The following is a 110439-nucleotide window of genomic DNA, read 5'->3' as shown; positions in this document are numbered from 1 at the left end:
CGATATGACCGTTGTGACTCCATTTTTATCTCGTCCATTGCTCTCGCTGCCATTGCTATTTGGGCATAATTAAATGGTGATTGAACCTAACAGTTTTTCGAATTCTGGTTGGGAAATTGCTCGCATCATATCTCCAAACGGCCTAAGTCTTGATGTAACGGAGAGAGATTTTGTTTAAACGCAGAGGTTGATTTGCTGCTAAAACAAAAACTATGAATGGATTCAAAAAGCCGTTAACAACGTATGCCAAGTCTAAAAGTTTATAAATTATACTCGATGATTAAATTGTGATCAATAAAGATTGTGAAGAATCAGGAGGACGATACGTCATGGCCTTCACTCAGAAAGTTGGCAAGGTTTCGTGGCCTAATAAAGAGGGTATGGTAATGCCTTTGCAGGCATAACCAGTCAATGGATAGCCACTTTATGGCTGGGTTTGTTCGCTATTACTTTCTTGTAACCGTCTACTGCAAATGGTTATCAACAATTATTGCTACGTCACCTCTTTACAATCCTTGTTAGGGTCAATTAGATTCAAGTGAGTGGGCTATTTGGTATTTGAACCCAAATCAATCGCGCACATTTAAAAAAATTTAAAGTGAATTGCTATTATGAAAATTGTTATTAAGGTGGGTACACAAAGCATCTTGTCGCATGATGGAACACCCTTTGAACCAATCATGCAGCATTTGGTGGAGCAAATCGTAGCTTTACAGAAAGCCGGGCATCATATTGTTCTGGTTAGTTCTGGTGCAGTTGCTTCAGGACGTAAGGTAGCGCAACAGCTGCTGGGACGGCAATATGGAAGTTCGATCGCCGAAAAACAAGTATTGGCATCTCTGGGGCAACCTGAACTCGTTCATATTTATGCTGCGATGTTTCGAGCGCATAAAATCCTTGCTGCGCAAATTTTACTGACCAAACAGGATTTTCGAACCCGGCAACACTATTTAAATATAGCCAGATTACTGCGGGAAATAGTAGAGCAAAAGAATATTATTCCTATTATTAACGAAAATGACAGCGTTTCTATTGAAGAACTGATGTTTACCGATAACGACGAGTTAGCAGGTCTTATTGCGGCGCAAATGAATGCGGATAAATTAATTATCTTAAGTAATGTGGAAGGAGTGTATACAGGACACCCGGATTTTGCTGATTCGGAATTTATTCCTGTTATTGGACCTGAAAAAGGCTGGCCTGCAGTATCTGCGGTAAAAAGTACGCATGGACGCGGCGGCATGATTAGCAAGCTTGGCACTGCCCGCAAAATGTCCGCTCTGGGTATTACTACCCATATAGCAAGCATCAATCAACCTTCCGTGATTATGCGCATTATTGCAGAAGAACAAATTGGCACTGTTATTTTGCCTGCCAAGAGAAAATCAAATATAAAAAGATGGATTGCGTTTAACAGTGAAAAAAGAGCAGGGTCAATTTCGATTAATCCACGCTTATATCAACTTTTAAAAGAAAATAAACGTGTTCTAAGTATATTGCCAGTTGGGATAGAGAAATACGACGGCGATTTCAAGCGTGGTGATCTGATAGAGATTCGGACCCTGGAAGGGGAGAAAATTGGAATTGGTTTGGCTAAATATGATGCTAATAAGTTAGCTGACTATTTAGGGCAAAAAGATAAGCCTATCTTTATTCATTATGATCATTTGCATATTTTTCAGGAGATTTAAGTGAAAGAGAAAGTAATGAAGGCACTCAAAGCGGTAAAAGAAGCCAGCCAAAGCTTAATTTCATTAAGTGAAGCCCAGCGCAACGAAGTACTCCTGGATCTTGCCAAGACCCTAGGCGAAGAAACGCAACAAATTATTGCTGAAAACAAGAAAGATTTGGCCGCGATGGATCAGAATGATCCCAAATACGATAGGCTTCTTTTGTCGGAAGAGAGAATTCATGCGATCGCTTCTGATATTGCATTAGTTGCTTCTTTGAAACACCCACAAGCCCGCATACTTGATGAAAAACAGTTGCCTAATGGTTTGCGAATACAAAAAATTTCCGTCCCCCTGGGAGTCGTGGCTGTGATTTATGAATCCAGACCAAATGTGACCATTGATGTTTTTGCTTTGTGTTTTAAAACAGGCAATGCTTCTGTACTTAAAGGCGGTAAAGAAGCTTACTATAGTAATCAATGTTTAGTATCCCTTATCAATAAGACCTTAAGTCGCCACAATATTAATCCTGATGTGGTCTATTTATTGCCGCCAGAGCGCGAGGCAATGAATGTTCTTTTGACAGCAAATGAGTGGGTCGATGTTTGCATTCCAAGAGGAGGCCAGGCTTTAATTAATTACGTGCGTGAGCACGCCAGAATCCCTGTGATAGAAACGGGTGCTGGTATTGTTCATACCTATTTTGATGCCAGTGGTGATAAGGAAAAAGGTCGCCTGATTATTAACAATGCCAAAACCAGGCGAGTAAGCGTTTGCAATGCCCTGGATACCTTGATCATCCATGAAAAACGCCTGGATGATTTATCCTATTTAGTTGAATTGCTTGCTGAAAAGAATGTTGAACTCTTTGCCGATGAGTTAAGTTATAGAAGGCTCGAACAGTCTTACCCTAAAACATTGCTCCATCAAGCCGGCCCTGATGATTTTGGCCATGAGTATTTATCTTATAAGATGTCGATAAAAACAGTTTCTTCAAAAGAAGACGCTGTTAAACATATTCATGATTATACCTCGGGTCATAGCGAAGCGATTATTACAGAAGATAAATCTGCCGCTAACTATTTTGTAAATCAGGTCGATGCGGCTGCTGTCTATGTTAATGCGTCTACTGCGTTTACAGATGGCGGGCAATTTGGGATGGGGGCTGAAATTGGCATTAGCACGCAAAAATTGCATGCTCGGGGGCCCATGGCATTAGACGCACTATCCAGTTATAAATGGGTTATTTTTGGTGACGGCCATATAAGGGCATAGCCATAGAGCAGGACGATTAGGATAATCCTCAATTATTTATTTTTATAATTAGGTTCTATAATTAATTTAAATATTCCACTAGTGAAAAGATTATGCTTCTACGTAAATCAATTTTGGTTGGTATGAGTATTTTTCCTTTCTTTCCTGGTGCTGCTCTGGCCGAACCTAATTCGGTTGCTTTGGAGATCACCATTCAGGCTTTACGGCAATGTTATGAGGTAGAACATAAAACAGAGTCTGAAGTCGCTATCTGTATGAATGAACGGATAAGACAAAATCCAAACCTCATCTATTTTCAGGCCCATCTGTCCGGCGATATTCCCGGTGATTTAGAATTGATATTGTATAATCACGCTGGTTACACAACAAAATGCGCGCTCTATGCTGGAAGAACAATTGAGCTAAGGCAGTGCGTGAATTATCAAGCCCCCCCTCTTACCAATAGCCAGGAATTATCCATTACGCCCCCGAATGAATAAAAGAAAGGGATTGTGGACAAAATAAAATAATGGAACTTTATGTGTATTTATTTTGAGTACTCCATGAGCGCTTGTAATAGTGCGATTGTATGTTGCCCCTCGCACCCCACACCATAAATATCCGTATTGCCTGTGAGCAAGAATTTTGTTGGTCAAAGATCGCCATTGTATGTACAATAATAAATTTTGTGATCATTTTAAGATCACAAAGATTTATTTTTAATGCAAGATATAGGGAACTTGAATGGCTACGAGTCGGGCAGCAATGTTGGCAATGATTCAGGAAAGAGATCGGCGGTTTCTTTTACATCCGAGTGTAACTCTTGAGAAATTTACGTCCAGTCTTTTGCACTCGTCAGTCCCTTCTCCCGAGATTTTACAAGTTCATTTAGAAAAATTGGCAGCCCTAGAGGAATCCCAACGCCTTGCCTTGTTGAATGAAAAACATCGTGGAAGGACGCTTTTACATGCGTCTGCACTCTATCCGGCATCCTTAAAAATGGTTTTAGCAGCCTATCCCAGGGAGAGGCGCAAAGAGGCAGTGCAAGAAAAAGATCAGGAGCTGAAAACCGTCTTGCATGCAGCTGTTGTAAATCCTGAGTCCCTGGACATCATTTTAGACTTATATTCGCCGGAGGAATTACAAGAAGTTGTCCAGGCAAAAACAGCCTATGACGACACAACGTTGCATCTAGCCGTTCCCTATGTTGAATCCTTCCAAAAGATTTTGGCCATTTACCCTCCTGAGAAACAGTTAATGGCTCTGCAGCAGACCAATAAAGGTCGTTCCAGTGTTTTGCAATCGATCCTGTCTTATCCCAAGACGTTAAAATCCATGTTGGACTCCCATGCTCATGCTATTTGGAGTTTAAATCCTAAGAATGAAACCAACGGCGACACGGAACCAACGATGTGGCACATCGCTGTTAAAAATACTGACGTGTTGGAATTGCTTTTACAAGCATTACCGGAAGCTGGGCGGGTGCAGGCAGTCCAAGCAAAGCTGGTAGGACACAACCTTTTGAATTGGGCGCAAGATAATCCCGATACTCTGCGAGTTATCCTCCGATATTTACCTGAGCGGGCTCGACTCCCCTTACTTCTGGAGCGAGGCCCAAGTGGTAGCAATATTCTGGACAGACTGGAAGCGAGCTCAAATTTTTTGAGTCTTGCAGCGATATTGGAGTCGTTTCCTGAAGCGGCAGGCTGGATGGGAGAAGTAGGCCGTGGTAAAACACGATGGTTACCGCCCTTTAATACGGCGAATAATCCTGCCAAGCTGATGCAGCAAATGTTAGTCCTTTATGATCATATAAAACAATTAAAACATTGTGGTATGCAGCTATCCGAGGCTAAGGGTGTTGGCAAACAGACGACTGAGTTGGCAGACAGTTTAATGTTTTCACTGAATCAATTTATCACCGCAAAGAAAGGGCATGATGCCCCAGCAATTGCGGCCGCGCAAAAGCAATTTTGCATGAAGCTTTGTCAAGGCTATAAAGACATGAGGACACGCTCCGAATTGGTAGGCGCGATTATTCTCAATATTGGCATGGCTGCCACAGTGATAGGCCTGCCCTTTGTGCTGGGTAAATTATTTATTACTGGTAGTGGTTTTTTTATGCAAACAGAGAGACAGTGCAAGGTATCTGCAATCAGGGATTCCTTCCTCACTTTGGAGAAGAATAGCGATTTTAGTGCAGCCTTGCCCACACCGGGTGGCGGTGGCCAGTAGTTATCTTCGATTAATCCTCAATGTGATAGTCATTCTTTCAGGATAAATCTTAAAATGGTCTTTCCTTGATGTTCAACCTGTTCACGCCAGACTGAAAGGGCTCTGGCTCTCAATTTAAAGGTCAACCTGTCTTCATTAACCTGTTCTCATTATCGACCTTAAGTATGACAGTTTTGCCTTTTAGCGTCATTTTGCGCATAATAGCGCGTCTAAATTATTCAGTGGGTGAAAAAATGGGGTTAATGGATATCAAAAGCGGTCGTGACGTACCCAATGAAATTAATGTAATTATCGAAATTCCTATGCATGGGGAACCAGTAAAATATGAGGTTAATAAGGAAACAGGCGCTTTGTTTGTTGATCGATTTATGACAACAGCGATGTTTTATCCTACCAATTATGGCTATGTTCCAAAGACCTTGTCTGAAGATGGGGATCCGGTTGATGTCTTGGTGGTAACCCCTGTGCCCTTAATCAGTGGTGCCGTGATTCCTTGCCGTGTGGTTGGCATGCTTAAAATGACCGATGAAGCAGGTGTAGATACCAAAGTATTGGCTGTCCCTACCAGTAAATTGAGTAAAATGTATGAGCACGTGAAAACGTATAAAGATTTACCTCATCCCTTGTTGTTATCGATTGAGCACTTTTTCCAGCATTATAAAGATTTGGAAGAAGGCAAATGGGTAAAGGTAGATGGCTGGCAGGGACCAGAAGCTGCTCGTGATGAGATTATTGCAAGCGTTGCTCGTTTTGAACAAGATCAGTAAAAGATGTTTTCGCAAAGGCAGAAGAGCTCTTCTGCCTTGCTGGTTGTATGGGCTTTTTGGCTAATTTTTATGTTCCGTTGTACTGCTTGTCTTATCTTCTTGTAATATCTGCTCCAATTCGCCGGAAGCTTGGCGAGAAAAACTGATTAATTCGTGTTCTTTTTCAAAGAAAGCAAATGATTTCTGGAGAGAGCTTTCATCGTGCTGAGCGAAGGCCTGCGCCTTTCTGCGCATGCTGTCAGCACTGTAGCCCAAAAATTTCATAATTTCCTGGGCCATCGTTAATGAAGAATCAAAAATTTCGCGTTTAAAATAATCGACGCCGGCTTTATGCAACTCATAAGCATGACGGCGGTTGCGGGCTCTGGAATAGATAGCCATATGGGGGAACTCTTCCTTGCATAATTTAACTATTTCAAGGCTGGTATCAGGGTCATCGACCGCTACAATCAAAAGTTTGGCTTGCTCTGCGCCAGCATTTTTCAATAAATCAAGGCGCGACGCATCACCAAAATAACCTTTAAAACCGAATTTTCGCAGTAATTCTATTTGTTCGGGATCTTTTTCCAATACCGTAAGTTCGATGCCCTGGGCTGTGAGAAAGCGGCCGATGATTTGTCCGAAACGACCATAACCAGCAAGAATAATGGGTTGCTGCTTATCGATAGCATCAAATTGCCGTTGAGGAATTGCACTCATAAAGGAAGGGACAATGAAACGTTGATAAAAGAGCATCAAAAAGGGGGTTGTTGCCATTGAAAGGGCAACGGCAAGTGTGTAGAAGTTGGCTTCTGCCAATGAAATTACATTGACTGAGCTGGCAAATTTGAATAATACAAACGCAAACTCACTTCCCTGGGAAAGCGCCAGGGCAAAGCCGACAGTTTGTAACCTGGTTAAACCAAAGCTTTGCCCGAGAATGAGAAGGATGAGGGCTTTGATAGCGATAAAACAGACTACCGTACCCAACAGTTGCAGTGGTTGTGTTGATAGCAAGCTAAAATTCATTCCCATACCAACTGAAATGAAAAATAAGCCAAGCAGTAAGCCTTTGAATGGTTCAATATCGGTCTCTAAAGTACGTTTATATTCAGAGTTGGCCAGGACTACGCCAGCTACAAACGCACCCAGGCCAGGCGAAACACCAATAGCCTGCATTAATAGAGTAATACCCACAACCAGAGCTAATGAAGTAGCTGTGAACACTTCACGTAAATTAGTCTGGGCAATGATGAAGAAGAAATGACGCGATAGATAATGCCCTGCGACAATAACCGCTGTGATAACAGCAGCAATTACTCCCGCATGAGTCCATCCTGAAAGTGAGTTCAGGATACTTGTGGGATGAATGGCTGTATTCGACTGAGCTGACAGCGTCAATAAGGGTATAATAATGAGGATTGGGATTACTGCGATATCCTGAAACAATAATACGGCAAAGCAGGTTTCTCCTGTCGCTGTGCGCATTAAGTTTCTTTCCTGCAGCATTTGCAAAACTAACGCGGTGGACGATAAGGCAAGCGCCATACTAATTGCCAGGGAAACATGCCAGTCGAAACCGAGAAGGATGCCGCAAATAGTAAGGGCCATTGTGGTGAGCGTAACCTGTAACCCTCCCAGGCCGACAATCGCTTTTCTTAAACGCCATAAAGTTTCTGGCTCCAATTCCAGACCGATAAGGAAGAGCATCATGATCACACCAAATTCAGCAAAATGCATAATTTGTTGTGCATTACCAATAAATTTGAAGCCAAAAGGGCCAATGAGGACACCAACAATGAGATAGCCGAGCACGGAGCCTAATTTAAAACGGCTGGCGATAGGCACAATAACACAGGCTGCTGCAAGGAATGTAAAAACATTAAAAAGAAAATCATTATTCATTCGTGTCTTGTTTTTGTTGGGGGAACTCTCAGAGTATACCTGAACTCGACAAGACAACTAATGGTTTGTTTTTCTCTACCTTGCAATTGCCCGGGGAGATTAAATGAATGCGTGTGCCAGGCCGCTCTCGTCTTTGGGGGTTTCCAAATTTTCTCTGTGGGCGGTGGTCTTTGGTATCTCCTTGAGAGAGGAGAAAAACGCCACTCTATCTTTTCGCGGAGGATTATCTAGAGTAACCTCTGACATTGCTTTTTCTAAAGCAGGCAGGGAATCTGACCTTTCTCCCTGCAATATTGCAGTTGACTGCGAGGCGACTACTTGTTGTGCTGGAGCCCGCGAAGAGACTATTGGTTGTGTTCGATTAGTAGTTGTTCGCGCGCTTCTAGTGAGGTCCCTTGTTGCCCCTGGTAATCTTGAATAATATCGGCTACCAGGGAAAGCCTCATCATTAAATCAAGCAGCTCTTTTCTATCCTTGCTTTTCAGTGAAAAAAGCAGATTGCTGAATTCATGAACTGCATGGTCAAATTTTTGTTTTTGGGGTTCTGAGGCTAAGGTTATGCTTTTCAGCATCGCCCCAGTGATTGCACTTCCTACAACAGTACTGACGGTTTGATCCGGATTTGGGGTAAAAAATTGAAGCGGATGACTTGCTGTCACAGTTTTTTCTGGTTTAGGGCTTTCTCTTTTAAAATAAGTCTGCATCCAATTAACGAGTAAATGAGGCTGCTCTGAAAGAATAGCAAAAGAGGGCCTTTCATGTAGAGGCAAGGTGGGAGGAACTACAAAATAATCTTTTGTCGCTTGAAAAGTATCAATCATATCTCCTGGATAGGTCACAAAATTATAACCCAGGGCTGCCCCTAGCCACATTACGGCTGGACTTTCTTCAGTTAAATAATCTATGGAGCGCTGGTACCAAAGGTCAAAACCGCCTTCTTGCTCATGGCGCTTGGCAAACTCATGCGCGGTATGTTCAACGCTCTTTTTTAAGTGTTCCGTTGTTTCATAGAGTTGCATAATATCAACTTTATTTTTTTGGAAATCAGGCGAGTTAATCCAATCCTGCCATCCTACTATTTGAAAATTCAGGCCGGCACGGCGAGCAAGGTTGTTGATAAGGGTAATTTTTTCTTTAGTGCTTTTATCACCATGGTCCTTGTTAAAATTTTCGGCTGATATGCCAAGAGGAGCCAGGAAATGTTGTAAATTACTTTCAAAATATTCAGCACCTAGCGTAAGCGCTTTCTGTTTAAGTTCATTGATTTTGTCTTGGGAAAGTGGTGCTTCCTCGGAACTTCGAGGTTTTAAATTATGCCAATAAACCTCATCTGCGATGAGAAGCGTGGTGGAGCGATGGTGTTGCAATGAATACTTGAGTGCTGCCTCCAGATACTCCCCTGCGCAATATTCGTTGCCTACTATACTAAGAAGCATCAAATTAGTTGTGCTGCTGAGATCAGAAAAATTCTTTTTGGATTTTCCTTTACCAACAAAATTGGCTTTTAAAATGGGGCCTTTACCTTTAACTCTAGGCATCTCTCTTCTCATTCACAGCAAAATGGACCTTAATAATACAGATCGAGTATTAAGCTATCCTTAAGACAGTCCGAAATGTCGCATTATATCCATTGTTGTATTTTATGCACAATATGGGCATTAGCTGATGTTTTGCAGGTTATTTTAGCTCGTCAACTATTGATTAATGGCTTGAAACCCTGCTTCATCAATTGCTGTACGTGCATAGTGGGCTATTAGCTGGTGTGTTGCAGTCGTTGGATGAACATGATCCCAGAATAGATAGCCTGCGCAGGAAGGTGATATTGCTGCAGTCAAACCATTTTCCAAATGGCTTTGATAACTAACTGTCAAGGCTTCATTAAGGGCTGGGTTGTTAAGAATGGCTTCTTTGGTTTGTTCCCTATGAGCGATGTTTTGCTGTTGATCAGGGGCTTTCTAGCTTCTAAGGAAAGCAATCACGCAATCCAGCGAAAATGGAAGTAGTTCCCATAAAGCCAGTGCCTGATTGCAATCCGTGTTGATTAAGGCGAGGTTGCTTCGGAAACCCCCTTCACAGGGGGAGTCGAGGATTGTAAATGCATCACCCCGCGTACTATCGTACCTAAAATCTGGATAGTTGGCAGATTTTTACTTTGTAACGGGTCGGCGCTCAAGATAGTCATGTCAGCCAGTTTGCCTGGTTCGAGACTCCCTTTGTCTTGTTCTAAACCATAGAGTAAGGCTGCATCGATTGTAAGTGCTTTGAGTGCATCATTGAGCTCCACCTGCTCATTGGCGGCAAATTTGTCGATACACGCCTTTGTTGGGGGGGAGTCCCAGTTTTGTATTTCACGGGTGTTCATGAACTGCATCATTTGTAAGGGGTTAGGGGCTGTGGTTGGTGAGTGTGCATGAGCACTGATTGTTCCAAAGGTTCTTTTGGCGCTGGCTAACGGCGTATCTTTAAAGAATCCGTTGGGGTTAGGTATTCTTTGGCATAAAGCCTCACCCCAATAATACAAATGGGGTACAAACCAATTGACAGTCACTCCTAATTGACGCATACGCTCTAACTGATCCTGGCGAACAAATTGGGCATTCACAATGATTGGATGAAACAGCGTATCAGGATAAAAACGTTGTACTTTCGCGGTAAGATTTAAGGACAAATCAATTGCCGCATCACCATCGCACTCCAGTGCCACCGGTGTTTTTGCACGGCCTGCAGCCATCATGATTGCTTCCAGTTCTCTGGGCGAGTAATTCAGAGGCCCCTTCCATTCCAAATTAACGTTTAAATAAGATTGGTTGAGGAAGGCCCTGTATTCATTGGCTGCCCCATCAACCTGGATTGTGACGGGCCCTGAGTAGAGACGCGGCTTGTCCTGATAGACCAGATCCATTCGTTGTTTTTCAGGAACACTCGCGGGATTGACAATAATATCTACCGGAAAATCATCCTGTTGGGCTAATTGCCCATAACTACTGAGCCACTCAGGTTGGGCTCGTGCTTCAGTGACTGTAGTATAACCTCGTTGTGAATAACGCTTGGCTGCAGTCTGAATCCCTGCTGTTACTTGCTCTTCTTTAATTAGAATTGCCAATAAATTGTATAAGGGTTCATTGCGAATGACGCCGTCCTGATTAATTTTATCGGCCAGGGAGGGTATTTTTTTTATTGCAGCCTGATTAAGCAATGCCTGATGACCTGAAGAAAAGAAGACTATGATGGGTTTCGTGGTACTAATTTTATCCAACATCGCCTGGACAAGAGGCTCCCCTTGCATGCGCATTTGATCGTAGCCATTAATAATGAGCCATTCGTCATTCGTGTTCAGTTTATTTTTTATTGCGGCTAAAAATGCGGAGGTTGTTTTGATTGGTTGCCAATCAGGTTGCTCGAGGGCATTCGTAGTTGATAAATCAATAGCGTGGTCGGTTAACCAGCCATAGAGCAGGAATTGCGAGTGAGTATCGATAAAGCCCGGTGTGACGACTGCACCTTGCAAATCAACCACCTGGGTATTTTTACCACGGCAGTTAGCCAACAATGTTTGTTGTTCTCCAACGGCTACGATACGGTGATTAGTGACTGCAACAGCAGTCGCGTGCGGTTGATTGGGATTTAAGGTGATAAAATTGGCGTTTATAAAGAGAGTGCTTGCATTTTGACAAAGAGTATCCTTGGCAACTTCAGCGAATACAAAACAGGAATAGGTTAACCAGGCAAGCCCCGCGACAACGATTTTACGCATATGTTGCATCATTCACATCCTAGTGTAAGGCATTATCATAATCCTAGCGTAAGTTATTAAGAACTGGCAAAGATTTTCACGTTTTCACAGTAATTGATTGATAAAAAGTTGAGTTATTCTTTGAATTTGGCCCTGTAAAGCGCAGTTTCATTTGTTAAAAAATTGCTGAGATATCCTGGTAGGACCAAATAGGATTATTATTCTTAAATTCCTCTTGTACACTAATTTACAAAATGGTCAGAGTGGCGTAAAGTGAATGCGGTTTTTGTTTATTTTTTACACGATTATTAAGGTTATCTTAAGCTTGCCTCGGTACAATAATCTTTTTGTAAGCGTTGGAACAATAGAAAAGGAATGCAATGAGTAGTAAACACACGTTGTCCATTTTTAGTCTCACAATGATTACGGTCGGTTCTGTAGACAGTATTCGCAATTTGCCAGCTACAGCCCTTTTTGGTAGTCAGTTGATTTCCTTCTTTATTTTAGGTGCATTGTTTTTTTTAATTCCCACGGCATTGGTATCGGCAGAGCTTGCCTCTGGATGGGCAAAACAAGGCGGGATTTATATCTGGGTAAAAGAAGCTTTTGGTAAAAAAACAGGGTTTTTAGCAATTTGGTTGCAATGGATTGAAAACGTAATTTGGTATCCGACCATTCTATCTTTTGTGGCTGGAACTATTGGTTATTTAATTAACCCTTCTATGGCATCTAATCCTTATTTCCTCTGGATAGTCATTGTCAGTGCTTTCTGGGGGGCGACTTTAGTCAATCTGCGTGGTATGCGTTCCTCTGCCTTGTTTAGCAATATTTGTGCGCTCTCCGGTTTATTATTGCCTATGGCTTTAATTATTGGCTTAGGCGCTGCCTGGATTGTTGGTGGTAACCCTTTGCAGGTGCAATTTGATTCGGCAAGTATCAGTCCGCATTGGCAGGACAGGTCCATGTGGGTTTCGCTAACAGCAATTATGATGTCTTTTTGCGGTATTGAAATTGCTACTGTGCATGCTAATGATGTTGATAATCCGCAACGTGCTTTTCCGCGCGCATTAACTTATTCAGTATTTATCATTTTGAGTACATTGATTTTAGGTTCACTGGCGATTGCAGTTGTTTTACCACAGCAAGACATTAATCTGGTAGCTGGTATTATGCAGGCCTTTGATGCTTTTTTCTCTAAGTATCATTTGGTTTGGTTTATGCCTTTCATTGCATTGATGTTGGTTATGGGTGGGCTTGGTGGTGTGAGCAACTGGATCATAGCACCGACTAAGGGTTTGCTGGTTGCAGCTGAAGATGGCAATTTGCCTGAGGTGTTTCGACGTACAAACGCACATGGTGCGCCTGTTGTCATGTTAATCAGTCAAGCCGTAATAGTCACCATTTTATCTGCATTGTTCTTATTTATGCCAAGTGTCAACGGTTCTTATTGGTTATTAACCGCTTTGGCTGCGCAACTTTATATGTTGATGTATTTGCTAATGTTTGTTGCTGCTATTAAATTGCGTATAAGTGCGCCGAATCACCCGCGTGCCTTCCGCATTCCAGGTGGTATGGCGGGTATGCTCCTGGTGGCCGGGATTGGTATTATAGGTGGGCTAACAACCTTGGTAGTGAGTTTCATGCCGCCAGAAGGCATTAATGTTGGGGGTGTTAGCCGTTATGAGCTGACCTTGGTTACAGGCTTGTGTTTGATGTGTTTGCCTCCTTTTGTCAGTTCCTGGTTTCAGTCACGTGCTATTCGTGTTCAACAATTGGGAACAGATTTAGTCTTGTAACAGGCTGGTATGACTATTGAACAACTCTTGCTTGCTTTGGAAGCGCGACTACCAGAATTGGAATGGAAAATTAGTTCATTGGTGAGCGCGCATTTTCCCACCAAGTCGTTACCCAGAGGTTTATTTCATTCCCATGGGGATGCAAGTGCCTCTGCTTTCATTAATGAAATTAAAGCCGATATTCAAAATTTGGCGGCACAGAAAAATCAGTCTTGTGCTTATTATCTTGCCCAACGAATTAATCAAAAAATTAATGTTTTGGTGACCTTATGCAATCTGCAGGATAAAAAGCCAAAAGCAAGAGCAAACATCAGTTTTGGCGTCAATTTAATCAGTACTCGACAGCAATGGTTGCAATCTCTGCAAAGTGATATTGAGCTTTTATCAGCACAACAACAGGCAATGGTTAAATCTCAGCAACTCATGCGGCAATCTCATGCTGATCCGAACGCTTTATTAAACTTGCAAGCAGAATTGGGTGAGGTAGAAAAACGTTTAACTCTCGCAAAAGAAACCTTTGCACGTGCTACAAATTGATGTTGATCTAAACACAAGAATGCTGCCAGGTGAAGGTTATCAAAAAGAGGTAACCTTTTGTACATGACCTAAGCAAATCAGTAGAATCACTCGCTACTGTAATCCAGATCCTCACTCAGCAATTTGGCGAAGGCTTCAGCACTCATTGGTTGGCCGTAAAAAAATCCCTGCCCCTCATCACATTGACACTGCTGTAAAAACTGCAGTTGTTCTTCGGTCTCTATGCCTTCTGCAAGGACTTTGAGTTTTAGGCTATGTCCCATAGCAATAATTGCTTCAACGATGGATGCATCATTTTGCTCGCTAATACAATCGCTAACAAAAGATTGATCAATTTTCAATTTGTTCACTGGAAATTGCTTTAGATAGTTTAAACTGGAATAGCCCGTGCCGAAATCATCAATAGTCAGATTGATACCAATTTCCTTGAGTCGTTTTAAGGTATAGAGATTTTGAACTGTTTCATTCATGATGGTACTTTCAGTGAGTTCAATTTCTATATACTGTGGAGATAGTTGGGCACTCGCTAATGATTGTTCGACTATATCAGCAAAGTTTTCACGCATGATTTGAACGCCAGAAACATTGATTGCCATCCGCACGGGCCTCAATCCTTGGGATTGCCAATCCTTATTTTGCAAGCAAGCATTCTGCAAGATCCATTCACCCAAAGGGATAATGATTCGTGACTCTTCTGCAATTGGTATAAAGTGCTGAGGAAAGATGATCCCTCTCTTTGGATGTCGCCATCGAACCAGTGCCTCAACACCACTAATCTGTCCGGTTTTTAAATCAATCGTTGGTTGGTAGAGCAAATAAAACTCATTACGTAATAAGGCATTACGCAACTCAATCTGCATTTCCAAACTCTTTTTGCTATGGTTTTTAATGGATTCGTGATAAAGCTTGACGGTATTGCGTCCCTGATTTTTGGCCATATACATTGCCATATCAGCATTCTTAAGGAGTGTAGCAGCATCATTCCCGTCATGGGGATAAATGCTGATACCAATACTGGCAGTCACAACGATTTCATGGCTTGCCAGTTCGATAGATTGTGCCACCCTGGTGAGAATACGCTGTGATACAAGACGTATCTCTTTATGAGTATTGGCTACCAATAAGATCACAAACTCATCACCACCAAAACGAGCAACGGTATCACTTTCGCGAGTACAGAGAAGAAGGCGTTGTGCAATTTCTTGTAGCAGCATATCGCCTGCATTATGGCCAAGGTTGTCGTTAATGAGCTTAAAGTTATCAATGTCGAGAAACATGATGATCAGTCTGGTTTGGTCGCGCCTTGCATGGGCAATTCCCTGATTGATGCGATCATAAAGTAAGGTACGATTAGGTAGGCCTGTCAACAAATCATGATTTGCCTGGTAAGCAAGTTGCTGCTCCATTTGTTTGCGCATGGTGATATCACGGAAGCTCCACACGCGACCTACAATCTTATCATGCATCTTGTGTGGTTTGGCATGCCACTCAAACACGTTATTGTTAATAGAAATTATTTCGTCAAAGCGCTCCTGTTTTGGGTTTGCCTGTAATTCATCAATGTTTGTCAGGAATATTTGTGGATGCTTCAGTTTTTTGAAAATCTCATTAATGAAAAATTGCCAATCAGGTTCTTGAGTGAATTTTGCGGGCATTTGCCACATATCTATAAATTTTTGATTGTAATATTCAATATTTCCATGGCGATCAACTACTAATAAGCCTTCTGCTGTCGATTCCAGCGTTGATTGTGTCAGTGCCAGGCTTTTTTCCAGTTCACTTGTGCGGTGGGCTACCCTTTTTTCTAATAATTGATTAAGTAAATCAAGGTTTACATTTTTGTAGGCCAGGGAGAGCGATGTGAGTAGAAATTTGTTCGAATAATAACAACTGGCAAAAATAATAGGCATATAAATAAGGCCGCTAAAACCTAAAATAATATAGATCCCCCCCTGGAGAAAGAGCCAAATGTTAAAAGGGATGAACGTAGGCAAAAGAAACAGGCTATAGATGCTCGTAACAGGGGAAAAAAAAGAAATTGAACCGGCGGTCATACCAAAAATGAGGATCACTACAAAGGTTTGATGGACAAGGCTTTCAGCAGGCATTAATAAAGAGCCGGCAATTCCCCAGCCACAACCTGAGAGAAAGGTAAAAACAGCAAAAAGGATTAACCAGGTATCTTGCGACAACCGAGTTTCTTTCAAGTGATAATAAATAGCGGTAATCAGCCATAACGTTGAGAGCAAAAGCATGTAAAAGAGCCAGCTAATCAAGGAGGATCTGGGAACTACTTTCCACAAGGCAATAGTAAGGAAAACGGCAGCAAAACTTTGGGCTGCTATGCCAAATGGATTTTGCTGATAGAGAAGACGAATCTGATCACTGTGAATGCGATGGGCTAATGGCTCCGGCTGATCCTTTTCCTGATCATTCAGATCCTGTTTTTTTGAGTCCTTTAGTTCCATCAATCAACCAGCCTCCAATCGTCAAATTTTATCTGTTTGACCGATGTTTCTGCTTCTTGATACCAATCGTATATAGCTAATTATAGTATTAATCAATTGATAAATAGGGATTCAGGGGGGGATTTGCAATGTATAAAGCCTTTTGCAGTAGATAGCGTTTAAGGGGATGGTTTAGCTGGAGGCAGGAAATCTAATAGTAATAAGTTTTTAACAGCGTCACATAGAATGGTTTCTTGCTGTTCCCTGCAAAGGGGGAACAGCAAGAAAAACGGGCGGGTTATTTTCAGAACGTAATTATTGGTACGGGGTGCCCATGCTGATCCTCGACGTCATCTTCAAGCAGCCCGACTGCTGGTTCACCTCCAACGACTACCAGCGTGTTTTCCTCTGGTAGAGAAGAAGATTCCTCATTAACTACAACACTGGCTTCCACAGAAAAAGCAGGCCTTGGATGCGTTTCTTTCATGGTGGACAGTGTCGCTGTAAAGGAGTCAAACATCGTTTGCTCGGGACTCTTCCAGCCAAACAAGAAGGCACGTAGCGTATTAACGAGTTGCATCAGAATCCCGTCAGAGTTTTTGGTCAAGACCGTTTCACAATTACTGTTTTTCAAATGCGCTTTCACTTCTGTCAGGCGTCTTGCTGGAGTAAGGTGAGCAAGATCGTCGTTAGACAACATGTGTTGCATACGTCCAATTTCATCAATTTTTGCCTGGGTGTCAGGTGTTTTATCGTCTTCCTGATGCTCGATATAAGCGTTCATCTGCATGAGTGTTTCATAAGTTTTGATTGCTATATCGTAATCATTGCACTCATCCAGGAATTCTTGAAGCTCATTCTGAATGCCAGTTACCGCTTCAACAGTTCCATATTGCTCTGTCTTCATCAATTCTGATTGAAATGCTTCCATCCAAGCCAGTTTTTCTGCTCGGAGGGGATTCTCGATCGGCTTAGGATAAGCGTTTTCCTTAGCGATGAGGCCATTGAGTTGCTGCAGGGAGTTATGCAGGGCAGCATAGGCCTCTTTGCCCGCAGTATGCAGAAGTACAATCTCAGGTAAGAGGGCTTCAATCTTTTCAGCAATGGCTTTCGGTATGTCCTTGTCCATTGTAATGTCTTCGAGAAGCTTGGCTTTTTCCTTCTCAAAGTCAGGCTCAATGAGCTTTAAAAATAAGCTGGCATAAGGGCCTAACTCTTCAAATTGACTGAGTACTTCAGCATGGAGGTAATTGTCAAAGGTATCGCTCTTGAATTTTTCAACTTTCTCTGCAGCAGCCTTTTTCTCTTCAGCTAACTTGGCAGTAAAGTGTTTGACGCGCTCTTCAGCGATTCCCTGTTTCAAGGCATGCGCATTTTTCAAACCTTCCACCAACTCTTCCAGTTGGCCTTTCATACCAACAACCCCATCCTGGCCTTTCCTACCAACAATCCCATCTAAGGCTGCCTGAAAATCTTTACCCGTGCGCAACTCTCTTACGAACGAAGAGGGCCAATAGGTACTGGAAATTTGCACAAGATAAGGCTGTAATTCTGCGAAAAGGCGCAGGAATTTTTCACGGTTTTTCTTCCCTGCCTCATTATCTTCAAAAATGGTGTCCTCTTCCCAATCGATATCCCAATACATTTGTTCAAGCTTGTCATAGGTGCCTGGGTGAGAATTAACGAGACCTTGTGTACCTTGTAAATTTTCAATGGCTTCAGTTAACTCTTCTTCAGTAGTTAGAGAAGAAAGGTATGACTCACCAAATTCCTCAGCTAATTCACTGTTTTCAAGCAGATAGGGGCGCAGTTTTTGGTAATGTTCCAGCAATCTGGCCTTGATATCCAACAAGGGGGTTTCTGAATCAGTCGCTTGAGCCTTGAGGACGTCATTAGCAAGTGTTGCAAAAAGGTAGTTAATCCGGTCCGCATCCCTATGGGGCATGCCAAAAATAGCTGCCTGAACTTGAGCTGCACCTTGCGTGTCGGCCTTTATGGCGTTCAACCGCTGTTCTTCTCTGGCCAGGCGTTTAGCTGTTCCTGAGGTATCAGTTAATAAGGATAAACCGGCCTGATCACTTACCTCGGCGAAACTGGTAATAAAGCCCTCGTAAAATGCTTCGAACTTATCGCTAATGGATTTAGCCAGTGTATTGGGTTTTAGGCCCAAACGGAATTCAGCATTATCGGCAGCAGCAAGCAAATCAGCGCCTAATTCAGAGCGAATTGTATTGAGTTTGGCCATGATTATTGTACGGCTGGTTTTACCGATACCGGCTATTTCGGCTTGCAACTCATTAATAATTTGCAACGCTTTCTTTGCGGTGCGAGGGTCATAGTAGGCCAAACCGTCTAGCTGCCTGGCGAAAACTTTGGCTTTTGCCTGCCGTTCTTCTGGTGTTTGGGCCGCATGGGCGGGATTTTTGTATTTTTGCAGGTGATCGGAAATTTCATAGAGCCGTTCTGATACCAATTGCAAATAGGAGGTGGGGTAGACACTCGTAACTACAGCATCATAATACCCACTAAATTGTACGTTTATTGCTGTAAAGGAGTCACTCAGGCTACCTGCTGTCAGGCCTTGTGTTGTTTCCAATTCCGCAACAGCGGTCTTTAAGTCAGCAGTAAAATCTTTACGTACTTTTTCTAGAGAAGCCATGACCTGGTCACGGTCATCTACACCAACTCTTGCCATTTGTGCTTCTATGACGGCAATGGTTGCTGTCAGCACAATCAATGAATCTCGGGAAAGAGGTAGGCTGCTTAATGCTTCCAGGAAAGCTTTTGCTTTGGTATCGACTTCTTTTGTTGCATTACCAGGTATTGCTTTTTGTCTTTCTGCAATGGTTGCAAGTTCTGTGGTTAGTTGTCTGCGTGTATCCAGCAATCCCTGAAGCACAGTGCTATCAACACTTGCAGCGTTTGGTTGATTAAGCGAATCAACAAAAGCCTTAATTTTTATTTGTACTGCAGCGAGTTCTTGCTCTTTAGCATTTCTTTGTTCCTCTAACTGTTTTGTAGTCTGTGCAGTTTCAGGTGCTTTTTTCTGACCTAATATCTCAGAAATTTTTTCCAATTTACTCCTGAGCAGTGCTGTATCCTCAGGGTTGATAGCTAAATGAAAATGCTGTTGAACTGGTTTTTGCGCAACAGGAGGGATAGCTGGTCCTGCCAGTAAAGACTCCACTTTCTCATTTAGAACGCGTTCTGCCTCTTCATGCAGCAAAGACTCCACTTGATCTTTCAATGCGAGAATTTCATGGAAAGCTGCGACATAATCCTCTGGTGATTCCAGTGACTCAGCAAAATTGACAGTATACTTCGCATCGATTTGAGCCAGGAAAGGTTGAATCTTGGTATATTGGCTAGTAAAAAGCGGTCGATTGACAAGAGGGGTGAAATAATCCTCTTCATCAGGATACTTTTGCATTTCTAGCGCCATTGCACCAAGCGCTTCATAAACTAATGAGGAGCGGTAATTAACAATACTTGCAGCGGCATGTACCTTTGCTACCAGCGTACTTAACTCTTCCGCAGAATCTAGCTCGCTAAAATCTTCAGGGAATTCCCCGGCTAAGCTGCTTGCTTTCAGATAAGGGAGCATTTTTTTATAGGCGGCTTCCAAATCGTATTTTGCAGCAACTAACGCATCTTGCGGACGAGGGCCTATTGTATTGACCCTCATATTCCGCTCTTTATAAGCGTCAGCAATGACTTGTTGAAATTGTTTATAAGCAAGCTCAAAGTCTTTATTGGGTATGACATGGCCTGTAAGTGCTTGATAAGTCTCATCTTGCGCTGCGAGAGTAGCTACAATTAACCTTTGTTGCGCCTTAGCTGCTGCACGTGACGACTCGCTTTCTCTCGCTAGAGGCCCAGGTTGACGTTCAGCATTAGCTATTCTTTCGAGTTTGTCTTGCAGAGCAACAATGGCTTTGCATGCAGTGGCATAGTCGTTCGCAGTTTTTAAACCATCAATAAAGGATGGCGTATAACGGGTATCAATTTTGGCCAGATAAGGCTGAACTCGTTTATAATAAAAAGCAAATTGCTCCCTATTATCGGTCTGTTTAAAAAAGTCGACGTCCTCATCTTCATTTCTGTTTAACATACCAAAATCGCCATACACATAATGATGGTCGACGAGTTGCTGGACCTCACGCAACCTTTCTACGGCTGCAGTTAAAGTCTCCTCAGTAGTGAGTTTGCTTATGTAGTCCATAGCAAATTCTGAAGCCAGCTTTGTGCTTGCCAGGTGAGGATAAAGGGCCTGATATATGTCTTCTATATCCGTTTTTACGGCTAATAGAGAGGGCTGATCGTTAATTGCTTCTTCCAGCGCTTCATAAAGATTGTCAATCAAATATAATTTTTCTTCAGCACCAAAAAGTTTGAGGTAGGCTGGTGTTTTTGCCCTGCTTAATGGATCGATATTAGCAGCAACCAAATCTTGCTCGTTTTCCCACAAAGCAACAATATCCACAGGGATTTGCTCAGTAGTTGGGCTTGATTCACCGGTTGTTCTTCTTAAACTATCACCAATAATTGGTAGTGCATACAGTGGTTGTAAAAGAGCAAGATTTTCTTGAACCAATGCGTGTAACTGAGGATTACCAGCTACAGCTGACAGATTGCTCTTAAGGCCAACTACATCCATGACTAACGCATTAAATGCGTTGTACACAAAGTAAGCGCGCTGCCGAAAAGAATTTGGTGCGCCCTGTAAATTTTCCAATCCTGCCAAACTGCTTTTTAAATGGTAGACAGCGTTTATTAATTTCTTGTACAGGATTACTTCCTGGCTATCCTGATGGAAACCCTTGAACGGCAGTTGGCGGCTATTGATGGTTTTCCCGTCGAAAGATAGTTGATGCCAAATTTCAGGTGAAAGATTTTCTTTCAGGTAGGGTACCAGTTTTTCGTTTAAAAATTTATCAACATCTTTCGATAATTTTAATTCAGCCAATTGACCAAACAAAGAGCTTTTCTCTGCTTCCTTACCTTTGGCAACCAGGGGTTGTTCCTGTGTATATGCTGCTTCCTTGTCTAAATAATATTTTTTATCTCTTTGTGAGTTTTTAATTAAATCTACCAAGGTGGTGCCGATGTTGCGTTTCATAAAAGCCAGACTTTCATCATTGGCTTTAAGTGGTGTTTGTGGCACTTCACGGCTGGTTAAGCTCGTGACCAGGCGGGCATTTAACTCGGCAAAGTTATACTCAGGATGACTGGCAGCTGCTGCGAGCACATGGGGCTGGATTTGTTTATAAGCTTTACGCAATGTTTCTTTTTGAGTATCGCTTAACTCATGAAAATTGCTGGTTGGGGCAATTTTATTAGCAACTTCATCGAAGAAGTCGTTTAACGCTTTTTGTGCTATCTCAAGCTGACTCGTTTGATCCGCAAAACGTATAGCTTGTTCACGATAGTAGGTTGGCGGGAAAGCTTCAAGGGCCTCATTTTCTAAACGTATCAAGGTAGCGCTAATATCACGTTTCATGGGCGCAAAACCTTCATCGTTGGCTTGCAGTGGCTCTTCTGGTACTTCACTACTGGTTAAACTGGTAACTAAACGAGCATTCAACTCAGCAAAGTTATACTCGGGATGGCTAGCAGCGGCAGCCAGTACATAGGGCTGGATTTGTTTATAAGCTTTATGCAATTTTTCTTTTTGAGTATCGTCTAATTCGTGAAAGGCGATAGTTGGCTCTATTTGAGTTTCAATCAATGTGAAAAAATCAGTTAATGCTTTTTGGGCTGCCTGAAGCTGACTAATTTGATTAGCCAAGTGCGTGGTTTTCTTATGGGGAGAGCCATTCTGGAAAGCTACTAATGCCTCATCCTCCAGGCGCCTGCCTCTTTCAGTGGGAACGGGATCGTTCACAGGGACTACCGCTACCTCAAAAGGCTCAATATTAACATTTAACTGAGTTTGTTTTGCCTGAGCGGTATAAGTCGTGGTATCCGCGTGACTGATTGTTTTTTCAACGAAAGATTTTTTGAAAGCAGCTTGCCCGATTGCCTGTTGAATATTATTTATAACAGCCTCTTTGCACGCCATAATACTGCTAAAATGATTGGTAGAAGGCCAAAGTCCCTGGTAGGCACTACTTAGCATGCTTCGGGAAGAGCTATTGTTAAGTGCGTGGATGATTAGTTGATCCATCTCTGGGTAATGGGCTGCGAAATGAGATTGAAATTTCTTGTATTCCGCCGCTAGTATTTTCTTCTCAACAGGGCTAATTTTTCCCAAATCGGAGTTAAGCCAAGTAGAGTAGCTTCCAATTTTCTCAAAAAAGGCACGTGCAGCAGCTAATTGCATTCTAGAGGATTCTTCCTCAACACTCGCTTGGTTTAATCGTGTGAGCTGGTGTGCTTCTCTCGCCGCAATAAAGGTATCGTCCATCATAACCGTTAGATGGAGGATTGGTTCAAGTTTTTGACCGACGGCCAAGGTGTTGGTATCGCCAATTGCGTTTCGCACAAATCGTCCATACCAGGCGTCTAGATGAGAAGCAGTTGTATCAATAATGCCTGCTGCAGCAGCAATACTCTCAACTTGAGTAGCCAGTTGAGTGTAGTACTCATTCATTTGTTTGATTGCCGGCTCAGTTAATACGCCAGTTTTTAATCCCAAATTCTCTTCAGCTTGCTCTAATTCAGCGATTAATGCTGGAAAAATTTCATGCTTGATTTCATGCAATTTTTTTACGGCTTCTTCATAGGCTGTCTTTGTGAGAGGTGCGCCGGTATTTAGTAAATCTGAACTGTAGGCAATTAATTTCTTTGCTATAGAAAGATAGCTTGGAAGTAAAGAGAGAACACCACTGTTATTGGCAAGACTTTCAAGATCTCTTTTTGCAGCATTAGCGCGCTCTATCATGAAAGCTTGATAAGCCTCTGTGCTGGTAACCGCTTTAAGCTGGGTATCGGGTAGTAGTTTACTTTGCAAGCGTTCAAAATAATTGGGCAGGGCATAAATCAGGCTAGATAAGCTCTCTATACTTTCTTTATCCGAGCGGGGATTGGCAGGTAGCATTTCTACAGCGGTTGCTAAAACGGCTCCCCTGGTTTGCGAATTTGCTGAAGACGACAGCATTTTTCTTGCATTTTCAGGAACAAACTCTTCCACTTTTTTAACGGTAAATTCTTTTAATTTGTCAGCGACCAGGGCTACTCGTGGTAATAAGGCACTTATTTGTGGCCCGACGATATTTTGCACATCAGGGCTGGTATGATTAATTAATTGCAAAGTAGTGTAGATTTCGTTAACAGTTGTTCGGGTTGCTCGAACCAGTTCGATATCAATACCAAGTTGATAGCGATCTTTATGAAGATCAATCTGTTCAATAGCGCGTAAACCGACTTCAGCATGTGCCAGGGCATTGATTAATTTCTTCAGGACAGCTACTTGAGAGGGATCAGTTGGAGAGAGCTTGTAATCCCCTTTTTCATCTTTATTAAAATAGGCTCTTAATTCTGGCGAAAAATAATCTTCATTATGGATCAGCGTCTCAATATTTGTACGCACCATTTCGCAGGTGTCTGCTATTTTCAAATCTTCCCTGAGCCATAGAATTAACCATTCGTGTTTTCTTCGCGCTGTCCACTCATAGGTTGTACCGGCATAGCCAAGATAGGTTTCCAATGTTCCAGGAGTTTTTTGAGTCGTTGGTTGCTTTTCAGTTTTTAGAGGCATTTTTCAATCCAGTCACTTTATGGAAATAGTTTATCACGCGAGTATAAATCATTTAGATTAAGGTTATCTTATGCTGTAGAAGCATTAGAAGACTAACCCTTTGCTGTTATCTTCATGTTTTGTACCCGAAAAAATATTATTTATCAAAGTATTAAAAAATCCATAGACGCAGTTAGTGTGGTTAACACTGATCACCTCGCTCGCATCTATGGCAGTCTCTGACGCTTGCGTTAAATAAAACGCATGTCGGTTCATTTTTTCTTGGAATTCCGGAAAATCAACGACGTCTGCCATAGTTAGCCTACATCCTGCCTCATCGAGATTTCCCGTTTCTTGCAAATACTGTTTCAGTGCTTGCTTGTCATAAATTTTTCCCGCAGCAGTAATGACCGGTTCTTTGATTCGTTTTTTACTAATAGGACATAAAAAGAGAGCCGGATTTGCACTGAGCGGGTTTGCATAAGCCAAATCACTTGCCTGTCTGATCAATTGTTTCTTTGTTTCTGAATAACTTGTTTGTCTTTCAGTAAAGAGTCTTATATGGTCCAACAATTCAGGGAGTGGCTTCAAGTTGGATGGCTTTAAGGGCTCTCTATTCTGTGGATCTGTTGGATTCGTTGCTAATGCTTTTAAAATATTTTTTTTGTCATAAACAAAGCCACTTGGGGTATACACCGGCTCGGTCATTAATTGCAGGCTGATCGGGCAAATCAATGGTTGAGGCGCTGAGGCAGGATGAGCAGTCAATGCTGCATGCCGGGCTTGCTCAAGATAATTCTTTATCAATTGCGGAAGAGCACTACTAAAAAATACTGATAAGGGTGAGTTTGAAGCCATTTCATTCCTTCAGTTAGGTGTACACTTGCTTAACTTAGAAAACGACTTAAGCCGTTAGTAGTAGGGGTTCATCTAAGCCAAGCGAATTATTCAGAACAAGGCCGAGTTAGTTTGTTATAAAAATTACCACTCTATCTTACCTTAATTCACGGCAATTGGAAAGAAGTTAATCAAATCGTGAACTGGGGGGCGTGATGGCATTTTTTATACACGATTAAAAAATGAGATAAAGGAAAACATACAGCGGTCTATTCTTTCCTCCGAGATAGTATAGCTGCGGCAAGCTTTGCTATGATGAGTTAACAGGCCGCTTTTGTTCAAGGAATGAAAATGTTTAAAAAAATTCTTGTAAGTAATCGAGGCGAAATCGCCCTTCGTATTGTGCGGGCTTGCAAGGAAATGAAAATTTCAGCTGTTACCATTCACAGTGAGGCAGATCGGTATGCCTTATATGTCAAGCGTGCTTCCCAGTCGCATTGTTTAAGTACCAAGCCTTTAGAAGCGTATTTGAATGGTCATCGCATTATAGAATGTGCCAAGGCGGCTGGGTGTGATGCGATTCATCCCGGTTATGGGTTTTTATCAGAAAATGCTGACTTTGCCGCAGCTTGTGAGCAAGCAGGGATTGTTTTTATTGGACCTTCAGCGGCTGTTATTGCAACGATGGGCTCAAAAGTAGCTGCCAGAAAGGCAATGATCCAAGCGAATATTCCTGTCATTCCGGGAAGTGAGGATAATTTAGCGTCAATTGATGAGGCGATAGCCTGTGCTGAACAATTGGGGTATCCGGTCATGCTTAAAGCTACTTTTGGGGGGGGCGGTCGTGGTATTCGTCTATGTCATGATGCCAATCAAGTTCGCAACCAATACGCCAGGGTTCAGTCAGAGGCTGGAAAAGCGTTTGGTGATACTCATCTTTTTATGGAAAAATTTATCTCTAATCCACGTCATATTGAGGTACAAATTCTTGCCGATAACTACGGCAAAGTCCTGCACTTGTTTGAACGAGACTGTTCCATCCAGCGTCGCCATCAGAAATTGGTGGAAGTTGCCCCTTCCCCCTTATTGGATGATAAAACGCGAGAAATTCTTTACGAGTATGCTGTCAGGGCAGCGACAGCCGTAGGATATACCAATGCAGGTACAGTAGAATTCATTCTGGGTGAAGACGATCAAATGTATTTTTTAGAAATGAACACCCGCTTGCAAGTGGAACATCCTGTAACAGAGCAAATAACCGGTATTGACTTGGTACAGCAGCAAATTCTGATTGCTGCCGGAGAAAAATTACCGATGACGCAGGAACAAATTACGCGTCGCGGTTTTGCGATTGAATTCCGCATTAATGCTGAAGATCCGCAAAATGATTTTCTACCCAGTTTTGGGCGAATTACTCGTTATTACGCGCCCGGTGGGCCAGGCGTTCGTACCGACAGTGCTATTTACACCGGTTATACTATTCCGCCGGATTATGACTCATTATGCGCGAAGCTCACTGTGTGGAGTCTTGATTGGCCTTCGGTTTTGCGTCGAGCAGCCAGAGCATTGGAGGAGATGCGTTTGTTTGGTGTGAAAACTACTATCCCGTACTATTTGGAGATGCTTAAGTCAGAAGAGTTTCAACGGGGTTTGCTGACGACTACACTCATTGACAGGCATCCGGAGTGGTTACGTTATTCTAATAAATCCCTACCGCAACACAAGGCAGCGGTGATTGCAGCAGCTATTGCCACTTACAATCAAAATTAGCGCTTATAGAAGAAGTAATTCAACAAAAATGCAGGGTTAAAAATAGCATTGGAGTCCGGATTAGGATGTTGACCCGGCTCCCATGCGATATAGTCTGTAGCTGCAAGCTTCTATTTTTTATACAAGATAGGCTTTTCTAGTCTTGAACGCTTTCAAGTGAATAATTATCGATTAAACGGATATCCCCGATTAGTACAGCGACAAAGCGTCTATTTTGGTAATCCTCAAGGTATTCAACCAGGATGTTGTTGCTGGCCAGTTCTGCCAGGAGAGCGTCACGAGATTTCTGTTGATGAAAAATTCGCGCAAATTTTTCGGCTTCCTGACGCTGTGTTTGATTGAGACGATTATTGCGTGAACTGTAAGCTAAACCACTTGCTTCACGAATAGTAGGGCAGGCTTTGATCGCTACATCCATAAAAAAAGCCTTGGCCATATTACGGATTAACAGGTATTGCTGATAGTCTTTCTCGCCAAAATAAGCACGCTGGGGTTTAACCAGATTGAGTAATTTCATTACTACAGTCAATACACCATTAAAATGCCCTGGCCGATGTTTTCCTTCCATCAATTGGCAAAGCGTGGTTTCCTGCAATTGATAGCGATAATTATCAGCATATATCTCTTGTTCGGAAGGTATTAAACAATAATCAACCCCCGCTTCTTCTAATAAATCAAGATCGGCTTCCAGAGTGCGGGGATAATGTATGAAATCATCGGGACGATTAAATTGCGTAGGATTAACAAACAAACTGGCGACAGTATAATTATTTTCTTGTTTACTAGCGGCAAATAAAGAGGCATGGCCAGCGTGTAAATTTCCCATAGTGGGAGCAAAGCCAATTGAATGAGTCGTCGGAAGGGAACGACGAATGGCTAGCCATTCATCAAGATGGTTAAAAATCTGCATGAAATACTCCTAAAAACAATGAGGTATCAGATTTGTTAATGCTTATTCTTGCGTGGCCCCCCACGTTACCACGTAGTGGGGGCTCTCTTGTTAAAAAGCATGTTCGACGGCTGGAAATTGAGCCTGCTGCACTTCCTGGACGTAGGCGTTAATCGCAGTCAACATCACCTTTTTAATTTGCGCATACTGCTTTAGGAATTTAGGTCTAAATTCCGTTTGCAGGCCAAGCAAATCATGCCAAACCAAGACTTGGCCATCGGTATGGACGCCGGCTCCTATCCCGATTGTAGGAATGGTGAGTGATTGGGTAATCGCTTGGGCTACTTGTTGGGGAACGCATTCAATGACAAGCGCAAAACAACCTGCTTTTTCCAGCTCTGCAGCCTGTTGTAGCAGATCAGCGGCTTGCTTTGTTTCTTTGCCTTGTACTTTATAGCCGCCAAGTTGGTGTATGGATTGTGGCGTTAAGCCAATATGACCTACAACAGGAATACCGGCATCAACTAAATAAGCAATTGTTTGACAGGTATCCTGGTCGCCGCCCTCAATTTTGATGGCATGGGCACCTGCTTGCATAAGTTGCCTGACATTGCTAATCGTTTCTGCTCGGGAGAGACGATGGCTTAAGAAAGGCAGATCGGCAATTAAAAATTGTCTCTTCAGGCCGCGTGCAACAGCTTGTGTATGCATGACCATCATTTCTATCGTTGCCATGATCGTTGTTTCGTAGCCGTGCACAGCCATAGCGACTGAATCACCGACTAACACACAATCAACATCGGATTCATTCACAGTGCAGGCCGAAGGATAATCATAACAAGTGATTACACTGATCTTTCTTTTTTGTTGCTTTTTTGCTTTGAAATCTTGAATTTTCATACGGTACCCCCTCGGTTGAAGGTAGGCGCAGAAAAAATAGAATAAACTAGAAATAACACTGGTACCTGTCGCATGGATCAAGTCCTCCATTGATTATGTTAAAGGTTGTTAACATTTTATCTTGGTACTTATGCCTTGATTTTCTGTGCTCGTCTCGCTGCGATACTTGAAAATCAAGGCATAAGCACTCAAGCTGGCAAAATGTCGGCAATCCTGTAAAAGGGTCACCGCTTATCAAAATGACTAAGTCGATGCTTACAGGAGCTTGATTTTAAAGAACGCGCATGAAATTACAAGATGCGCTATGATTTACTTTTTAGTAATTCGGGTTTTTTTATGACTTTAGTGAACAAATTAAATACGATTGGAGAACATCCTTTTATTTTTTCCGGACTGGCTGGCCAATTGGAGGCGGTATTAACAGTACCTCCTAACAGGCACGAATCTTATGTGGCGTTGTTGGGCCACCCGCACTCCTTGCAGGGGGGAACCATGAATAATAAAGTGGTGACAACCATGGCACGTGCATTTAAGGAAATAGGCATTCCCAGCCTTCGCTTTAATTTTCGTGGCGTAGGTCAATCAGAAGGAAGTTATGATGCTGGTATTGGTGAAAGTAACGATATGCTGGCATTGATGCGCCTTTGGCAGCAAGAAAAACCAACGGCTCGTTTTGTGTTAGCCGGATTTTCTTTTGGCTCCTATGTTGCCTATCGGGCGGCGGCACAAAGTGAACATGAGTTGCTTATTACGGTTGCCCCACCTGTACACCATTATGATTACCGCGAATTTACTCCGTCACCTGAGCCCTGGTTAATTATGCAAGGTGATGAGGATGAAGTGGTGCCCTTGTCATTGGTACTTGATTTTGCGGCACAATCAACACCACCTTTATCGGTTACCCGGTTTGCAGAAACAAGCCATTTCTTTCATGGTAAGTTGCTTGAGTTTAAAGATCAGCTAATTAAAGGGATCAGTCATGCAGGACTTAAATTATGACTGTAATTAGCGAATATGAAGCGGCTATTGCCAGTGGCGATATCCAGGATGACTTGATGCAGCGTAAAGTCTTGCTGGCGATGCAACGGCTTGCAGAGGAATTACAACCTCCGAAGCGGACCTGGTTTCGTCGCCGACAGAAACACGATATTAAAGGGTTATATATTCATGGACCAGTCGGTGTGGGCAAGAGTTACTTGATGGATTTGTTTTATCAACAAATTGGTGAGCGTAAGAAAGCACGCTTTCATTTTCACCATTTTATGCAACAAATTGATGCTCAATTAAGACGTTTGCAAGGACAAAAAGATCCTTTACGTCGTATAGCGGCTGATTTTGCCAAAAGAACGCGGTTACTGTGTTTTGATGAGTTTCTAGTCCATGATGTGGCGTATGCCATGATTCTTGCTGAATTACTCCAGGCTTTTTTTGCGCAGGGAATAATCCTGGTGGCAACCTCAAACACCTGTCCCGACGAGTTATATTTGAATGGGGTTCAGCGCGCACGGTTTTTACCGGCAATTGCCTTAATTAAATCACGTTGCGAGGTAATTAGCCTGGGTGATAAAAAGGATTATCGCTTGGGGCGAGATCCTTTGCAGGAAGCCTATCTTTATCCACTTGGCGCCGCTACCGATAAGATTTTAAACGAGCAATTTACTGCAATTGAGCAAAATAGTGTATCGCAGGGCAATCTGACGGTACAAACGCGGGATATTCCTTTTGTTAAATGTGGTGAGCGGGCAATATGGTTTGATTTTAAAGTGATTTGTAATTTGCCGCGCAGCCAGTTGGATTATTTGGAAATTGCTGATCGTTTCGATACGGTTTTTGTTAGCGATATTCCGGTTTTAACAACCAATGATACCGTGTATGCGATTCTGCTGGTTCATTTTGTTGATGTGATGTATGACCGCGGCATCCGGCTAGTTATTTCTGCAGCAGTGCCTTTGCCGCAACTTTATGTGCAAGGTGAAATGAAGGATTCGTTTAAACGTACTTTAAGCCGTTTACAGGAAATGCAATCAGTCGATTATGTCAGACGCCATCCCCGGCGCCAGGTGCAAAATTTACTGGGTAGCTCGCCCTTTACTCAGGAACAGGAGACCGCTGGTCAAGGTAAGAAAGCTAAAAAAAGCGACTAAATAATTAAGGGCTGTTGATCTTTCTACTATCCAGGCCCGAAAAGCATTGATTGCCTGTGCTTCGCTGCTCATGACGCTCCTATAAACGGTGTGCCGCGATGCTCGTTAATCAGTGTTTTTCGATCCCAGCTTGCAAAAGGGAAGATCATTGACGAGCGTAATGGTTATTTTTTTTCTAAAATGAGAATGATTCTCGATATCATTTGTGTTAAACTTGTACTTCTATCTGTTTTTGAATTGGAATGATGCGAATTACTGAATTGGTAAAGGGTGATCATGTTCGTTTGGTTGATTTTGGCCAGACCGACGCCGTTTATAGACGTAAATTGTTATCTCTGGGCATTACTCGCGGTGTAGAGCTGGCAGTAATAAGAGTAGCCCCTTTGGGTTGTCCAATTCAAGTCGAAGTACGTGGTACCTCGTTAACCCTGCGAAAGGAAGAAGCTGGTGAGTTAATATGGGAGCGTTTATGACTCATATTTTGTTAGCCGGTAACCCTAATTGTGGTAAAACGACTTTATTTAATGCCTTGACCGGGGCTAATCAACGGGTAGGAAATTGGCCTGGTGTCACGGTTGAAAAAAAAACAGGCTCCTATATTTTATCGAATCAAACGATTCAAATTACCGATTTGCCTGGGGTGTACTCGTTAACTTCCTCTGCAAGTGGCTCTAGTCAAGACGAACAAATTGCAGCAAAAGCAATCGCTAATCTTGATACGGATCTCATTATTAATGTGGTGGATGCTTGCCATTTAGAACGCCATCTCTATCTCACCAGCCAAATCCTTGAGTTGGGTAAACCGGTCATTGTTGTCCTTAATATGATGGATATTGCCAAGCAACAAGGCATTAGTATCGATACAAAAGCATTAGCCCAGCAGTTAGGTTGCCCTGTAATTCCTATTCAGGCCCATAAAAAAATAGGCCTGGATGGGTTGAATCAGGCCATTGATAAAATTCCTCCTGATAGCCAGGAATTATCATTAGATTTACCGCCGATAGTGCAAGAGTCATTAACTGTTCTGGAACAGAAATTAATAGCACAGGGCTTTGATTCCCGCCTGGCCAGCTATTATGCCCACAGGGTTTTGGAGGGTGATAATACGCTTTTATCGGATGATTTGGTCAATACGTTGATGATACCTAAGGAGGATGAACTTGATATTGTGTTCGCTGATGCACGTTATCAAAAAATACATCAGATAGTTGCTCGTGTACAGAAAAAGGGCAGTGATAGTAGCGAGCATTTCACAGCAAAGCTTGATCGCATCGTTTTACATCGTTATTTTGCTTTGCCTATATTTTTCGCAATGATGTACCTCATGTTTCTCTTTGCGATTAATGTGGGGGGCGCATTCCAGGATTTTTTTGATATCACAACGGATACTATCTTTGTTCAAGGGAGCGCCTGGCTGTTAGCACAAATGCATGCGCCAGATTGGCTTACGGCTTTAATTGCCGACGGAGTTGGTAAGGGCATTAATACGACATTGACCTTTATCCCGGTTATTGCAGCGATGTTTTTCTTTTTATCCTTGTTAGAAGCTTCCGGCTATATGGCTCGAGCCGCTTTTGTTGTCGATAAGGCAATGCGAGCTTTGGGTTTGCCTGGGAAATCATTTGTGCCTATGATCGTGGGCTTTGGCTGTAATGTCCCAGCCATCATGGCTGCACGAACACTGGATTCGGAAAGGGAGCGCTTATTGACCGTTCTAATGAGCCCTTTCATGTCCTGCAGTGCCCGTCTGGCTATTTATGCCGTTTTTGTTGCAGCCTTTTTCCCCACTGGGGGGCAAAATGTGGTGTTTTCTCTCTATTTGATTGGTATCTTGATGGCAGTGCTCACAGGCTTTGTACTGCGTCAAACCACCTTGGGCGGCAAAGCATCGCCATTGATTCTGGAATTGCCTGCTTATCATAAACCGTCCTTAAAGCGTTTGTTGAGAGAGACCTCTCTGCGCTTACGGTACTTTGTTATCCGCGCAGGTCGCTTAATTGTTCCTGTCTGTGTGGTTTTAGGTGGTTTGAATGCATTGACTATACATGGTGGTATTAGCACAGGTGAAGCGAGTGCCCAGTCTGTGTTGTCTTTGCTAGGTCAATGGTTAACTCCCTTTTTCGCGCCAATGGGCCTGCAACAGGATAATTGGCCTGCTACGGTGGGTTTATTAACTGGTATGCTGGCGAAAGAAGTCGTTGTTGGTTCCTTGAATTCGCTTTATGCTCAACTTGGGCATATTGGCCAGGCCAGTGTCTCTAATTTTGATTTTTGGGCTTCTTTACAAATGGCAGTCTGGTCGATTCCGCAAAATTTGGCGGATTTGGGACATGCCTTGTTAAATCCCATTGTTGCCAGTGCGCCAGATGGTGAAATGTCGCAGTCTGTTTATGGAATGATGGCTCAACGCTTTGATGGGCAAGCGGGGGCTTATGCTTATTTGCTGTTTATTTTGCTTTATATTCCCTGTGTTTCAACAATGGCGGTGATTCGCCAGGAGGCCAGTCGCTCATTGATGTGGTTCTCCATTATCTGGTCCTTTATTATTGCTTATACGATGGCGGTTATGTTTTATCAGTTCGCAACGTTTTCGGTTCACCCGCAACAATCAATCATCTGGATTTTACTGATGTTGGTTTGTGTTGGGCTTGCTGTGGGATTTTTATTTTACAAAAAATCGGCTTCTGGAGAGGCGCATGTTGCTTCAAATTCGTGAATATATACGCCGTATGCGCGTTGCCAGTAATCAACAAATAGCGCGGGAGTTTGGGCTTGATATTCAAGCGTTGCAACCCATGCTGGAGCTCTGGCTAAGAAAAGGGGCTATTGCCTGCTGCCAGGAAAAATCAGCTTGCCAAAGCAGTTGTTTTAAATGCAAAATTCAACCGCCGATCTATTATCAATGTCTTGAATAGTTCGAATAAACGCTTTTTTGTCACTTATTTTACATTTTCTTGAGCGTTTTGGCCGTGCCCCATTCCTCATTTTGGGCTAAGATAGAGTTATAAAAATTGATAACCGGTACTAAGAATGCCTGATAATGAACAAAATTCTGAAATTGATTTTTCAGAACTTGGCGCGGAAGTCCAAAGTAGAGTTATAAGTGATTATGAGGATAATCCACTGGGGAGTGTGGAGGATGTTTACCAGTTATGGTGGCATTGGGCTGATTTTGAATTAGCGGTTATTACGCCGACGATTGAGCCAATATCTCCGCCTGTCATTCTTAATCCCGAGCCTTTACCTGATTCCAGTGAGCTGGAATTTGTCTATCCAATTTATGATCATGGTTTTAAGTTAGTCACTTCCAAAGCGCAGGAGATGTATTCTGCCGGTATGTCGATGTGTAAATTATTTTACACTATCGAAAAAATGATTTATTTGCTGGTTGAGCGATTAAAGACTGGCGGTATTGATGCTGAAACAGAGGTGCAGGTTGCTTTTGCTGGCCACGAGCTTGCACAGCGTAAGGCCTTTGAGTCGGTAATTAATTTGAATTTTAATGTTGTAGTCACCAATTTTGATCCCGGACTTTGGGGCGAGCGTTATCTGCAAATAGTAAAACGACTCGCTGATAAAGGCTATGGTTATCCCACAGAGGCTCCGCGCGCGAGTTTCCGCCAGTCTCATGGCTCAGCTCGAGTGACCCCTCGTTAAACTCAAAGAGCGGTTTTGGGATTTATCCCAATTTATCGGCTGAGATTAATTCAGTTTTTGTCCATCGTAAAACGAATGTTTGTGGGTTTTGCCACAATAGCAGCGCGCCTAGCATTGCGGGTATTAATAGAATGAGGCGCATGATAGCTTGTAATAAGCGGGGATTGCCTTGCTCGGTAATAATCGCTAAACGCCAGGCACGCATTCCAATCGTTTTTCCCCCACAACAAATGGACAGTAAATAATAAATTAAAAAAATTGCCAGGAGGCTGAATTGATACCAGCGTGAGGCAGGCGGAATGGCTACACCATGGTTGATACAAAGGCAAACAGCGGTAAAGGCAAAAAACAAAGCGAGTAGAATAAATCCATCATAGAGCTGGGACGCTAAATATTTAAATAACAACATGATGTTTCCTTTAAGATGGTTCACTCATGGCCTTTTTGCCAAGGGCTACTTGCTCCAGGCAGTCAACATAAATTTGACTTAGATCCAGACCCGAATAAGGGTTTTTTTTAAGAGTATCCCAATGTCCCTCTTCATAAGCAACGACTGTTGCAAGCAATTCTCCCAGAGGGCCTTTATGGGCAGTCAGTGCTAATTTGATTTCGTCGGTCAGGGTAATTTTATCGACAAGATTACTCATAGGGCTATCCATTAAGCTATCTAATACAGAAAGTAAACCGGTAGTATAGGCACTTTGTGGGCAAAGATTAGACTGTGTTTCAGCCAGTTTTTGTGCCATTTGTGCCCGGATTAACCCTGATTCAACAAGCTCCAGTGGTTTTTGGGAAATATTGGTCATTGATATAACCATCACCCAGTTTTTTAAATTTGCAATGCCTAGCCGTACAACGGCTTGTTCAATCGATTCAATAGCCTGGAAACCAGAAAAGGCAGCGGAGTTAACTACTTTTAACAGTTGATAGCTTAACACCGGATCGGTTTGAATTAACTCCACGATCGTTTCCATGTCAGTCTCTGCCTGCTGTAATTTACTGATTAACTCCAGGAGATTAAATTTATTCGCTGCAATTTCTGTATTTTCCGTTTTTTGGGTTTGGAAAAGAAAATTGCCGCAATAGTAGTCCATTGCCATGGTCTTACAGTGTTCAAAATTCGTATATTCACTAAGTCCATAGGCAATCACTTTACGTTGCCGATCTTGACTGAATTTGACTACTTTAGTCAGGTTAGCTGTTTGCATCAAATGTTCACTGAGGGCAATGTATTCGGCAAAATTCAGCCAGGCCAGCTGTTCAGGCTTATCAATCACCAGGGCAAATGTGGATTTGGATGTTTCTAGTTCTGCCCGTGGACAAATGGTATCAATATCGATAGCCGCCAGTTTTAAAATAATGGGATTAGCAATGGGTGCCTTCGCCTGCTCAATTAAAAATTTAAGCGTATAGGGGATAAAAACGAGTAGATCTTTCTCTGTATTTGCGAGTATGGTTGTAAAATGCTCGAATAAATTTTCATGTTCCTTTGCTTGCTGATTAGCGATAATATCCACAGCCACACATTTTAATTGCTGATTATAAATGGGGCGCTTGATGAGCATGGCTATGGTCCCTATAAGCCGTGTAATAGAAGCATAGTATGAGTATAGCCGCATAGCGAAAAACTGTTTACAGAACAACGGCATGCTGCGTATGGGGGTGGAGTATTTTTTTTATACAGGGCTTGCCCTTCTTTGACTGTTGACTATCAAGCAATATGTGTAAAAATAAGCTTATTGATACTTATAATAGTCATTTAATTCACCTTCGTGAGCTTGAACTTTGCGCTAAAAAAACAGAGTGGTATACTGCGCACGTTTTCAATTTTGAGTGGGCTGGGTGATTTTGCCCAAGGGCTGATTATCGGCTTATTTATGCTATATTTATAAACGTTTTTCTCTTAAGGAAGATTTTTACAGTGAACCAAAAAAGACCAGTAAATCTTGATTTGGCGACGATGAAATTTCCAGCAATGGCAATTGCCTCGATTTTACATCGTATATCCGGGTTGGTATTGTTTCTCTTGTTGCCGTTCATGCTCTATTTTCTTAGCATGTCGCTTAACAGTGCTGAAACTTTCTCCGAGTTGCATAAGCTACTTGCCAGTCCTTTTAATAAGCTTCTATTATGGGCTTTTGGTGCCGCATTAGTTTACCATTTGCTTGCAGGTATCCGCCATTTGCTTATGGATTTAGGCTTGGGTGAGGATGTTAGTGCAGGTCGTCATAGCGCTATCTTTGTTATTGTTTTGGCTGTAATTCTGACAATTTTTCTAGGAATCTGGATATGGTAACCAATGTAACAAGCTTAACTGGTAATGGTTTAAAGGATTGGTTAATTCAGCGGGTAACCGCAGTTTATTTTGCCGCTTATTCTTTGTTTTTATTAGGTTATTTACTTTTGCATCCACAACTGAGTTATGACCAATGGGCTACTCTGTTTCATTGTATCTGGTTTCAGATCGCTAGCATCCTTGCTTTGTTTGCACTGAGTTTGCATGCTTGGATAGGCATCTGGACTGTAACCACTGATTATATGAAGTGTACCGCTCTGAGGCTTACAATTCAGATGCTGGTTGTCATGTGGCTGCTAGGTCAGTTTATTTGGGGCTTAATGATTGTGTGGGGGCGATAAGCATGGCATTTGCACGTAACAAATTTGATGCAGTAATTATTGGTGCGGGCGGTGCCGGAATGCGTGCTGCTCTACAATTGGCCAATTCAGGGTTAAAGGTTGCTTTGTTATCAAAGGTGTTTCCTACCCGTTCACATACGGTGTCTGCACAGGGAGGAATTACTGCTGCGCTTGGTAATGCTGATGAAGATGATTGGCGTTGGCACATGTATGATACGGTGAAAGGTGCTGACTATATCGGTGATCAGGATTGCATCGAGTATCTTTGCAAAACAGGACCAGAAGCCGTTTATGAGCTTGAGCATATGGGCTTACCCTTTTCACGTATGGACAATGGCAAAATTTATCAACGTCAATTCGGCGGCCAATCCAAGAATTTTGGTGGTGAGCAAGCCGCACGTACTTGTGCAGCGGCTGATAGAACCGGGCATGCTTTATTGCATACGCTTTACCAGCAAAATTTAAAAGCTAAAACCCATGTGTTCAGTGAATGGTATGCGCTTGATTTTGTCAAAGATGCCCATGGTCGTATCGCAGGTGTTACGGCAATGTGTATCGAAACGGGTGAAGTGGTTTTTTACCAAACCCGCGTATGTATTCTTGCCACAGGTGGTGCCGGTCGTATTTATCAATCAACTACCAACGCCCTGATTAATACAGGTGACGGTTTTGGTATGGCTTTACGCGCAGGTCTGCCTTTACAGGATATGGAAATGTGGCAATTCCATCCTACCGGGATTGCCGGAGCAGGTGTATTAGTCACTGAAGGGTGTCGTGGTGAGGGTGGTTACCTCGTCAATAAAGATGGCGAGCGCTTTATGGAGCGTTATGCGCCACGAGTAAAAGATTTGGCATCACGCGATGTGGTTGCCCGTTCAATGGCGTTGGAAATTCGCGCGGGGAAAGGTTTTGATCCTAAAGGGGTTGATCACGTTAAACTGAAACTTGATCATTTGGGCGCTGATTTGATTATGTCACGCCTACCCGGCATTCGCGAGTTATCAATGAAATTCGCTGGTGTTGATCCTATCGTTGAACCAATACCTGTCGTTCCCACATGCCACTATAGCATGGGTGGAATCCCTACCAATATGCATGGTCAGGTGTTAACCCGAAAAAATGGCAAGGAGTCTCTTGTTGAAGGACTTTATGCTGTCGGTGAATGTGCTTGCGTTTCAGTACATGGCGCTAACCGTCTGGGTGGAAACTCTCTCCTGGATCTCGTTGTTTTTGGTCGTGCTGCAGGTATTCACGTAGAAGAGATGTGGCAATCGAATCAAATGCCGGAAATGCCTTATATTTCTGAGGATGATATCGCTGCGTCTTTAGAGCGTTATAATCGTTGGGAAAATTCAAAAGAAGGTGAGAGCGTTGCTGTTATTCGTGATGAAATGCAACGGGTCATGCAAGAAGATTTCGGTGTTTTCCGCACAGGTGAAGTAATGACTTCAGGCTTGCATCGATTGGAGGCTTTACGTAAGCGCTTGGCTAATGCCTATTTGGATGACAAGAACAAAATATTCAATACTGCACGCATTGAAGCGTTAGAATTAGATAATCTCATGGCAACAGCCTGTGCTACGGCTCAATCAGCGCTTACACGAACGGAAAGTCGTGGTGCGCATAGCCGGGAAGACTATCCTGAGCGTGATGATAAAAATTGGATTAAACACACGTTATATTTTGCGGAGGGTGATGTTATTGATTTTCGCCCAGTGAATGTATCGCCTAAATATATCGCGCCATTTGAGCCGAAAGAACGTGTTTACTAGAGAGGATATGCCGTGGCTGACACTAGAAATTTAACCCTGTCGATTTATCGTTACAATCCTGAGAAGGATACCAAGCCTTATATGCAGGATTATGAAATACAGGTTCCAGTTAAAAGCGATCCGATGCTGCTTACTTTGCTTGAACGGTTAAAAGCAGAACAGGATCCAACCATTACGTATCGTCGCTCTTGCCGTGAAGGAGTTTGTGGCTCTGATGGTATGAATATCAATGGTACTAATGGCCTGGCGTGTATTACGATAGTTTCGCAGTTGAAAACAGACAAAATTGTTTTGCGGCCTTTACCAGGATTTCCTGTAATACGTGATCTGGCAGTTGATCTGACGCAATTTTATCAACAATACGAGCGTATCGAGCCTTACCTGCAAAATGACAGTGTTGCTCCTGCCCGTGAGCGGTTACAGTCGCCTGAAGAGCGGGCACAGCTCGATGGTTTATATGAATGTATATTATGTGCATGTTGTACAAGTTCATGCCCATCTTTCTGGTGGAATCCAGATAAATTTGTCGGTCCTGCCGGACTTTTGCAGGCGCGACGTTTTTTGGCAGATAGTCGCGATACAGCCAAGCAACACCGTTTGGATAAATTACAAGATCCTTTCAGTGTTTTTCGCTGCCGTTCAATCATGAATTGCGCGAATGTCTGTCCGAAGGGACTCAATCCGACGGAAGCAATTGCTAATATTCGTAAGCAAATGCTGACTCAGGAAACTTGATAGCGATTTTGTTGTTGCCCCGATAAAATTCGGGGCATACCCCTTTGGAGAGAACAACTATGAGCAGTAGTGATCTGCAAACTCAATGGGCTTCTTCCTACTTGTCAGGTGGAAGTATGGCTTATGTCGATGGTCTATATGAAGACTACCTGACTGATCCGGATTCAGTCCCTGCAGACTGGCGGGCAGCTTTTGATGCCTTGCCAAAGGTCAATGGTGCGACAAACGAGATTTCCCATCGCGATATCCGCGATTATTTTCTGCAAGCCAGCGATAAGAAACGGACACAGGTTGTTACTTCTGAGGATAGTAAACAGTACCAGGTGGCTCACTTAATGAATGCTTACCGTTCCCATGGCCACCATGCTGCTAAGCTTGATCCTTTGGAAATGGCTGAACGGGTCAATGTACCAAGCCTTGAGTTGAGTTATCACCAACTCTCAGAAGCAGATATGAATCGCTCATTTTTTGCCGGTAAATATTTCAATGGTTCTGAGATGCCGCTCCATGAGATATACCAGGCATTACGTGATACCTATTGCGGAAGTATTGGCATAGAGTATATGCATATTTCTGACAACGCAGAAACAGAGTGGCTGCAGCAAAAGATGGAATCTGCCCGAGGTCGGCCCAGTTTTGATAAGCAGAAAAAACTTAATATTCTTAGCGAACTAATCGCGGCTGATGGTCTAGAGCGCTATTTGGGAACACGTTATGTAGGTCAAAAGCGATTCTCACTTGAAGGCGGGGATGCTTTTATTCCTATGATGAAAGAGCTTATTCGCAGAGGTGGTAGTGAAGGCGTTAAGGAAATCGTTATTGGCATGGCGCATCGCGGCCGTTTAAACGTTTTGGTCAATGTATTGGGTAAAGAGCCTGACCAACTGTTCCAGGAATTTGAAGGAAAGGTTAAATATGAGCGTACTGGCGATGTGAAGTACCACATGGGCTTTTCTTCAGACATACGTACGGAAACAGGGGAAATTGTGCATCTGGCTTTGGCATTTAACCCCTCACATTTAGAAATCATTGGTCCAGTGGTTGAAGGCTCTGCTCGCTCCCGTCTGCGACGTCAACATGATTTGGATAAGAAAGATAAGGTTGTTCCTGTTGTTGTTCATGGTGATGCAGCGTTTGCAGGCCAGGGCGTAGTCATGGAAACGTTTAATTTTTCTCAAGCCCGTGGTTACTCAACCGGTGGAACAATTCATATTGTGATTAATAACCAAATTGGTTTCACCACCTCAAATCCTTTGGATGCACGATCTACCCTATATTGCACTGATGTGGCAAAAATGGTGCAGGCACCTGTTATTCACGTTAATGGTGACGATCCAGAGGCTGTTGTTTTTGCGACGCAAATTGCTTTTGATTTTAGAATGAAATTTAAACGCGACGTGGTAGTTGATCTGGTTTGCTATCGCCGCCATGGCCATAATGAGGCCGATGAACCTGCGGTTACACAGCCTGGCATGTATAAAAAAATCAAATCAATGCCTACGTTACGGGAAATCTACGCTGAGGAATTAATAACCCAGAACCTTATTAGCAGCAAAGAAGTGGATAAGTTGGTAGAGGATTATCGCGAGAGGCTCGATAAAGGGCAGGCGGTTGTTGAATTGGTCCGTGGTGATTATGAAGGACGAGTCTCTGTTGACTGGACTCCCTATATTAATGCGAAATGGACGGATAAAGCCGATACCACGATTAGCAAAAGCACGTTGCAATTGCTCTCCAAACAGCTACACACGTTACCAGATGGCTTTGAATTGCATCCCGTTGTCAAGCGTCTTCTTGCCGAGCGGGAAAAAATGACTGCTGAAGAAATCCCAATGAATTGGGGCTATGCAGAAACAATGGCTTACGCAAGCTTATTGCATGAAGGCTATGGTGTGCGCTTATCAGGACAGGATTGCGGTCGTGGAACCTTCGCTCACCGACATGCGGTATTACATGATGTAGTAAATGGGGAAACCTACGTCCCGCTTGAAAAAACAGTGACTGATCCCCACAAATTTTTCACGGTTATTGATTCTGTCCTGTCAGAGGAAGCGGTACTTGCTTTTGAATACGGATATGCCTCTTCTGAGCCGACGTCTCTCGTGTTATGGGAAGCCCAGTTTGGCGATTTTGCTAATGGCGCTCAAGTCGTTATCGATCAATTCATCAGTTCTGGTGAACAAAAATGGGGACGGTTGTGCGGTTTGGTAATGTTGTTACCACACGGTTACGAAGGACAGGGACCAGAGCATTCTTCTGCCCGCCTGGAGCGTTTTATGCAGCTTTGTGCGCAGCATAATATTCAGGTATGTACGCCAACAACACCCGCGCAAATGTTCCATATGTTGCGTCGTCAAATGTTACGTAAATTCCGCAAGCCTTTAATTGTCATGACACCAAAGAGTTTGTTACGCCACAAACTGGCTGTTTCACCTTTATCTGATTTAATGAAGGGTAAGTTCCATACGGTCATTCCAGAAATAGATGACATAAATGCAGCAAAAGTCACGAAAGTAGTGTTATGTTGTGGCAAAGTTTACTATGATCTGTTGCAAAAAAGACGCGATGATAAATTGAATCATGTAGCCATCGTGCGTGTGGAGCAACTTTATCCATTCCCGAAAAAAATGTTAACTCAGGAATTGGAAAAATTTCCGCAAGCAAGAAAGATCGTTTGGTGCCAGGAAGAGCCACAGAATCAAGGCGTATGGTTTTCTTCTCAACACAATATCATAGATTGTTTGCGAGATGATCAATCCTTGCATTATGCTGGCAGAGAGTTTGCGGCAGCTCCAGCAGTGGGTAGTGCCATACTGCACGCGCAACAGCAGCAAGCATTGGTTGAACAGGCGCTATTGGATTAATCGATTAGGCCTTTGATAATTCGACTATCTTGGCCTGAAAGTCTCAATTGTCTGAGCTCCGTTGCTCAACCTACTATTAGGTATGTTTTGATACGGTGCTCGAAAATTGAGACTTTTGAGTCAAGCTAGCGAATTGTCAGTAGCCCCTAGATAATATAAGAAGGTATAACCATGTCTATTGAAGTTAAAGTCCCTGCTTTACCTGAATCGGTAGCAGATGCCACTATAGCTGCGTTGCATAAGAAAGTTGGTGACAGAGTTACCCGCGATGAGAACCTCATTGATTTGGAAACAGATAAGGTGGTACTTGAAGTACCAGCTCCTGCCGATGGCGTATTGAAAGAGCTCCTCTTTAAAGAGGGCGATACGGTTCAATCTGGTCAACTGTTAGCACGCATAGAAGCAGGTGCTGCTGCTGAACAACCTGTAGCTAAAGAAGAAAAGCAGCCTGCTAAAGAGGCTAATCTTGCTAGTGAGGATAAAGCAGCAAGTCCAGCCGTAAGGCGCTTGCTGGCAGAGAATGATTTGCAGTCCGGCCAGATTCCTGGTTCAGGTAAAGATGGTCGTATTACGAAGGAAGATGTGATTGCGTTTATTGAATCAGGTCGCGAAAAATCATCCACACCCGCAACTGCAAAGGCTGAGCCAGTTGCTCAACTCCCGATGGGAGCACGTGAAGAGCGTCGCGTACCGATGTCGAGACTAAGGGCAAAAATTGCGGAACGCTTGGTACAAGCACAACATAATGCCGCCATGTTGACAACTTTTAACGAAGTTAATTTGAAAGCAGTCATGGATTTGCGTGCTCAATATAAAGATGGCTTTGAGAAAAAGCATGGTGTAAAACTCGGTTTTATGTCTTTCTTCACCAAGGCTGTGGTTGAGTCTTTGAAGCGTTTCCCGGCAGTAAATGCCTCTATTGACGGACAGGACATTGTCTACCACGGCTATTATGATGTTGGTATTGCTGTGTCAACTGAACGTGGTCTGGTTGTTCCAGTGGTAAGGGATGCTGATCAAATGAGTATGGCTGATATAGAAAAGGCTATTAATGATTCAGCAACGCGTGCCAGACAAGGTAAGTTAAGCATGGAAGAAATGCAGGGCGGGACTTTTACCATTACCAATGGTGGCGTATTTGGATCTTTATTAGCAACACCTATCATCAATCCTCCGCAAACCGGTATTTTGGGTATGCATAAAATCGAAGATAGACCCATTGTTGAAAAAGGCCAGATCGTTATTCGTCCAATGATGTATGTGGCACTTTCCTATGACCACCGTTTAATTGATGGTAAAGAATCAGTGCAGTTCCTGGTGAGTGTGAAAGAGCTGCTCGAAGATCCATCGCGTTTATTACTGAATGTTTGATAATAAAATTTAACCGCAAGACCCGCGTTGACGGGTTTTGCTTTTTTAAGGGTGCTAACGATGAATTTACATGAATATCAGGCCAAGCAATTATTTGCCAGCTATGGCTTACCAACTCCCCGCGGTCAGGTAGCTTATAATGTGGAAGATGCTTTGCAAGTCGCTTCTCAGTTAACAACACCAAGATGGGTTGTCAAAGCTCAGGTGCATGCAGGTGGCCGGGGTAAAGCAGGCGGCGTTAAACTGGTTTCTACTAAAGATGAATTAGCTGCAGTTGCCAAGTCATTGTTGGGTACACGTTTAGTCACTTATCAGACTGATGCGAAAGGACAACCGGTAAATGCTGTTCTGGTCGAGGAAACTTGCGATATTGCGCGAGAACTCTATCTTGGTGCCGTTGTTGATAGGGCTACGCGACGAGTAGTTATCATGGCATCCACAGAGGGTGGCGTGGAGATTGAAAAAGTAGCCCATGAAACACCTGAGAAAATTTTCAAGGTGGTGGTTGATCCTCTAGTCGGAGTGATGCCTTACCAATGCCGTGAAGTGGGTTTCAAGCTCGGTTTGAACGATGAGCAAATCAAGCAATTTACTCACTTAATGCTGGCCCTTGGTAAAATGTTTGTTGAGTGTGACCTCAGCTTGCTGGAAATTAACCCGCTCGTGGTTACCAAAACAGGCCAACTTCTTTGTCTGGACGGCAAAATTAATATTGATGGAAATGCCCTATACCGACAACCCAAATTAAAAAGCATGCGTGATACTACTCAGGAAGATGAGCGTGAAAATCGTGCAACGGATTGGGAATTGAACTACATTCCATTGGATGGTTCAATCGGCTGTATGGTGAACGGCGCTGGTTTGGCTATGGCAACCATGGATGTAATCAAGCTGCATGGCGGTGAGCCGGCAAATTTCCTCGACGTGGGAGGTGGTGCCACGAAAGAACGCGTCAGTGAAGCCTTCAAAATTATCCTTTCTGACGAAAATGTCAAAGGTATTTTGGTTAATATTTTCGGTGGTATTGTTCGTTGTGATTTAATTGCAGAAGGCATTATTGCGGCTGTTAAAGAAGTGGACGTTAAAGTACCTGTCGTTGTGCGTCTTGAAGGAAATAATGCAAAACTGGGTGCTGAAATTTTAAATAAGAGTGATTTAAATGTAATCGCCGCAAACAGCTTAACTGATGCAGCGAAAAAGATCGTGGCGGCTGTCGCCTAATTATCCACTTGGCTACAACCCAGGTGAGTAAATGGGAAGAGCCGGAACTAAATTTGAGGTTAAGCAATGAGTGTATTAGTAAATAAACAAACTAAAGTGATCTGCCAGGGTTTTACTGGCAAACAAGGTACCTTGCATACAGAGCAAGCGATTGAATATGGTACGCGCATGGTTGGCGGAGTAACCCCAGGTAAAGGTGGTCAGACTCATCTAGGCTTGCCTGTCTTTAACACGGTGCGTGAAGCCGTTGAGGAAACAGGTGCAGATGCCAGCGTGATCTATGTGCCGGCGCCATTCTGCAAAGATTCCATCTTGGAAGCAGCTGATGCTGGTATTAAATTAATTGTTTGTATCACTGAAGGTGTTCCAGTACTGGATATGCTGCAAGTTAAAGTGTATTTAGAGAATAATACACAAGCGAGACTTATTGGTCCTAATTGTCCAGGTATCATTACTCCTGGTGAATGTAAAATTGGTATCATGCCTGGTTCCATTCATTTACCTGGGAAAGTTGGTATTGTTTCTCGCTCTGGTACATTAACTTATGAAGCGGTAAAACAAACTACCGACAAAGGTTTTGGTCAAAGTACTTGCATAGGAATTGGTGGCGATCCTATTCCAGGAACTACTTTTATCGATGCCTTGGCTCTTTTTGAAAAGGACAGCCAGACACAAGCGATCATTATGGTCGGTGAAATTGGTGGTTCAGCAGAAGAAGAAGCCGCTGAATACATTAAATCAAATGTTAGCAAGCCAGTCGTCTCCTACATCGCTGGTGTTACTGCACCTGCAGGCAAGCGCATGGGGCACGCGGGGGCAATTATTTCGGGTGGTAAAGGTACTGCTGCGGAAAAATTTGCCGCATTGGAAGCTGCAGGTGTAAGAACAGTTCATTCGCCAGCTGATTTGGGTGATGCTATCGCCGAAGTGACTGGTTGGTAATAAAAAAAAGTCAGGTTCTTTTTCAAGGAAAAGAGCCTGATTTCCTCTCTCTATGTAGAATTAATTTAATTAGACGTCCTTCCAGTCTTCAATAGCTACACCTAAATTTTTAAGTCTTTGAAAACAAGAGATTGAATCAGAAAATAAGATCGTATGAAGGCCTAGCAAGCTCGCTGCTTGAGTGTTTGGTTCGTGATCGTCAATAAATAGTGTCTCACGGGCAATTAAATGATTTCTTTGTAATGCATAATTAAAAATTTCTTGACTAGGCTTCATAAAACCAATATCTGCCGAAACAGTAGAGTGAGTAAAATAATCCCAGAAATCATACTTATTTTTTAAATAAAGGATAATTTCCTTTATATTGTCAGTCAGCGCAAACAAATGATAGCCATTCTTATGTAATGACTTGATGAGGTCTGTGGTTCCAGGAATTAGCACTTGCGTAGACTTTACATAATTGAAAAGGGCAGTGAGATGTTGGGCATCGATATCTTTAAGCTCGGAGAGATAGTGCTGTTTTACCTCCTCTTCAGAAATTTTGCCTAAATTCAAATTGATCCAAATACTGCTTCTAAATATTTTTTCAACTAAATATTCCTGTTGATGCGGTTCATAATTTGGAAAAGTATTTCTAATAATCTCAGCGGGGGACCATCTGACAATCACATTGCCCACGTCAAAAATAATGTTCTTAATATTCATTTTGATAACCAATCATGTAGCCTGCGTTGCTTGCAACCAGGATTAAACGTGTCTTCCTCGGTAGCAATACCTTCAGACTTACCTTATGGTAAATCTTGGTTGCAAGCAACACAGACTACGCACTTATTTTTCATTTTGCTTACTAAGTTTGAGTCCTGACACCAATCTGTTATTTTTTAAACTTTTTACTGATGACCAAATCGAAGGCTGCTTTTTGCTCATCAGATAATTCCTTACGGCGTAAAGCCATCATTTCCTGGACACTACCTTGCACGCAACCCGGTGTTAATCTATCGATAATCAATGTGCCATTAAGATGGTCTATTTCATGTTGCAAAACTCTGGCATAAAATCCACTTTCAGTACTCGTGTGAGCTTGCCCATTTTCATCCTGGTAGTGAAGGCTTATTTGACTGTAGCGGGGGACCTTGCCTGCTTTACTAGACACGGAGTAACAACCTTCAAAATCATGAATAAATCCCTTTTCCTCAATTCCTTGATAGCTTGGGTTAATCATAATATGCATCGGATAAGTACGGACGTTATTTCTTAATAAAGCGGCTTCTTCAGGAATATAGATGGCAATAATTTGTTTAGCACGATTTACCTGGGGAGCTGCCAGACCAACACCACCCAGTTCATATAATTTTCCTTTCATCGCAGCAATGAGCTGTAAATCAGTAGCGCTTAGCGGAAAAGAAATCGGTTTAGCCGGCTTTCGCAAAACTTGACTATGGGCTACTTCTTCGACAGTGACAATTTCAAGCGCATATCCGTTATGTGAAGTCATGATAATTCCTGCCAGAAGTAAAAAAAATTGATACATAAGAAATACGTTAATGATGAAACAATTAATTTACAGAAAAAAGGGAAATCTATACAGTCCCCTGCTTTAGTATTTTATGGCTATATAACCTTCTGGTATTTAGTTTTATAATTTGATGACGTATCTAATTTTGGGAAGAGTATGAGTCATTGGCGAACTTTGGCGGAAATCCGTCGTGAATATGGTGATTTGAACCTTAATGAAGAGAGCGTTGAAGAATGTCCTATTACCCAGTTTAAACATTGGTTTGAAGAAGTATTGTTGTCTGAGAAAAGTGACCCAACAGCCATGGTTTTATCAACGGTAGATGAAAAAGGGTATCCGGATTCCCGAGTGGTCTTGCTTAAGGGTTTAGATGAGGGAACCTTTATTTTTTATACGAACTACGGAAGTAGCAAGTCGGTGCAATTAGGCCGTATTCCTTATGCAGCACTTAATTTCTATTGGCCTCAAATGGCTCGGCAGGTTCGAATTCGTGGCCGAGTAAAGCGCACGACAAAAAAGCAGTCGGATACTTATTTTGCCTCAAGGCCTGTAACCAGCCAATTAAGCGCAATTGCTTCGCCACAGAGCCAGAAAATTTCCGATAGAGAAAGCCTGGAGCGATCTCTTAATGAGCTAATAGCACAACATGGCCAAGAACCAATCGTTCGACCAAGGCATTGGGGAGGATATATCGTAATTCCTGATGAAATTGAGTTTTGGCAAGGACGGGATAACCGGTTACATGACCGAATTTTTTATTACAAAAGCAAGGGACAGTGGATTCATTGCCGTTTAGCCCCCTAATCTTGAATAAAATCAACGAGTTGATTTTTAATTTATTGTTGTGCTCTTTATTTTGTCAAGAAAGTGTAAAAAAGGTGCATACTCCAACACAAGGTCAGTCTCCAGTCGTAGAATGAATGTTAAGTGATATACAAAATCATGGCATTAAGAATGCATTTAATTTAGCAGGAAGCTAAAAATTACTGGTTATTTTGAAGGACTAAGAGAGGGTACCAACATGAGTGACACAACAGAGCTTTTACCACATATTAAATTACGTTTTAATATTGAACACCCAAGTTTTGAAGAGTGTTATACGGATGGTTACGAGTGTGCCCTGGCTGATATTCAGGAAGATGAAAATCCTTTCAGTGAAGGTAGTCAGGAATACTATCAATGGCTTGAAGGCTGGTGGGCTGGATTTTATGGTGAGAAACCATTGTTTGAGCTCACAGCAGATGCTCCGATAAATGAGGAACCTGCCGCAGCAAATGATCAGTCTTATCAGCGCCCACATAGCCTGGTAAGTAGTAGTTTCTTCGCGAATGTACTCAAAATTACGGGTGCAATAGCTGCAACAGCTGTGGTCGGTTACCAGGTGTTGGATCTGGTTGCCTAAGAGCAATAAGACCAAGGCTCATTCTATTTGATCTGGGAAATTAGAGTTGTTTCCCCAGGTCGAATCAGGGTCTGCTGAACATGTCTACTATCTTGGCTGAAAAGGAATGCTTTTCGACTCAAGCGCGTAGAATGGAACAGACCCTGGTGCGTTATTTAAACAATTTTAAGACCATGGAGCGCATTCTAGCCAATTCTGCTGGATTAAATTCTTTATAAATTGGGCTGCCAATATTAAGACAAACGGTGACTTGCTCACCAATACCTTTCAGTAGATCAACACCTGACAATTTAAGAAGCTGAATCGCATCACTAATCTCATCTGCCCAATGATCAAAATAGTCCATATTAGTAAATACGGGTAGAAGAAATTCACCGTTGTTTTCTATATATAATACCTCTGGTTGATCAGCGGCTGAGTTTTTGTCAATTGGAATAATAAAATTCGCTTTGATGAACTCTAAATAAGCTTTGTTTGCTTCCTTAGAGTTGCCGGCCGAATCCAATGCATGTTTTATTGCTAATTCAAGATCATTCATTCGCTTTATACCTGCTAAAAGCGGAATTATATCTAATTTTCGCTCCAGTTACTGCTTAGTTGCAATTAAAAAAACGTTATTCATATATACAGTCTGTTAGAAAAATGCTAAGTTCTAGAATGCTCATTGTGTTGAAATAATTGTCGGTAACAGTATAATCCAGGGTTGACTCTGTGTTTTTATTAGACAAAATCCTGGTTTTACTCTACAACTAATCGATTGATTTTTATTTCAATCAGGACGAAAATACTAGCTGAGTACTGAATTATGAATATGATGGTAATGTCTGAAAGTGATAAAGCAAGTCGTATAAATCAATTAGGTTTTGCATGGATTGTTTGGGGATTAGCAGCTGCATTTTACTTCTCTGACTATCTGGCGCGCGTAGCTCCCGGAGTTATGCACCGAAGCCTGCAAATTGATTTCGGAATCAATGAGGCCGGGTTTGGTATCCTGACCGCTTCGTTTTATTTCCCTTATATTCTGATGCAAATTCCCGTTGGACTTACAGTAGATCGTCTGAGTATCCGTGCAATTTTAACCGTCATGTCTTTAATCACTGCTCTGGGCTGTGGTGTTTTTGGCTTGGCTGATGGCTTAATGATGGCTTCAGTAGGGCGTATGTTGATTGGTTTTAGCGCCGCGTTTGCCTTTGTTAGCTCCTTACGTTTAGCGACATCCTGGTTTCCTCCAGCCATGCTGGGCTTATTAGCAGGTTTAACGCAAGCACTTGGTATGTTAGGGGCCGCAGCTGGCGAAGCTCCCGTTTCCTTTTTAGTTGCCAATGTTGGTTGGCGGCATAGTATGTTAATTATTGCCTTTTTATTTATTGCACTAGCTGGTCTTTTATATCAGTTTGTCCAGGACAAACCTGGTACGAAGCGACGTGAAATCAAGTATGAAGCAAGACTGAGTATTGTAGAAAGTTTGCGTATTATTTTGTCGCATCGACAAACTTGGCTAAATGCACTCTATGCGGGCTTTCTATTTGGACCTACTGCTGTTATCGGTGAAGCCATCGGTCCGGCTTATTTACAATATGGCCGTGGTTTAACTGCCCATACTGCAGCTTTTGCAACAGGCCTGATCTTTATTGGCTGGGGAATTAGCGGTCCACTGTCAGGTTGGTTGTCAGATAGAATGGGGCGTCGCAAGCCATTAATGATTTTTTCTGCCTTGTGCGGTATTGTTTTAAGTTCATTGTTTGTCTTTTACCCCTCCCTGGATAAAACGTCGGCTTACCTTATTTTCTTTTTGTTTGGCTTGACCAATACTGGTGTCGCTATTGCCTATGCGGTATCGACTGAGATTCATGAAAGCAACGTGGTAGGTACTTCAATTGCGTTTACCAATATGATTTCTATTTTTGTTGGTGCACTAATGCAGCCGTTGGTAGGCCGTTTGGTTGATTTGGTAGCAGGTCCTCGAGCATACAATGTGGAGTCTTTATTGCTTTCCGATTTTCAGGCCGGTTTGAAAATATTGCCGCTTTGTTCGCTTGTTGCTTTGATCCTGGCATTTACAGTGAAAGAAACTTACTGCAAGCCTATTCGTAAGATGTAGTACCTCTTGAATTCTCTTTATAACCAATTGCCGTGCTGATACACGGCAATTGGCCGAGTTTTTTCCAATGGGCAATCCGGATTTCGCAGAAAATACGCCAGGCCCTTCCAATGGCGTGTCCCGGTTCTACGCCTGAAGTATCTCAGCTAGACAATCTATTATATTTAAGTCCATTTGTAGGCTCTTACCCTGTTTTTATTCGCATATTTCTTTGCTAGTTAGTGAATCTCGTGTTTTAATTATGGCGGTAACCCTCTGCGGTGGTGGAATTGCTTTCTTCCTCTGCACAGGACGAACACTAACACGGAGATAATAATGAAAAAATTCACAGGATTAGTGGTTCTTTTAGCCGCTCTAGTCCTCGGCTCTTATTATGGTATGGGTTATCTCACTGAGCGTAAGGTGAGAGAAAGCCTTAATATAGTCAATCAATCCAATGGTGTTGCTGCTGAAATTGTGCAGTACAAGCGTGGTTGGTTTACTTCTGAGGCTTCATTGGACTGGCGTTTACATGTTCCTGAGCGTGTAGTGCAGAAAGATGGTACATCCCAGACAGTTCCTGCTGAAGATTACCAAATACAAATGCCGATTACTATTTACCATGGTCCCGTCATATTCTCAGATCGCGGCATAAAATTCGGTTTAGGCTTTGCTCATACTGTATTAACTTTACCAGCACAATATACTGATAAATTTAATAACTTATTCTCAAGCCAATCTACTCAACCAAAGTTAGATATGAGCTTTTTTGTAAATTATTTAGGTAATACGAGTATTGATACCTCTTTGCCTGCCTTCAAGTTGTTTGCTAAAGAAGGAAATGCGCAATTTAATTGGTTGGGCATGTCAACATCAACCAGTGTTTCCTCTAGTATGAGTGAAGTGGATGGTAATATCACCATTGATGGTTTGCATTTTACGAAAGACCAAATCGATACAACGATGTCGGCTATTACTAGCGAATATAATTTACACAAGACGCCAACAGGTTTGTTCTTGGGTGATGCCAGTTTATCTTTCCCATCACTCGTAGTCATGAATAAGGACGCTAAGCTGCTTGAGTTAGGCCAATTCGACATGCGTTCTAATAGCGATATTGACGATGGCTTATTTAGTTCGCAGTTTAAAACGTCATTAGAAAAAATAGTCGCTAACGGCAAAACTTATGGTCCAGGTAATTTAGAAGTAGCTATCAGAAATCTCGATGCAGATGTATTAGCTAAATTGAATGACCAATTAAATCAGCTGCAACAAGGTACAGATGCTCAACGTCAACAAGCCGTGTTAGCCATGCTGCCTGAGTTACCAAGGTTGTTTAGCAAGGGCGCTGAGTTTGAAATTTCAGAAATGAATTTTGTCATGCCTCAGGGAACACTCGAGGGCAACTTAATGGTTTCCTTGCCGAAAGGTGAATTTGGTAATCCTTTTGAGCTCATGCAAAAAATTCAAGGCAACGGTAAGTTGAAGATCCCTGCTGCGGTTGTACAACAGCTAATGACAGAATCAATTAAGCAAAAGATGATGTCACCACAGCCTAGTTCAAGTCAGCAAGGTGCTGTTGATCAAGTACAGCCACAAGCCAGTACTGATACTACTACGCAAGCTGCTACAAGCTCTGCCGATGTCAATGAGCAGGCTACCACAATGGCTACCAAGCAATTGTCTACCCTGGTACAGAATGGCGTCCTGACAGTACAAGGAAGTGATTACGTGATTGAAGTGAGTCTTAACCAAGGTCAATTGGCAGTTAATGGCAAACCTTTCAATCCAGCTATGTTGAAATTTTAATAGGCAAAATTGGCTAATTTGAGTGGGCTTAGATATTTTAAGCCCATTCAGTGATTCCTGATTTTTAAGTCAAATTTGCTAGGTCTAGACTTGTCAGGAATTGCTCAATTGGGTAAGATGCTGCTTTTAAAAGGAGGAGTTAATAAGAATGACAACAATCGGTAATGAGGCCGGAGATACTACTTCGTCGTTGGCTGCGAGTGTTACTCAATCAGTGCAGAAATATTTCACCGAGCTGAAGGGAACTGATCCTGTTGATCTGTACCAATTTGTTCTTGAAGAAATTGAGACACCGCTATTTCGTGCTGTGATGGAGCATTGCAAATATAACCAGTCACGTGCTGCCATTATGCTTGGAATTAGTAGAGGTACATTAAGAACTAAGCTGCGTCGTTACTTTGATGACAAGTACGTAGGTACACGAGATTAAGCGCCTGCTTTCTGCGTTAATCATTAAATCAAAAAAGGGGAACTTATTTCCCCTTTTTCATTTTTGGGCGTTAAATCCATTATTGTTTCCGGATCCCGGGGCGCTTAGTGACAAAGGCTTTCAAGCCACATTTGGCAGGGGATAAGAAAGAGTAAATACTATTTACAGAACAACGAAAGAGCTGCATCAGACAGCCCTGGTTTTGCAAAACTGCTCCACCAAGGCATAGAGATCAAACTGTCCAGAGATTTTTGTCTGCTTACTCGGCAAACATTGAGCTTACAGATTCCTCAACATTAACACGCTTTATCGCTTGCGCTAACATATCTGCCAAACTGACAACTCGGATCTTCTTACATTGCTTGGCTGCTTCTGACAGGGGAATCGTGTCAGTAACAACAATTTCATCTAAAGAAGAGTTAACTATATTATTGACAGCAGGACCAGACAGCACTGGATGAGTAACGTAAGCCCGCACGCTAATAGCACCATTTTGCTTAAGTTGATGCGCCGCAGAACATAAGGTACCTGCAGTATCAACAATGTCATCAACAATGAGGCAGTGTCTACCAGCTGGTTCACCGATAATGTGCATGACTTCAGACTTATTGGGTCCACTACGTCGTTTATCAATAATAGATAATTCAGTGTCATTAAGAAGTTTGGCCATTGCCCTGGCACGCACTACTCCACCTACATCAGGGGAGACAACCATCAGATCAGTTAGATTTTTCTCTCTGATATCTTCCAGCAGAACAGGAGTGGAATACACGTTATCTACAGGCATGTAGAAAAAACCTTGAATCTGATCAGCGTGTAAATCGACGGTAAGAACGCGACAAATGCCCACAGAAGCCATCATATCAGCAACTACTTTTGCAGTAATAGGTACTCTTGCGGAACGCACTCGCCGGTCTTGGCGGGCGTAACCAAAATAAGGCACGACAGCGGTAATTCGTCCTGCTGATGAACGGCGCATGGCATCTGCCATACTTAATAATTCCATTAAATTGTCATTAGCTGGTGCACAAGTGGATTGGACAACAAAGACGTCCCTACCACGTACGTTTTCGAGTATTTCAACCATAGTCTCGCCATCGCTGAAAGTACCTACTGTAGCCTGACCAATAGGAATTTGCAGGTGAGAAGCTATTTTAAGTGCCAGCTCTGGATTAGCATTGCCGGTAAAGATCATCATTGTCGACATGTGCAAAAAACCTTAGATTCGAGTTTTAATCAGGTGACTTAAACACATAGCAGAAGACAGCCAGAAAGATATAGTTATTATTTGAGCGATCCGGTGAACGCATCCTTCCCGGTTATCTTCTGCCGTCTGTTTACTTGAATCAACAAGATTGTGGCTGGGGTGCTAGGATTCGAACCTAGGTATGCAGGGATCAAAACCCTGTGCCTTACCGCTTGGCGACACCCCAATAAGTTGTAGATTCTATTATTTCATCCGTGAATAATCATTGTGTGCATTGCTGCAATGTGCTGCGTATTTTGCAGAGAATTTAAAAGCTTGTCAACGTTGAAAAGAAAAAATTATTCTCTAGGGTTCACTACGCAAGGGAGAGGGAACGACTTGCAGAGTGCAAATGGTTCCCCGATACCCTATTCCTAGACCCGCCAACGTCTAATAACCACTTTAATGAAGACACCATTGCCTTGTAACCTTATCTGGCTTGGTAGTACATATTTACCAACCGTCGTGTATTGAGGGTATTCAATGGTGTAGCCAGATTGTCGTAGAAGGGTTAAACGGTTAGCTTGATCCTTTTTGGCTGATTGGACAGCGCCAGGTGCAGGTAAACCTCTTACCCAGTAATAGAGATTATTAACGGGTAGGCGAACCCCGGTTTGTTGCTTTAGCAGTTCATCAGCATTGGATGAGGACGCTGTTTTTGGGCCGTCACGCAAAGTAACTACCCCCCCTTTTTTATTGACAAGAACGGTGCCGCTGCCAAGAGGTCCGGATAAGCGAATCTGGTATTGGCCAGGACCGCTTTGTACCCAGTTAAGAGAGGCACTCCAGCCTTTGCTCTTATTTCGTGCTGCCATTGCACCGGAAATTTCCCAGGAAGAAACAGCGGTGGGAGAGGTGCCGGCAACTCGTGATGTAGTATCAGCAGTACGATTAGCTTTATCGGTAGTTCCCGTGTTAGCGCCTGCAACAGTCGTTTTACCAGTTGCTGTTGAAGTTCCTGCTGCAGACTGAGTCCCGCTTTTTGTTGTTGAGGAGGTGGAGTCAACATTAGGATTTGTTTCAATCGTGGGGTGGGGCGCACAGGCAGTCAACAAAACAACAGCGGCTAGAAAAAGATGTTTACTAGGAATCATTACATTTCTCCAATCCATATTGTAAAGAGGTTGCTAACTCACATCAGGTAAACGCTGGGTTGCGATGGGGTGAGTTAACGAGTCCTTGATGGTTGCCAATAGTTTTTCTATCCACAATACGCTAGACTGCTTAAACTTGCAATTGTGATGTGGCATTATGAAAAATAAAGCGATTTATCCTGGTACTTTTGATCCGATAACGAATGGTCACGTTGACATTATCGCGCGCGCATCCCAGTTATTTCCTGAAATAGTTGTTGCTGTCGCCAGTAATCAAGCTAAACGTCCTTATCTAACATTACAGACTCGTATTGAGTTAATAAAAACGGCTGTAGGGCATTTGCCGGGCGTCTCGGTGATTGGCTTTGATAACTTATTAATAGATTTTGCGCGTGAACAAAAAGCAGGCATTATTTTGCGTGGTTTGCGTGCAGTAAACGATTTTGAATATGAGTTTCAACTGGCAGGTATGAATCGTAAATTATGTCAAGACATTGAAACGCTGTTTTTAACACCTTCTGAACATCTGTTGTTTATTTCATCAACTTTGGTGCGGGAAATTGCCCAACTTGACGGCGATGTATCACAATTTGTGCCAGCAGCTGTTGTTGGCGCCTTACAGGACAGGAAGAAACAAGGGCTATGAGAGGAACAAAGTTCTTATTGACGGTTATCCTATTTTTAATTCTTAATCCCGTCAGTGCGAAAGAGTATGCGGAAAAGCCTTCCGGCTATGCAGTGGCTTCCGCGCATCCCCTGGCAACGAATGCGGGTTTGGACATTCTTGCTGCTGGAGGTAATGCCTTCGACGCAGCAGTAGCTGTTGCTGCTGTACTTGCCGTTGTTGAGCCCTACCATTCCGGTCTGGGTGGTGGTGGATTTTGGTTGCTGCATCAAGCGAAAGAAAAGAAAAATATTTTTATTGATGGCCGTGAGACAGCGCCTCTGGCCGCTTCAAAAACGATGTTTTTGGGAACCGATGGTAATCCTGTACCCGGATTATCGTTAAATGGGGGGCTGGCTGCTGCTATTCCTGGTGAGCCGGCAGCATTGGTTTATATTGCCGAGCATTATGGCCGTTTGCCCTTAGCCAAATCATTAGCGCCTGCCATTCGTCTTGCTGAGGAAGGTTTTATTGTTGATCATCAATTTAATTACTTTTCAGTAATGGATGACCGGCTACAAATGTTGCAGCGTTTCCCTGCTACAGCAGCAGTTTTTTTGCATGATGGAAAACCTTATCAAATTGGAGAACGTCTTAAACAACCTGATCTGGCAAAAACGCTAAGATTACTTGCCGAGAAGGGACACGATGGATTTTATCGTGGTGAGGTGGCAGAGCGTTTAGTAAAGGGAGTGAATGCAGCAGGTGGTATTTGGTCACTGAAAGATTTGGCTGCATACCAAATCAAAGTGCGTGAACCTTTACAAGGTGCTTACCATAACATGCTAATTATTACTGCACCACCTCCATCTGCAGGTGGAGTGACTTTATTAACCATGTTAAATATAGTGTCTGCGTATCCTTTATCAACGTTTAGTAAAAGCCAATGGATTCATTATTTGACTGAAGCGATGCGGCTCGCTTTTTGGCAACGTACGAGGTTCCTGGCGGATCCCGATTTTGAACAAATCCCGCTGGACAAATTACTGTCAGCGGATAATGCAAAGCAGCTTCGCTCCCTGATTCCTCCAAACAAAGCGTTACAAAGTGATGTTTTACAAGGCCATGCCAGCAAAGATGGCAGTGGGAATACAACACATGTTTCTATCATCGATAACGAAGGAAATCGGGTGTCAGCAACCATGACAGTGAATTTTATTTTTGGCTCCAGTGTTGTTGCTGAAGGAACAGGCGTATTACTAAATGATGAAATGGATGATTTCTCGAGTAAACCTGGTGAGAGAAATGTATTTGGTATTGTTGGTACTGAAAAAAATAGTATTGCCCCTGGCAAGAGACCTTTATCAAGTATGACGCCAAGTTTTCTTGAAATGCCCGGCCGAATCGCGATTGTGGGTACGCCGGGTGGGAGCCGCATCCCGACAATGGTATTTCTTGCCGCACTGGGTTTTTATGATTACTCTGGAGCAATCTCTATGGTTTCGGCAATGCGTTTCCATCACCAATACTTACCCGATTGGCTGCAGTTTGAACCGGAAACATTTTCTCCGGCTTTGCAGGCTGAATTAAAAGCGATGGGTTATAAACTAATGGCTTTGAATCAATATTATGGGGATATGCAGGCAATTACCTGGGATAAAGAAAAGAATTTCATCACGGCAACGTCAGATCCAAGGCACATCGGCTTGTCAGCCACCATTGGAGTAAACCAGGATGGCTATGGTGTTACCCACTAAATTATTCGGGCGCTGTTTCTCCTACCAGCGCCTTAATAGACTGATAGACCTCGTGCACCAGTTCATCTTTATCCTTAATGGTATATTGCGAAGCATCAATTGGCTTGCCAACATGAATTTCAGCAATTTGATTAAGATTAAATTGAGTTGTGCGTGCAGGTAAAATGTCATAAGCGCCCCGAATACCAATCGGAATAATGGTTGCCTTCGTTTCAATAGCAGTAATAAATGCCCCTTTTTTAAAAGGCGCTAATTTACCATCTTTTGAACGAGTGCCTTCCGGTGCTATCCACATAACAATTCCACTTTCCAGCAATTTACGTACTTCAGCCAAATCCTTTATCGCCTGGTGTCTATTTTTACGATCAACAAAAGGAAATTCTGCTGCTGCCATTCCTTTCCCCATAATAGGAATCTTTGATAATTCCTTTTTAGCTAACATGCGGATTGAATGATGCGGAAAGGCTTGAAAACTGATGGGGATATCATAAAGGCTGCTGTGATTACACATAATAATGGTTGCTTTCCCTGCCTGAGGTTCGACTTGATAAGGATTAACCACTTTACAGGTTACACCAACTAAATTGAGCAGGCGGTTTACCCATCGGTGAATCACTGCATCAGACCATGCGCGACTTTGCTTGCCAGATATGCGTTTAAGAATGGAACGCAAACAGGCATCGGCTGTACTGAGTATGGAAAGAAACATTATCCACTGGGTGCGTAGTTTACTAATCTTCATAGTTAATCATTATCGTTAGAGAGGCTTGATAATACTGCATGTGCTGAATACTGCACAATCAGGACTTACGCAAAACTCCGATCTCTTCGTTAAAAGTTGATTTTAATTCAGTCATTTAGTTTGGGCTAAACTCCCTCATTAAAATCAACTTTTGCCTCGACCTCGAAGTTTTTCGTAAGTCCTTATTCTACGCAAAATCCGCTCTCTCCGTTAAAATTTAATTTTAAATCAGTCATTTAGTTTGGGCTAAACTCCCTCATTAAAATCAAATTTTGCCTCGACCTCGAAGTTTTTCGTAAGTCCTTATTCTACGCAAAATCCGCTCTCTCCGTTAAAATTTAATTTTAAATCAGTCAGTTAGTTAGGCTAAACTCCCTCATTAAAATCAAATTTTGCCTCGACCTCGACGTTTTTCGTAAGTCCTTATTCTACGCAAAATCCGATCTCTCCGTTAAAATTTAATTTTAAATCAGTCAGTTAGTTAGGCTAAACTCCCTCATTAAAATCAACTTTTGCCTCGACCTCGACGTTTTTCGTAAGTCCTTATTCTACGCAAAATCCGCTCTCTTCGTTAAAATTTGATTTTAAATCAGTTAGTTAGTTAGGATAAACTCCCTCATTAAAATCAACTTTTGCCGCGACCTCGAAGTTTTTCGTAAGTCCTTATTCTACGCAAAATCCGATCTCTTTATTAAGATTTGATTTCAAATCAGTCAGTTAGTTAGGCTAACTCCCTCACTAGAATCAATTTTGCGTCGGACTTGACGTTTCTCGTCAGTCCTGACAATGCAAAATGCATCCCCTAGGCACGAAGCGCTAAAAGTCACATTATATTAAGGTAGCGCTTTTTCAATCTGCATCGTGCGGGAAGTCAGGGGTTGGCAGCGAGGACAAAAAGCAGAATTTCTTCCACCTATTACTGTTGCATCAATCAAGGTCTGACAATGAAAACAAGGGAGATTTTTGCGACCATACACTTGTAAATCATTGGTAAAATAGCCAGGTTTTCCATCGATGGCATAAAAATCACGCAGCGTTGTGCCTCCAGCCTTGATGGCTTGTTCCAAGACCTGCTTAATATGGCTAGCCAGTCGGTCGTACTGAGCCAATTTAAGAGAGCCTGCGGGTATCAACGGGTGAATACCCGCTAAAAACAAGCTTTCAGTGGCATAGATATTACCTACGCCAACGACGATGTCATTACTCATAATAAAGGATTTAATACTTTGCTTTTTATGGCGGGCCCTTTGACTTAGGTAACTGCCAGTAAACGAATCATCCAGGGGTTCCGGGCCTAAATGAGCTAAAAGGCGGTGCTGATAAGGGTTTTCCTTTAAATAAAGCCACAATCCAAAGCGGCGAGGATCATTGTAACGAAGGATTAACCCGTTCTGCAGAAGCATATCGATGTGATCATGTTTGGCTGCAACAGATGTTTTCTCCGTAATACGTAAATGACCGGACATTCCCAAATGAATAAGCAAATAACCTTCGGATAGTTGTAACAACAAATATTTGGCACGTCGGTAAATGGCCTTCACTACCTGGCCGGTGCAGTGCTGATTTAATGCAGGGGTGACCGGCAAGCGCAGTTGTGGCTGTCTTATCGTAATGCCTATAATAGTCTGATTCAGTAAAAACGGGCTTAGACCACGCCTGGTCGTTTCTATTTCCGGTAATTCAGGCATTAGTCTTTGTCGTTATGTTCAATAACGCGCCCTTCGGTTTTTGCAGGTGTATTACTACTGGGGAAAAAATAGCTTTTCACAAAAGATATTGCCCAAAGGATACCACCTATTAATAAGCCCCATATCAGTACATAGGAAAACATAATGAATAACCCGATGACTAATGCAATCGCTATCCCGAGCATGAGGAAGGGAACGATATTTTCTAAAAGACGTTGTAATTTTTCATTCATTGAAATAGTCCTACTGTGAAGGAAATGAGCCATATCTCATACCCTTATGTGAAAATTATCGTCCACAAGTGGATACGATGCAATGCGAATTGTGCAATTTGTGGTATTATATAGAAAGTGCATTGAAAAATTGTTGTCTCAATGCGCACATTATTTACCTATGGGGAGTAACCGATGATTTACGGTGTTTTAAATTTGTCGTTCTGGGGTTATGTAATAGCCACCATTGTGCTAACTCAAATCACAATCGCAGCCGTTACGATTTATTTGCATCGCCACCAAACCCATCGCGCGTTGACATTACATCCGATTATTAGTCATTTTTTCCGCTTTTGGTTATGGTTAACGACCGGTATGGTGACCGCAGAATGGGTCGCTATCCATCGCAAACATCATGCTACTACTGATGTTGAAGGCGATCCGCACAGTCCCAAAGTTATGGGCTTGAAAAAGGTATTCTGGCAGGGCGCCGAGTTGTATAAATCAGCGGCCAAAGATAAAGAAATGGTTGCCAAATACTCACATGGTACGCCAGATGACTGGATGGAGCGCAATGTTTACTCGCGTTTTTCTGCCAAAGGCATCATGTTAATGTTTATTCTCGACCTGGTACTGTTTGGTCTTCCCGGTATTACTATTTGGGCAATTCAAATGATGTGGATTCCACTTCATGCTGCCGGTGTGGTAAACGGCGTAGGTCATCACTGGGGTTATAGAAATTTTGAATGTGCCGATACATCAACGAATCTTATTCCCTGGGGTTTTTGGATCGGTGGGGAAGAGTTACATAACAATCATCATACCTTTGCCTCTTCAGCCAAATTTTCGGTGAAATGGTGGGAGTTTGATATCGGTTGGTTATATATCCGCTGTTTAGCTTTCCTGGGTTTGGCAAAAGTCAAAAAATTGCCGCCCAAATTGGCGATGGATGCTGGTAAATTACAAGTTGATCTTGACACAGTTAAAGCAGTAGTGAGTAATCATTTCCAGATTATGTCCCATTATTACAAGCGTGTTATGCGCCCTATTCTTAAAGATGAGAAGCGCATTAGTGAGAATAAGGGAGAGAAACACCTTTTCCAGCGCGCCGGTCGTTTGTTACGCTTGCAAGACAGCTTGTTGTCACCACGAGCAAAGTCACGTTTGCAAGCCTTGCTAGCCAGCCACGAACAACTGCAGGTGGTATATAGCTATCGTCAATCATTGCAAAATATCTGGTTGAAGACAGCCACTTCGCAAAAAGAGTTAGTGGAGGCCTTACAAAATTGGTGTAAGCAGGCTGAAGAGTCGGGTCTGGAAGTGTTGCGTCAATTCGCCCAACAAATCAAAGGCTATGTTCCAAAACAAGTAAAAGTTTAGGCAATTGCTTATCAAACTGAGACCAATAGGTGCTCATCTTTTAAGTCATGACCCTGTATCAGGTTCGTCATCGTTAATGAGTGAAATTGATGATGACGAACTTGTTCTCCCCGCTAATAACGCTTCATTTTAAAAATTATTTATTTTTAGTCGACTTTCCGCTTTGCTTTATTTAAGCATCCATTGAATGTTAAATAATTAGAGTACTTCCACAGTGTTGGCATTGACATTGCTATAGTTTTACTTTGAAGTAATAGTTACCAGCTACATTATAGAAAGGAGTTATTTATGGAACGAAGGACGGCCGTAGTTACTGGAGGCACTGGCGGAATAGGTTCAGCCATTTGCCAACGCCTGGCTGCTGATTATCGAGTAATCGCTTGCTATTTTAAAGATGGCAGGCATGAGGAAGCGAAACAGTGGCAATCTGCCCAGAAAGAGGCTGGCTATGATATCGATATTTTTTATGCTGATATTGCCAAATTTGATGATTGCGAAAAACTGGCTGCTTTAATTTTAGAGCGCTATGGTCAGATTGATGTTCTGGTCAATAATGCTGGAATCACAGTCGATGCCAGCTTGAAAAAAATGTCTCCCCAACAATGGCAACAAGTCATTGATGCAAATTTGACGAGCGTATTTAATGTAACACGGAATGTCTTACCCTCCATGCTGGAAAAAAATTATGGCCGCATAATTAATATTTCTTCTATCAATGGCCGAAAAGGGCAGTTTGGTCAATGCAATTATGCAGCCAGTAAAGCAGCTCTTTTTGGGTTTACCAAGAGTTTAGCTTTGGAAGTAGCTTCCAAAGGGATTACCGCAAATACCATTTCACCTGGCTACATTGAAACACCTATGCTAGCTGGCGTCAGAGAAGAGGTATTGAAATCGATTATTGCCAACATTCCGGTTGGGCGTTTAGGTACGGCACAAGAGGTTGCCCATGCTGTTGCTTTCCTTGCTTCACCAGAGTCAGGGTTTATTACGGGTGCAAATCTCGACATTAATGGTGGTCAATACATGTAGCCTCGTGCTCGTCAACCAAGGTAATCCTATGCAAAAAGAAAAGGTTGTATTAGTTACTGGCGGCACAGGTGATATTGGAACTGCCATTGCCAAACACTTAAACTCGCTCTATGGGAAAATAATTGCCTTAGATGTCCTTCCTGAGAATAAAGGTTATTTATGGCAGGCTGAGCTTCATGAGGAAGGTTATCAAAACGCTTTCTACAGACATATGGATGTCACTGATTTTGATCAATGTAAAGTAGTGGTTGATGATATTGTCAAAGAATTTGGCCGTGTGGATGTATTGATTAACAATGCCGGCATTACACGCGACGCTGTTTTTAATAAAATGACGAAACAGCAATGGGATGAAGTGCTGACTGTAAACCTGGATGGTATGTTTAATGTAACCCGGCATGTGGTTGAATATATGCGTGAGCAGGAAAGTGGACGAATTGTTAATGTTTCCTCTGTCAACGCTCAAAAAGGCCAGTTCTCGCAAGCAAATTATGCAGCATCCAAGGCAGGGGTTTATGGCTTTACCAAAAGCTTGGCGCAGGAGTTAATGGCAAAAAATATTACGGTTAATAGCTTATCACCTGGATATGTGAATACGCGATTGATGAAAGGTATCAGGCCCGATATTCTGGAATCAATCATTGCTCTGATTCCTGCTAAACGGTTAGCGGAGCCTGAGGAAATTGCGTGGGTTGTAGAGTTTCTAATCAGTGATAAAAGTCGTTATATCACCGGTGCCAACTTAAGTGTTAATGGCGGCTTGCATATGTATTAAAACCTAAGCTTACAGGCTTGATCTGTAAGCTTGAAGTCGGTAAAGAGAGTAAAATGGCAATGAGATTGATTAAAAAATATAAGAATCGCAGGCTTTATGACACAGAGAAAAGCCAATATATTACCGTTGAAGAATTACAACGTTATGTTGTGGATGGTATTCCCTTTCGAGTCGAAGATTCAACGAATGGCAAAGATATAACTAATATTACTCTTCTACAGATTTTTGTGGAGATGGAAAGTGGTTCCAGTCAATTTCTTTCAGTCGATATGTTACGGCAACTGATTGTGTTAGCCCACCACCCAATGAATCAAGCGTTTAGAGGGATGTTAGAACAGATGTTTTCTAGTCTGGAAAAATCCCTGCAAACGAATCCCTACCTCAAAGACTATCAGCAATCGACGGATGCTGTGTCACAGCAGATGCAGCAATTATTTAAACAATGGCAAGGATTTTTCAAGCCATAGAAGGAATTTATGCTGCACTGCAAAAAAAAGAGGAAAATCTCTTGACAATCATATTTCATAAGTACTAATCTAATATTGTGCAGTGCAACATAATGGAGAAAATCATGAATCAAGCTTCTTTTGAAAAATGGAGTGAAATGGCTAAAAAGGCACAAGAACCTTTTCAAGCAATCGCTGAGCTTAATGTTAAAACCTTACAAGGATTAACTTATTTAAAACCAGAGGAACTGGCAAACCTCAAGAAACCAGAAGAGTTATTGGAAAAGCAAATCAATTTGGCAGTTGAAAATGGCCATAAGGCATTGGATTACATGCAAAAGTCATTTCAAATTTTTGAAAAAGCAATGCTTTCTCTGGTTCAGGAAGTAAAAAATAAAGCTGGGGAAAAGAAATAAATCCCTTTTTATCGCTTCAAATTTTTAAGAGATTACTTCATACAGTAATCTCTTTTTTTTGATTCATCAGGTTCGAAAGAAGTCTATGCAAACAATCCTTAATTTTGCTCTTTAGCAGGTTCTAATTTATAAGTCTTGTAAACATAAGTTCCGGGTGCATCCACCAAGCCCTTGAAGGGCAAGTCGGTAAACTTTGGCGGGGAAACCAGGGGGCCAGACTCCTTCCTCAACCACTCTAGCCACTCTGGCCACCAGGAACCTGGTTTATGCGTCGCATTGGCTAACCATTCTTCTGCTGTTTGTGTTGTGCTGTTATTGCGATAGAAACCATATTTTTCACTGCTTGGCGGATTAATGATACCGGCTATGTGGCCTGAGCCGCCTAGCAAGAAACGTTTTTTTCCACGCATGAGTTGAAAGCCTTTATAGGTGGTTTGCCAGGGGGCGATATGATCTTTGTGTGTGGAGAGGAAAAAAGTAGGTACATCAATTTTAGTTACATCTAATGGAGTATGATTAAGATGTATTTTCCCCGGTTTTACCAGATCATTATGGAGGTACATCCAGCGTAAATATTGTGAGTGCATTTTGGCCGGCATATTAGTCGCATCCGCATTCCAATATAAAATATCAAAGGGAACAGGATTTTTACCCTGGAGATAATTTTTTATAAAAAACGACCATACAAGGTCATTTGCACGTAGAGAGTTAAACGTGCTGGCCATAAAGCGCCCGTCGAGAAACCCTTTGGAGTGCATTTCTTCTTCAATACGGACAATTTGCTGTTCATCAATAAAAACGGAGATATCACCGGGATCACTAAAATCAATCATTGATGCCAGGAAAGTAGCGCTGCGGACCGAGTCTTCACCATGTGCTTTAAGATAGGCTAACATGCAGGCATTTAAGGTTCCCCCAATGCAAAAGCCAAGTATGTTCACTTGCTTTACCTGCAATTGTTCCTGGATGATTTCAATAGCCGTCATAGGACCATCTTTGAGATAGTCATAGATACCCTTTTGAGCATAGCTCGCATCGGGATTAACCCAGGAAATAACAAAGACAGTAATGCCTTGTTCGACTAGCCAACCGATCAATGAATTGTGCTTACTTAGATCCAAAATATAGTATTTATTAATCCACGGTGGGACTAAAAGTAGTGGTACAGCCTGGACTTTATCGGTTTTGGCCGTGTACTGGATCAATTCCATCATGTCATTGCGATAAACGACTTTACCGGGGGTTGTCGCAATATTAACACCTATTTTAAATGCATCGGTATCGGTCATTTTAATCAATAACCGTGACGAACCCGCTTCCATATCGGTCAATAGGTTTTGCAGGCCGCGTAATAAATTTTTACCGTGACTTTGTAGAGTTTCAGCCATTAATTGCGGGTTAGTGTGCAGGAAATTAGCCGGGGATAAAGCATCCAGGTATTGTCTGGTAAAAAATTGAACTCTTCTGGCGAGCTGTTTATCGCCATAGTTAAGATGCTCAAGCAACGAGTTCATATGTTCACTGGCCAGCAGATAGTGTTGGCTGAGTAAATTGAAGAAAGGATTATTGAGCCATTCATCGCCACTAAAGCGGCGATCATTAATTGGCATGGGTTTACCTTCTAGCCAATGATTGAATTGGTCTTGTGCCAAGCCTATAGCATCTTGCCAGTAAGCAATTTGCATCTGCCATACTTGCTCAGGATTTTTTAACAAAGTAATGACCAACGCCTGGTAATCACTGGTTAAATCCATAAATTGCTTGATAAGACCTGGCATTTGCTCAGGTTGCTTTTTAAAGCCTTCCAATAGATTCAGGCTTTTTGCAGCAATGGTTTGCATAATGTCATGAAGTTCTGCGTCCTGGGTCATCCGAGCTCCTGATAGCAATGGCTAAGCGCTTCTATTTTCACATGTTTTAGATTAATTTAGCATGTAGGGCATCTATAGATAAACTATAGATGATTCTCTGTGAAAAAGAATTGCTTTTCGTTGTAATTTTAGGAAATTTTCACCGCGAATGGGCAGATTTTTGCTATAGCAGGAGTGAGATACATCGAGGGCGTACACTTCTCCTTTCTGTTGTTTCTGAGTTACAATCCCGGCAATTTTCTTTTTTTTTGTTTTGAATGCATCTGAAACAGTTAAAACTGGCAGGGTTTAAGTCCTTTGTGGAACCAACCGTTGTGCCTTTTCCCAGTCAATTAGTTGCTGTTGTAGGGCCTAACGGCTGCGGAAAATCTAATATTATCGATGCCGTCCGTTGGGTGATGGGCGAAAGCTCAGCAAAAAATCTGCGTGGCGAATCGATGACGGATGTCATTTTTAATGGTTCTTCACAACGTAAAGCCGTAGGGCAAGCCTCAGTCGAACTGGTTTTTGACAACAGCATGGGGCGGCTTGGCGGCCAGTATGCTTCGTACCAGGAAATTGCCGTTAAACGCCTGGTTACTCGCGACGGTGAATCGCTTTATTACCTTAATGGCAGTCGTTGTCGTCGCCGAGATATTACGGATATTTTTCTGGGGACTGGCGCTGGTGCTCGTGGCTATTCAATCATTGGGCAAGGCACTATTTCCCGCCTGGTTGAAGCTCGTCCTGAAGAGTTGCGGGCTTATCTGGAAGAAGCTGCCGGGGTGTCCAAGTATAAAGAGCGGCGTCGGGAAACTGTGTTACGTATCACCCATACACGAGAGAATTTGGCACGTGTGGCTGATATTCGCGATGAACTGGACAAACAGTTACAACGTCTTGAGCGTCAGGCAAAAGCTGCCGAACGTTATAAAGCACTGAAGATAGAGGAACGGCTGTGTAAATCGGAAATCCTGGCCTTGAAATGGCAGGCATTAACCGCAGAACAAACAGCCAGGCAAAATGAATTAAAACGCTTGTCGCTGGATTATGAGCAGCATCAGGCCAAAGCCACAGAAGCTTATAAACAAAGTGTTGTGCTGCGGGAAAAACTGCAAGATGACAATGACGCTTTTCAACAGGTGCAAACGAATTTTTATCAATTAGCGACAGAGATTGCCCGTCTGGAAGAAACGATTCAACAACAGCAACGGGAAAAACAACGTTTAAAGGCCGATCAACAACAGTTGCAGATTGATTGGCAAATGGCAACCAGCCAGTTACAGCAAGATCAACATATACAAAGTACCTGTGAAGAATCGTTGCAAGAATTGCAAGAAAAACTGCAAAGCGTGCGGATGGAGTTAGCAGTTAAACAGCAGGTTTTTCAAGAAAAGCAACAGCAATATACGCATTGGCTTGCAGAAACCCAAGAGGTACAAGTGGCGTTGAGCAAGGTTCGTGGCGAAATTCAAGTACAAGAGGTTCGCCTGCAGCATCTTAACCAGCGCCGACAACAGATTTTATTACAGTTACAAAAGATTCAAGATGAACAGCTGTTATTAGCAACAGACGATTTTGTTGCTGAATTAAAAATTCAACAGGATGATTTAACCAGGTTGCAAGCGCAATTGGAGTTAGACGACAAGCAGCATCAACAAGTCACTGCTGCCAATTCTACTTTGCGCCAACAATTAATGGCTATTGAACAAGCACTTCATCAGGCCCAGGATGACGTTCATCGGTTAAATACGCAACAGGCAGCCTTGCTTGCAGCGCAACAGTCTGCTTTGAGACGAGAACATAAAGGCCTTGATCCAGCTACTGCACAGTGGGATAACAAACCTCGCCTTGTGGAATCAATGGTGGTTGATAAGGATTGGCAAGCGATTTGTGAATGGGTTATGGGGGATGGATTACACGCCATTGTACTTGATTCACTCGACACGTTGTGGCCTGAAATGAAGCATTTACAAGGGACCTCCTCTTTATTTGTTAGTCCGGCGCAACGCTGCGAAAAAGCGGGGGCATACCCGCGCTTATCCGATAAGATTCAAGGGATACACCCTAACTGGATTCATCAACTCGATAAAATTTATACCGTATCTGACTTGGAAGAAGCACTGAGCTGCCTGCCAACACTGCAAGAAGACGAGTCGATAGTGACTCTGGATGGATATTGGCTGGGTAAAGGCTGGGCCAAAGTAGCTGATTCTTCAGTCGATGAAGAAGGATTATTGCTGCGCCAGGAAAAGTTGACTGTTATTAACAAGGATCTTTTAACTGCGCAAACCCACTTGGATACGTTAAAGGCGAATCGAGATCAAGTTCATACGCAGATCAAAGAAAATGAGTATCAGCTTGAGACTACCCGACAAACACTATCGCTAAGCCGTGAGTCATTAAGAGATTGTGAAGCCCAACTCCGTCATAAAGAGCGGGCTTTAGAACAAGCCCAAACACGAAGGGATGTTTTAACAACCGAGGGTGAAGCGCTTGGTTTGGAGTTAGAAGAACTAGCCGGCCAACAAGACAGTGCTGCGCAATTATTACAGGCCAGTATTGAAACCAGTAAACAATACGAGCAGCAACAGGGCTTGTTAACTAGTGAAAAGGCAGTTTGGGAATCTACTCTGTTAACCAGTAAGCAAGCAGTGGACGAAGGAAATTCCGTGTTACAGGCTAGCCAGCTGCAGGCTGAACGCGAAATTTTAAAAATTAAGCAACTCAATGAGAATATCCAACGCGAAGAAGCACGGTTAGAGATTTTGAATGAGCGATTGGAATTATTGGCAAACCGGCTACTTGAGTTAGATAACCCTGATCTAACATTAAATACGACTCTCAGTGAGAAAATTAAACAGCATGAGGAGCTGGAAATAGCGTTAGGTACGCGGCGTGAGAATTTGAGTAACCTGACGCAAGAGCTAGAGGCCAGCGAAGCATTGGTTAGAAGTGAAGAAAAACTATCCAAGGCAATTCAGGAAAAAATTCAACAAGAGCAAATGCAAGAGCAGGCTTTGGCTGTTCGTGCCAGTGGAATCATGGATGCTTTGGCAGAGCTTGAGGGGCAAGTCGAATTATTGCTTGCAGCCATTCCAGAGGGTGTTACCCAGCAAATGCGTGAGCAGGCTTTGCAAGATATTATCGAAAAAATCCAGCGGTTAGGCGCAATTAATCTGGCTGCGATCGAAGAATATGATAGTGAATTGCAACGCAAACAGCATTTGGATGGGCAATATCAGGATTTGATGGAGGCATTGGCAACACTTGATGCTGCGATTGAAAAAATGGATAAAGAAACCCAACAGAGGCTGAAAGTCACATTTGATGAAGTAAATACCTCATTTCAAGCTCTTTTTCCTCGTCTTTTTGGCGGTGGACGTGCCATGTTGGAATTGACTTGTGATAATCTGTTGGAAGCGGGTATCTTAGTAATGGCACAACCTCCTGGCAAACGTAATAGTACTATTCATTTATTGTCCGGAGGGGAAAAGGCAATGACGGCGGTTGCTTTGGTTTTTGCAATTTTCCGTTTGAATCCCTCACCCTTTTGTATGCTGGATGAGGTAGATGCACCGTTGGACGATGTAAATGTCGGTAGATTTTGTGATTTAGTAAAAGAAATGTCACAATTCGTTCAATTCCTCTTTATTACTCACAATAAAGTAACCATGGAATTGGCAGAGCATTTGATTGGGGTGACTATGCGGGAACCTGGTGTTTCACGTATAGTTGCGGTTGATGTGGAGCAGGCCTTGTCTATGAGTGAATCTTCGTCTTAAAAGACCAGGAGGAGCTCTTTTAACAGAGTAGGAGTAAAACATGCAGGCAAATTGGAGTCTTATCCTTAATGTACTGTTACTCATTGGAGTTGTGATTGCTATTGGACGGTTGATGAAAGCAAGACGCCAAAGTTTATCCCCAGTCAGTTATAATCCTTCATTGGGAGTAGCAGAAAATAAACCGTTTGACGACATTATTGCGATACGCAAGATTAGTACCTTGCAAAGTGAGCATGAGGATCTTGACGATATTGCTATCAAAACAAAATCAGCCAATCCAGAGAAAACTGATAAGGAAAAGCCAGCCACAACGAGCAATGAGGGCGGTAAATCAGTGATGATGTTTTTATTGGCAAAAGAAAATCGCCAATTAGCTGGTTATGAATTATTGCAAACAGTTCTTGCTGCCGGATTGCGTTTTGGCGAAGGACAGCTCTTTCATCGTCATCAGTATTCCAATGGTCAAGGACCTGTACTGTGTAGTTTGGCGGCTGCCACTGCCAGTGGTGTTTTTGATTTACAGAATATTGGTGCCTTTAGTGTACGCGGGCTTTGTTTGTTTATGCAATCTTCTGGTAATCCTACGATTGATGCCGAGCGTTTTGCCATTATGCTCGAAACAGCAAAACAGTTAAGTGACGGTTTGGATACCTTTTTGCTTGATGAGCAACGACAGCCTTTAACGGAGGCCAGTATTGCCCGTTATCAGAGTTTGTTAAATATCAAAGAACCTTATGAATTACCCGCCTTGGCTTAAAAGGGAGGCGGGACAGTTTAGCTTGCAGCTCAATGTCAAACCAGGTAGCAGGCAAAATGCCGTAAAACTGGATACAGCAGGGGGCTTGCAAATTTGTTTGCAAGCAAGTGCGCAAGATGGCAAAGCCAACAAGATGCTGATTCAGTATTTGGCAAAATTGCTGCGGGTGCAACAAAAACAGATCGTTATTTTGCGTGGGACCACTTCGCGACTCAAGGTACTCCTCATTAAGACAGAGGCAGATGGACAGGAAAAAACGATACAGAAATTATTGGATTCACTGTCGTAATCCTTCATTAATGGATTTGTTTTAGGACAATACATCTATTAAGAGATATAATTCCAACGTCTAGCCTGATTCGGATTTTACAGAATGTTTCACGGAAGCTAAATCCACTCTGGCCGGCTGCAATAATAATCAGTAAACTAAGCTTTTAACAACCTACAAATACTATGAACTTAAATACTATTGCTGCACTATTTGATAGTCCTTCCACTGACCAGACACCACTTACGGGTATATGCATTGATAGTCGTCAGGTAAAGCCAGGTAATTTATTCGTTGCTTTGCGCGGAGAGCGTTTTGATGGCCACGATTTTATGGAGGAGGCTGTTGCCAAAGGTGCAGTTGCTGTACTTTGTAATCAAGCTAATCCCAAAATAAGTGTTCCACAGTTGGAAGTGCCTGATACCCTGGAGGCTTTAGCGAGAATCGCCAGTTATCATCGTCAATCGATTACCTGTCCAATCATTGCGTTAACAGGCAGTAATGGCAAAACGACAGTAAAAGAGATGATTGCCTCTGTTTTACCCAAACCAGCCCATGCTACTCCCGGTAATCTAAATAATCACATTGGCGTGCCATTGACCTTACTGCAATTAAAACCTGAGCACCGCTATGCAGTGTTTGAGCTTGGGGCAAATCATCCTGGAGAGATTGCTCATACAGTGGCGATGGTCAAACCGCAGGTTGCTTTAATCAATAACATTGCGCCGGCTCATATTGAGGGCTTTGGTTCCATTGATGGTGTTGCGCGTACTAAAGGGGAAATTTATCAGGGGCTTGCTGTTAACGGCACGGCTGTTATTAATGCGGATGATGACTATGCCCATTTTTGGGATGACCTTCTGACCGATAAAAAAGTTTTACGGTTTTCTTTAACGAAACCAGTGGATGTTTATGCACGGGATCTCTCTTTTAATCAACAGGGTTGTGCAAGCTTTACTTTGGTACTTCCCAGCGGACAAGCACCACTTACCGTAAAAATCCCCGGAGAACATACGGTACGTAATGCCCTGGCTGCCGCTGCCTGTTGTTATGCTGCGGGCATTTCTTTAACAGACATTGTTCAAGGATTAAGTCAATTTAATGGCGTTGCCGGACGAATGACTTTTTTATCCGGCAAGAACGACTCCCTGGTTATTGATGATACCTACAATGCCAATTTGCGTTCTGTATTGACCGCCGTTGATGTGTTGTCTAAACGGCAAGGCCGTCGCATTCTCGTTTTGGGTGATATGGGGGAATTGGGCGCCTGGACTCAAAAACATCATGAAGAGATTGGCCATGTTGCCCAGCGTCAAGGTATCGATTTGCTGATGACTTGTGGTGTTCATAGTGAACATACTGCCAAAGCGTTTGGTTCGACAGCCAGACATTACAACAATCAGGAAGAGTTGGCGCAAGATTTGCTCACTAAATTAGATGCGAACACAACGGTGTTGGTAAAAGGGTCGCGCTCTTCAGCAATGGAAAAAATTGTGCGCCAATTGGTGGGTTGAATTAGCTGGTTTATGGTATGCTTGGCAACTTTTTGCGCGGTCCCAATATTGCTTGATACACAGGTCAATGGAATTGTGGAATTATTCGAACCCCCACTATTTATTTTGCCTGTTGATAGCGCTTAATTTTTCTTTACGAGAGGTACAAATAATATGCTTTACTGGTTAACGCAGCTATTACAAGGACAGTATCATGCGTTTAGAGTGTTTCAGTATTTAACATTCCGTTCTATTTTAGCCGCACTCACAGCCTTACTGGTAGGGCTTTTTTGTGGTCCCTTGATGATTCGGTGGTTAAGAAGTTTGCAAATTGGTCAGATGGTTCGTGATGACGGGCCTAAAACTCATTTGTCAAAAGCTGGAACGCCTACGATGGGTGGTGTCCTGATTTTGTTAGCCATTCTTGTCAGTTGTTTATTATGGGGTGATTTACGACAACCAGCCTTATGGTTGGCTCTGTTAGTAACGACGGGGTTTGGTATTGTTGGTTGGGTTGATGATTATCGCAAGGTGGTCCGTAAAAATAGTAAGGGGTTACCAGGTCGTTGGAAATATTTTTGGCAATCCGTGATTGCCCTTGCTGCCGTTTTCTATCTTTATTGCAGTGCTGATATTCCAGTAAGCACCCAATTATCGGTTCCCTTTTTCAAAAATTGGTTTATTACCCTTGGTCCTTTATTTCCCGTGCTTGCCTATTTTGTAATCGTAGGAAGTAGCAACGCAGTTAACCTGACAGATGGTTTGGATGGTTTGGCTATTATGCCTATTGTGATGGTTGCTGGTGCTTTGGGTATTTTTGCCTATGCAAGCTCGAATGCACTCTACGCTCATTACCTGGCGATTCCTTTTGTGCCAAACACTGGGGAGTTAACTATTTTTTGTTCATCCATTGTTGGCGCAGGCCTGGGTTTTCTCTGGTATAACAGTTATCCCGCCCAAGTGTTCATGGGCGATGTAGGGTCATTGGCTTTAGGCGCTGCCTTAGGCATTGTGGCAATTGTCGTCAGACAGGAATTAGTGCTGTTGATTATGGGGGGGCTGTTTGTCATTGAAACCATATCCGTCATTTTGCAGGTAGGGTATTTTAAATACACAGGTGGAAAACGTTTGTTTCGTATGGCGCCGCTGCATCATCATTTTGAACTGAAAGGATGGTCTGAGCCCAAGGTCATTGTACGTTTTTGGATTATGACAGTGGTCTTCGTGCTCTGTGGTTTGGCAACGCTAAAATTACGTTAGGCATAATTATGAATCAGCCATTTTATCTTGTCGCAGGATTGGGGAAAACGGGGCATTCAATTGCTGGTTATTTAAGCCGGCGTAACAAACCCTTCGTAGTTTTTGATACCAGGCAGTCAGTTGAGGGTTTGGCGGCCTTCAATACGGAGTTTCCGGGTGTCGACGTATTTTTAGGTGATTTACCAATCACCATTTATCAGCAATTGGCTGGAATTATTACCAGTCCGGGTGTTGCACTGGATGAACCTTTTTTGCAGGAAGCGTTTCGTCGGAAGATTCCTGTTTTTGGTGATATTGAATGCCTGGCCCGTGAAATCGATGCGCCGGTTATTGCAATCACTGGGACTAATGGTAAATCAACCGTTACGACATTAGTCGGTGAAATGGCGAAGGCGTCTGGCCTTTCAGTTGCTGTTGCCGGGAATATTGGTTTGCCGGTTCTTGACCTGCTTGATAATGATCAACACTACGACTTATGGGTTTTGGAATTATCCAGTTTCCAATTGGACCTCACCTATTCACTGAGTCCGATTGCAGCAACTATTCTAAATGTTTCTCCCGATCATCTTGATAGGCATCATAGCCTCGAAGCGTATATTACGGCCAAACAGCGAGTTTATCATCAGGCACAAACCATTCTATCAAATCGAGATGATGCGCAGACAATACCACAAGTCGCCGCCAACAGAACAATGGCGACCAGTTTTGGTCTGGATCAACCTGCGGCTGGGCATTGGGGCATGATTGAAAAAAATGGGACTCATTACCTGAGTTATGGAAATGAATGCCTGCTGTCCACAGAGGAATTACGCATTAAGGGCAAACATAACTGGCAAAATGCTTTGGCTGCCTGTGGCTTGGCGGCGGCTGCCGGTATAAAACCTGAATACATGATTAAGGTGTTAAAGACTTTTACTGGCTTGCCGCATCGCTGTCAGTGGGTAAGGACGCTTGATGAAATTGATTGGATTAATGATTCAAAGGGGACAAATATCGGAGCAACTATCTCGGCTATTTCTGGGATAGGCGGCGCGATGCAAGGGAAAATTGTATTAATCGCCGGCGGTCAAGGAAAAGGCGCTGATTTTAATGAATTACGCCCCTCTGTTGCCGAACATGTCCGTTCTGTTGTTTTAATAGGTGAGGATGCGGATAAAATAGAGCAAGCTTTAGCGGATATAACGCCAGTATTGCGTGCCACATCCCTGGATGAGGCGGTGACCATGGCAAGGACCCAGGCCACATCAGGCGATGTCGTCCTGTTATCTCCTGCCTGCGCAAGCCTGGATATGTTTCGTGATTTTAATCATCGCGGCGAAGTGTTTGCAAATTTAGTGAGTAAGTTGTGAGTACCATGCAACCGCGCCATTATAATCAACGTGGAAAACCCACTCATAAGCCCATTGCCCTTTATGATAAATGGCTGATGGGGGCAGTGCTTGGTTTGGTGATTATAGGTTTGATGATGGTTGCATCCAGTTCTGTGATGATCTCGACAAAGTACTATCACCAACCCTTCCATTTTTTGCTTCGACAAGCTTGTTATCTTATAGCCGGATTTATAGTGGCAATTGGCGTGATGAGGATAGATAGCAGCGTCTGGGAAAGAATGAGCATGCCCTTGTTACTTATTTGCTTGTTGATGTTATTGGTTGTACTGGTTCCCGGCATTGGCCGCTCAGTGAATGGCAGTAGACGGTGGTTGGCTTTGGGCCCCATAGGCATTCAGGTTTCCGAGCTGGCTAAAATGACCATGATTTTTTATTTGGCTGGTTATCTGGTTCGCCAGCAAATCAGCGTGAAGCAACATATTTTCGGTTTTATTAAGCCAATGATTGTTCTGGGTCTAATTTCTGTCCTGTTGCTGATGGAGCCAGATTTTGGTGCTACCGTGGTTATTTCTGGCACAGTAATGGCGATGTTATTTTTAGCCGGCGTCAAATTGCGTTATTATGCCGGTTTATTACTGGCAGTTCTCTGTTGCCTTGCCATGCTTGCTGTTTCCTCTCCTTACCGGGTTGCGCGGTTGACCGCGTTTCTCAATCCTTGGGCAGATCAATTTAATAGTGGCTACCAATTAACTCAATCGTTGATCGCGTTTGGACGAGGTGGGTGGCTTGGTGTAGGGCTTGGTGATAGCGTTCAAAAATTATTCTATTTGCCTGAGACGCACACTGATTTTCTATTTGCTGTACTTGCAGAAGAGTTAGGATTGTTTGGCGTTCTTTTAGTATTAATTTTGTATAGTATACTGGTGACCAGAGGGTTATTGATTGGCTTTACGGCTCACTCGCAAGAGCGTTTGTTTGCTGCTTTTACAGCCTATGGCTTAACGTTTTGGCTAGGATTACAAGCCACTATTAATATGGGCGTTAATTCAGGGTTACTGCCTACAAAAGGATTGACGTTACCACTGTTAAGTTATGGTGGCGCCAGTATGGTAGTTAATTGTGTGGTCATCGCACTTTTATTGCGTATTGATCATGAAAATCGTTGGCAGTCAATGGGATTGAGGCCGCCAACCTCACAATAAAGGGGAACTTTGTGGACAACATAGGACACTTTTTATCGCCAAGGATGGGACGAGTAGAACAAATTCATTTCGTTGGTATTGGTGGTGTGGGGATGTGTGGCATTGCAGAGGTTTTGCATAACCTGGGGTACCGCATTACCGGTTCGGATCTGAGTGAAAGCCGTACGGTACAGCGGCTGCAATCCTTGGGAATCAATGTACATATTGGTCATCGCGTTGAAAATATTGCTGGCGCCGATGTGGTTGTGCGTTCAACAGCCGTTGAGACCGAAAATCCGGAAATCCTTGCGGCAAAAGAACGCTCAATCCCGGTTATTCCTCGCGCGGCCATGCTTGCAGAGCTGATGCGTTTTCGCTATGGCATTGCCATTGCAGGCACACATGGAAAAACAACGACCACCAGTTTGGTCAGCAGCTTGCTGGCTGAGGGAGGCTTGGATCCCAGTTTTGTTATTGGCGGTAAACTCAATAGCTGTGGTTCAAATGCTCAGTTAGGCAAATCAGCTTATTTTGTGGCCGAAGCGGATGAAAGTGACGCGTCATTTCTGTTCCTGAAACCAATGATGTCAGTGGTCACCAATATCGATGCGGATCACATGGGCACTTATGACGACAATTTTGATAAGTTGCGCAGTACCTTTATTGAGTTTTTGCACCATCTTCCCTTCTATGGCCTGGCAGTGCTTTGCATTGAAGATGACGAAGTATGTCGTATTTTACCCTCTGTCCAACGACCTATACGAACCTATGGTTTTCGTGAAGACGCCCATTACCGCGCAGTTAACTGGACGCAAAAAGGCTTATTGAGTGAGTTTACCGTGCAGCGCCCTGCACCGCACCGGCCCTTGCATATACAATTTCAATTACCAGGACGCCATAACGTATTGAATGCTTTGGCCGCTATTGCGATTGCGACCGAACTAGGTGTCGATGATGAATCCATTGTCAATGGGTTAATTAAATTCCAGGGTGTTGGCCGGCGCTTTCAAATGCTCGGTGAGAGACAGTTTGAGCGTGGCTCAGCCCTTGTAGTCGATGATTACGGACATCATCCGCAAGAAATCAAATCAACGATTGATGCTTTTCGTCGTGTTTGGCCTGACAAACGATTGATTCATGTTTTCCAACCGCATCGTTACAGCCGTACACAATCCCTTTTTGACCAGTTTGTCGAGGCGTTAAGCCTGGCTGATGAATTATTATTAATGGATATTTATTCTGCCGGCGAAGCAGTCATTCCTGGTGTAACGAGTGAAACATTGTTAGCCAAAATTCAGCAAAAGCATCCTAATGCAAGGCTGGTTAATGATAAGAATCTGGTAGAAGCCTTAAACGAAGTGATTACTGATGGGGATGTTATTTTGATGCAGGGTGCCGGTAGTATTGGTCAGCTGGCAATCAGTCTAACGCAAACAGCGCGAGAGGCGGTGTGAAAATTTCAACAGAAACAATGACAAATCCTGCGGTAGCTCGTCAAGGTCAATTATTAACGAATGAGCTTCTGGCTGATTATACAACCTGGCGAGTTGGCGGCATTGCCCGTCAATTATATAAGCCTAGCAGCATTGCTGATTTGGCGATATTTTTGAAGCAATTGCCTCCTGATGAGCCCCTGCTCTGGTTAGGATTGGGCTCTAATTCTCTAATCCGGGACGGGGGATTTGCTGGTACAGTGATTTTAACGCAAGGCTGTTTGAAAGAAATGGCTTTAGTCACTGAGGATCTGGTTCGTGTAGAGGCTGGTGTATCTTGTGCAAGTATGGCAAGATTCTGCGCGCGCAATAATCTTGCTGGTGGTGAGTTCTGGGCGGGTATCCCTGGGACAATGGGAGGTGCTTTGCGCATGAATGCCGGTTGTTTTGGTGGTGAAACCTGGCAATTCGTGGTGGAAGTTGAAACCATGACCCGTGATGGTGAGATACATGTACGAAAGCCGGAAGAATTTGAAATCGCTTATCGCCATGTTTCCGGTTTGCAGGACAATGAATGGTTTGTTGCGGCTACCTGCCGGTTAATTCCAGGTGAGAAGGAAAAATCCTTACAACTTATTAAAGAGTTATTAGCGCATCGCGCGGATACTCAACCGACCAGCGAATACAATTGTGGTTCCGTTTTTAGAAACCCGCCAGGTAATTTCGCTGCTCGTCTTATCGAATCTTGTGGTCTTAAAGGAAGGCAATTAGGCGGTGCCGTTGTCTCTTTAAAACATGCCAATTTTATCATTAACCAGCATGGCAGTGCCTCGGCACGGGATATCGAATCGTTAATTGAATTAGTACATGACACGGTGCATAAGCAAACTGATATTGACTTAATTCGTGAAGTGCACATTATTGGAGACTTTTAATGTCCAAACCTATCAATCTAGTATTGCTCTATGGCGGTAAATCCGGTGAGCATGAAATTTCCTTAATTTCTGCAGCGTCTGTTCTGGCACAATTGGATGCGAGTAAATACAACATTATTCCTATAGGTATGGATAAAGAAGGGCGTTGTTATCAGAATGATTATCAGGAATTACTTGCCTTTAAAGAAAGTTTACCTGTAAGTACTTCGCGCTCACGTCCCTTGGCGAGTTTACTGATTGATGGACATTTTGCAGTGGATGCGGATGTGGTATTCCCTATTGTTCACGGACCTCTTTATGAAGATGGCTGTCTACAGGGTTTACTCGAATTAGCCGGTGTTGCCTATGTGGGTTGTGATGCGTTATCTTCCGCCATAGGCATGGACAAAGATATGGCTAGACGCCTTGCCTGTAATGATGAGATTCGTTCTGCCCGTTACCGTGTTTTATCCTGGCACAGCACGGCGTTGGAGAGACAGCAGTTTTGCCAGCAAACAGCGGCTGAGTTAAGTTGGCCCTTGTTCGTTAAGCCATGCTCTTTAGGTTCGAGTGTAGGAATTCATAAAGTAAAAAACCACACTGAATTAGCGGCTGCGATTGAAGATGCTTTACGTTACGATGAAACTATTTTAGTGGAAGAGTTTCTGCCTGGGCGTGAAATTGAATTGTCTGTTCTTGAGAATGCTTCCCTTTCAGGTGTACCAAGAGTCAGTATAGCGGGTGAAATTCGTGTTCATCACGCAGATGGTTTTTATTCTTACAGTGCAAAGTATTTGGAGTCTAACCAGACAGAATTACATGTTCCTGCTAAACTTGATCCGAAAATACTCAAGCGCTTGCAAACGATTTCCTGTGAAATTTTCACCCGCCTTAAATGCAAGGGTATGGCCCGTGTCGACTTTTTTGTAAACGACCAAACGGGGGATGTTTTCTTTAATGAAATCAATACATTACCTGGGTTTACTTCCATTAGCATGTATCCGAAATTATGGCAGGCCAGTGGTCTGGCTTATCCGCAGCTGTTAGACGAATTGGTGAATTTGGCAATGACCCACCACCGTTGTCGCCAGCAGTTAGTGACCAGCTATCAATAATTGTGGATTAGGGTAGCGTAGGGAATTAAAAAACCATAATAGGGTAATAAAAATAGGGTACTAAAGTGGATGAGCGGTAATACTGGGCGATTACGCTATGCGGGGTTTTTAACCATACTTATTGTGTGCGCCATTTTTTTGGCTGCGCATTTAATTTATTTATTCGTAGCAGATGCACAACGATTTCCTATTAATACAGTTAAAATAGTAGCCAGTTATCAGCACATTACGCGTAAACAACTTGAAGCAGTTTTGGCGAATTACCTGAATAACAGTTTTTTTTCTTTACCGGTAAGACGGTTATATGCTGACTTGGCTGCCCTGGATTGGGCAAATCAAGTGCGAGTAGAGAGACTATGGCCTGATACCCTCAAAATCACGCTCGTTGAAAAAATACCCGTAGCAACCTGGAATAATGCCTTACTCACGGAAGATGGGGAGTTATTTAACAAAGGTGGTGCTACCTTGACTGATTCTTCGTTGCCGCATCTCAGTGGGCCAACTAATCAGCAAAAGGAAGTCTTACAAGTTTACGAAAAAATGAGTAAGATATTATCAATCTATGGTTTGCATGCGGCTTCATTAGAATGGCGTGATAATCAAGCTTGGGAACTTACTCTAGCCAATGGAGTGCAGTTGCGTTTGGGAAAACAGGATTTGGAAACGCGTATTATCCGGTTCTGTAAAGCCTATCCCGCAGTTTTCGCAGAGAAATCAGGGCAATTAGCAAGTGTTGATTTACGTTATCCGCGAGGTATGGCGGTGCAATGGAAAAAAGAAACGGGAAGATAATGGCTAAAAAATTAGAAAAAAATATCATCACCGGTTTGGATATTGGGACTTCTAAAGTGGTGGCACTCATTGGCGAAGTGACGGCAGATGGGGCGATAGAAATCATTGGTATAGGACGCCACCCTTCCCGCGGCCTGAAACGGGGTGTGGTTGTTGATATCGAAGCAACGGTAAACTCAATCCAGCGCGCAGTCCAGGAAGCAGAATTAATGGCAGGGTGTGAGGTGCGCACGGCCTATGCGGGTATTGCAGGTAGCCACATTCGTAGCTTGAATTCCCACGGTATTGTGGCAATTCGCAATAAGGAAGTTTCGCATGCTGATGTTGCAGGCGTCATTGATGCTGCCAAGGCGGTTGCGATTCCAGCCGATCAAAAGATTCTTCACGTTTTACCTCAGGAATTTATTATCGATCACCAGGGCAGTATCCGGGAGCCGGTAGGTATGGCCGGGGTGCGTTTAGAAGCGCGTGTCCACATTGTGACTGGCGCTGTCAGTGCTGCCCAGAATATTGCCAAATGTGTGCGGCGCTGTGGTTTGGAAGTCAGTGATATTATTCTTGAGCAACTGGCAGCCAGTCACGCCGTTTTAACTGAAGATGAAAAAGAGCTTGGTGTTTGTTTGATTGATATTGGTGGCGGCACGACTGATATTGCCGTGTTTTATGATGGCGCTATTCAGTTCACCGCAGTGATTCCTATTGCCGGTGATCAAGTCACCAATGATATCGCAATGGCTTTACGTACACCTACCAAGAGTGCGGAAGCCATTAAGTTAAAGCATGCTTGCGCAATGCCTGAATTGGCCAATGCCAATGAAATGATTGAAGTATTGGGTGTCAGTGAAAGGCCGGGGCGCAAAATTTCCGCCACGGTTCTTGCTGATGTGGTTTCAGCACGCTATGAAGAATTATTTACATTGGTCCGTAACGAGCTTCGACGTAGTGGTTTCGAGCAACGCATCGCAGCAGGCATGGTGATGACGGGAGGAGGCTCTAGTGTACAGGGAGCTATTGAATTGGCTGAAATGTGTTTTGAAATGCCAGTGCGCCACGGTTGTGCGCATCAGGTTTCAGGTTTAGTCGAGGCGACAGCAAATCCATCCCTGGCGACAGGTGTAGGTTTATTGTTACATGGGTTCCAACAACAATATGAAGGTGGTTATAATGTACCTGTCTTAGGTGATAATGACAAAGGAATGTGGGCACGCATGAAGGCATGGTTTCATGGTAATTTTTAAGTAGTTTCTGCCTCTTATCCGGCTAAATAAGTAAGGATCAGGGGCAAAACCTCAATTAATCGGCAGAATTTAGAGGGGAGAGGTCTAACATGTTTGAATTAACGGAAAGTCAGCAAGACAGTGCCGTAATTAAAGTCGTTGGTGTCGGCGGCGGTGGTGGTAACGCGGTCGAGCACATGCTGACCGAAAACATCGATGGTGTTGAATTTATATGTGCCAACACTGACGCTCAAGCACTCAAAAATTCAAATGCAAAAATCCATATCCAGTTGGGTGATGAGTTAACGAAGGGTTTAGGCGCTGGAGCGAATCCAAGAATTGGTCGTGAAGCAGCAGAAGAAGACAGGGACAGAATTAAAGAAGTTCTGGCTGGTGCGGATATGGTTTTCATCACTGCTGGTATGGGTGGTGGTACTGGTACAGGGGCGGCTCCCGTATTTGCCGAAGTGGCTAAAGAATTGGGTATTCTCACTGTTGCTGTCGTGACCAAACCATTTTCGTTTGAAGGCAAACAACGTGCCCTGGCTGCTGAAGAGGGAATTCGCCGTCTGGGTGAACATGTGGATTCTTTAATCACTATCCCCAATAATAAGCTGCTTAGCGTTTTAGGCAAAAACATTAGTTTGCTGAATGCCTTTAAAGCTGCAAACAATGTCTTATTAGGTGCCGTAAAAGGTATTTCTGATTTGATTACCCGTCCCGGCCTCATTAACGTTGACTTCGCGGATGTACGCACAGTGATGTCAGAAATGGGTATGGCGATGATGGGTACAGGCAGTGCTACTGGTGAGCAACGAGCCCGTCAGGCAGCTGAAGCAGCGATTGCTTCTCCTTTACTGGAAGATGTTAATTTTTCTGGTGCCCGTGGTATTTTGGTCAATATTACTGCTGGTTTGGACATGTCGATTGGTGAGTTTGAAGAAGTCGGCGATGTGGTTAAAGAATTTATTTCTGATGATGCAACGGTTGTGGTGGGGACAGTCATTGATCCTGAAATGACGGATGAGATGCGTGTGACTGTCATTGTTACTGGCCTCGGTGGCGATTCACGAACCCGCCATTCACAGCAACAACAAACAACAGTAAAATCGCGCATTGCCGAATCAGTTCGCAGCGACGGCTCTCTCGATTATCAACAGTTTGACCGGCCTGCCGTCATGCGTAAACAAGCGACCGTTGCAGCGAAGCCTAACGTCAATGAAGCCTCTGTACCGGATGTTGATTACCTGGATATTCCTGCCTTTTTACGTCGGCAAGAAGAGCAAGTTGAATAATATAAAAACGGCCTGAGGGCCGTTTTTTATGAACGACACAAAAAATTAGACTAATCAATTAATTGCTGTTATAATTTGGCAATTTATTGTGCGAAAAAAATGGGATATCGAAAAGGTGATCACTGAATGATGCAACAAAGAACTATTAAGAAAGTCATTCAAGCAACGGGCGTTGGTTTGCATTCAGGAGAAAAAATTCTTCTGACTGCGCGCCCGGCTCCCATCAATACAGGTATTGTTTTCAGACGTACTGATTTAGAATCCGTGGTAGAAATCCCCGCTTTATATAATTACGTTGGCGATACAATGTTGTGCACCTCCTTGCAGCATCAAGGGGTGAAGGTTGCTACGGTAGAACACCTGCTTTCCGCGTTTGCTGGTCTCGGAATCGACAATGCTTATGTTGATGTCAATGCACCTGAAATTCCTATTATGGATGGTAGTGCCGCGCCCTTCGTGTTTCTAATTCAATCTGCAGGGATACGCGAGCAGAGTGCTGCAAAGCGGTTTATTCGCATACTCAAACCGATTCGTGTTGAGGACAATGGAAAGTATGTCCAGTTCTTGCCTTATGATGGTTATAAAGTATCGTTTACAATCGATTTTGATCACCCTGTATTTAACGATAAACCTCAAGCGGTTACCTTTGATCTGTCAGGCACTTCTTACGTAAGAGAGATTTGCCGCGCCAGAACCTTTGGTTTTCTGTCTGATTACGAGAAGTTGCGCGAATCGGATTTGGCCAAAGGGGGTAGTTTGGATAATGCGATTGTCGTTGATGATTATCGCGTACTGAATGAAGACGGCTTACGTTTTTCTGGTGAATTTGTAACTCATAAAGTCTTGGACGCCATTGGTGATTTATATCTCCTCGGTTGTGGTTTGATTGGCGCTTTTGAAGGCTATAAATCTGGCCATGGTTTGAATAACCGTCTCTTGCGCGAGTTGATGGTACGCCAGGATGCCTGGGAATATACCTATTTTGATGCAGAAAATTACCAACCCGTAGTCGCAGCAGATTTTTTGCCCGCAGAAGCGTAAGCGTGAACAAATAATTTTTTGTACAATTTAATTATTAAAATTTCTACGTATAGAGGTTTGGCGAAAGAAGGTGCTACCAAAAAATATCAAAAACAACTGAGCCAAATCATCGGCTTGTTCACCTACAAGAAAATCAACGTTGTTACAGATATTCTCCAATTTTTGTATAGGAATTTCGAGTGCGGCACTAAGCGCTTGAATATCCATACCACTGTATTTTAATAACACATCAACTAAAATTTTTTGTTTACTTCCTTGGCTACAAAATTCAAATTTAAGAAATGATAGGGGGAACTCTATGATACATCCCATGTTGTAATTCCTATTAGTCTAAATAACAGTATAATCACCATGAAGAGCAACATTAAATTAACACTCTAGAGTGTTAAAATCAAGATGGCTGTCTTATTGTTCTCCATAGATTTACTCAGTGGTAAAACTTAAGATCGAACGTAACATATGAATAAACTTAGTAAAAACCTTAAAAATTTATTGTGTAATGCCAAAATAAGTGAAAATGAACTTGCGCGACGGACAGGCGTCTCACAGCAAATTATTAATCGGATTTTATCTGGTGAGAATAAAAACCCAAAAATTGCAACTTTAAATCCACTGGCAAGTTATTTTATGGTGTCTATAAGTCAGTTAATTGGTGAAGAAGAGTTCAATCAATCAATGCTCAGTACTGCCCATCATGGATGGAGGGAAATACCAGTAATTAATTATGAGCTGCTTGCCAAAGCTCCTGCACATGAATTGATGATGCTTAGCGGGGAAAAATTATTGGTTGATGTGAAAGCCTCTAATAAGGTATTTGCAATAAAAATGTATGATGACTCAATGGAACCAAAGTTTTCTAAGGGAACATTGTTAATATTTGATTCCAGCAAAAAACCTGCCAATGGAGACTTTGCTTTGTTCATGTTGCCAAATGATAAAATAGTATTCAGGCAAGTTTTTATAAAAAACAATAAATTTTATCAAAAGAGCATAAATCCTAATTCTGAGAATTACAAACTTACCTCTCTTAACGATGAGTTCAAGTGTTGTGGATTACTTATTCAATCTCGAACAGATTATATTTAATTGCAATTGTAAGACTCCCATAAAATTTGTTCTTTTTTCTTAAGTAAATAAGCTAGAAGGCTTGCAGGCCACACTACAATAAATCCATAAACAATTTTAAATGTTAAGGCGCTGAGCATAAGTAGTACTATCTTTTTGGTGGGCATTAAGCCTACAAACGTTATTAATCCAGCAATGAAAGTTGCAGCACCTTCACTGATACTAGATGCTAATAAGCTGCGAAGCCAAAATAACTTACCCTTCATTTTGTACTTCCATCTGCCTATTAAATACACATTTAAAAAAGAACTAATTAAGTAACCGATCACGCCAGCGTTGGTAAAACGTAGCACATGGCTTAATACGGTATTATATGCATTATATATGTCTGTATTATCCCAATAATCTGGCGTGGGTAATAGATTTATACCCGTTAGTAACAGGGCAAATAAATACCCACAACCTATTGATTCCCACACTAATTTTTTTGAAAGTTTAACGCCATAAACTTCTGTATACACATTCGATAAAAAGAATGAGCATGTATAAATTAATGTTGAGCCTGGTTCAGGAATATAACCAACTATCACTATTTTATAAGCAACGACAGTCGCTGCTAATAAAAAGGTGAGATATATCATTGCAATAATTCTTATGTATCTAAAATTAGTTTTATACTCAGAAATTTGATTTGTGGGTAAAATCTTATTTTCAAGTTTTTCAAGAACGGAGGACATTTTCTTCTAGGCTCTGTATATCTTCGAAATATTGTTCTTGTACAGCTGTGCTTATAACATTTTTTAAATCATCATAGCTAAATTGGCTTAATAATTCTTTATCACAGTAGAGCTCATGGGCTGATTTTCTAAACTCACCGAATACATTTAGTTTCTTTATAATGAAAATAGTTTTTCCATTTATAAAGTCCTGTCCTACAATCGAATAGAATGGCGTCGATAAGCGTGGATGGGGGGTGTGAGTTTTTTGTAAGGCAAAAAATGTAATTGCTCTGACATCATGAGAAGAAAATTGGCTGAGCATGGAATCATCCATCACGAGATCTTCAGGCAAGAACGGAATGATTTGTTTTTTAAAACCATTTATCAAGACTAATAAAATAACCTCATTTGAAACGTGGTTAGTTTCTATTTTTATAATTTTACAACGATAATTTTTATAATCTTTTAATACATCACCATATTTAATGGCTAAAGCTCCTATCCATTCTGTAACTTTTTTGGGTGTATTCCAATCCATGATGCTTTTACCCTAGTATTGATCAAAGATACGTTGAATTTCCTTTTTTTCTTTTGTGTGGAGCATGGCAACTGATAACAAAATTCTTGCCTTCTGTGGATTTAACGAGCCCCCAGCAATAAAATCATTTTGATCATCTATTTTATTATCTCTATTTATAAAACCATAGCCAGATCTGGAGCATCGAACTACGAAAACGCCTTGATGACTTGCATTACGCAATGCGTTGGTAACTGCGCTTGATTGATAGCCCTTCCCCATTCCGGCACTAATTATTCCCTTTGCTCCACTTGCTACTAGCACCTCGACAAGATGACTATCTAATCCCAAATGGCCATATAATATATAAACTGTAGGGAGTTCATTAATTTTATCAATAGTAAATTCACTTTGATAAGTGTGTCTGTAAGTTGGTAAGTGTTGAATACATAGGCGAGTTCCTTGCACAAAACCCAGTAAGCCTAAGCCATTCACGGAAAAATCCCCTGCAACAGAGGGATTGATTTTAGTTGCTTCACGAGCACTCACAATGCCATCATTAAAGCTAAGAACAACTCCAACCTCTGACATCTCTTTATGGCTTGCAATGAATATCGAATTGAATAAATTCCGACTGCCATCATAACCTAACGCACCCGTTGGTCTAAACGAACCAGTAAAAACAATCGGTTTTTTTGTTCTGACAACCAGATTTATAAAATAGGCAGTTTCTTCGATACAATTTGTACCTTGTATAACAACAATTCCATCTATTTCATCTTTGTTGGCTAATTCATTGATTTTCATTGCAACGAAGATTAACTCTTCTTGTGTCATGTCATGGCTGATTTGTTGCAGTATTTGCTGGCTGTTTATTGTTAACTCATTCTTTTTGAATGGTAACAAAGCAATTAACTTATCTATTTGAATCGACGGGTGCTGATAAAATTCATCGGTTTGATTGTGAGATAGGCTGGCTATCGTGCCCCCAAGACCGACAACATGAATACATGGTTTTCTAGTTCTAGATGATACAAAACGCTCCCTGCTTTCCATCATGTTATGCATCTCAAAAGAGATTTGAGGCATTATAAGTTTTTTCATGAAATCTGAACAGGATTTATTGTGCAATGAATTTAAAACGGTTTTCGAATAGGAAAAACTAATCCTTATTTTCAGCTAACTCTACAGTGCCTTTTGTAATGTTGGATAATTTAGTGCTCTCTGCTTCCTTAATGAAATGGCGAGCGGTAGTTGACTGTACTTTGTTCTGATTTTTTGTTGGACTTGTTTGCTGGCAGCAATATAGACCGTCGATGTTTGCTTGAGTGAACACAAAAATGTATTTATTTATCTGCACAAGGCAAAAGCCTTAAAAAAAATTTCTGCTCTTTTGAAAGTATCCATACGACGAGTTAATTACTGCCGACAATCCATCTTTCAAAAATTAGGGTGTAAGAATATAACCAGCGCCATTATTGTTGGCCTGCGTTTCGGGATAATAGAAGCTGAACATTTATTGGATGAAAAGTAGATTGGTTTGGTAAGTTGCAAATTCCACTTCCTGTGGTCAACACATCCTTGTGTTGCCTCCCTTTTCAAGGACTTCAATGTCCTGAGATTTGCAACTTCCAATAATGCCATTATGACTTAATAGCTCATGCTCGTCATTAAGACATACCAAGTCAATGCTGTAAGAAATGTCTTACAAATAAGCATAATAGTCACTTGTTAATAATCGAACAATTTCTATGGCTAATGAGTCTTCTCATTGGAGAAAAATAGAGAGTGAATAGTTAGGCAATGAGACCTGAGCAGTATCTAGACTTGCCAATATTTATAAAAATTTAAAGATATAAACATAATTGTATAAATATCGACCTAATATGCTATTGGCGTAAAATAAAAAAGGAGCCGTAGACACTGTCTTAAAAATAACAAACCTTTTAATGAAAATTGGACTTGCTTTTAAAGACAATATCTATGCTTGCTTCTTTTGTCTTACAGGGATAACAAGCCTCAATGGTCTTAAAGCCTTAAAATGCTCTCGCTCTTATAATCATCATTTATCCCCAATATGGCATTAGCCCAATCCACCCTTATATTCTCGTCAGTACATTGACGTATCAATTTAATAATCAAAGTGCATGCATTATCATGTTTTTCAAAGAGCGCTTCCGCTCCCAAGATAGTGCTTTCAAGCAAATCAGCGCATTGGTTATCAATTTCACCCATTTTCAACACGGGATCTCGGAGGCTTTCTATAGGGATATCCGGGCAGCTCATATATATTGTTTCGATCTGTAATTCGTAGGGATTGAGGGTTGTGGGTAATTTGGGTAGGTCAGGACAGCCACAAAAGAACAAACAAGAGTAGGAAAAAGACTGCACGGTGGGGATGACTACCGGTCTTACGGCTGTTACTAGAATTAGTTTATCTGGCCGTTGTAAAGCGAGTATAGGCTCTTGCGTATCTCTCGATATCCATAAGCTTACACTGGATTTTTCTGCTGGCTTGACCTCAACTTGACTTCTCATCATTTGACCTCTTGCTTAATTCATTGCTTTTCTTTTACTTCATGCCTGGCTACGTCAGTGCTTAGGCGTTGAAAAAATGTACTCTCCTCCCCAGATAGTAGAAGAGATTATAACTTAATTACGAAGTGGTTTAAGAGTTATTGATAACCATAATGATCTGAGTTACAACAATATTGGGACGCAAAAATAGGAAAGCGCTGAAAATACATAATTTTGCCCAATCAGCAAAAAATAGTTGCATTGCAGTAATGACATCTACCTTGCGCAAATGGGAATTAATGTTGTCTGAAAATTGCCCCGACGCAAAACATCAGGCCTAACTGGGGTAGTCAAATCTAGTGGACCGCGTCATTAATTGGTGCTCAAATAGAAAACCACAATCTATCTCTAAGTTAGACATAAGATGGTTGTGTCGGCGATAATACTCTTTCTGGATACCTCGCAGCTAAGGATAGACTGAAATGTTCAGTAAAGAAAAATCTAAACATCCTAAATATAAAAATAGCCAATTAAATCAAAATCCTGAGATTATTTTTCATGACCAGCATCATGAATCACTCGATAACGATTTACAATCATTATCAGCTAGAGACATTAGTCCGAGCAGTTTAAAGGGCAAAGAAAAGGAGTTACCCGTACCTGAAGATAGTTTGGGAACTTCTAAATTATCTAGAAAAAATTATGATCCCAAAATAAATCAAACGAGTTGGCATGGTAACGTTGGGAGTTCTTCTGGTAATCCCTATCCTAAAGCGGCGCCGGCCGAGTCAAGAAGGAGAAATTTGTTTAGACAGGCTGTATCCAAATCCTTTAGCAGCTTTTTTAAAAATAAAGACTCATCGAGAGCGACAGAAGAACCTGAACCTACTGAAGTCATACTTGAGGGACAACGAATTCCCCTCAAGGTCTTTGAGGATAACAATGAGGTTACCCAAGGAGTCTTGACCACGTTCGAGGACGAACTCACTGAAAGTGATGACAATAGTCTATCATCACCAAAGCGTCATTCACTGTTATTAGAAGACTTGGTAAACGAAGAAAGAAATCCGATTTTATATAGGGAAATTCTTGCATGGGAGCGTTTGAAAGAAAGAGGTGATAATCTCATCGAAATATTAGAGGAATATCCTTGGCATACTGCTAATTCCATAAAATCATTATTTGATGCCAAATTACGCCAGAAAGTTGAACAGAGGCAAGTTCTTCAAATCGAATTAATTAGGACACTATGTAGAATTTTACACGGAGCATTTCAAAATTATCTTAAGCAAATAAAAGAAAAAGATCCTCAGGCTGAGGCAATGAAGAAATTTTTGTGCAATGCTATCAAATCAGCGATGCGTACTGATCTCTTTGATGAGTATCCTCCCTTTATAAGAAAATTTTTATACCATGACCAATTATCATTAATGCCAGATACGTTGGTCTATGATGATAGCATGCCTGATTTTTTTTATCGTAAAGAATTCGAGCAACGTGCATCGGTCCAATTGCGCTCCTGGAGATTTCCCGAAGCCAAATCTTATAAAGGTCTACTCATTAATACCCTGACATTTCTGAAAGACAACATAGATCTTGAAACTTATAACGGAATCCTTGATCAATTGTTTGAGCTTATAGTTGAGGTTGGTATGGGTTTACGGGAGATCAATATGAAGACTTCGGAACTCCTATTAGATCTAAAGAAACCTGGACAAGTATTAGAACTTAAGATGTCAGAAGAGGAAAAGCCCAAACGCTTTGTTGCTTTAAGTACACAGTTGCATATGGCCACTAACGTTAAACAAGAAGTTATCAAGAAATTAGTGACTCTTATTCATAGCGAGTATTTAGCGCAAAAACTTTTACATCCTGATTTTAAGATTGATTTACCGCAATGTAGCGGTCTTGAGTCTGATATTTACTTTCCTGAAGGCAGTCATTTATTAATTGATATTCAGAAGACGATTGCAAATTTTATGAGTGAACATTCTAAATGGTTCAAGGGTTCAAGTCCTCGTTCAGGTTCAGTAATCGTTACAGCAAACTCACGAAATCTTGCGTTTATCTCGGAAGGGTTAGCTAACGCACTAAAAAATCAGTTAATGCCCTCAGGGCATGATTTGTACGTTGGGGCTTCGGCCAGCAATCTACTATTTTAGCCGATATCGTTTTATCCCTATGAATTTTAAAATTTTTTTAACGTGGGGAAAAATGAATTTTAGCCTAAAATAGTTTTTGTTGGTTCGAATGTAATGAACCACCCCACTGACCTTTCCCTCAATTAGGAGCCGTCCTTGGATGAAAGCGAAGGCTGTAATCCGGGATTTAAACTGGGAACGTATGGTGTACTGTTTATTTTGAGTCCCGGGTTTCGGCTGCGCCTCCACCCAGGCTACAAAAGTACTTCGTTATCCGCTGCGCTTTATATGCCGGGATTACTCCTTGCTTTCAGCTAACTTATAAAGGGCTTTTTGTAATGGCGGATAGTTGCAGTGCTCTCCTGCTTCCTTAATGAAATGGCGGGCGGTAGTTGACAGTACTTTGTTGTGATTTTTTTTTGTTGGGCTTGTTTGCTGGCAGATCTCAGCAATGTGAATCTTGATCGAGGTCAACTGGTATAATCCGGCTTCTTTCCTCAATTGATCGCGCAAGACGGGCAGGCTATAGCGTAACTCTGTTGCCCAGGCCGCATTGGAAACGGTGAGCAACAGGCAACCTTTGTTAAAACTCCCTACCTGGCAATGCTCAGATAGCGGGGGAGTTAAGTAATGCTTGAGCTTACTGTTTAATTCGTCGAGCTGAATGGCGCGCTGACAGATTTCAAGCAATTGCGGATTTAGGCAGCGGTTAATAGGGCGCATTGTTCAAAACCTGAATTAACAAAGGGATAGCATAGCAAATTTGTCGCATCTGCCATATGATATAGAAAATAATAGTTGAACGGACCGAGTATAACGTGACTGATTTAACCAGGCCAATGATGGCAGACAACAACGATGTGGTGTATTTTGCAAGACTTCATTGGCTTCTGTTTTTCTGGCCGGCAGTTCTCGCCTGTTTAGCCATCTATCTTGGTTTAAGCTTTCCCACTTTAAAAGAGTTATCGCTTTTCCTTTTCGTCTTTGCTCTGGCCTGGGGAGGAATAACCTGGGTCAATTACCATTTCTCGTCACTGACCATCAAGAAAAAGCAAGTGATTCTGCGCACAGGCCTGCTGGTAAGGCAGACGATTGATATTCCTCTAACTAAAATTGAGAGTATTGATATCCGCCAATCCGTATTAGGGAGTATTTTCGGGTATGGTTGTCTCGTGATAACGGGGACTGGCGGTACACGTCATATGATTAGCTATCTCCATAAACCCTTAACTTGCAGACGTTATATTGAACAATTGATGCATGGCTAACGAGCATTGGTCCAGTGTTTATTTTACCCAACCGATCCTGTCTATTACGCCATTAACCGGGGGCTTGCAGCATCAAGTTGATTTAATTGAACTGGCTGATCAAGGCAAATGGATTGGCAAGAAATTTTCCTCGCCGACCTGGCTTGGTGCAACAACCCGGCAACGATTGGAATTCACCCAGGCTGTAGCAACCATTGCAGCCAATCAGCTCGGTTTGACTTTTTCTGCCAGGCACTCCGAGGCAAATGATTTCCTGCTGACTGTCGATGGTCATTTTGCGTTGATTCTCCCCTACTGTGAAGGGAAGGTGCTAGAGGCAGTGGATTCTAAACAGGCTTACATCCTGGGCAATAGACTGGCACAGCTGCATTTACTCCCTTTTCCTGCCCACGGTGCGGAACGTTTTCCTGCTATTATCCCGCCAGAAGGATTGGCTCATATCCCTTGGCTAGGGGAACTCATTAATCACTGTAATCGCTATCGTGATTATGACGCGCAAAACCGGGTGGTTAGCCACCGGGATATTCACGTTAATAATATTATTTGGCGCGATAGTGAAACACCGCATTTCATTGATTGGGAAAGTGCGGGTTACATCCATCCCTTTGTTGAGTTGATAGGGCTTGCTGTAAACTGTGCAGGCATGGCTCATTCTGTCTTCGCAACAGAGCAGTTTCAAGCGACTTTGCTGGGTTATGCGGAATGTGCTGGTCACTTGCCCGCGATGGATGCTATTTTATGGCAGCAGACTTTGCACAGTTGGTTGCTTTGGTTGACGTATTGTTTGAAGCGGGGCTGGGAAAAAGAGGCCTGGCAAACCATAAAGGTTATTGAATTCATTGGTGATAGCATGGAGAACATGCAGCAGCTTTATGACGGACTTTACCTGACATTTAAAAAATAATTGTGTGCAAGAGCGCTCTTTCCATTAACAAGCGAGCCATCATGAAAATAATTGATTTACGCAGTGATACAGTTACCAGGCCAGGTAAAGCAATGCTTGCTGCCATGATGAATGCTGAAGTGGGTGATGATGTCTTTGGTGAAGATCCGACGGTCAGGATGCTGGAAGAATTGATTAGCGATAAAGCCGGTATGGAAGCAGCTGTCTTCTTACCTTCTGGAACACAATCCAATTTGATCGCGATTATGGCGCATTGTGAACGAGGGGATGAATACATTGTTGGGCAAACAGCCCACTGTTATTTATTAGAAGGGGGCGGGGCAGCAGTTTTAGGCAGTGTCCAACCGCAGCCGCTTGATTTTGAGCCGGATGGTACTTTGGCCTTGGAAAAAGTGGCGCCGGCGATTAAGCCAATGGATCACCATTATGCGCGTACGAAATTACTTTGTCTTGAGAATACGGTTGACGGGCGGGTTTTACCACTGGCCTATTTACAAGAAATGAAACTTTTTTGTCAGCAACAGGGTCTTCAAAGCCATCTGGATGGGGCACGAGTTTTTAACGCAGCAGTCAAATTGCAATGTTCCCTTAACGATATCAGTCATCATTTTAACTCGATTTCTATCTGCCTCTCCAAAAGCCTGGGTGCCCCTGTGGGCTCGGTTTTGGCAGGCAGTAGCGAATTAATAAAAAAAGCACGTCGTTGGCGTAAAGTATTGGGTGGCGGTATGCGCCAGGCTGGTATTTTAGCGGCGGCAGGGATTTACGCGTTGGAACATCATGTCAAGCGCTTGGCTGACGATCATGACAACGCCTTGTATTTAGCGAACAGGTTGGCTGAACTTGAGGAAATCGACGTGGATACGGCTGCCTTGCAAACCAATATTTTATTTATAAGGGTGAAACATCATTATAAAGAATTACAATCCTATTTGCAGGAAAGGGGAATAATCTTCCCTAAACAGCCTAATAAACAGGGCAGGGTAAGATTGGTTACCCATCTTGATGTTTCAAGAAAAGATTTGACGTTGGTTGGTCAAGAGATCAAGTCTTTTTATTGCAAGGCGGTATCCAAGGTCAGTTAATTTTTCGCAGTTTCCTTATTGGAAGAAACATAAAATGTTATTTGAGTTGCCCTATCATTTTCTTTTACCGCTTTTATTCCTGACGGGTCTCGTAGCTGGCACGGTGGATGCGATCGCCGGAGGCGGCGGCTTGATTAGTCTGCCCATGTTGCTAGGAGTGGGTGTGCCGCCGCAGGTTGCATTGGGAACCAATAAGCTACAGGGGGCGATAGGTACCTTCGTAGCGTCTTACGGCTACTATCGGCAAGGGCTGCTTTCACTGAATACAATCTATAAAGGATTAATGTGGGGGATTTTTGGCACCATACTCGGCGCTGTCGCGAGTCAGGTCCTGAATAGCGATATTTTAAGAAAAATCATCCCCCTCCTGTTATTAGCCATTCTGATTTATACCATCTTTTCACCAAAACTGGGCTCCGAGGATAGAGGGCCCAAAATAAATGAATTTTGGTTTTATATTTTTTTTGGTTTTTTCCTGGGACTTTATGATGGTTTTTTTGGTCCTGGCACTGGTTCACTCTGGGTGTTTTCACTGACTTTTTTTCTTGGTTATAACTTTGTTAAGGCGTCTGCCTACACCAAGGTTTTTAATCTGAAGAGCAGCCTGATCGCTACACTCTGTTTTGCTTTTGGCGGCAACATTGATTATACGCTTGCCCTCTGTATGGCAATGGGGCAATTAATAGGCGGCAGGATAGGCGTTTATTTTGCTATCAAGAACGGCGCCCGGTTAATCCGCCCTATCTTTATTTCTGTTGTTTCCACGACAATTATTACGCTGCTCTATAAAAGTTATGGGGCAGACAGTTTTCTACGATTCCTTCACACTTTCGGTTTACTACCTGCAGCCCTCTTTTTCGGGGTTCCTGTTATCAGCATGACAATCCTGTACCTTCGGCAAAGTAAAAGAAGACGCCAGAGGCAAGAGGTCGACCCGGCAACGGAAGTTCATGAGTCTATTTAAACAAGGCCCTGACAAGTGAGGGCCTTAGGCCTTTTTCGACGTTGATTCTACATTTTGAGTGAAGCGGTTACATAGGGTCCGTCTACGGAAAAGCTGTCGGTTGTTTTTAATAGACTTTGCAGGAAAACAGCCCCTGAAACTATTCCTAACGAGCCCGGAACATAGGTAGAAGGGACATAATTTTGTATCGCATTCACGTAAATAGCCGCCATATAACCTGCTTCTATGCTGAATAATTTATCGTTGGATTGCCGGGAATATTTAAGACCTAATTTGGCATCCAGCGCAGGGACAACTTGTACGAAGCTTTTATGCGATATCGATTGATGATTGACAGGAATCCCTGTGCCCGCCAATACACTCCCTGTACCTGCGGCGCCAGTAGAGGGTTGCTGGCTGCCAATATAAAGATTTCCTGCCAATAACCCTACAGCATTGATGTTATAAAATCCCTGGTATTCTCCATCGATACCTAAACGAATACCGGCAGCGTTATATTTCGATTTGGTCGTTATGCCAAAGGTGTAAGGGCCCAATATGGGGTCGATACCCGAAAAATTGGCTATTATCTTTTGCTCTAGCCACAGGCCGCTGATCCCTGCAAAAATGCGGCTTTTGAGATTGGGATCAAAATAGATATGTTTCGCAAGATCAGTATTAAATACGTCATAGCGGTATTGGAGTTGACCGTTTGCGGCGCTGGTTGTGCCGGCATCAGGGCCAATGTTCCAGAATGGTCCCGCCATTTGCTGTGCCGGAGGCGCTGTTCTGTTGACCGGGAAGGTTCCGTTGTCCGTGGTGTGCAAATGGGCCCAATAGAAATTGATATCATTGCCAGATTCAGGAAAAACGTGGCGGAAATTAAGTGAGAAACCTGCACTAAAATCAGGGTCAATGCCTTCTGGCTGCCAACTTGGTGAAAGAATCGGCGTAGACACGTTCGAATTAAACGGATCGACTAATACAGCGTAATCATTGCTCCCGCCTGGACGCAAAAAAATTGCACCGGCAGAAAATTCATTGGATGCGGGCAAATTAGGAATATAGACGTCAAATCTTCCTTCCTTAACGCCCATTTCACCAGCCATCCCCGTTTGGAAGGGGTTCATTAAAATACTGAAAATAGTAAACGATAGTAGTTTTTTGCTAAACATGAGTACTTCCTGTAAATCAAAATGTTAATCCGAATAAGTTGATAAAATGCAAATCCAGGGTATATCCGTTAACGTATCTCCTTTGTTCTTATCGAAAATTTTTACAGAGGATATATAAAAATCGTAATGGCGTACATATCTTGAATAGGTATTTCAAATAAATTAATCGTTGACTTAACAGGCTCCTGCGCCAGGGCACAGAAAGCCTGCTGCAAAATAAAAAGGGCATGGTCTGTATAAGGCAGGAAAAGGCTATTCCTCATCACTGCAGGAATAACCGCAGCCTTCATTGGGACACATAATTTGCCGACCAGAACGTTTCGTTTCCTTCACAGTCAACAAGGGCCAGGCGCATTTGGGGCAAGGTTTATCAATGGGTTCATTCCATAATGCATAATCGCATTTAGGATAGCTGCCGCAAGAGAAAAATATTTTTCCTTTACGCGACTTACGCTTGAGGATCTTGGCGCTATGGCATTTAGGACACTCAACCCCTGTATCAGCAGGTTTTTCCAATGGTTCTATATGGGTACATTGCGGATAATTTCCACAACCAATAAAACGGCCATATCGACCTGTTTTAATATGCAGGGGACCGGAACATTCAGGGCAATTGCGCCCTTCGACTACTTCAGGCTCTGATTTTTCGCCTTCGCCATTCGCACTGAGATCCTGGGTATAATCACACTCAGGGTAACCGGTACAACCGATGAAACGGCCTCGTTTTCCTAAGCGGATCGCCAGCGGTTTCTCACATTTTGGACATTTATCATCGAGTATTTCTGTGGTCACATCTTTGCGCTGGACCTGTTCATCAGTACTATGAATCTGTTGAATAAAAGGCTGCCAAAACTCTTCCAACACAGGAATCCAATCTTTTTCACCGCGTGATACAGCATCCAAAGTATCTTCCAATTGCGCAGTGAATTTGTAGTCGACATAACGCGTAAAGTGGCCTGTCAGGAAACGATTAACTATCCTGCCAACGTCGGTGGGGAAGAAACGCTTCTTATCGACCACCACATATTCACGTTGCTGCAAGGTGTGAATAATTGATGCATAGGTGGATGGTCGTCCTATATCATATTCTTCCAGCGCTTTAACGAGGGATGCCTCTGAGTAACGTGGAGGCGGTTCGGTAAAATGCTGATTGGCAAGAATATCTTGCAGGCTAACTTTTTCACCTACTTTTAATGCGGGAAGTAACATTGCATTTTGTTCATCATCCGGTGAATCATCTCGCCCTTCTTCATAGACGGTAAGAAAACCAGGGAAGGTGATGGTGGACCCATTAGCACGAAATAGATTGCCTTCGCCACAGCTTAAGTCGACTGCGACGGTATCTACCAAGGCCTCAGCCATTTGACAGGCAATGGTTCGCTTCCAAATAAGGCTATAAAGCTTGAATTGCTCACTGGTCAGCGCGGGCTGTACCATTTCTGGCGTGCGTCTAACCGAAGTGGGTCGAATTGCTTCATGGGCTTCTTGCGCATTTTTCGATTTGGTTTTAAAAACGCGGGCAGTTTTGGGGCAATTATCATCGCCATAACGCTCGCTAATGTAAGTTCTAATTTCCTCTATCGCTTCATTGGCCAAATTGACGGAGTCAGTACGCATGTAGGTAATCAAACCCACGGTACCTGAGCCAATATCGATCCCTTCATAGAGCTGTTGGGCAATCATCATGGTTTTACGTGCGGTAAACCCTAATTTGCGGGCAGCTTCCTGTTGTAGTGTGGAGGTAATAAAAGGCGCTGCCGGATTGCGTTTACGTTGTTTCTTTTCAACATTTTCAACAAGCAGATTACCCTGTGCTTGTTGAAGCAAGTTTTTTTGTATGTTGTGTGCTTGATCTGCCCCATTAATCGTAAATTGTTGGAGTTTTTCACGGTTAAAATGGGTGAGTCTTGCTTCAAAAGGGGTACTGCTATGCTGGCATTGGGCAATAATTCGCCAATATTCCTGCGCCACAAACCGCTCAATTTCTTCTTCGCGTTCTACAATGAGTCGTAACGCCGGGCTTTGCACGCGGCCGGCAGAAAGGCCACGACGAATTTTTTTCCATAGCAGGGGCGACAGATTGAAACCTACCAGATAATCCAATGCGCGTCTTGCTTGTTGCGCATTAACTAAATCCATTGATATCTCACGCGGATTATTTATCGCGTCTTGAATGGCTGATTTGGTGATTTCATTAAAAAAAATACGGTGAACTTCTTTGTTTTTGAGCAAATTACGTTCTTTCATTAACTCATAAACATGCCAGGAAATGGCCTCCCCTTCGCGATCCGGGTCAGTGGCGAGCAAGAGTGAGTCAGAATTTTTTAAGGCTTTGGCAATCGATTCGATATGACGTGCATTTTTTTCGATCGGATTATAGGTCATTGCGAATTTTTTATCAGGATTTACCGACCCTTTCCGGGGTGGTAAATCGCGCACATGGCCATAGGAAGCCAAGACATCGTAATCTTTGCCTAAATATTTTTGTATAGTTTTAGCTTTCGCGGGCGATTCCACGATAACCAAGTGTTTGCTCATAGCTAAATTAACCTTTCCTTGTGGTAACAATCAATGTAACGGTAATTCGTCTTCTTTTTGATATAGCACAAGATCAAGAAAAGCTAATTGAGCTGCATCAAGATTTTCAGCAAGTGTGTTACGAATAGTCCACTTTGTTTCCTGCAGGGTAACAAAACGGGACTCGGAGAATAACAACTGATTGATAATTATTTCCAATGTTTCTGATTCCACGATTCCCCACGACATCAAGCGGGTTATAAATTGGTAGCTGGCTTTGGTAAGCCGCATCTTTTCATCGGCTGTAAAAACGCGCATCGCAGTGTCTTGCGCGGCCTTTATAACCACGGTCCGGCTTTCAATGCTTGACGTTTCGTAAACGTCACTGTCGTCTTGTCCATTCTCATTAGGTGTCGCTGAGGTGGTACTTTCCTTTAATTGGGATAAACTTTTTTCAAAAAAATTCATTAACATTTCAAACAAGCTATCTTTCATAATTAACACCTCATGTAACCACAGGGAACAGCTTTGACAATTCCCTGTAATTCTAATGTAACCAGGTTGCAGGTTACTTCTTCAACATTTAAACCACTGCGAGCCATAATTTGATCAACAGTCGTTACTTCAAAACCAATGCACTTTACTAGGTTTTCATTATCCGTGGCAAGGGATTGCCTCAGGTCATTTTTTTTTGCTTGCTGATTAGCCAAGCCTAATTCATCGAATACATCCTGACTGGATGTTACCAATCTGGCTCCCTGCTGCAGCAGGTGATGGCAGCCTCTGGCCTGTGGATTGAGGAGAGATCCTGGCACAGCAAAAACATCACGATTTTGCTCTAGCGCCAGACGGGCGGTGATCAATGAACCGCTCCGAATTGCTGCCTCAACGACCAATGTGGCTAATGATAAACCGCTTATTATACGATTTCTGCGTGGAAAATGTCCAGCTGTTGGTGCAGTTTTTAGCGAAAATTCACTAATAAGCAGGCCATTTTGACTTATTTCTGTAGCCAATTGAGCGTTTTGTCGTGGATAAATACAATCAATCCCGGTAGCCATTACCGCGACTGTTTTTCCCTGGGCATCCAGGCAGCCGCGATGGGCTTGGGTATCAATACCCTGTGCCAGGCCACTGACGACGGTGAGATTATTCTTTGTCAGCTCATAAGCAAAGCGTCGGGCAAGTTCGCTACCTGTTATGGAGGGCTTTCGACTACCCACTATGGCGATAGTTGGTTGTTGCAGGCAGGATAATTCGCCAATAGCATACAAGATGGGCGGAGGGTCATAAATTTCTTTTAATAAGGTCGGGTAATTGCTGTCTTCCCAGGTTAACAAATGGTGATTGCTCTTTTCCTGCCAGCGAAAATCGGCTTCCAGTTCCTTAAAATTAAAGGTGCTGATCGCCAGCGCCATTTTAGCGGGTAAGCCTGCTTGCTGTAATTGTTGCTCGGAGAGGCGAAACAGTTCTTCCAGATCGGGCCAGTGCTGCAATAATTTCACCAGGGTACGGGGCCCAATCTGCTCTATTTTATTTAAGGCAATAAGATAAGGTTTATTATTCATGGCTGAATGGTGCAGTCCTTTCCAAATTTCATGGCGAGCATGAGCAAACAGGCTGCAACGTGTTGTTCTACTGTCAGGAATCCTGCTGATTTTCCCGTGGCACCGAAACAGCGAATAAGGCGCTCTTGCCAAAAGGATAAGAAGGCAGGAAGCAAGCGAGTAGTGTCACATTGAGGCAGTCGTCCGTGAGCCTGGGCATGCATCTTGCAGCCATACGAGGTATTGGCGATAATAGCACGCATTATTAGGTAGGAAACAGATATTTTATGGCTATCCGCAAGATTATTTATTTACCGGACGAACGGTTAAGACTGAAAGCAAAACCTGTTGAACAGTTTGATGATACCTTACAAACACTCATTGATGATATGTTCGAGACGATGTACCACGCCAATGGGGTTGGACTTGCTGCACCACAGATAGGTATCAGCCTTCGTTTGTCGGTTGTGGATGTCATTGGTGATAAAAAACAGCAATTGGTGTTGGTGAATCCCGAAATTATTGCCAAAGAAGGAGAGGCTGAATATCAAGAAGGATGCCTTTCTGTCCCTGGGGCTTATGATACGGTGATCCGAGCCAGGAAAGTGACCATTCGTGCCCAAGATCGTTTTGGCAAACCCTTTGAAATGACTGCGGAGGGGCTTTTGGGCGAATGTTTTCAACATGAAATTGATCACTTGAATGGCAAGCTTTTTGTTGATCTGCTCTCCCCTCTTAAGCGGGCGATGGCAAGAAGAAAGCTGGATAAATTTAAACGGATGAATGTACGTAAGTTATGAGTAGTTTAAATATCGTTTTTGCGGGGACACCTGAATTTGCAATACCGTCACTTGATGCTCTCGCCAAGTCTTCCCATCGTTTGTTGGCAGTATACACTCAGCCTGACAGGCCTGCGGGTCGTGGACGTAAATTACAGCCATCAGCAGTTAAAAGTTGGGCCTTGTCTCATGAAATACCCGTTTATCAACCCCTTAATTTTAAAAGTGAACAAGCGGTTACGGAGCTAGCGCAATTAAAACCAGATATTCTCGTCGTGATCGCTTATGGGTTAATTTTGCCCAAGGTTGTGCTGGCTTTACCTCGTCTGGGCTGTATTAATTCGCACGCGTCTTTATTACCACGCTGGCGCGGTGCATCGCCTATCCAGCAGGCTGTGTTACATGGTGACGACGAGTCTGGTGTCACCATCATGCAAATGGATGCTGGCATGGATACCGGCGCTAAATTGGCCGAAATCAGCTGCCCCATTTTTCCTGAAGATACGGCAGGCAGTTTGCATGACCGACTCGCACAATTGGCCGTAGAGCCCCTGTTATCCACGCTTGACGCGCTTGCCTGCGGGCAGGCAAAACCAATTCCTCAGGATAATAGCCAGGCTACTTATGCGGGAAAAATAAAAAAAGAAGATGCAGCAATTAATTGGCAGCGCCCGGCAACCGAAATAGTTAATCAGGTGCGTGCATTCAATCCCTGGCCAATTGCTTATACACAAGCTGGTGAAGAGCTCTTACGGATCCATCAGGCTCATGTCGTCGCAAATACAAGCTCTGCGGAACCTGGCACAATCCTGTCTATCGATAAAAAAGGGATTCTGGTTGCTGCAGCTCATCACGCTGTCATGATTGAGTATTTGCAATTTCCAGGTTCCAGGGTAATGCCTGTATCTGCCTGGTTGAATTCGGGTCGAGCGCAACACTATATTCATTTGGTCCTGCGATGAAAAAAAATGAGCGCTTACAAGCGCTGCGTATTTTAGTGAAATTACTGCAAGAGAGAACGCCGCTTTCTCATCTGTTTCAAGCACAGAGTGAGTTGACTCCATTAACAAAAGAAATTTGTTTTGGTGTTTGCCGCCATTATTTCCGCCTGCAGGCGATAGCGGATTGCCTGGTTGATAAACGCCCGAAAGCAGTCGAGGTCTGGCTGGTTTTGCTGATTGGTCTTTATCAGCTCCATTTTATGCAAAAGCCTGATTATGCCGTCGTCAAAGAAACCGTTGCTTTACTTGATCCCCTTAAAAAGTCCTGGGCAAAGGGATTAGTGAATGCGGTTTTAAGAACCTATTGCCGCGAGCAGGATGCCTTGGTGGCCCGTCTGCAAACTAACCCTGATTTTCTTTATGGGCACCCGGCCTGGTTTGTAGAGCGCTTGCAAAAGGATTGGCCTGACGGTTGGCAAACCATTCTTCAGGCCAATGACGCTCATCCCCCAATGAGTTTGCGGGTGAATCGACAACGGGGTGACAGGGCAGCTTACCTGGAGCGTTTACATCAAAAAGGAATGAAAGCCTACCCGACAATGGATGCAATCCAGGGAATTACCCTGGAAAATGCTTGTAATGTGGATGACTTACCCGGTTTTAGTTGCGGTGATGTCTCTGTGCAGGATGAAGCAGCACAATTCGCTGTTTCACTGCTATCCTTACAACCAGGATTGCGCTTGCTCGATGCCTGTTGTGCACCCGGTGGTAAAACCTGCCACATTCTCGAAACCGAGCCGGCATTGAAAGCTTGTATTGCCCTTGATATTGAGGAAAAGCGTTTGCAACGGGTGAGAGAGAACCTGACCCGTTTAAACCTGAAGGCAACGCTGCTGCAGGGTGACGGACTCAAACCAGAGTCGTGGTGGGATGGACAGCTTTTTGAACGGATTCTCCTTGATGCGCCTTGTTCTGCAACGGGCGTTATCCGACGTCATTCTGATATCAAATTATTGCGCACAGAGGCCGAGGTGACCGAAATTACCCACCTACAGCGTGCGTTGTTAGAAAGCTTGTGGCCTTTACTGGCGCCACAGGGTTTGCTGGTTTATGCCACTTGTTCAATACTCAAAGAGGAAAATGAACTGCAAATTGCCCAATTTGTGGCGAAGCACCCGGACTGCCAGGTAGTTACTGGACAAAAAAGCTGGGGTCGAGTGACAGGCTATGGGTGGCAAATCTTCCCGGGGGAAAACAACAGGGATGGGTTTTTCTATAGTGTGCTTAGGAAGGGATAAATGATGCAAATTAATTGGCCGTTAATCATTGTATTATTTTGTTTATCGTTGCCCGGCGTCTTGATTGCTGTGCCGCGTTTGATTTATTTGTTATTACCAGAAAATAGCGAACAATTAAAAAAACGACTCAGTAAATTGGCTGTTGGGCAGACCTTGTTAATGGTTTTCCTGATGTGTTTTGCCGGCGCAGTCTTGTCGGTACGTACAGGCCTTAATGCCACTCTTTTAGATTCCTTGCTACAAGGCAAGACAATCAGCGGGGATATAGCGGGTATTCTCCCTGTTTTTTTATACACCATTGGAGGCCTGGTGGTGTTCTTTATCCTTTACTACGGTGTGGTAGGTAGTCTTTTGGATGAGGCCAGCTTACAAATAATGAGAAGAATACGTGCAGTCTTGCATCTGGATGGCTGTATTTTATATGGCGGCGTAGTAGAGGAAATTCTTGGTCGTTGGGGATTAATGAATGTCATCGCTTTTTTTGCCATCTTTTTTGCGGGAGAAAAAAGTCCTGCTGTGATGTGGAGCGCAATTTTCCTGAGTGGTCTGCTGTTAACAGCAGGACATATTCCTGCCTATCTTGCTGCTGGTTGTCAGGCAAGTCGTCGTTTCATTTATGCCATGCTGTTGCTGCATGGTTGGCAAGCCATTCTTTTTGGCTGGCTTTTTTGGCAATATGGCTTTATTGCCACGGTCGTTGCCCATATGATCTTCCATTTAGGCTGGTATCTGTATGATAGAACGTAAAGATTGTGTAAAAAAAACGGGTCTTAATATTCAGTTAAGTTGATGGCCTTAATCTCTAAAGCTAATGATAACTTTATTAGCGATAGTTTAAATGTCCCGTTTCAAGCAATTCAGCAGTGAGTTTGCGGATCTTACCAAAGCAGTAGCTCAAACACCGGATAATTACAACAAGAAGGCTGAGACCTTGGGTCTGATGGCGCAAATGAAAGCGCTGGCTACTAGTGGCGATATGATGGCGCAATATCGGTTAGCACAAGCATATCCTAAACATTCAGCCCCTTATTTTGAATGGATGCAGGCTGCAGCTTGCCAAGGTTTTACCAATGCCATGTTAGCTTTGAGTACGGCATTGCTGGAAACCAAGGCTGTTTCTGCGATTCAGCAGGCAGCAAAATACCTGGTGCAGATTTTACGCTCAGATGATAGTTACATCAAAGATGAAGCAACCGCTTTACTGGATTCTAACCGCTTGTTAAAAGCTGAAGTGAATCGGCAAATGGGTAAAACGAATGTGGGTAAAACAGCCGTCAGCTTTTTTGCCAAGGATGCTGACGAAGTGATTCATTGCCGACCCCAGTCTCAAGCCAGTATAAAGCCCTGATTTGTAATGGACAGGTTCTCTGGATCACGTTTGTTGGGTGGTTAGAGATTGCATCTCTTCAAGCCCTTATGAAACAATAGATATTCTCTCTGCTTCTCGTTAGTTGTCTATGAAAAGGGTATTCAAAACAATTCCTATCGATTTGCTGCAAGCTGGGCGCTATCAGCCACGTAAGCACTTTTCTGAAGCGGCATTACAAGAACTGGCCGACTCCATCCTTACTCAAGGTTTGATTGAACCTTTAGTGGTTAGAGAAATCACTGCCAACCAATATGAAATTATTGCCGGTGAGCGGCGATGGCGTGCAGCGATGCTGGTTGGCTTAAACGAGTTACCTTGCTTGATTGGCAATTATAGCGATCAACAGGCAGCAGCCGTTACCCTAATAGAAAACATTCAACGCGAAGATTTAAATCTTATTGAAGAAGCTAGCGGCTACCAACGGTTACAGCAGGAGTTTCACTTTCAGCAAGATGAAATTGCAGTACTTATCGGAAAATCCCGCAGTCATATTGCTAATCTGCTGCGTCTGTTAACGCTTTGTGACCCGGTACAAGAGAAAATAAAGACGGGGCAATTATCGCTTGGCCATGCAAGGATGTTAGTCGGCCTGCAAGCCAGACAACAAATGAATTTAGCCATTGAAATCGAAGAAAAAGGGTGGTCAGTCCGGCAGTTGGAAAAAAAAGTAAGGGAGCTAAAAGCCGGAGAATTACCCCTGCGTGATCCTCAAAGAGATCGGGATATCGAGCGCCTGCAAAGCACCCTCGCAGAACAAATTGGCAGTCCTGTCCAGATTGTCAGTGAAAATGGGCAAGGGGGCTGGTTACAAATTAAATTTTTCGACAATGACACCTTAGCTGGCCTGTTGGAGCGTATGGGCTTGCGTTATGACTAACGTTTTTCCAGCCTTTAAGAATGAGTCTACTCAGGAATTCAAAACGATTAAGACGTGCTCTATTGGTTTGGTCTTACAAATGTCACCTGTGGCGCTCAAAGCTATTGTGGGTGCAGCAAACAATAGAAACAGGCAAGTCCTGCGTGTTTGGATCATTCGGCTTAAACAAACATTGCTCAACACTTACCTACAAAATGGCCTGTATGACTTACCAATGGCACAGTAGACCTTGTAGGTAAGGGGGTAGGAAAAAACGTATTCCTGTTAGGTTGTATTGCTGCAACTTTGGGGAAAGTATCAGGATTATTAAAATCAATATCCAACTGTTGTAGCAGTATTAACGCAGCGCTTTTATCTTTCTGATAGTGACTCATCTCTCTAGAAATCGAAGTGGAATAGCCTCTTAGTGCAGCTATAAGACTCTCCGTTAATAGTACCTCATTATTTAATACATGACGGACAGCCTCTTTTAAAAGGTTACGGAGTGTGTCGGCTTGTTCGCGAGGACAACCGTATTTTATTCCTCGTATGAGTGTTTCATCGATTGTTCGCGTTATATCTAAATATTGCTCAAGAAGTTCACCCTTTTTATTCGTGTCGGCTAGCTTTTGATGTATTTCGCGCAGGACTCGCAAATAAGGACTATCTGCTTTGATTGGGGTATTCGTACCCGATAAGGCAGATAAAGCAAATTTTAATAACTGTTGCGGTCCTTCATCTTCAAGATCTAATTTAGACCACCATTTCCAATCCTCTTGCTGCTGAGTCGCTGCGGCTAAATCAACATCAAGGGTTTGGGGATCATAATAATGATAGCTGCTTTTGTCCAATAACTCAGAGAGTTCGCTAATCATATCCCCATCTTTATTGAACTCTTTTTTCGGTATAGAAACAAAGCGTGCATAAATTAATCCTTTTCCTCCCAGTAATACTTCATCATCAGTGCGTTGTTTTTCTCTTAATGCAATGACAAGATCACTGGTATAAAACACTTGGGGATTGATAGTATTGTAATGAGGCAACTGCCATACAGTTCCTTCTTTTTTAAATAGACAGTTTTCACCACGCTCTTCTGTCCCTCCAGATAACCTGATTTCTTCACAGATGCGTTTAGGGATAAAAATAAAATGAAGATAATCATTGCCTGAGTCGACATATCTCAGGATTGTATCGATTACATGACCATTTTCTTTAATAGGAAAGGCACTTAAATAGCCAGAGTCTACAAAAAGGCGTTCTAATTCTTTTCCCGGTTTAGTGGGTATATTAAGGTGTTCAGCTGGGAGTACCTTAAAGCACTCTCGATTAACTAAACCCTCCAGCGTAACACGTTCTCGTTTATCCGTACGGCCAAAAATATAATAAGAGGAGAGGGTACTCTCTTCTACCTTTAATCTTTTTTCAGAGGATGAACCTGGAGCCATTGCAGAGGATACTTTACGCTTCATAGGAGGGTCAGTTAAAAAAAAGCGTATTGTATAATAATCAATCTTTGTGATCAAGTTTTGATTTATAATGGTCTCTCTGAAATAACGCAACGGTGTTATTTTTTACAGGGTTGCGTTTCAGATTTTAAAGGTAGCGCTTTGATGCGGAGCATAACCTAAAAGCGAATGCATATAGTTTATTGAATGCTAATCATTAGTACACCTATGAAAATGAAAATACCGCCAATAATAACCGAGGTATCGACATGGTTTTCACCAAAAAAGAGCCAGGTGAACAGAATGGTAAATAAGGGATAGATCAATTCAATAATTCCGGCGACAGTGGCATTCTTCACCTGGATAGATGTCGCAATAAAATAGCTGGCCAAGAGAACAACGGAAATTTCGGCTAACGTTAACCATAACACTTTGGGCTCGGTTTGTAAGACCAGGATGTCTTTTTTCATTGACGTGGAATAAGAGAGGACGGCAAACACGATTGCGCCTAATAACATTTCCAGAGCCAACAACGTGAACGTAGAAATGCTGCGAAGTATCTTTTCAGCCAGGGTATAGTTGATACCCCATAAAATGGCTGCAAAGAGTGCGTAGATAACCCACATAGTAAACTCCTGCTTAATTATTGATGACCAGGGACATTCCTGCTACCTTGGCCGAAAATCATTGATTTCCTGTGTTTTGCTGCTCATTGACTCTTCTGTAAACGGTGCTGCAATACTCGTAAATCAATATTTTTCGCCTCAAGCTAGGGAAACGTCAACAGACCACTAATGAGTGGTCATTAAAAAATCAAGGATCCTGTTGATTACTTGTTCTGATTTTAAAATATATCGATGCCCTAAACCTTCTGTACTTAAAAAATCAACATCTTGCAAATTCTCTTTCAATTTCAACGCATCACTATAAGGTATTTCGTGATCCTTTTTATCATGGATGAGCAGAACAGGCGCACCTACATGAGAAATAATCGTCTGTATTTCTTCTACGGTGAGTTGTGCTTCCGTTTCTATATAGGATTGAAAATGTTGCTTTGCTTGTGGTGAAAGACGCATAAAAGCGGTAAATCGATCAAAGATCGCTTGTAAATCATAGGGTGATGCAATCAAAACAAGCTTGTCTGCCTGCAAACCTTCATTGGTTGCTAATAGGGTTGCTGCGCCCCCAAAGGAGTGGGCAATGACTGCATGAAAGTTGCCTAACTCATTCTGACTAGCCAGCATTTTATGGGCAAAATCAACTAAATTGGTACGTTGGCCGGGCGAGTCTCCGTGCGCGGGACCATCAATAGCAATCACTTGAAAGCCGGCATTAACCAGTGGTTCAACAAAGTGGCCTAGTTGGCTGCCTCTACCGTCCCAGCCATGCATTAATAAAATTTTAGGTCCCTCACCCCAGTGCCATGCTTTTATCTGGCAAGCCAATAGGCTTTCTTTGCCATTGCTAATAATATTTTTTTCCCAGTGAGGCCTTTTATGCCTTGTTGGGGTCATAAAACGTTTAGCCGAAATTGTACCAGCGAGCTGTGGCAAGGCATAGCTGGTAAGCGACAAGGCGTTTTTGTAAATCGTCAATAAAATGGGTTCTTTCATTTTCCTCTCCCCTTGTTAAAAATAGGGTATTCAAGGTTGAGGATCAAGGAGAAGAACACATTGGCTTCTTAAGTTGCCAGAATCAATGTACCGGAAAATCAAAATAAGTTTGCGGGTAGGGTTCATTCTTCAGAGTAAAATGCCACCATTCTTTGTCATAGGGCACAAAACCATGGCTTAGCATTAAATCTTGCAGTAAGCGCCGATTTGCTTTTTGTTCCTTACTTAATTTTTGGTAGGCGAGATTGGCGCTGACATCCAGGCAATCAAAGCGGGTGCCCGTATTAATCGAGTCGTCATCAATGTGGGCCGTTGTTTGGCTGTAACAACGAGAACGTTTGGCAGGCTCCAGAGGTTGTTTGGCGCCAATTCTAACCAGGGACAGATCGACCGTGCTGCCACGGCTATGGCCTGATTGCAAGGAAATGTAACCTCGAGCAAACAAGGTTTTCTTTTCCTCACGCGGATAAAAAGCCATCTTTGTTTGCAGATCCTGGGTATTTTGGCTCCATTTGTAAAAAGCATTGACTGCGGTTTGCGGCCGATAACAGTCATAGACTTTGAAACGGTAGCCTTTCGCAACAGCTGCCTTCTCAGCCTTTGCCAGCTGCTCTGCAGCAGCTTGGGTCAAGATACAACGGGCATTTTGATAACCGGGGATAGGATGGCCAACAAAATTATCAGACCCTGCATAGCGCAAGTCTTCAATAATATCGGGGGCGACATCATGCAAATAGACAAAACCAGCCGGTAAGGCATTGGCAAAATGAGCCATAATAGAAAGCAAAATCAGGAAGAGAGTACGTTGCATGTTATGGTGGGATCCATTTTTTCACCTGTTTCTTTAATCATAACTTGACTAGTAAGAACTAAGGAAGCGTTATAGGAAAATAATCCCTTGCATGATCATCCCGGATAAAGAATTCTTTACCCGCCTGGTTTTATCCAGATATATCAAGACACTCCACGTAATATTAGGTTAATAATCGGATGGTATAATTTGTACAAGATGAAAAAAATTAGGTGAAAAGTCATGCCATTAACTAAAGCACAAGCAGTAAGACTTAATCAGGCAAGAGGAAGCGTGGATCTTTCTGAGAGTATTAATGTAGCCAAGGACGCTTGGGATAATGCTATGCGGCACCATGAATGGCGAGTGTCTGGCGCTCAGGATCCTCATGCGGCCCTACAGAATGAACTGATAGGTTGGCGTAAGGCGAGCCTTAATCGGAGATCAGTGCTGGTTGATTTTGATGTTAATGGTGATGGTCGTAACAAAAAAGTCAGGGTGTTCCCTCCTTCCGATAAAAACATCGACAATGATGTAAATGATATTTTCGCTCGTGGTCTTGATTCAGCACGTGCAGTCACTGAAATTTTAAGATGTCATCCTCAGAAAGGTCTTGATAATAAAGCTCTAAAAGATTTGACTATGTTGCTCAATAAATTCCAAGAGAATATGAATGTTCATCTTGCTAATGAAGATGATGCCAAAGGAATGGAAAACGCACGGAAAGAATTAGCGCGGTTTAATGGGGCTTTAGCAAACCTGTTAGGCTCAATCACCATTTAAATTGAATACAATAAAAAAATCCGTAAACTGTTATTTTTCACAATTTCAAGGGAATAGTAGTCAAATGCC

97 protein-coding genes and 1 tRNA gene are annotated in these 110439 nt (G+C 42.7%); 62 read left to right on the top strand and 36 right to left on the bottom strand.

The window, feature by feature from the left end; all coding sequences use genetic code 11:
- The first annotated feature begins 611 nt into the window (after positions 1-611).
- The 5 genes from proB (at position 612) to ppa (ending at position 5926) form a co-directional block, all read left to right on the top strand.
- Positions 612-1691, top strand: coding sequence for a glutamate 5-kinase (gene proB / locus Lfee_RS03270; RefSeq protein ID WP_058443856.1), 1080 nt, complete (start codon positions 612-614; stop codon positions 1689-1691).
- A complete protein-coding gene (locus tag Lfee_RS03265) occupies positions 1692-2945 on the top strand; it encodes a glutamate-5-semialdehyde dehydrogenase (RefSeq protein ID WP_058443855.1) in 1254 nt (417 codons plus the stop codon). It abuts the gene before it with no gap.
- A gap of 92 nt (positions 2946-3037) precedes the next feature.
- Positions 3038-3424, top strand: a complete 387-nt coding sequence (locus Lfee_RS03260) for a hypothetical protein (RefSeq protein ID WP_058443854.1) — start codon at positions 3038-3040, stop codon at positions 3422-3424.
- 244 nt (positions 3425-3668) lie between these two features.
- Positions 3669-5159 (top strand): hypothetical protein, encoded by a 1491-nt coding sequence (locus tag Lfee_RS03255; RefSeq protein WP_058443853.1) that lies wholly within the window; start codon positions 3669-3671, stop codon positions 5157-5159.
- Between the two features lie 233 nt (positions 5160-5392).
- A complete protein-coding gene (gene ppa / locus Lfee_RS03250) occupies positions 5393-5926 on the top strand; it encodes an inorganic diphosphatase (RefSeq protein ID WP_058443864.1) in 534 nt (177 codons plus the stop codon).
- 60 nt (positions 5927-5986) lie between these two features.
- Here the strand turns inward: ppa and Lfee_RS03245 are convergent, their stop codons facing one another.
- From Lfee_RS03245 to Lfee_RS03235, 4 genes are all read right to left on the bottom strand, one after another.
- Entirely contained in the window at positions 5987-7810 is a 1824-nt protein-coding gene (locus Lfee_RS03245) for a monovalent cation:proton antiporter-2 (CPA2) family protein (RefSeq protein WP_058443852.1), read from the bottom strand.
- 344 nt (positions 7811-8154) lie between these two features.
- Positions 8155-9348, bottom strand: coding sequence for a hypothetical protein (locus Lfee_RS03240; protein ID WP_058443851.1), 1194 nt, complete (start codon positions 9346-9348; stop codon positions 8155-8157).
- Positions 9349-9504: 156 nt separating this feature from the next.
- A complete protein-coding gene (locus tag Lfee_RS16880; RefSeq protein ID WP_156413353.1) occupies positions 9505-9645 on the bottom strand; it encodes an SGNH/GDSL hydrolase family protein in 141 nt (46 codons plus the stop codon).
- Positions 9646-9851: 206 nt separating this feature from the next.
- Entirely contained in the window at positions 9852-11576 is a 1725-nt protein-coding gene (locus Lfee_RS03235) for an amidohydrolase (RefSeq protein WP_082646559.1), read from the bottom strand.
- Between the two features lie 347 nt (positions 11577-11923).
- Here Lfee_RS03235 and Lfee_RS03230 point away from each other — a divergent pair, with 347 nt between their 5' ends.
- Complete coding sequence (locus Lfee_RS03230) at positions 11924-13339, top strand: APC family permease (RefSeq protein ID WP_058443849.1); 1416 nt, start codon at positions 11924-11926, stop codon at positions 13337-13339.
- 9 nt (positions 13340-13348) lie between these two features.
- Positions 13349-13876: a hypothetical protein gene (locus tag Lfee_RS03225; RefSeq protein WP_058443848.1), complete on the top strand. Its 528-nt coding sequence runs from the start codon at positions 13349-13351 to the stop codon at positions 13874-13876.
- Between the two features lie 86 nt (positions 13877-13962).
- Here the strand turns inward: Lfee_RS03225 and Lfee_RS03220 are convergent, their stop codons facing one another.
- The 3 genes from Lfee_RS03220 to Lfee_RS03210 all read right to left on the bottom strand — a co-directional run bounded on the left by Lfee_RS03220 (position 13963) and on the right by Lfee_RS03210 (position 24859).
- Entirely contained in the window at positions 13963-16344 is a 2382-nt protein-coding gene (locus Lfee_RS03220) for an EAL domain-containing protein (RefSeq protein WP_238584853.1), read from the bottom strand.
- 283 nt (positions 16345-16627) lie between these two features.
- On the bottom strand, positions 16628-24022 hold the full coding sequence (locus tag Lfee_RS03215) for a hypothetical protein (RefSeq protein WP_058443847.1): 7395 nt from the start codon (positions 24020-24022) through the stop codon (positions 16628-16630).
- An 84-nt stretch (positions 24023-24106) separates the two neighbouring features.
- Entirely contained in the window at positions 24107-24859 is a 753-nt protein-coding gene (locus Lfee_RS03210; RefSeq protein ID WP_058443846.1) for a U-box domain-containing protein, read from the bottom strand.
- A gap of 330 nt (positions 24860-25189) precedes the next feature.
- Here Lfee_RS03210 and Lfee_RS03205 point away from each other — a divergent pair, with 330 nt between their 5' ends.
- Positions 25190-26608 carry an acetyl-CoA carboxylase biotin carboxylase subunit gene (locus Lfee_RS03205; RefSeq protein WP_058443845.1) on the top strand — a complete coding sequence of 473 codons (1419 nt, stop codon included), beginning with the start codon at positions 25190-25192 and terminating at the stop codon, positions 26606-26608.
- 136 nt (positions 26609-26744) lie between these two features.
- On the opposite strand, the gene panC is transcribed toward Lfee_RS03205, so the two are convergent.
- Together panC and panB are read right to left on the bottom strand one after the other, a co-directional pair.
- Entirely contained in the window at positions 26745-27518 is a 774-nt protein-coding gene (gene panC, locus Lfee_RS03200) for a pantoate--beta-alanine ligase (protein WP_058443844.1), read from the bottom strand.
- Between the two features lie 90 nt (positions 27519-27608).
- Positions 27609-28397, bottom strand: a complete 789-nt coding sequence (gene panB / locus Lfee_RS03195; protein ID WP_058443843.1) for a 3-methyl-2-oxobutanoate hydroxymethyltransferase — start codon at positions 28395-28397, stop codon at positions 27609-27611.
- 336 nt (positions 28398-28733) lie between these two features.
- Between panB and Lfee_RS03190 the strand changes: the two genes are divergently transcribed.
- The 6 genes from Lfee_RS03190 to Lfee_RS03165 all read left to right on the top strand — a co-directional run bounded on the left by Lfee_RS03190 (position 28734) and on the right by Lfee_RS03165 (position 34198).
- Positions 28734-29396 (top strand): alpha/beta hydrolase, encoded by a 663-nt coding sequence (locus tag Lfee_RS03190; RefSeq protein ID WP_058443862.1) that lies wholly within the window; start codon positions 28734-28736, stop codon positions 29394-29396.
- Positions 29393-30541 (top strand): cell division protein ZapE, encoded by a 1149-nt coding sequence (gene zapE, locus Lfee_RS03185; protein ID WP_058443842.1) that lies wholly within the window; start codon positions 29393-29395, stop codon positions 30539-30541. Before Lfee_RS03190 ends, zapE begins: the two co-directional genes overlap by 4 nt.
- A gap of 245 nt (positions 30542-30786) precedes the next feature.
- Positions 30787-31014 carry a FeoA family protein gene (locus tag Lfee_RS03180; protein WP_112854864.1) on the top strand — a complete coding sequence of 76 codons (228 nt, stop codon included), beginning with the start codon at positions 30787-30789 and terminating at the stop codon, positions 31012-31014.
- Entirely contained in the window at positions 31011-33257 is a 2247-nt protein-coding gene (feoB, locus tag Lfee_RS03175; protein WP_058443840.1) for a Fe(2+) transporter permease subunit FeoB, read from the top strand. The genes Lfee_RS03180 and feoB overlap by 4 nt, the downstream gene beginning before the upstream one ends.
- A complete protein-coding gene (locus Lfee_RS03170) occupies positions 33238-33456 on the top strand; it encodes a FeoC-like transcriptional regulator (RefSeq protein ID WP_058443839.1) in 219 nt (72 codons plus the stop codon). The genes feoB and Lfee_RS03170 overlap by 20 nt, the downstream gene beginning before the upstream one ends.
- Positions 33457-33571: 115 nt before the next feature.
- Positions 33572-34198, top strand: coding sequence for a hypothetical protein (locus Lfee_RS03165; protein ID WP_058443838.1), 627 nt, complete (start codon positions 33572-33574; stop codon positions 34196-34198).
- 22 nt (positions 34199-34220) lie between these two features.
- On the opposite strand, the gene Lfee_RS03160 is transcribed toward Lfee_RS03165, so the two are convergent.
- On the bottom strand, positions 34221-34607 hold the full coding sequence (locus Lfee_RS03160; RefSeq protein WP_058443837.1) for an RDD family protein: 387 nt from the start codon (positions 34605-34607) through the stop codon (positions 34221-34223).
- Between the two features lie 10 nt (positions 34608-34617).
- Positions 34618-35763: an EAL and HDOD domain-containing protein gene (locus tag Lfee_RS03155; RefSeq protein WP_058443836.1), complete on the bottom strand. Its 1146-nt coding sequence runs from the start codon at positions 35761-35763 to the stop codon at positions 34618-34620.
- A gap of 356 nt (positions 35764-36119) precedes the next feature.
- Here Lfee_RS03155 and sdhC point away from each other — a divergent pair, with 356 nt between their 5' ends.
- From sdhC to sucD, 8 genes are all read left to right on the top strand, one after another.
- Positions 36120-36494 carry a succinate dehydrogenase, cytochrome b556 subunit gene (gene sdhC / locus Lfee_RS03150; protein WP_058443835.1) on the top strand — a complete coding sequence of 125 codons (375 nt, stop codon included), beginning with the start codon at positions 36120-36122 and terminating at the stop codon, positions 36492-36494.
- A complete protein-coding gene (sdhD, locus tag Lfee_RS03145) occupies positions 36488-36835 on the top strand; it encodes a succinate dehydrogenase, hydrophobic membrane anchor protein (protein ID WP_058443834.1) in 348 nt (115 codons plus the stop codon). Before sdhC ends, sdhD begins: the two co-directional genes overlap by 7 nt.
- A gap of 2 nt (positions 36836-36837) precedes the next feature.
- Positions 36838-38607 (top strand): succinate dehydrogenase flavoprotein subunit, encoded by a 1770-nt coding sequence (sdhA, locus tag Lfee_RS03140; RefSeq protein WP_058443833.1) that lies wholly within the window; start codon positions 36838-36840, stop codon positions 38605-38607.
- 12 nt (positions 38608-38619) lie between these two features.
- Positions 38620-39342 carry a succinate dehydrogenase iron-sulfur subunit gene (locus Lfee_RS03135; protein ID WP_058443832.1) on the top strand — a complete coding sequence of 241 codons (723 nt, stop codon included), beginning with the start codon at positions 38620-38622 and terminating at the stop codon, positions 39340-39342.
- Positions 39343-39401: 59 nt separating this feature from the next.
- Entirely contained in the window at positions 39402-42206 is a 2805-nt protein-coding gene (locus tag Lfee_RS03130) for a 2-oxoglutarate dehydrogenase E1 component (RefSeq protein WP_058443831.1), read from the top strand.
- A 171-nt stretch (positions 42207-42377) separates the two neighbouring features.
- Positions 42378-43577 (top strand): 2-oxoglutarate dehydrogenase complex dihydrolipoyllysine-residue succinyltransferase, encoded by a 1200-nt coding sequence (gene odhB, locus Lfee_RS03125; RefSeq protein ID WP_058443830.1) that lies wholly within the window; start codon positions 42378-42380, stop codon positions 43575-43577.
- Positions 43578-43637: 60 nt separating this feature from the next.
- The gene (gene sucC / locus Lfee_RS03120; protein ID WP_058443829.1) at positions 43638-44798 is read left to right on the top strand and encodes an ADP-forming succinate--CoA ligase subunit beta; all 1161 of its coding nucleotides are present in this window, start codon (positions 43638-43640) and stop codon (positions 44796-44798) included.
- A 66-nt stretch (positions 44799-44864) separates the two neighbouring features.
- Positions 44865-45740 (top strand): succinate--CoA ligase subunit alpha, encoded by an 876-nt coding sequence (gene sucD / locus Lfee_RS03115; protein WP_058443828.1) that lies wholly within the window; start codon positions 44865-44867, stop codon positions 45738-45740.
- A 69-nt stretch (positions 45741-45809) separates the two neighbouring features.
- Here sucD and Lfee_RS03110 read toward each other — a convergent pair whose 3' ends face one another.
- A complete protein-coding gene (locus Lfee_RS03110) occupies positions 45810-46445 on the bottom strand; it encodes an HAD family hydrolase (RefSeq protein ID WP_058443827.1) in 636 nt (211 codons plus the stop codon).
- 169 nt (positions 46446-46614) lie between these two features.
- Complete coding sequence (gene def / locus Lfee_RS03105; RefSeq protein ID WP_082646558.1) at positions 46615-47235, bottom strand: peptide deformylase; 621 nt, start codon at positions 47233-47235, stop codon at positions 46615-46617.
- Positions 47236-47412: 177 nt separating this feature from the next.
- On the opposite strand from def (Lfee_RS03105), the gene pdxH reads away from it, so the two are divergent.
- Both pdxH and Lfee_RS03095 read left to right on the top strand, forming a co-directional pair.
- Positions 47413-48060, top strand: a complete 648-nt coding sequence (gene pdxH, locus Lfee_RS03100; RefSeq protein ID WP_058443825.1) for a pyridoxamine 5'-phosphate oxidase — start codon at positions 47413-47415, stop codon at positions 48058-48060.
- A 217-nt stretch (positions 48061-48277) separates the two neighbouring features.
- The gene (locus Lfee_RS03095; RefSeq protein ID WP_058443824.1) at positions 48278-48658 is read left to right on the top strand and encodes a hypothetical protein; all 381 of its coding nucleotides are present in this window, start codon (positions 48278-48280) and stop codon (positions 48656-48658) included.
- A gap of 151 nt (positions 48659-48809) precedes the next feature.
- Here Lfee_RS03095 and Lfee_RS03090 read toward each other — a convergent pair whose 3' ends face one another.
- On the bottom strand, positions 48810-49196 hold the full coding sequence (locus Lfee_RS03090) for an SseB family protein (protein ID WP_058443823.1): 387 nt from the start codon (positions 49194-49196) through the stop codon (positions 48810-48812).
- Positions 49197-49478: 282 nt separating this feature from the next.
- On the opposite strand from Lfee_RS03090, the gene Lfee_RS03085 reads away from it, so the two are divergent.
- The 3 genes from Lfee_RS03085 to Lfee_RS03075 all read left to right on the top strand — a co-directional run bounded on the left by Lfee_RS03085 (position 49479) and on the right by Lfee_RS03075 (position 52977).
- Positions 49479-50759 (top strand): MFS transporter, encoded by a 1281-nt coding sequence (locus Lfee_RS03085; RefSeq protein WP_162262659.1) that lies wholly within the window; start codon positions 49479-49481, stop codon positions 50757-50759.
- Between the two features lie 315 nt (positions 50760-51074).
- Positions 51075-52547: a YdgA family protein gene (locus Lfee_RS03080; RefSeq protein WP_058443821.1), complete on the top strand. Its 1473-nt coding sequence runs from the start codon at positions 51075-51077 to the stop codon at positions 52545-52547.
- A gap of 148 nt (positions 52548-52695) precedes the next feature.
- Positions 52696-52977, top strand: a complete 282-nt coding sequence (locus tag Lfee_RS03075) for a helix-turn-helix domain-containing protein (protein ID WP_019215289.1) — start codon at positions 52696-52698, stop codon at positions 52975-52977.
- 259 nt (positions 52978-53236) lie between these two features.
- Here the strand turns inward: Lfee_RS03075 and Lfee_RS03070 are convergent, their stop codons facing one another.
- The 3 genes from Lfee_RS03070 to lolB all read right to left on the bottom strand — a co-directional run bounded on the left by Lfee_RS03070 (position 53237) and on the right by lolB (position 55317).
- Positions 53237-54184, bottom strand: a complete 948-nt coding sequence (locus Lfee_RS03070; protein ID WP_058443820.1) for a ribose-phosphate pyrophosphokinase — start codon at positions 54182-54184, stop codon at positions 53237-53239.
- 151 nt (positions 54185-54335) lie between these two features.
- Positions 54336-54410 (bottom strand) — tRNA-Gln (locus tag Lfee_RS03065).
- A 187-nt stretch (positions 54411-54597) separates the two neighbouring features.
- On the bottom strand, positions 54598-55317 hold the full coding sequence (gene lolB / locus Lfee_RS17565) for a lipoprotein insertase outer membrane protein LolB (RefSeq protein WP_238584852.1): 720 nt from the start codon (positions 55315-55317) through the stop codon (positions 54598-54600).
- A 157-nt stretch (positions 55318-55474) separates the two neighbouring features.
- On the opposite strand from lolB, the gene coaD reads away from it, so the two are divergent.
- Both coaD and ggt read left to right on the top strand, forming a co-directional pair.
- Complete coding sequence (coaD, locus tag Lfee_RS03055; protein WP_058443819.1) at positions 55475-55963, top strand: pantetheine-phosphate adenylyltransferase; 489 nt, start codon at positions 55475-55477, stop codon at positions 55961-55963.
- The gene (gene ggt, locus Lfee_RS03050) at positions 55960-57678 is read left to right on the top strand and encodes a gamma-glutamyltransferase (protein ID WP_058443818.1); all 1719 of its coding nucleotides are present in this window, start codon (positions 55960-55962) and stop codon (positions 57676-57678) included. Before coaD ends, ggt begins: the two co-directional genes overlap by 4 nt.
- A 1-nt stretch (position 57679) precedes the next feature.
- Here ggt and Lfee_RS03045 read toward each other — a convergent pair whose 3' ends face one another.
- The 3 genes from Lfee_RS03045 to Lfee_RS03035 form a co-directional block, all read right to left on the bottom strand.
- On the bottom strand, positions 57680-58420 hold the full coding sequence (locus Lfee_RS03045) for a lysophospholipid acyltransferase family protein (RefSeq protein ID WP_058443817.1): 741 nt from the start codon (positions 58418-58420) through the stop codon (positions 57680-57682).
- A gap of 833 nt (positions 58421-59253) precedes the next feature.
- Entirely contained in the window at positions 59254-60108 is an 855-nt protein-coding gene (gene mutM / locus Lfee_RS03040) for a bifunctional DNA-formamidopyrimidine glycosylase/DNA-(apurinic or apyrimidinic site) lyase (protein ID WP_058443816.1), read from the bottom strand.
- Positions 60108-60341 (bottom strand): hypothetical protein, encoded by a 234-nt coding sequence (locus tag Lfee_RS03035; RefSeq protein WP_058443815.1) that lies wholly within the window; start codon positions 60339-60341, stop codon positions 60108-60110. The genes mutM and Lfee_RS03035 overlap by 1 nt, the downstream gene beginning before the upstream one ends.
- A 174-nt stretch (positions 60342-60515) precedes the next feature.
- On the opposite strand from Lfee_RS03035, the gene Lfee_RS03030 reads away from it, so the two are divergent.
- From Lfee_RS03030 to Lfee_RS03010, 5 genes are all read left to right on the top strand, one after another.
- Positions 60516-61700, top strand: coding sequence for a DesA family fatty acid desaturase (locus Lfee_RS03030; RefSeq protein WP_058443814.1), 1185 nt, complete (start codon positions 60516-60518; stop codon positions 61698-61700).
- 288 nt (positions 61701-61988) lie between these two features.
- On the top strand, positions 61989-62729 hold the full coding sequence (gene phbB / locus Lfee_RS03025) for an acetoacetyl-CoA reductase (RefSeq protein ID WP_058443813.1): 741 nt from the start codon (positions 61989-61991) through the stop codon (positions 62727-62729).
- Positions 62730-62757: 28 nt separating this feature from the next.
- Positions 62758-63504 carry an acetoacetyl-CoA reductase gene (phbB, locus tag Lfee_RS03020; protein WP_058443812.1) on the top strand — a complete coding sequence of 249 codons (747 nt, stop codon included), beginning with the start codon at positions 62758-62760 and terminating at the stop codon, positions 63502-63504.
- 53 nt (positions 63505-63557) lie between these two features.
- Positions 63558-63971 (top strand): polyhydroxyalkanoate synthesis regulator DNA-binding domain-containing protein, encoded by a 414-nt coding sequence (locus Lfee_RS03015; protein WP_058443811.1) that lies wholly within the window; start codon positions 63558-63560, stop codon positions 63969-63971.
- A 104-nt stretch (positions 63972-64075) separates the two neighbouring features.
- Positions 64076-64366 (top strand): phasin family protein, encoded by a 291-nt coding sequence (locus Lfee_RS03010; protein WP_058443810.1) that lies wholly within the window; start codon positions 64076-64078, stop codon positions 64364-64366.
- A gap of 98 nt (positions 64367-64464) precedes the next feature.
- Here Lfee_RS03010 and Lfee_RS03005 read toward each other — a convergent pair whose 3' ends face one another.
- Positions 64465-66237 carry a PHA/PHB synthase family protein gene (locus tag Lfee_RS03005; RefSeq protein ID WP_058443809.1) on the bottom strand — a complete coding sequence of 591 codons (1773 nt, stop codon included), beginning with the start codon at positions 66235-66237 and terminating at the stop codon, positions 64465-64467.
- A 257-nt stretch (positions 66238-66494) separates the two neighbouring features.
- Between Lfee_RS03005 and smc the strand changes: the two genes are divergently transcribed.
- The 14 genes from smc (at position 66495) to lpxC (ending at position 84098) form a co-directional block, all read left to right on the top strand.
- On the top strand, positions 66495-70001 hold the full coding sequence (gene smc / locus Lfee_RS03000; RefSeq protein ID WP_058443808.1) for a chromosome segregation protein SMC: 3507 nt from the start codon (positions 66495-66497) through the stop codon (positions 69999-70001).
- Positions 70002-70041: 40 nt separating this feature from the next.
- Positions 70042-70758, top strand: a complete 717-nt coding sequence (locus Lfee_RS02995; RefSeq protein ID WP_058443807.1) for a cell division protein ZipA C-terminal FtsZ-binding domain-containing protein — start codon at positions 70042-70044, stop codon at positions 70756-70758.
- Positions 70736-71047 (top strand): DUF167 domain-containing protein, encoded by a 312-nt coding sequence (locus Lfee_RS02990; RefSeq protein ID WP_058443806.1) that lies wholly within the window; start codon positions 70736-70738, stop codon positions 71045-71047. The genes Lfee_RS02995 and Lfee_RS02990 overlap by 23 nt, the downstream gene beginning before the upstream one ends.
- 164 nt (positions 71048-71211) lie before the next feature.
- Complete coding sequence (locus Lfee_RS02985) at positions 71212-72540, top strand: UDP-N-acetylmuramoyl-tripeptide--D-alanyl-D-alanine ligase (RefSeq protein ID WP_058443805.1); 1329 nt, start codon at positions 71212-71214, stop codon at positions 72538-72540.
- Between the two features lie 153 nt (positions 72541-72693).
- Positions 72694-73779, top strand: a complete 1086-nt coding sequence (gene mraY / locus Lfee_RS02980) for a phospho-N-acetylmuramoyl-pentapeptide-transferase (protein WP_058443804.1) — start codon at positions 72694-72696, stop codon at positions 73777-73779.
- 8 nt (positions 73780-73787) lie between these two features.
- The gene (gene murD, locus Lfee_RS02975; RefSeq protein WP_058443803.1) at positions 73788-75128 is read left to right on the top strand and encodes a UDP-N-acetylmuramoyl-L-alanine--D-glutamate ligase; all 1341 of its coding nucleotides are present in this window, start codon (positions 73788-73790) and stop codon (positions 75126-75128) included.
- Positions 75129-75133: 5 nt separating this feature from the next.
- On the top strand, positions 75134-76312 hold the full coding sequence (ftsW, locus tag Lfee_RS02970; RefSeq protein ID WP_058443860.1) for a putative lipid II flippase FtsW: 1179 nt from the start codon (positions 75134-75136) through the stop codon (positions 76310-76312).
- A gap of 44 nt (positions 76313-76356) precedes the next feature.
- Complete coding sequence (gene murC, locus Lfee_RS02965; protein ID WP_370447021.1) at positions 76357-77745, top strand: UDP-N-acetylmuramate--L-alanine ligase; 1389 nt, start codon at positions 76357-76359, stop codon at positions 77743-77745.
- A 17-nt stretch (positions 77746-77762) separates the two neighbouring features.
- Positions 77763-78659, top strand: coding sequence for a UDP-N-acetylmuramate dehydrogenase (gene murB / locus Lfee_RS02960; RefSeq protein WP_058443859.1), 897 nt, complete (start codon positions 77763-77765; stop codon positions 78657-78659).
- Positions 78659-79753: a D-alanine--D-alanine ligase family protein gene (locus Lfee_RS02955; protein WP_058443801.1), complete on the top strand. Its 1095-nt coding sequence runs from the start codon at positions 78659-78661 to the stop codon at positions 79751-79753. Before murB ends, Lfee_RS02955 begins: the two co-directional genes overlap by 1 nt.
- Before the next feature lie 69 nt (positions 79754-79822).
- Entirely contained in the window at positions 79823-80545 is a 723-nt protein-coding gene (locus Lfee_RS02950) for a cell division protein FtsQ/DivIB (protein ID WP_058443800.1), read from the top strand.
- Entirely contained in the window at positions 80545-81783 is a 1239-nt protein-coding gene (ftsA, locus tag Lfee_RS02945; protein WP_058443799.1) for a cell division protein FtsA, read from the top strand. The genes Lfee_RS02950 and ftsA overlap by 1 nt, the downstream gene beginning before the upstream one ends.
- Before the next feature lie 89 nt (positions 81784-81872).
- The gene (gene ftsZ / locus Lfee_RS02940; protein ID WP_058443798.1) at positions 81873-83057 is read left to right on the top strand and encodes a cell division protein FtsZ; all 1185 of its coding nucleotides are present in this window, start codon (positions 81873-81875) and stop codon (positions 83055-83057) included.
- Positions 83058-83183: 126 nt separating this feature from the next.
- Positions 83184-84098 carry a UDP-3-O-acyl-N-acetylglucosamine deacetylase gene (gene lpxC / locus Lfee_RS02935; RefSeq protein ID WP_058443797.1) on the top strand — a complete coding sequence of 305 codons (915 nt, stop codon included), beginning with the start codon at positions 83184-83186 and terminating at the stop codon, positions 84096-84098.
- A 27-nt stretch (positions 84099-84125) separates the two neighbouring features.
- Here lpxC and Lfee_RS02930 read toward each other — a convergent pair whose 3' ends face one another.
- Positions 84126-84410 (bottom strand): hypothetical protein, encoded by a 285-nt coding sequence (locus Lfee_RS02930; protein WP_058443796.1) that lies wholly within the window; start codon positions 84408-84410, stop codon positions 84126-84128.
- A 147-nt stretch (positions 84411-84557) separates the two neighbouring features.
- Between Lfee_RS02930 and Lfee_RS02925 the strand changes: the two genes are divergently transcribed.
- Entirely contained in the window at positions 84558-85184 is a 627-nt protein-coding gene (locus Lfee_RS02925) for a helix-turn-helix domain-containing protein (protein WP_058443795.1), read from the top strand.
- On the opposite strand, the gene Lfee_RS02920 is transcribed toward Lfee_RS02925, so the two are convergent.
- From Lfee_RS02920 to Lfee_RS02910, 3 genes are read right to left on the bottom strand one after another with little or no spacing between them, the layout of a single operon-like run.
- Positions 85181-85900 carry a queuosine precursor transporter gene (locus tag Lfee_RS02920; RefSeq protein WP_058443794.1) on the bottom strand — a complete coding sequence of 240 codons (720 nt, stop codon included), beginning with the start codon at positions 85898-85900 and terminating at the stop codon, positions 85181-85183. The genes Lfee_RS02925 and Lfee_RS02920 overlap by 4 nt on opposite strands.
- Complete coding sequence (locus tag Lfee_RS02915) at positions 85884-86420, bottom strand: hypothetical protein (RefSeq protein ID WP_058443793.1); 537 nt, start codon at positions 86418-86420, stop codon at positions 85884-85886. Before Lfee_RS02915 ends, Lfee_RS02920 begins: the two co-directional genes overlap by 17 nt.
- A gap of 12 nt (positions 86421-86432) precedes the next feature.
- Positions 86433-87503 carry an asparaginase gene (locus Lfee_RS02910; RefSeq protein ID WP_064088296.1) on the bottom strand — a complete coding sequence of 357 codons (1071 nt, stop codon included), beginning with the start codon at positions 87501-87503 and terminating at the stop codon, positions 86433-86435.
- 220 nt (positions 87504-87723) lie between these two features.
- Here Lfee_RS02910 and Lfee_RS02905 point away from each other — a divergent pair, with 220 nt between their 5' ends.
- A complete protein-coding gene (locus tag Lfee_RS02905) occupies positions 87724-87933 on the top strand; it encodes a helix-turn-helix transcriptional regulator (RefSeq protein ID WP_058443791.1) in 210 nt (69 codons plus the stop codon).
- Between the two features lie 494 nt (positions 87934-88427).
- Here Lfee_RS02905 and Lfee_RS02900 read toward each other — a convergent pair whose 3' ends face one another.
- Complete coding sequence (locus tag Lfee_RS02900; RefSeq protein ID WP_058443790.1) at positions 88428-88940, bottom strand: hypothetical protein; 513 nt, start codon at positions 88938-88940, stop codon at positions 88428-88430.
- A gap of 458 nt (positions 88941-89398) precedes the next feature.
- Between Lfee_RS02900 and Lfee_RS02895 the strand changes: the two genes are divergently transcribed.
- Positions 89399-91078: a hypothetical protein gene (locus Lfee_RS02895; protein WP_058443789.1), complete on the top strand. Its 1680-nt coding sequence runs from the start codon at positions 89399-89401 to the stop codon at positions 91076-91078.
- A 276-nt stretch (positions 91079-91354) separates the two neighbouring features.
- Here Lfee_RS02895 and Lfee_RS02885 read toward each other — a convergent pair whose 3' ends face one another.
- Positions 91355-91780: a DciA family protein gene (locus Lfee_RS02885; protein ID WP_058443787.1), complete on the bottom strand. Its 426-nt coding sequence runs from the start codon at positions 91778-91780 to the stop codon at positions 91355-91357.
- A gap of 119 nt (positions 91781-91899) precedes the next feature.
- Here Lfee_RS02885 and Lfee_RS02880 point away from each other — a divergent pair, with 119 nt between their 5' ends.
- From Lfee_RS02880 to Lfee_RS02865, 4 genes are read left to right on the top strand one after another with little or no spacing between them, the layout of a single operon-like run.
- Positions 91900-92325, top strand: coding sequence for a PH domain-containing protein (locus Lfee_RS02880; RefSeq protein ID WP_058443786.1), 426 nt, complete (start codon positions 91900-91902; stop codon positions 92323-92325).
- Positions 92318-93229 (top strand): phosphotransferase enzyme family protein, encoded by a 912-nt coding sequence (locus tag Lfee_RS02875; RefSeq protein WP_058443785.1) that lies wholly within the window; start codon positions 92318-92320, stop codon positions 93227-93229. The genes Lfee_RS02880 and Lfee_RS02875 overlap by 8 nt, the downstream gene beginning before the upstream one ends.
- A gap of 41 nt (positions 93230-93270) precedes the next feature.
- Positions 93271-94314 (top strand): low-specificity L-threonine aldolase, encoded by a 1044-nt coding sequence (gene ltaE, locus Lfee_RS02870; protein WP_082646556.1) that lies wholly within the window; start codon positions 93271-93273, stop codon positions 94312-94314.
- A 34-nt stretch (positions 94315-94348) separates the two neighbouring features.
- Complete coding sequence (locus tag Lfee_RS02865) at positions 94349-95278, top strand: TSUP family transporter (protein WP_058443784.1); 930 nt, start codon at positions 94349-94351, stop codon at positions 95276-95278.
- 47 nt (positions 95279-95325) lie between these two features.
- On the opposite strand, the gene Lfee_RS02860 is transcribed toward Lfee_RS02865, so the two are convergent.
- The 5 genes from Lfee_RS02860 to Lfee_RS02840 form a co-directional block, all read right to left on the bottom strand.
- On the bottom strand, positions 95326-96432 hold the full coding sequence (locus Lfee_RS02860) for an Lpg1974 family pore-forming outer membrane protein (RefSeq protein ID WP_058443783.1): 1107 nt from the start codon (positions 96430-96432) through the stop codon (positions 95326-95328).
- A gap of 252 nt (positions 96433-96684) precedes the next feature.
- On the bottom strand, positions 96685-98970 hold the full coding sequence (gene topA, locus Lfee_RS02855; protein WP_058443782.1) for a type I DNA topoisomerase: 2286 nt from the start codon (positions 98968-98970) through the stop codon (positions 96685-96687).
- A gap of 30 nt (positions 98971-99000) precedes the next feature.
- Positions 99001-99444 (bottom strand): DUF494 family protein, encoded by a 444-nt coding sequence (locus Lfee_RS02850; RefSeq protein WP_058443781.1) that lies wholly within the window; start codon positions 99442-99444, stop codon positions 99001-99003.
- Between the two features lie 2 nt (positions 99445-99446).
- Entirely contained in the window at positions 99447-100517 is a 1071-nt protein-coding gene (dprA, locus tag Lfee_RS02845; RefSeq protein WP_058443780.1) for a DNA-processing protein DprA, read from the bottom strand.
- Positions 100514-100720 (bottom strand): hypothetical protein, encoded by a 207-nt coding sequence (locus Lfee_RS02840; RefSeq protein WP_058443779.1) that lies wholly within the window; start codon positions 100718-100720, stop codon positions 100514-100516. The genes dprA and Lfee_RS02840 overlap by 4 nt, the downstream gene beginning before the upstream one ends.
- Before the next feature lie 63 nt (positions 100721-100783).
- On the opposite strand from Lfee_RS02840, the gene def (Lfee_RS02835) reads away from it, so the two are divergent.
- From def (Lfee_RS02835) to Lfee_RS02810, 6 genes are all read left to right on the top strand, one after another.
- Positions 100784-101296 carry a peptide deformylase gene (def, locus tag Lfee_RS02835; RefSeq protein WP_058443778.1) on the top strand — a complete coding sequence of 171 codons (513 nt, stop codon included), beginning with the start codon at positions 100784-100786 and terminating at the stop codon, positions 101294-101296.
- Positions 101293-102237 carry a methionyl-tRNA formyltransferase gene (gene fmt / locus Lfee_RS02830; RefSeq protein ID WP_058443777.1) on the top strand — a complete coding sequence of 315 codons (945 nt, stop codon included), beginning with the start codon at positions 101293-101295 and terminating at the stop codon, positions 102235-102237. The genes def (Lfee_RS02835) and fmt overlap by 4 nt, the downstream gene beginning before the upstream one ends.
- A complete protein-coding gene (gene rsmB / locus Lfee_RS02825) occupies positions 102234-103514 on the top strand; it encodes a 16S rRNA (cytosine(967)-C(5))-methyltransferase RsmB (RefSeq protein WP_058443776.1) in 1281 nt (426 codons plus the stop codon). The genes fmt and rsmB overlap by 4 nt, the downstream gene beginning before the upstream one ends.
- A 3-nt stretch (positions 103515-103517) precedes the next feature.
- Positions 103518-104261 (top strand): hypothetical protein, encoded by a 744-nt coding sequence (locus tag Lfee_RS02820; protein ID WP_058443857.1) that lies wholly within the window; start codon positions 103518-103520, stop codon positions 104259-104261.
- Between the two features lie 91 nt (positions 104262-104352).
- A complete protein-coding gene (locus tag Lfee_RS02815; protein WP_058443775.1) occupies positions 104353-104862 on the top strand; it encodes a hypothetical protein in 510 nt (169 codons plus the stop codon).
- A 109-nt stretch (positions 104863-104971) separates the two neighbouring features.
- Complete coding sequence (locus Lfee_RS02810) at positions 104972-105760, top strand: ParB/RepB/Spo0J family partition protein (RefSeq protein WP_058443774.1); 789 nt, start codon at positions 104972-104974, stop codon at positions 105758-105760.
- Between the two features lie 176 nt (positions 105761-105936).
- Here Lfee_RS02810 and Lfee_RS02805 read toward each other — a convergent pair whose 3' ends face one another.
- From Lfee_RS02805 to Lfee_RS02790, 4 genes are all read right to left on the bottom strand, one after another.
- Complete coding sequence (locus Lfee_RS02805; RefSeq protein ID WP_131753183.1) at positions 105937-107208, bottom strand: hypothetical protein; 1272 nt, start codon at positions 107206-107208, stop codon at positions 105937-105939.
- Between the two features lie 176 nt (positions 107209-107384).
- Positions 107385-107810 (bottom strand): DMT family transporter, encoded by a 426-nt coding sequence (locus Lfee_RS02800; RefSeq protein ID WP_058443772.1) that lies wholly within the window; start codon positions 107808-107810, stop codon positions 107385-107387.
- Positions 107811-107975: 165 nt separating this feature from the next.
- A complete protein-coding gene (locus Lfee_RS02795) occupies positions 107976-108797 on the bottom strand; it encodes an alpha/beta hydrolase (protein WP_058443771.1) in 822 nt (273 codons plus the stop codon).
- Positions 108798-108879: 82 nt separating this feature from the next.
- A complete protein-coding gene (locus Lfee_RS02790; RefSeq protein WP_058443770.1) occupies positions 108880-109608 on the bottom strand; it encodes a M15 family metallopeptidase in 729 nt (242 codons plus the stop codon).
- Positions 109609-109830: 222 nt separating this feature from the next.
- Between Lfee_RS02790 and Lfee_RS02785 the strand changes: the two genes are divergently transcribed.
- Positions 109831-110370, top strand: a complete 540-nt coding sequence (locus Lfee_RS02785) for a hypothetical protein (protein WP_058443769.1) — start codon at positions 109831-109833, stop codon at positions 110368-110370.
- Positions 110371-110439 lie beyond the last annotated feature (69 nt).

Origin of the sequence: Legionella feeleii, assembly GCF_001467625.1 — a bacterium.
Classification (GTDB): domain Bacteria; phylum Pseudomonadota; class Gammaproteobacteria; order Legionellales; family Legionellaceae; genus Tatlockia; species Tatlockia feeleii.
This window is presented reverse-complemented; position numbering and strand designations above follow the sequence as displayed.

Excerpts from the sequence above, each read along its gene's own strand:
- proB (WP_058443856.1), top strand. The coding sequence starts at position 612 with ATGAAAATTGTTATTAAGGTGGGTACACAAAGCATCTTGTCGCATGAT.
- Lfee_RS03260 (WP_058443854.1), top strand. The coding sequence starts at position 3,038 with ATGCTTCTACGTAAATCAATTTTGGTTGGTATGAGTATTTTTCCTTTC.
- Lfee_RS03255 (WP_058443853.1), top strand. The coding sequence starts at position 3,669 with ATGGCTACGAGTCGGGCAGCAATGTTGGCAATGATTCAGGAAAGAGAT.
- ppa (WP_058443864.1), top strand. The coding sequence starts at position 5,393 with ATGGGGTTAATGGATATCAAAAGCGGTCGTGACGTACCCAATGAAATT.
- Lfee_RS03245 (WP_058443852.1), bottom strand. The coding sequence starts at position 7,810 with ATGAATAATGATTTTCTTTTTAATGTTTTTACATTCCTTGCAGCAGCC.
- Lfee_RS03240 (WP_058443851.1), bottom strand. The coding sequence starts at position 9,348 with ATGCCTAGAGTTAAAGGTAAAGGCCCCATTTTAAAAGCCAATTTTGTT.
- Lfee_RS03235 (WP_082646559.1), bottom strand. The coding sequence starts at position 11,576 with ATGATGCAACATATGCGTAAAATCGTTGTCGCGGGGCTTGCCTGGTTA.
- Lfee_RS03230 (WP_058443849.1), top strand. The coding sequence starts at position 11,924 with ATGAGTAGTAAACACACGTTGTCCATTTTTAGTCTCACAATGATTACG.
- Lfee_RS03225 (WP_058443848.1), top strand. The coding sequence starts at position 13,349 with ATGACTATTGAACAACTCTTGCTTGCTTTGGAAGCGCGACTACCAGAA.
- Lfee_RS03220 (WP_238584853.1), bottom strand. The coding sequence starts at position 16,344 with ATGGAACTAAAGGACTCAAAAAAACAGGATCTGAATGATCAGGAAAAG.
- Lfee_RS03215 (WP_058443847.1), bottom strand. The coding sequence starts at position 24,022 with ATGCCTCTAAAAACTGAAAAGCAACCAACGACTCAAAAAACTCCTGGA.
- Lfee_RS03210 (WP_058443846.1), bottom strand. The coding sequence starts at position 24,859 with ATGGCTTCAAACTCACCCTTATCAGTATTTTTTAGTAGTGCTCTTCCG.
- Lfee_RS03205 (WP_058443845.1), top strand. The coding sequence starts at position 25,190 with ATGTTTAAAAAAATTCTTGTAAGTAATCGAGGCGAAATCGCCCTTCGT.
- panC (WP_058443844.1), bottom strand. The coding sequence starts at position 27,518 with ATGCAGATTTTTAACCATCTTGATGAATGGCTAGCCATTCGTCGTTCC.
- panB (WP_058443843.1), bottom strand. The coding sequence starts at position 28,397 with ATGAAAATTCAAGATTTCAAAGCAAAAAAGCAACAAAAAAGAAAGATC.
- Lfee_RS03190 (WP_058443862.1), top strand. The coding sequence starts at position 28,734 with ATGACTTTAGTGAACAAATTAAATACGATTGGAGAACATCCTTTTATT.
- zapE (WP_058443842.1), top strand. The coding sequence starts at position 29,393 with ATGACTGTAATTAGCGAATATGAAGCGGCTATTGCCAGTGGCGATATC.
- Lfee_RS03180 (WP_112854864.1), top strand. The coding sequence starts at position 30,787 with ATGCGAATTACTGAATTGGTAAAGGGTGATCATGTTCGTTTGGTTGAT.
- feoB (WP_058443840.1), top strand. The coding sequence starts at position 31,011 with ATGACTCATATTTTGTTAGCCGGTAACCCTAATTGTGGTAAAACGACT.
- Lfee_RS03170 (WP_058443839.1), top strand. The coding sequence starts at position 33,238 with ATGTTGCTTCAAATTCGTGAATATATACGCCGTATGCGCGTTGCCAGT.
- Lfee_RS03165 (WP_058443838.1), top strand. The coding sequence starts at position 33,572 with ATGCCTGATAATGAACAAAATTCTGAAATTGATTTTTCAGAACTTGGC.
- Lfee_RS03160 (WP_058443837.1), bottom strand. The coding sequence starts at position 34,607 with ATGTTGTTATTTAAATATTTAGCGTCCCAGCTCTATGATGGATTTATT.
- Lfee_RS03155 (WP_058443836.1), bottom strand. The coding sequence starts at position 35,763 with ATGCTCATCAAGCGCCCCATTTATAATCAGCAATTAAAATGTGTGGCT.
- sdhD (WP_058443834.1), top strand. The coding sequence starts at position 36,488 with ATGGTAACCAATGTAACAAGCTTAACTGGTAATGGTTTAAAGGATTGG.
- sdhA (WP_058443833.1), top strand. The coding sequence starts at position 36,838 with ATGGCATTTGCACGTAACAAATTTGATGCAGTAATTATTGGTGCGGGC.
- Lfee_RS03130 (WP_058443831.1), top strand. The coding sequence starts at position 39,402 with ATGAGCAGTAGTGATCTGCAAACTCAATGGGCTTCTTCCTACTTGTCA.
- odhB (WP_058443830.1), top strand. The coding sequence starts at position 42,378 with ATGTCTATTGAAGTTAAAGTCCCTGCTTTACCTGAATCGGTAGCAGAT.
- sucC (WP_058443829.1), top strand. The coding sequence starts at position 43,638 with ATGAATTTACATGAATATCAGGCCAAGCAATTATTTGCCAGCTATGGC.
- sucD (WP_058443828.1), top strand. The coding sequence starts at position 44,865 with ATGAGTGTATTAGTAAATAAACAAACTAAAGTGATCTGCCAGGGTTTT.
- Lfee_RS03110 (WP_058443827.1), bottom strand. The coding sequence starts at position 46,445 with ATGAATATTAAGAACATTATTTTTGACGTGGGCAATGTGATTGTCAGA.
- def (WP_082646558.1), bottom strand. The coding sequence starts at position 47,235 with ATGACTTCACATAACGGATATGCGCTTGAAATTGTCACTGTCGAAGAA.
- pdxH (WP_058443825.1), top strand. The coding sequence starts at position 47,413 with ATGAGTCATTGGCGAACTTTGGCGGAAATCCGTCGTGAATATGGTGAT.
- Lfee_RS03095 (WP_058443824.1), top strand. The coding sequence starts at position 48,278 with ATGAGTGACACAACAGAGCTTTTACCACATATTAAATTACGTTTTAAT.
- Lfee_RS03090 (WP_058443823.1), bottom strand. The coding sequence starts at position 49,196 with ATGAATGATCTTGAATTAGCAATAAAACATGCATTGGATTCGGCCGGC.
- Lfee_RS03085 (WP_162262659.1), top strand. The coding sequence starts at position 49,479 with ATGTCTGAAAGTGATAAAGCAAGTCGTATAAATCAATTAGGTTTTGCA.
- Lfee_RS03080 (WP_058443821.1), top strand. The coding sequence starts at position 51,075 with ATGAAAAAATTCACAGGATTAGTGGTTCTTTTAGCCGCTCTAGTCCTC.
- Lfee_RS03075 (WP_019215289.1), top strand. The coding sequence starts at position 52,696 with ATGACAACAATCGGTAATGAGGCCGGAGATACTACTTCGTCGTTGGCT.
- Lfee_RS03070 (WP_058443820.1), bottom strand. The coding sequence starts at position 54,184 with ATGTCGACAATGATGATCTTTACCGGCAATGCTAATCCAGAGCTGGCA.
- lolB (WP_238584852.1), bottom strand. The coding sequence starts at position 55,317 with ATGATTCCTAGTAAACATCTTTTTCTAGCCGCTGTTGTTTTGTTGACT.
- coaD (WP_058443819.1), top strand. The coding sequence starts at position 55,475 with ATGAAAAATAAAGCGATTTATCCTGGTACTTTTGATCCGATAACGAAT.
- ggt (WP_058443818.1), top strand. The coding sequence starts at position 55,960 with ATGAGAGGAACAAAGTTCTTATTGACGGTTATCCTATTTTTAATTCTT.
- Lfee_RS03045 (WP_058443817.1), bottom strand. The coding sequence starts at position 58,420 with ATGAAGATTAGTAAACTACGCACCCAGTGGATAATGTTTCTTTCCATA.
- mutM (WP_058443816.1), bottom strand. The coding sequence starts at position 60,108 with ATGCCTGAATTACCGGAAATAGAAACGACCAGGCGTGGTCTAAGCCCG.
- Lfee_RS03035 (WP_058443815.1), bottom strand. The coding sequence starts at position 60,341 with ATGAATGAAAAATTACAACGTCTTTTAGAAAATATCGTTCCCTTCCTC.
- Lfee_RS03030 (WP_058443814.1), top strand. The coding sequence starts at position 60,516 with ATGATTTACGGTGTTTTAAATTTGTCGTTCTGGGGTTATGTAATAGCC.
- phbB (WP_058443813.1), top strand. The coding sequence starts at position 61,989 with ATGGAACGAAGGACGGCCGTAGTTACTGGAGGCACTGGCGGAATAGGT.
- phbB (WP_058443812.1), top strand. The coding sequence starts at position 62,758 with ATGCAAAAAGAAAAGGTTGTATTAGTTACTGGCGGCACAGGTGATATT.
- Lfee_RS03015 (WP_058443811.1), top strand. The coding sequence starts at position 63,558 with ATGGCAATGAGATTGATTAAAAAATATAAGAATCGCAGGCTTTATGAC.
- Lfee_RS03010 (WP_058443810.1), top strand. The coding sequence starts at position 64,076 with ATGAATCAAGCTTCTTTTGAAAAATGGAGTGAAATGGCTAAAAAGGCA.
- Lfee_RS03005 (WP_058443809.1), bottom strand. The coding sequence starts at position 66,237 with ATGACCCAGGACGCAGAACTTCATGACATTATGCAAACCATTGCTGCA.
- smc (WP_058443808.1), top strand. The coding sequence starts at position 66,495 with ATGCATCTGAAACAGTTAAAACTGGCAGGGTTTAAGTCCTTTGTGGAA.
- Lfee_RS02995 (WP_058443807.1), top strand. The coding sequence starts at position 70,042 with ATGCAGGCAAATTGGAGTCTTATCCTTAATGTACTGTTACTCATTGGA.
- Lfee_RS02990 (WP_058443806.1), top strand. The coding sequence starts at position 70,736 with ATGAATTACCCGCCTTGGCTTAAAAGGGAGGCGGGACAGTTTAGCTTG.
- Lfee_RS02985 (WP_058443805.1), top strand. The coding sequence starts at position 71,212 with ATGAACTTAAATACTATTGCTGCACTATTTGATAGTCCTTCCACTGAC.
- mraY (WP_058443804.1), top strand. The coding sequence starts at position 72,694 with ATGCTTTACTGGTTAACGCAGCTATTACAAGGACAGTATCATGCGTTT.
- murD (WP_058443803.1), top strand. The coding sequence starts at position 73,788 with ATGAATCAGCCATTTTATCTTGTCGCAGGATTGGGGAAAACGGGGCAT.
- ftsW (WP_058443860.1), top strand. The coding sequence starts at position 75,134 with ATGCAACCGCGCCATTATAATCAACGTGGAAAACCCACTCATAAGCCC.
- murC (WP_370447021.1), top strand. The coding sequence starts at position 76,357 with ATGGGACGAGTAGAACAAATTCATTTCGTTGGTATTGGTGGTGTGGGG.
- murB (WP_058443859.1), top strand. The coding sequence starts at position 77,763 with ATGACAAATCCTGCGGTAGCTCGTCAAGGTCAATTATTAACGAATGAG.
- Lfee_RS02955 (WP_058443801.1), top strand. The coding sequence starts at position 78,659 with ATGTCCAAACCTATCAATCTAGTATTGCTCTATGGCGGTAAATCCGGT.
- Lfee_RS02950 (WP_058443800.1), top strand. The coding sequence starts at position 79,823 with ATGAGCGGTAATACTGGGCGATTACGCTATGCGGGGTTTTTAACCATA.
- ftsA (WP_058443799.1), top strand. The coding sequence starts at position 80,545 with ATGGCTAAAAAATTAGAAAAAAATATCATCACCGGTTTGGATATTGGG.
- ftsZ (WP_058443798.1), top strand. The coding sequence starts at position 81,873 with ATGTTTGAATTAACGGAAAGTCAGCAAGACAGTGCCGTAATTAAAGTC.
- lpxC (WP_058443797.1), top strand. The coding sequence starts at position 83,184 with ATGATGCAACAAAGAACTATTAAGAAAGTCATTCAAGCAACGGGCGTT.
- Lfee_RS02930 (WP_058443796.1), bottom strand. The coding sequence starts at position 84,410 with ATGGGATGTATCATAGAGTTCCCCCTATCATTTCTTAAATTTGAATTT.
- Lfee_RS02925 (WP_058443795.1), top strand. The coding sequence starts at position 84,558 with ATGAATAAACTTAGTAAAAACCTTAAAAATTTATTGTGTAATGCCAAA.
- Lfee_RS02920 (WP_058443794.1), bottom strand. The coding sequence starts at position 85,900 with ATGTCCTCCGTTCTTGAAAAACTTGAAAATAAGATTTTACCCACAAAT.
- Lfee_RS02915 (WP_058443793.1), bottom strand. The coding sequence starts at position 86,420 with ATGGATTGGAATACACCCAAAAAAGTTACAGAATGGATAGGAGCTTTA.
- Lfee_RS02910 (WP_064088296.1), bottom strand. The coding sequence starts at position 87,503 with ATGAAAAAACTTATAATGCCTCAAATCTCTTTTGAGATGCATAACATG.
- Lfee_RS02900 (WP_058443790.1), bottom strand. The coding sequence starts at position 88,940 with ATGATGAGAAGTCAAGTTGAGGTCAAGCCAGCAGAAAAATCCAGTGTA.
- Lfee_RS02895 (WP_058443789.1), top strand. The coding sequence starts at position 89,399 with ATGTTCAGTAAAGAAAAATCTAAACATCCTAAATATAAAAATAGCCAA.
- Lfee_RS02885 (WP_058443787.1), bottom strand. The coding sequence starts at position 91,780 with ATGCGCCCTATTAACCGCTGCCTAAATCCGCAATTGCTTGAAATCTGT.
- Lfee_RS02880 (WP_058443786.1), top strand. The coding sequence starts at position 91,900 with ATGGCAGACAACAACGATGTGGTGTATTTTGCAAGACTTCATTGGCTT.
- Lfee_RS02875 (WP_058443785.1), top strand. The coding sequence starts at position 92,318 with ATGGCTAACGAGCATTGGTCCAGTGTTTATTTTACCCAACCGATCCTG.
- ltaE (WP_082646556.1), top strand. The coding sequence starts at position 93,271 with ATGAAAATAATTGATTTACGCAGTGATACAGTTACCAGGCCAGGTAAA.
- Lfee_RS02865 (WP_058443784.1), top strand. The coding sequence starts at position 94,349 with ATGTTATTTGAGTTGCCCTATCATTTTCTTTTACCGCTTTTATTCCTG.
- Lfee_RS02860 (WP_058443783.1), bottom strand. The coding sequence starts at position 96,432 with ATGTTTAGCAAAAAACTACTATCGTTTACTATTTTCAGTATTTTAATG.
- topA (WP_058443782.1), bottom strand. The coding sequence starts at position 98,970 with ATGAGCAAACACTTGGTTATCGTGGAATCGCCCGCGAAAGCTAAAACT.
- Lfee_RS02850 (WP_058443781.1), bottom strand. The coding sequence starts at position 99,444 with ATGAAAGATAGCTTGTTTGAAATGTTAATGAATTTTTTTGAAAAAAGT.
- dprA (WP_058443780.1), bottom strand. The coding sequence starts at position 100,517 with ATGAATAATAAACCTTATCTTATTGCCTTAAATAAAATAGAGCAGATT.
- Lfee_RS02840 (WP_058443779.1), bottom strand. The coding sequence starts at position 100,720 with ATGCATGCCCAGGCTCACGGACGACTGCCTCAATGTGACACTACTCGC.
- def (WP_058443778.1), top strand. The coding sequence starts at position 100,784 with ATGGCTATCCGCAAGATTATTTATTTACCGGACGAACGGTTAAGACTG.
- fmt (WP_058443777.1), top strand. The coding sequence starts at position 101,293 with ATGAGTAGTTTAAATATCGTTTTTGCGGGGACACCTGAATTTGCAATA.
- rsmB (WP_058443776.1), top strand. The coding sequence starts at position 102,234 with ATGAAAAAAAATGAGCGCTTACAAGCGCTGCGTATTTTAGTGAAATTA.
- Lfee_RS02820 (WP_058443857.1), top strand. The coding sequence starts at position 103,518 with ATGCAAATTAATTGGCCGTTAATCATTGTATTATTTTGTTTATCGTTG.
- Lfee_RS02815 (WP_058443775.1), top strand. The coding sequence starts at position 104,353 with ATGTCCCGTTTCAAGCAATTCAGCAGTGAGTTTGCGGATCTTACCAAA.
- Lfee_RS02810 (WP_058443774.1), top strand. The coding sequence starts at position 104,972 with ATGAAAAGGGTATTCAAAACAATTCCTATCGATTTGCTGCAAGCTGGG.
- Lfee_RS02805 (WP_131753183.1), bottom strand. The coding sequence starts at position 107,208 with ATGAAGCGTAAAGTATCCTCTGCAATGGCTCCAGGTTCATCCTCTGAA.
- Lfee_RS02800 (WP_058443772.1), bottom strand. The coding sequence starts at position 107,810 with ATGTGGGTTATCTACGCACTCTTTGCAGCCATTTTATGGGGTATCAAC.
- Lfee_RS02795 (WP_058443771.1), bottom strand. The coding sequence starts at position 108,797 with ATGAAAGAACCCATTTTATTGACGATTTACAAAAACGCCTTGTCGCTT.
- Lfee_RS02790 (WP_058443770.1), bottom strand. The coding sequence starts at position 109,608 with ATGCAACGTACTCTCTTCCTGATTTTGCTTTCTATTATGGCTCATTTT.
- Lfee_RS02785 (WP_058443769.1), top strand. The coding sequence starts at position 109,831 with ATGCCATTAACTAAAGCACAAGCAGTAAGACTTAATCAGGCAAGAGGA.